The sequence below is a fragment of the Pseudomonas sp. F220 genome, from assembly GCF_057813935.1.
This window is the reverse complement of sequence record NZ_JBVASJ010000027.1, coordinates 1-82,276: the sequence shown is the minus strand read 5'-3', so window position 1 is coordinate 82,276 and position 82,276 is coordinate 1. Positions and strand designations below refer to the sequence as shown.

Sequence of the window (82,276 nt, the reverse complement as noted above, 5' to 3'; positions counted from 1 at the left end):
CTCGATTGCTCGCGATGGACTCAAGAGCGCCGCGTTTAGCCAGTAAACACGCGTTATCGTTAACGACCATCGCGAGCAATCGAGCGTCGACCGGCTGCTCCTACAGTGGACCACATCCGCTTAACTGAACGGCATTAGGCCTGGACCCAACGCTCGGGCATCCATTCACGCTGCCCACTACGCCACTCTCCGTGTCCGTGCAGCCACTCACCGCTATGCAGTGAAGTACCCTTTGTCTCTTTGGGTTTGTAATCCTGGCATCGGCGACCATAGTTAAAAGTCAGATATCCCTTGCCGCTATCGCGGCCTGACATCCCTAGCCGCACCTGCTCTCCATCCCCCGCGGTGTTCTGCCATACCCGAGTGCAGAGCCAGCCCCTGATCAAGGATAAGGCCGTGACCGGTTTCACCCACTCGGAGGAAGTCGCCGCAGGGCTGACCGAGGTGTGATGCAGTCATAACAACAGGAGGCACGTCATGGTCAAAGTAGCGTTGTTCGTTCGTCTGGAAGCAAAACCCGGGAAAGAGAAAGAGGTAGAGAGCTTTCTCTTGGGTGGCCTTCCAATAGTGGAGGAAGAGCCCGCCACTACGGCGTGGTTCGCAATCCGCTTGGGGCCGTCCACCTTTGGCATCTTTGACGCCTTTGCGGACGAAGCAGGCCGACAGGCTCATTTGTCGGGCAAGGTCGCGGCAGCGCTTATGGCAAAGGCTGCCGAGCTATTTGCCAAACCACCGTCAATCGAGAAGGTTGACGTCCTTGCGGCCAAGCTACCCGGTTAAGCAAGCTCAACAAGGCGCTCCAACCAACGTCCCTGTCGCCGCTTTGCGGCGTCAGGGACACAGCTGAGGCTGGACGTTTGCTGTTGGCAACCGGGATAAAGCTGCGGAGAGTGCCGCTTTGGCGATCCTGCTGAAGGAAGTCCAAGCCTGCGAAGAACTCCGCTTGCATTGTAGATCTCTGAAAAGCGAGTCATTGGCCTTGTTCAACGTATACGTCCGACAAAGTCATCTAGCTGGCTCAGCTAAGCCCAGACATGGTGTCCACCTGAATTTAGTAATGACCCTATCCATATGGAACACACTGTCGGGAGCCTTATTCCAGTGTTTTCCCCGCCTGCGCGATGGTTTTCCAGGTCTTGCCTTCGTCTTGTGACAGATAGACGTCACGCTTGATAGTTGCCATCGCCCACTCCTGAGCATTGATCGGATTCTGCGCCAGGTAAGCGACGGCATCCTGATTGAGTGGTGGCAAATTGAGAGGACTGATCTCGTGGGTTTTCAGGTCAAGGGTCGAGAGCAGCGGTACCTTGTCATAGCTGCCGAACCATAAATTCTTTCCATCGATGCTGAAGCTGGCGCTCAGCACTTGGACGTTCTGGAGAACTGGCTGGAAGTGCTCGCCGGCATCGTTTGATAAAAACAGGCCGTTGCTGGTAGCTATTGCGACTGTGTTGCTATCGACCGGATGCACCGCCAATGCACTCGGCTCTGAACCCACCCCTTGCGCCAGAGCATGCTGCCAAGTGGCTCCGTCGTTCAGGCTGTAGTACAAGCCAGGAGCAGTCATTTTCGAGTTCGGGTGCGTGTTGTAAACGTAGAGAGCACCGTTGTCGAAGCCGCTGGCTAGCAGATGAAAGTCCGACTCTCCTTGAAACCCAAGTTGCTGCCAGGTGCTTCCGCCATCACTGCTCTTGATTACACCGAGAGGATTGACCAGGCCACTGCCACTGGCCGGATGACCACTGCTATAGATCGCCTGGCGACTGGCAGAAAAGCCCATGTAGTCGTGTTCAGGCCCAGGAGCCTTGCTCCAATGACCATCACGGTAATTGGCCAGCCCATCATGGCTGGGAACTTGGATGGGAAATTCGACATCAGCCCAACCCGAATGGCGGCAGCCGTTTCACCTTGCAGCTTCCCGATGTTGTGTAGCTTTCCAGCGACCGCAAAATTGACACACCGCACGCATACAGGTTGATCCGTCAGAAATCGACCTGCACTCCCTACCATAAGCAAGAGCACCGAATGAAAGGCATCCTCGAACACCTACGTCGCTGGGCTAAAAATCTCAAGCGTCAAACCATGGTTCTCTGGTTTTGTTATCAGCATCCACAAACCCCATGGCTGCCCAAGTGGATTTCAGTTTTTGTGGTGGCTTACGCACTGAGTCCAATCGATCTCATTCCAGACTTCATTCCCATAGTAGGTTATCTGGACGACGTAATCATTCTGCCTCTTGGCATCCTGCTCGCTATCCGATTGATGCCACCGCTTGTACTTGAGGAATGTCAGCTAAAGGCTAGCGAGTGGGAAGAAAGCCATGTGAAGCGCCCAGTGAGTAAAGTGGCGGCGGTGCTCATTGTCCTGATTTGGTTGGCAGCCCTGGCGGGCGTTTGGTTTGCCTACAAACACTACTAGCTAGCAGAGTTTTCATTGCTTTACGGGTGTTTTTGGTAGAGCGAGACAGGCGCATCCTTCACTTTTTTCTGGGAGGACTGCGCCTGTTGAGAGTTCTTTTCTACTCTGCATATTTTCCCGACTCAAACGGAAAAATGATCTGTACCCGCAGCCCCACGCCATTTGGGGCTGCATCAAGTACGACCTGGGCTCCGTGCTGCTCTGCAATCGTTTTAACAATTGAAAGCCCCAGTCCGCTGCCAGAGTCGGTTTGATTATTGCCTCGATAGAATCGCTCTAGCACCCGTTCACGATCCGCTGCACTTATTCCTGGGCCGTTGTCGCAGACCTCAAGCACGACACCTTGGTCGGTATCGCGTACTGCCACATCAATCTTTGCATGAGCACCCGCGTAACGAATGGCGTTGTCGACCAGGTTATTGAGCAGGATACGTAGCGTTTCGGAACTCCCCAAAATGCTAGCTGCAGCATGCTCAGTCAGCCCGAGATCAATCCCTGAGGCTTCAGCCCTACGAACCTGATCAGTGATTACCGACTTGCAGAGAGCGGATAATTCGACGCTCTGCATGACTGGCGATTGCGCATCAGGCTCCAAACGAGCCAAGGTCAATAACTGTTGTGTCAGATGAGTAAGACGTATGACGCCCGCCTGCACCTCTGACAGCGATAGCTGGCGGTCTTCATCCAGAGTGGCTCGCTGAGCCAACTCCACCTGGATGCTGAGCGCTGCTACTGGGGTGCGTAACTCGTGCGCCGCATCAGCGATGAAGTGCTTTTGCATCGTGAAGGCATTTGCCAGCCGCTCTAGTAGATCGTTGAGCGCGTCGACCAGAGGTTTGACTTCGCCAGGCAGCTCTTTCGAAGCGATAGGCTGCAGACTATTAACGTTGCGTTCCGACAGTTCTGTCGCCACTGTTCGCAGTGGTTTTAGCCCGTAACTGATACCAAACCATAAGAACAGGGCCAGCAGGGGAATCAGTGACATCACTGGCCACAGCAGGTGCACGGCTAAACCCGCGAGTTCTTCCCAGCGTTTATTTTGCGCTTGAGCCACCCGGATAAACTTGTCGCCGCGCTTGCTCACAAACGTGTGCCAGATTTGATCTGCGACCTGAACATCGCTCAGTCCAGTTTGCTGCGGTGGAGGAAGCGTGAGCGCTGAGTCGGTCGTAAAGCTCAAGACGCCTGCGCTCCAAACCTGAAGCAGCACTTCGTCAGCATTATCATCACTGAGTGGACTGGGTTTCTTGCCGGTATCCGTCAGTACAACACGCTCACCAGGATCCACATTGATGTGTTCTGCGAGGTAACGCATTTGGTCGTTGAGCAGATCATCCAGCTCAAGGACAGCCCCCCAATAGGTGCCGACGCTTGCCAGCAGTCCAGCCAGAAAGGTGGCTGGCAGCAGCCATAACAGCAGACGCCGACGGAGCGAACTCATGCGTCCTCTCCAATGTGATAACCAACCCCTCGAACGGTTCGGATCACCTGCGCCCCAAGCTTTTTACGAAGATTATGAATGTGAACTTCCACCGCATTGCTGCCCACTTCATCTCCCCAACCGTACAGGCGATCCTCCAACTGCTCGCGAGAGATCACCGCATCCGGTTCCTTCATCAGCTCGTGCAACAACGCATATTCTTTGGCCGACAGGTTGACAGGCTCGTTGCGCAACCACAGCAGGTGTCGTACCGGATCAAGGCGCAATGGGCCACCCCGAAGCTCGGTCTGCACACGCCCTGATTGCCGGCGACTGACTGCGCGAATACGTGCAACCAACTCCTCGATGGCAAACGGTTTAACCAGGTAATCATCAGCGCCGCGATCAAGACCCGCTACCCGATCTGGTAGCGAGTCGCGGGCGGTGATTATGATCACCGGCAAGCTCTCGTCGTGCTGACGCAGAACCTTGAGTACCTCCATGCCATCCTGACGCGGAAGTCCCAGGTCGAGTAGCAGCAACGCATACGGGGTGGTTTCCAGAGCGAGCACGGCGGCCTTGCCGTCCGTGACCCAATCCACCGTGTACCCTTCCTGGCGCAAGCCTTTTTGCAAGCCGCTGCCGATCATCGGGTCATCTTCTGCAAGTAGTATTCGCATCGCCTGATCCCTCTCCTCGCATCAGCAGTTCGTGCTGCAGTGTGCCGAAGTCTTGACTCTGCGCCTATCCCATCAACGCCATAGAGCACTTGAACCACATGCAGGTCTCGCCACCATCACTGCTGATACAACCCAATCGCCGTGCTAACACACATTAAGGGCTTTTCAATCACGCAGCATAAGAATAATGTAGAGAAACAAACTTTTTTTGAATGTATCTCTACATGAAAAATTGGCTCACTTTAATCCTTGGCCTTCCCACCGCAAATGCCACCGAGCGCATGCGAGCCTGGCGTGCCCTAAAAGCCTCCGGAGCGGCGGTGTTACGCGATGGCGCCTATCTGTTGCCGGACACAAGCACCTGTCGTGAAGCGCTGGCCTCTGTCGAGCGCGATATTCTGGCCATCAATGGCACCGCTTACGTCTTGCCTGTCGTCGACCCCAATGGCGAACGCTTTATTGAGCTGTTTGACCGCAGCGATGACTACAGCAAGCTAGGCGCTGAGATCGAAGCCTGCCGGGCACAGCTCAATATCGAGAATGCACTGGCGACCACCAAGCAGATTCGCAAGCTGCGCAAAGCCTACGAACAGCTGACCAGCATCGATTACTTTCCAGGCAAGCCGAAGCAGCAGATCGACTCGGTTCTGCAGGAACTGGAGACAGCAGTCAGTAGAGCGTTGTCTGCGGACGAACCACATAGCCGCGACCAGTCAATAGTGCCGCTGAGTCTCGGTGACTTTCAGGGTCGTGTATGGGCAACACGCAAGCGGCCTTGGGTTGACCGACTGGCCTGCGCCTGGCTGATTCGACGCTTCATTGATCCACACGCTCAGATCCTCTGGCTGAACACTCCACAGGACTGCCCAGCCGATGCCCTTGGTTTTGATTTCGATGAGGCGACCTTCAGTCATGTCGGCAACCGTGTGACCTTCGAAACCCTGCAAGCCAGTTTTGAAATCCAGGAGCCCGGTCTGGGCCGCATTGCTGCCTTGGTGCACTACCTCGATGTCGGGGGCATCCAGCCAATGGAGGCTGCCGGTATCGAACGGGTGCTGGCCGGACTACGCGAAACCATTGCTCATGACGACCACTTGCTGGCTGCTGCAAGCGCCATCTTCGACGGCCTGCTTGCAGCGTTTGTGAAAGAGGAACAACCCAATGAGTAAGGTTTCTCCATCACTCGTTGAAGAGGATCTGCCAAGACCTGAGGCGATCAGTTTGCGTGAAGCGTTCTGGTTCTGGCTGAAGCTCGGTTTTATCAGCTTCGGCGGGCCTGCGGGGCAGATCTCGATCATGCACCAGGAACTGGTTGAGCGGCGGCGCTGGATTTCCGAACGGCGCTTTCTGCACGCCCTCAACTACTGCATGTTGCTCCCTGGGCCTGAGGCTCAGCAGTTAGCAACCTATATCGGCTGGCTGATGCATCGCACCTGGGGTGGCGTCATCGCTGGGGGGCTGTTTGTGCTGCCCTCGCTGTTCATCCTGATCGCCTTGTCCTGGATGTACATCGCCTTCGGCGAAGTGCCGGTGGTGGCTGGGCTTTTCTATGGCATCAAACCTGCCGTGACCGCCATCGTCGTACAGGCGGCTCATCGAATCGGTTCACGAGCGCTGAAGAACAATTGGCTGTGGGCCATAGCAGCGGCGTCGTTCGCGGCGATATTTGCATTTGATGTGCCCTTTCCGCTGATCGTACTGAGTGCTGGATTGATCGGCTATGTCGGCGGACGCCTGGCGCCCGAGAAGTTCAGAGTCGGGGGCCACAGTGCCGCCCAAAAGTCCTACGGCCCGGCCTTGATCGATGACGACACTCCGTCCCCTGACCATGCCCGATTTAGCTGGTTAAAACTGGCGCTACTGGTACTCGTCGGTGCGGCGTTGTGGGCGTTGCCAATGGGGGTCTTGACCACACTCTTTGGCTGGGAAGGTACCTTGACCCAAATGGGATGGTTCTTTACCAAGGCGGCGCTGCTGACATTTGGCGGTGCCTATGCGGTGCTTCCATATGTCTATCAGGGCGCGGTCGGTCACTATGGTTGGCTGACCCCAACGCAAATGATCGATGGCCTGGCACTCGGGGAAACCACGCCGGGGCCGCTGATCATGGTGGTGGCTTTTGTTGGCTTTGTCGGCGCCTATGTCTCTCAGGTGTTCGGTGCCGATCAGGTGTTTCTGGCGGGTGCCCTCGCTGCCACGCTGGTGACCTGGTTCACCTTCCTGCCTTCGTTTCTGTTCATCCTCGCCGGCGGCCCGCTGGTGGAGGCGACTCACAACGAACTCAAGTTCACCGCACCCCTCACCGGGATTACTGCCGCGGTGGTTGGGGTGATCCTCAATTTGGCGGTGTTCTTCGGCTATCACGTGCTGTGGCCCAAAGGGTTAAGCGGCAACCTCGATTGGCCCTCCGCGCTGATCGCGGCGGCTGCAGCGGTTGCCTTGTTTCGCTTCAAGCGTGGCGTGATTCAAGTATTGATGGCCTGCGCGCTCATTGGTTTGGCAGTGCATCTGCTGCGCTAGAGCGCGCGCGGCGATCAATAGTTCTCTGGCAGGCAATGGGCCTGCCGGATCATCCAGCCTACCGAGCTAGGCAGGAGGTGTTCCATGAGGTGGATTACCCGTGAACGACCCAAGATCGACCGGATTGCCTGTCCCTGGCTGATCAACCGTTTTATCGACCCCGAGGCCGAGTTCTTGTACGTGCCCAGCAGAGAGGTTTTACGGCTTGCCACAGAGAAAGATGCAACGCCTTACGATATTCCGGGCGTTGAGCTTTCCCACGTAGGTGAGCTGTGCAGCTTTGATGCGTTCCTGACGAAGTATCAGCTCAGTGATCCTGCCTTGCAGCAGTTGGCCAAAATCGTCCGCGGGGCCGATACCTCCCGCCTCGATCTGACACCGCAGTCGGCTGGGCTGTACGCGATTTCACTGGGGCTATCGCAGCGCTTTGCCGATGACCATGAAATGCTTTCTCACGGCTTGATCATGTATGACGCACTCTACGCCTGGTGCAAGGAATGTCAGGGCGAGTCGCATAACTGGCCTCCGCAGATGTGACGCACTCCGTTCAGACAGAAGCCCTGATCTAGACTGAGCTTCTGTCTGAATGGCTGTGGTAATCGCCCGTTTTATAATTGTGATGACAACCCTTTGAATCAGTACCGCAACTAAAATTTGCCCAAGCCGTGCTCTCACTTGACCACCGAAGATCCAGGAGAGGGAGATGAATGATCGACACAAGCGTTACCGCAACCTTGCTTTACCAAGCGTCGCGGTGATTCTGTTGACGGTGCCATTCGTAGCTCTCAGCGGCACCGCCATCGGCAGTCTACCTCTGACGACCGTGGCCGATGTGCCACTGAGCGGGCATCCGACACGCTGGGACTACGCGAGCCTCGACCCGAGTGCCCATCACTTGTTTATCGCGCACCTGGGCGACAGTGTCGTGACGGTGTTTGATACGCAGCAGCAGAAGGTGATCGCAGATATTACGGGCGTTAGCCATGTCCATGGGGTACTTGTCATCCCGGAATTGGGCCGTGTCTATGCAACGGCCACCGGGACAGGCGAGGTGGTGGCGATTGATGCGAAGACCCTCAAGATCACGGCACGAGTACAAGCCGGCGATTACCCCGACGGAATGGCCTATGCCCCGGACACGCACAAGCTCTATGTTTCCAACGAGCATGCCGGCACCGACACGGTTATCGATGTCCGATCGAATACACAGATCGCCACCATCCCGTTGGGTGGAGAGGTCGGCAACACTCAGTACGACCCAGTATCGAAGCACATCTTCGCCAATGTACAAACGCGCGGGCAGTTGGTGGAGATCGATCCAGTGACGGATAAGGTGATAGCACGGATAGATTTGCCGGGAGCCGAAGGAAATCATGGCCTGTACATCGACGCAGCATCCCGTCTCGCCTTCATTGCCTGCGAGGGCAATGACAAGCTGCTTGTGCTAAGTCTGGAAAGCCGGCGCGTTCTTTCGTCTTTCGACGTGGCGAAGGATCCCGATGTCCTGGCGTTCGACGCGCAACTAGGCTGGCTTTATGTCGCGGGTGAATCCGGCGAAATCTCTCTGTTCACGGTTCAAGAGCAAACAGTGAACAAACTGGGCACCGCATGGCTGGGGCCGAATGCACATGTGGTGGCGACAGACCCGGCGTCGCATCGCGCCTACTTCCCGCTCAAGGCTTTGGCGGGAAAACCCATGATTCGGATTACCCAGGCCAAACCATAGGTGGCGTCCAGGAACACGTTTGAAATCGAATGCAATTGAGTGATCCAGTGGGATGCACTCCCGCTGTCGTGGCACCTGCTTCATCACGGTTGTGCGCCCTATCGGGAAGATACGCACCTTGATCGCTTCATCACCAGTACTCCATAGGCAGCCTGCGAGTTATGACGTCCCTGGTCTCATCGGTCATCGAGTTCCTCACGGCGCATCCGCACGTCGCCTATCTGGCGGTGTTTCTCCTGGCACTTTCCGAGTCAATCCCGATCATCGGTGCCGTCGTTCCAGGCACCGCCGTGATCCTCGCGCTCAGTGCCTTGGTGCCGAGTGGCGTGTTGTTGCTCTGGCCGTTGCTGGTCGCCGCCACGTCAGGCGCCATCGCGGGTGACGGTCTTTCGTTCTGGCTCGGGCATCGATACCACCGCGAGATTCTTGGTTTCTGGCCATTAAACCGGCACCCTGAACTGATTCAACACAGCGAGGCCTTTTTCGAGCGTCACGGCGCCAAGAGTGTGTTCCTCGCGCGCTTCGTACCGGGCGTCCGCGCCTTCATCCCGCTTCTCGCCGGCATGATGGGAATGGCGGTCAGTCGGTTCTATGCCGTCAATATCGCGTCGGCGCTCGCCTGGGCCCCGTCGCATATCCTGTCCGGCGTGCTCGTAGGCGCAACGTTCAGCATTCTCGGAGCGGCCGCCAAGCCGCTCGCGATCCTGCTGGTCGTTCTACTCGCGGCGGGCTGGGCGGTCCTGCATATCGTGCGCTGGACCTTGCGTCACGGCATTCCCTACCTCATCGTCACAGTGGAGCGGCTGCGTAGCTGGGCCGGCACCCACGACACCTGGCTGAGCCGCAGCCTCATCCGTTTGCTCGATCCTTCACGGTCCGAAGCGCGGGCTGTCGCACTGCTGGCGGTCCTTCTCGTCGGTGCAGCCTGGCTTTTCTTCGGCGTCCTTGAAGACATCATCAGCGGTGACCCGTTGCTGCTCGCAGACCGCGCGATATACCGCGCCCTCCAGGATCTTCGTACAGCACCAGGCGATGCGGTGATGATCGCCATCACAGAACTCGGCGACACCACGGTCGTGGTGGCGGTCACGATTGTGGTCTTCCTGTGGCTCATGTGGAAGCGTGCCTGGCGTACAGCCGCCTATTGGCTGGTGGCGATCGCCGGCGCTTCGGCGCTCAACACGGTCATCAAAGTAGCGTTGCACCGAGCTCGACCCGGTGAGCTTCTCTACTCCGGGTGGAGCGCGTTTTCCTTCCCCAGCGGCCATAGCACGGTCAATGTCGTGCTCTACGGTTTCCTCGCGTTCCTCATCGTGCGTGATATCCGCCCTGCATGGCGCCTTACGGTCGCTCTTGGCGCAGCAATCCTGATATTTCTGATTGCATTCTCGCGCCTCTACCTCGGTGCGCATTGGCTTTCCGATGTGCTCGGGGGGCTGGCATTCGGGTCCGCATGGCTGGCGTTGCTTGGACTGTCCTACCTACGGCGCCAAGCCGAGCGCATTGAGCCAGGGGGGCTGCTCGCCCTTGGATGTGCGGCCCTTATCCTCGCCGGCGGCTTCAATATCTATCATAGCCATGCGACGGACAGCGGTCGTTATGCCGTCAATGTTGGGACACCGACCATGGCCGTCGCTGATTGGTGGGCGTCGGATTGGCAGCAACTGCCGGCGCGGCGTATAGATCTGACCGGCGAGACGAATGAGCCGCTGACGTTCCAGTGGGCCGGTGGCTTGCCGGATTTGCTAGAGCTCCTGCAGCGCAACGGGTGGCGCGCCTCAGCGGCCTGGACACCGTTGAATGCCCTGAACTGGCTTACCGCCCAGGCCGACCCTGCCGGTCTTCCGGTCATGCCTCTTTTCGCCAGTGGTCGCCTTCCCAGTCTGACCCTCGTTCGACCGAGTAGTGATGGCGCACCCGTCGGTTCGCGCCTCGTGCTTCGATTGTGGGTTGTCGATTTCGATCTCACAAACGGGCGAACTGTACCGCTGTGGATTGGCTCGGTTGTCGAGGAACGTTTCTATCATCCCCTCTCCCTCGTCACCTTGACGTCAACACAGCCCGATGTGAACGCACCGCGCAGCACGCTAGCGGCCGCTCTTGGCGGTGGGCGGCTCCTCTCCCGGGCCGAAGGCGCGGCAGATGCGGATTGGGATGGACAGGTCCTGTTAGCTCGCCACGGTGAGACACAGAAAACGACGTCCGACTGATCGCTGCGAAGGCTTGGCTATCAGGTACACCGCCGAGATGGGCGCCGCATTTTTAATGCGTCTATGTCGGTGTACAGGGAGGACTTCTTCGGCAGTGTGTCGACATCAACCCGATTGCCGCCGACTTACGGCTAATGCAAAAAAACACCTCGATGACGCTATTTGATCGTGTATGTGCCGCTTTGGTCCTTGCCCTGTTGGCTTATCTCTACGATTCTGTATAGATCGTCAGGCCGGTTCGCGGCCGCCCCAAGTACAGCACTGGAGAGGCCCGCATGAAGACCGTTGCCCAATTACTGAAGTTAAAGGTCAAGCATAACCAGCAAGTCCACACCATCGCCCCGGACCAGATGGTGCTGGAAGCGCTCATGCTAATGGCCGAGAAAAATGTCGGCGCTCTACCAGTGTTAGAGCATGGCCTGGTGGTCGGCGTTATCAGTGAGCGCGACTATGCGCGCAAGCTGGTCCTGCATGGGCTGTCCTCGGTCCGCACGCCCGTCAGCGCCATCATGAGCTCGCCAGTGGTGACGGTGGACTCCCATCAAACTGTCGAGACCTGCATGAGCATCATGACCGACAGTCATTTGCGCCATTTGCCGGTTGTAGAGAACGGACAACTGCTGGGCTTACTGTCCATTGGCGACTTGGTCAAAGAAGCCATCGCCGAGCAGGCCGACCTGATCCAGCAACTGGAGCAGTACATCCGCGGAGAGTAGGTTGAGCCTCCTATGGAACATCCCCATCGTCGCCAAACGATGGGGGAATTTACACGGGTACACAGCGAACCAGCTGCGGCAGCGCTTCGATTGGAGCTCCCCATTGAGATGATGACGGAGATCATGGCCGCGCAATCTTCAATCCAGTAACGTGTTGCATTTGAGTCTGTACCGGCCCGATTTTGCCGGTAGGTCATCATTCAGACTCATCGTTAATGCATGGATGGAGCGTACACCCTTGAAAAACTGGCACTGTATTGTTGGCATCCTTCTGGTCACCGCGATCACCCTTCTGATAGAGATCCCCTCCGAAACCTGGCTGACCTCGGCAACTCTGAGCCTGGTCTTGGGCGCCACTGCCCTTGCCTACATGGCGGTTTCCTGCCTGCTGGCCAGCCGTTGGCGTGTCGTCGAGTATCTGTTCGGGGGCTTGGACCAGGTCTATGAGGCCCATAAGTGGCTGGGCATCTGGGCGCTGATTTTCGCCACCTACCACTTCGTGTTCAAGGCAAACCTGGATGCCTGGAACAGCGTGCCGATCCTCGAGTTTTCCAAGTACTGGACTCGCCTGGTGCGCCAATTGAGTTACGTCGCTCTGGGCATGATTGTCCTGCTCGCCCTGAACCGGAATATCCCTTATGGCCTATGGCGCTGGTGGCACAAACTATCCGGTCCGTTGTTCCTGATCGTCATCCTGCATTGGCTGAGCTTCAAATCACCCATCACGCTGGGCAACCCTGTTGGCATCTGGCTCGCGTTGCTGTGTGGCGTGGGCGTACTCGCAGCGCTATACAAATTGCTGCTCTACCCCTTCATCGCTACAGCCGGTGAATACAAGGTAGCGGCGGTTTCCATGGGTAAAGGGTCCTTGCGCCTGGAGCTTGTGCCGGTGCATCGCGGTTTTGCGTTCAAGGCCGGGCAGTTCGCTTTCCTGGCCATGAAGGAGAAAGGCTTGCGCGAACCTCACCCGTTCACTATTGCCAGTGCACACTCCGAAAGCGGACGCATCCAGTTCGTTATCCGCGCTTTGGGGGATTACACGCAAAAACTGCGCGAGCAAGTCAAAGTTGGCATGCTGGCGGATATCTATGCACCTTATGGACGCTTTAAACGCCAACCCGATGCCGAGCGGGAAATCTGGATTGGCGGAGGTGTCGGCATTTCGCCCTTCATTTCCTGGCTACAGGACAAAGCCGCCAGCCGCTTCGACAATGCCACGCTGGTCTATTGCTTCAATCCGTCGCGGGCGTTCCCAAGCGTCGAACTTTTGCAGGGCATGGCCGAAGAACGCGGAGTCCGGTTCGTCGGTAATGACGGGGGTGTCGATCAGTTAGCCGAGACCTTACGCCAGGCAGCCGCACAAACCGATCCGAAGCGGATCCAGATCAGCTTTTGTGGTCCCAAGGGGCTGATGTCGCGGGTCCGCGAACTGATGCGCGAAAGCGGGATTCCCGACGACAACCTTCACTATGAATTTTTTGAGTTCCGTTGAGCCTTGCTTGTCCGGCAAAATCAGCATCAGATGATTGATCACCTCGGCCAACGGCTCGTTCATAGGGGCCTGTTTGTCATCAGCGTTGGCTCAACGACAGTGAGTAGACCTCTAAGATGAAGTTCCAGCGCAGACATGCGGAGCCCCATAGAAATGACCGGATCGGTTGGCTTCGGGCCTCGGTACTGGGAGCCAACGATGGCATTGTATCGACCGCCAGTCTTTTGATTGGGGTTGCCGCAGCCCATGCCACACACAGCACGTTACTCGTCACCGGTATCGCCGGGCTGGTGGCGGGTGCGATGTCGATGGCGGCGGGAGAATACGTCTCTGTGCATTCCCAGGCGGATACCGAGCGGGCTGATCTCGCCCGTGAACAAACAGAGCTTGAGACGGCGCCGCTTGCCGAGCATAGAGAGTTGGCGGCCATCTACATCGATCGCGGTGTTGAACCTGAGCTCGCCAGAAAAGTTGCAACGCAATTAATGGCGCACGATGCACTGGGTTCCCATGCTCGCGACGAGCTGGGCATTTCTGATGCACTCAGCGCAAAACCGCTGCAGGCAGCATTGTCCTCGGCGGCCAGTTTTATTGTCGGCGCGGCATTGCCGTTGGGTGTGACATTCCTCGCTCCGGCTCAAAGCGTTATTCCATGGATATCGGGAATGTCACTGGTATTCCTCGGAGCATTAGGCGCTGTTGCGGCCAAGGCTGGCGGCGCGAACATTCTGATCGGGGCATGGCGGGTGACGCTGTGGGGCGCACTCGCCATGGCGATTACTGCGCTGGTGGGCACCTCATTCGGTGCCGTAGTCTGACCCATTTCCACCCCTTGGCGCGCATCCCGGCAAAACGCACCACCCTAAAACACCGACCATCCGATTACAGATTGAGGTAAGCCTGCAGCCCCTTCGCTTTGGCTCGGAAGCGGACTATCTTTGCTTCACTTATTACAGTTCATATACGGTATTGGAAACGGTACTCAACATGATCGACAGCCAGACCAGCACCCCTCTCGACACCCTCTACCACTTGATGGCCGAACACTCTTTTCTGGTCCTGACCGGTGCGGGCATCAGCACACCTTCCGGGATTCCGGACTACCGGGATAACGACGGCGTGCGTCGCGGCCGGGCGCCGATGATGTATCAGGAGTTCCTCAGTGCACCGGCGTCGCGCCGACGCTATTGGGCGCGGGCGATGCTGGGCTGGCCGCGGATTCGCCAGGCTCGCCCGAATGCCGCTCATGAGGCGCTGGCCACGCTGCAAGCCAGGCAGCGTATCGCCGGGCTGATCACGCAAAATGTCGACACCTTGCATGATCAAGCGGGCAGTCAGGACGTCATCGAGTTGCACGGCAGTCTGCATAGAGTCGTTTGCCTGGATTGCGAACAACGTACTGATCGGCATGCGATCCAGATCATCATGGAAGCGCAAAACCCTTATCTGGCGGGCGTCGATGCCGTTCAGGCACCTGACGGCGATACCCTGCTCGACCCTGCTTTCGAAGCTCGTTTCCAGGTGCCCCGCTGCCCTCACTGCGACGGCGAACGGTTAAAACCGGACGTGGTATTTTTTGGCGAGAACGTCGCCCAGGCGACTGCCGCCAACGCTATAAGTTGTGTCGAGCAAGCCGCCGGTTTGCTGGTGGTGGGTTCATCGTTGATGGCCTATTCGGCGTTCCGCTTGTGCCGCGCGGTGGCTGAGCAAAACAAACCGCTGATCGCCATCAATCTGGGTAAAACCCGCGCCGACGATCTGCTGGATCTGAAAATCGAGGCATCTTGCGAAACGTTGTTGCCGCTGATCGCGGAACGTCTGACTTAATACAGATCAATCCAGCCCTGAAAGCCGCTCCCCCAGCCTTTCGCCCTGCAAGATATCAAACAGCGCCTGAGCTGCCGCCGACAACTCATGACCCGGTTTGGTCAGCACACCGATCGCTCTCATCACCGGATCGCGCAAAGTGATGCAGCGCGCCCCCAGCTCTTGCATCTGCCCGGCACATAACGCCGGCACCGCACTCACCCCCAGCCCGCTGGCAACCATCCGCCCTACCGTCGCAAGCTGGTGACTCTCCAGTTCCACCGGGAGTGTCATGTTGCGGGCCTGCAAGTGCTCCTCAAGCATGACGCGCACAGTCGAAGGCCTTTGCAGGGTAATGAACGGTAGTTTCAGCAGGGATTCCCAGTCGGTTTCCCCGCAGTCGGCCAGCGGCGAATCACTGGGGACCACGGCCACGAAGCGGTCGACATACAGCGGTGTGAACTCAAGGGACGAACTCTGCTGCGGCTCAAAGGAGACCCCCAATTCCACTTGACGATCACGGACCATTTCCAGGACCTGCTCGTTGATCACGTCGTTCACCGTGACGTTGACGTTGGGGTAGCGCGCGCGGAAGGTTTTCAGGATCGATGGCAACAGATTGCCGGCGAATGAAGGCATCGCCGCGAGGGTCACTCGGCCCCGTTGCAAGGTGAAGCGTTGACGCAGTTCGTCCTCGGCATTGTCCCAATCGGCAATCAGACGCCGAGCCAGTGGCAGCAGCGCATCACCTTCCGGGGTCAGTGCGACATTGCGCGTGGTGCGGCTGAACAACCGGCCGCCCAGGCCATCTTCCAGCGCCTTGATCGTCAGGCTGAGAGCCGACTGGGACAAGTGCAGGCGCTCGCAGGCCACGGCAAAGCTGAGGCTTTGCGCCACGGCAAGAAATGCACGGATCTGTTTGACGGTCATCTGCGATGCCTCCGGGAGTCGATTGTTTTATTTTATCTATTAATCAACCTTAAAAATCAACTTAACAAATAAATTCTCCGGAGCAACACTCTGGCGCATACGGCTAGCCAGCCGCCCACAAAGAATAAAAGAGGATGGTGCATATGGCAGGTTTCGATAAGCGCGTGGCTTCCTACGAGGAAGCGTTGGCAGGCCTGGAAGACGGCATGACCGTCATCTCCGGCGGCTTCGGTCTGTGTGGTATTCCGGAAAACCTGATCGAGGAGATCAAGCGCAAGGGCACTCGCGATCTCACCGTGGTTTCGAACAACTGCGGCGTCGACGGTTTCGGCCTCGGTGTGCTGCTGGAAGACCGGCAGATCCGCAAAGTGATCGCCTCTTATGTCGGCGAAAACGCTCTGTTCGAGAAGCAACTGCTCAGCGGTGAAATCGAAGTCGAACTGACTCCGCAAGGCACCCTGGCGGAAAAAATGCGCGCTGGCGGCGCCGGCATCCCTGCATTCTTCACCGCCACCGGCTACGGCACACCGGTTGCCGACGGTAAGGAAACCCGCGAATTCAAGGGCCGTCCGTACCTGATGGAAGAGTCCATCACCGGCGATTTCGCCATCGTCAAAGGCTGGAAGGCTGACCACTTCGGCAACGTGGTCTATCGCCACACCGCACAGAATTTCAATCCACTGGCCGCCACCGCCGGCAAGATCACCGTGGTCGAAGTCGAAGAAATCGTTGAACCGGGCGAGCTGGACCCAACGCAGATCCACACCCCAGGCATCTACGTGGACCGGGTCATTTGCGGCACCTTCGAGAAGCGCATCGAACAGCGCACCGTGCGCTCCTGATCCCCTTCCCTTCCAGCCCGAAGCTCTTGATAACAGAGCATGGAGAACAACAATGGCTCTTACCCGCGAACAAATGGCTCAGCGCGTCGCCCGCGAAATGCAAGACGGCTTCTACGTGAACCTCGGCATCGGCATTCCGACCCTGGTCGCCAACTACATCCCGGAAGGCATGGAAGTCATGCTGCAATCGGAAAACGGCTTGCTCGGCATGGGCGCCTTCCCTCGCGAAGATGAAGTCGACGCCGACATGATCAACGCCGGCAAGCAGACCGTCACTGCCCGCGTCGGGGCGTCGATTTTCTCGTCCGCCGAGTCCTTCGCGATGATTCGCGGCGGCCATATCGACCTCACCGTGCTCGGTGCTTTTGAAGTCGACGTACAAGGCAACATCGCCTCCTGGATGATCCCCGGCAAAATGGTCAAGGGCATGGGCGGCGCGATGGACCTGGTGGCGGGTGCCGAGAACATCATCGTCACCATGACCCACGCCTCGAAAGACGGCGAGTCGAAACTGCTGGCGCACTGCAGCCTGCCGCTGACCGGCGCCGGTTGCATCAAGCGTGTACTGACTGACCTGGCCTATCTGGAAATCCGTGACGGCGCGTTCATCCTCAAGGAGCGTGCGCCCGGCGTCAGCGTCGAGGAAATCGTCAGCAAGACCGCCGGCAAGCTAATCGTGCCTGAGCACGTTCCGGAAATGCAGTTCGCCTGAGCGCTGATTAAATGAGGAGTGATTCAATGCAAGAAGTCGTCATTGTCGCCGCTACCCGCACGGCCATCGGCAGTTTTCAGGGTTCGTTGGCCAGCATCCCGGCGCCGGAACTCGGCGCTGCAGTGATCCGCCGTCTGCTGGAGCAGACGGGCCTTGCCGGCAGCGAAGTGGATGAAGTGATCCTCGGCCAGGTGCTCACCGCAGGTTCAGGCCAGAACCCGGCGCGCCAAGCGTCGATCCTCGCCGGCCTGCCCCACGCAGTACCGGCGCTGACCCTGAACAAAGTCTGCGGCTCGGGGCTCAAGGCTTTGCACCTGGGTGCCCAGGCGATCCGTTGCGGCGATGCGCAAGTCGTCATCGCCGGCGGCATGGAAAATATGAGCCTGGCACCCTACGTGTTGCCGGCCGCTCGCACCGGCCTGCGCATGGGCCACGCCAAGATGATCGATAGCATGATCAGCGATGGCCTGTGGGATGCGTTCAACGATTACCACATGGGCATCACCGCCGAGAACCTGGTGGAGAAATACCACCTGACCCGTGAGGAACAGGACGCGTTCGCCGCCGCTTCGCAGCAGAAAGCCACGGCGGCCATCGAGGCCGGTCGCTTCGCCGACGAGATCACACCGATTCTGATCCCGCAACGCAAAGGCGATCCGCTGTCCTTCGCGGTCGACGAACAACCCCGCGCCGAGACCACCGCAGCCGCCCTGGCCAAACTCAAACCGGCCTTCAAAAAAGATGGCAGCGTCACCGCCGGCAACTCTTCCAGCCTCAATGACGGCGCCGCTGCCGTCCTGCTGATGAGCGCCGACAAGGCCAAAGAATTGGGCTTGCCCGTACTGGCACGAATCGCCAGTTACGCCAATGCTGGCGTCGACCCGGCGATCATGGGCATCGCCCCGGTATCGGCCACCCGCCGCTGCCTGGAAAAGGCCGGCTGGAGCCTCGGCGAGCTGGACCTGATCGAAGCCAACGAAGCCTTCGCCGCGCAGTCACTGGCGGTCGGCAAAGAGCTGGAGTGGGACGCGAGCAAGGTCAACGTCAATGGCGGCGCGATTGCGTTGGGTCACCCGATTGGTGCCTCGGGATGCCGGGTGCTGGTGTCCTTGCTGCACGAAATGATCAAACGTGATGCCAAAAAAGGCCTCGCTACATTGTGCATCGGTGGTGGTCTGGGTATAGCACTGGCAATCGAGCGGGCCTGAGTCCGCAAGCGTTCAACAGGTAAAGTCAGGATCCACGACATCCGGCGTTGCCTGGCAACAAACCCGGGGGGGCTTCGGTCGCTCCGGGCCTTAACTCCCTTCGAGCTTATTGGCTCAACGCCAGCCCTTCATCACCTTGGTCCGCAGGGTTCTGTTCATCCATATTCCGGTCATCTTCACGTTCAAACTCAGCTTGCAGCATCGCAACGAACGCGTCGCGGGCAGGATGGTGCGTGGAATGCTCGTGCCAATAGAACAGGTTATCGATAGCCGTGTGCTCCGGAAATTCATAGCCAGTCCAGCCAGCGCTCCGCCCATACTGCTCAAAGATCCCTTTAGGTACCAAAGAGACTCCAGCACCTGCACTGACGCATCCAGCGATAGTCCCATAACTTGCAATGCTGACGATTGGCAGCGTTTGACCCTGACCAAGCAACCAATGTTCCAGCGCCGCTCTGTAGGGGCATCCCGGTGGCCACATGAAGATTGCCTTGCCCTGCAAATCCGTCGCATCGCGTAAGGGTCCAAGGGACGGCGAGGCGATCAGCACGAGATCTTCCCGGTACATGAAGGTTCGCTTGAGCAACGGGCGTTCGACATCGACCGCGACGATCACGCCATCCAGCTTGTGGCTCAAGGTGTCGTCCAACAACTGTGACCAGGTACCTGTGCTCAGTTCAAGTGAAACAGACGGAAAACGCGCATGAAATATTGCCAACAGCCGAGGCAATCGTCCTGTCGCAGAGGACTCGATCGCCCCGACTCTCAGCGGGCCAGATGGCTCTGCCGAAGGGTCGACAGCACGCTTGGCCTCGTCGGTCAGCGCCAGGATTTTAGCGGCATAGGTAAGAAATAGCTCCCCAGCCGGGCTAATCCGCAGTCCCCTACCGTGTCGATAGAACAGCGCAACGCCCAGCTCAGCCTCCAGAGATTTGATTCGTGCCGTGATATTCGACGGCACGCAATGCAACACCTCAGCCGCCCGCGCGATGCTCCCGGTGTCGGATACCGTCTTGAACATACGAATCTGTGCCAGCTCCATAGGTCACCTAAAGTGAATGGTTGGCTCAGTATAAGTTGGTTGTGGTGAATGGACAGGCTTCTGATACTCGTCAGACGAAGTCAAAAAATGCTTTCAGAAGTAGCAGATTTTTTGGCTTTTTCGGTTAATCGCTGAGTAGCTGGAGCATCAAGATGTCAGGTTGGCCTTCTGTGAAAATCATCCTTGCGGCGATGTTCGTCATCGTCTGTTGGGCCTATTCACCCATCGGAATTCGTATTGGATTACAGGCCTACGAACCCGGCCACCTAGCCTTGCTACGGTTTCTGATCGCCTCGGTTTTTATGGCCATTGTCGCCCTTTCCAGAGGAATTTCGTTACCCGGGCTGAAGGACCTTCCCCTGCTGGCGATACTCGGTTTTTTTGCCGTCACGCTGCATCACATTGCCCTGAACTTCGGCCAACGTGGGGTAAGCGCCGGGGCAGCCAGTGTTCTCGCGCAGTCCACACCACTATTCAGTACCCTATTGGCTCACTTCATTTTCAAGGATCGTGTCAGCTCGTGGCGTTGGGGCTGCGTGTTCCTCGGCATGCTTGGAGCGGCTGTTGTCGTGGCAGGTGACCGTGGCTTGGGCCGCGTCGACGCCCATGGTTTGTTGATCCTGCTCGCGGCGTTGTCCTGGAGCCTCTACTTCGCACTGCAGAAGCGGCATTCCCACCGCTATGACGGTTTGACCCTGGTCTGCTACACCGTCTGGTCGGGAACCGCGCTGCTGCTCATTTATTTACCCGGTCTGGCCAGCGAGATTGCCCGGGCACCGACGGACGTCGATATTGCGGTGGTCATTCTGGGTATTTTTCCGAGTGCGCTGGCCTATCTCGCATGGGCCTATGTGCTGGCGCACACCGACGTCGGTCGCGCATCAATGACGCTTTACCTCGTCCCCCCGACTGCGATGCTGATGGCATCCTTGGCACTGGGAGAGCGACCTTCTTTGATGGTGATAGTGGGCGCAATGATCGTTCTGGTCAGCGTCCTTGCCTTGAATTTGGAACGCGGAAAGATCGCCGTTCCTGCTGGAAAAACCTAGTCTGCCTTACGCTCAAACGGCACCGCAAACACCCCGTTGCACCGTCGCCCTTTCAGGCATAGGGCGAATTTCCCCAGGCAAGAACACAATCCTTCACCGCACAACCGCCGGTCTTACACAGCCTGACCTTTGACTACATGGGCTTCGCGATTTTATGCCCGCTCACCCTGTCAGCCACCCGAAGCGCGAGCCATGCAGCGCTGATGGCGTTCGTCGACTCGTTTGGCGAACCAGGCCGTGGTGAGTTTGCGGGTGATTTTCGGGCTTTGCAGAACGATACCCGGCAGCACCGCTCGCGGCAGTGGTTTGCCTTCGGCCTTTTCGGCCAGGGCGAAGACTCGTTTGTAGAGCGTGCTGTCTTCGAATTCGAGGCTATTGCCCTGCTCCAGCTGGCTTCTGATCGTCGGGTTACGCATGTCCAATTGCTTGCCCAGCGCACGCACCGCCAACTCCGTCGTCCCGGGCATGATGGAACCGAAGCGAATCAAATCGCCATCGAGTGCCAGAGGTATACCCGAGACGCGACTGACGGCGCTCTGGAAAGCGGCATTGCGGCTGGCGTACCAACCGGCATTGAAATCGGCGAAGCGGTACAGCGGTTTTGAGTAACTCACCGGATAACCCAGCAAATGCGCAATACCGAAGTACATGCCGCCGCGACGGCTGAACACTTCGTGGCGAATAGAGCCCTCCACGGGATAGGGGTAGGCTCGCGTCTGGGTTTCGGCAAAGGCGATACTGACTTGCATCGGCCCAGCGGTGTGCACCGGATTGAAGTTCCCGAAGAGGTTGCGGCCCATCGGTACCATGCCGATGAAGTCGTCGAAAATGGCGCTGAGATCCTTTTCGGTATGCGCGGCACTCAGCCGATCACTGTAGCTTTTGCCGTTTGGCGAGCGAACCTGCAAAGCGGCGCTCACCATTAGACTGGGGACATGCACCGCTGCCGCACGGCGGTCGATCTCCTCTCGCGCGATTTTTCCCAGCCCCGGCACCGGCGGGTCGACCTGAAAAGTAGACTCCTGCTCGGTTACTGCCAGTACCGAACACAGGTTTTCCGTGGTCGGCGCAATGCCTTGCGCAGCGAACGCCGCATAGATGTCAGTCGCCCAACCCTCACGATCAACCGTCTTCGACGGCAATAGTCGAACAATTTTCGCCTTCACCTCGGCCGGTCGCGCCGGCGACTCCTGAGTGCGCTGGCTGCCGCAGCCGGCCAGCACCAGGAGCATGGCGATACCTATGATGAATCGATTTGATCGCATGTTTCCCCGAATGGCGTTGGGCTAATGGGGCGACTATGAACAAAGCCGCCGCGGATATCGACCCTTGGGTCGAACGGCTGTTCAATGCGGGAGGGCTATTCCATAGCCTTGGTAGTGGAAATGGGCGCGCATGTGTTCTTCACTGGATATTCGGCGCTGACGAGATCGCCAAGATCGCAGCCTGCGGCAGCTCCTACGCCAAATCCGTACACCCGTGGATTAGTGGATTATCAGGTGTACGCAAAACCTGTAGGAGCTGCCGCAGGCTGCGATCTTTTTTGGGCCCCCTAGGCTTGTCAGCTGCTCAATACGCAACATAGGTGCACAATCAACGGCATGGAATTGATCTCTACCTGAGGGCAACGACATGAAGCACTGCGACGTTCTGATCATTGGCGCCGGCCCGACAGGGCTGGTTCTGGCGCTCTGGCTCAGCAAGCTGGGGATCAAGGTGCGGATCCTCGACAAGACCGCCATACCGGGCACAACATCACGAGCCCTGGCGGTCCAGGCGCGAACCCTCGAGCTCTACCGTCAGCTCGACCTCGCAGACGCCATTGTGCAACGCGGTCACACGGTGCCTGCGGCCAACCTCTGGGTCAAAGGCGAACCGGTTGCGCGTTTGCCGTTCGAGACTATTGGCAAGGATCTGACGCCTTATTCTTTCCTCGAAATGTACCCTCAGGACGAACACGAACAACTGCTGATCGAACGTCTGGAAATGTTCGGCGTTTCGGTAGAGCGCGAAACCGAACTGAAGAGCCTCGAGGAGGCCGACGGATACGTCACCGCGCACTTGATCAACGCTCAGGGGCAGGAAGAGACCTGCGAAGCCCGTTACCTGGCGGGTTGCGACGGCGCCCGTTCGACGGTGCGCAAAACCCTTAATACGGGTTTTCCCGGTGGCACCTATCAGCAGGTTTTCTACGTCGCCGATGTGGACGCAGCAGGTCCGCCGATCAACGGTGAACTGCACGTGGACCTCGACGAAGCAGACTTCCTCGCAATCTTCCCCCTGGCAGATGCAGGTCATGGACGTGCCCGGTTGATCGGGACGGTACGAGACGAGCGCGCCGAACACGCCGAGACGCTCAAGTTCGAGGACGTCAGCAGCCGGGCCATCGAGCATCTCAAGGTTCAAGTACTCAAGGTGAACTGGTTTTCCACCTATCGTGTGCATCACCGGGTGGCGGACCACTTCCGCAGCGGACGAACGTTCCTGCTGGGCGACGCCGCGCATGTCCACAGCCCCGCCGGCGGTCAGGGGATGAACACCGGGATTGGCGATGCGATCAATCTCGCCTGGAAACTCGCTGCCGTGCTGAAGGGCAGCGCTTCGGACACGCTGCTGGACAGTTATGAAACCGAGCGCATTGAATTTGCCCGACGACTGGTGGCAACCACCGATCGGGTGTTCAGCTTCGTCACCGCCGATGGGCCCATTGCCAACATTGTGCGGACACGCCTGGCACCGTTTCTGCTAGCCAAGGCCACCTCACTGGCAGCGGTACGCGAGTTTATGTTCCGCACGATTTCGCAGATCACCCTGAACTATCGAGCAATGCCCCTGAGTGCAGGCAGCGCAGGCGATGTTCATGGGGGTGATCGGTTGCCCTGGGTGCACGATGGCGATACTGACAATTTCGACACGCTGTCGAGCCTGTCCTGGCAGGTTCATGTGTATGGGCTTGTCAGCGACCCATTGGTTGCATGGTGCGCTGAGCACGGCATAGCGTTGCACATTTTTCCCTGGGGACCTGCTTCTGAGGCGGCCGGTCTTGCGCGCAATGCTTTCTATCTGCTGCGGCCCGACACCTACGTGGCGCTCGCTGAACTGTCCAGCGATCCAAAGGTGCTTGAACGTTATTTCAACGAGCGAGGGATCCAGCCAGGGCCTTAGTCAACAGACCTTGGCTGCAGCCATTTGCTGAACAGTCGGGTCACTCGTGGCATGAACACATAAACGACCAACAGCACGATGCTCAGGGTGATCAGCACGTTGCTCTGCACGTAGCCGCCCAGCCATGGTTGCCAGACAAACAGCGGCCTCCACAACATCGGCACCAAAAAACTCAAGGGAAGGATCACTAGAAAAGTCACACAGGCCTGCTTCCAGCGAGGCGGCGGGGTCTGCCCGTCAGCATCGACCGGGGTAAACCAGAACTCACGATCAGCGTTGACCTCGGTCTGGTCACCATCGGCCAGCAATGGCTGCGCTTGTGCTACCAATCGGTGGCGATCTTCGGAGTCTAGCCAGTGCTGCAATTGCGCAGTCGTGGCGAAGCGCAATACGCAGGTGAAGAGCGCCAGCCCACGACTTTGCCCGCGCATCACATCAATCCCCAGATGCCCCGGATAATCACGGGCAATGGCGATGGTGTGGCGCAACCAGGCTTCATACTCCTCATCCCGGCCCTGTTTGACTCTGTGTCGCACCAGCAGCGTTACAACCCCATCCGATACCTCGATATTCATGCCTGGCTCCTCCTGATCGCGATCGTGGATCAGCTTAGTCCAAGCCAGGCCTCAGACGTCGAGGGCGTTGGCGGCCGGTCTCAAATCCCGCTCAGTGCCAGATCCATCGCAAAGTAGGTGAAGATCAGGTCCGCACCCGCGCGCTTGATCGCACCCAGGCTTTCTCGAACGATGCGTTCTTCATCTATCGCGCCAGCAGCGGCGGCGAACTTGATCATCGCGTATTCGCCACTCACCTGATAAGCCGCCAACGGCAACCGCGAGGCCTCGCGAATATCGCGGATGATGTCCAGGTAAGCGCCCGCTGGCTTGACCATCAAGGAATCGGCACCTTCCTGCTCATCCAGTAGCGACTCGCGCACGGCTTCGCGGCGATTCATCGGGTTCATCTGGTAGCTTTTGCGGTCGCCCTTAAGTGCGCTGCCGCCGGCTTCGCGGAACGGACCATACAGCGCCGACGCGAATTTGGTCGAGTAGGCCATGATTGCGGTGTTGCTGAAGCCTGCCTCATCGAGGGCGCGGCGGATGGCCTGGACTTGCCCGTCCATGGCCGCAGACGGCGCAATGACATCCGCCCCGGCGCGGGCCGCGGCGACTGCCTGCTTGCCCAGATTGATCAGCGTCTTGTCGTTGTCGACCTCACCACCGTGCATCACGCCGCAATGGCCGTGGTCGGTGTATTCGCAAAAGCAGGTGTCCGACATAACGATCATGTCCGGTACCGCATCCTTGCAGATGCTCGCCATGCGCGAGACCAGACCGCGTTCATTCCAGGTATCGCTGCCCGCCCCATCCAGGTGATGAGAAACACCGAAAGTCATCACCGACTTGATGCCGGCCCGCGCATAACGCTCGATTTCGCCCGCCAGTTTCGACTCCGGAATGCGCATGACGCCAGGCATGCTTTTGATCGGGACAAAATCGTCGATTTCTTCCTCGACGAAAATCGGCAACACCAGATCGTTCAGCGTGAACTCGGTTTCCTGGAACAGGCTGCGCAGGCTTGCGGAACGTCGCAGACGACGTGGACGTGCTTCTGGGAACTGGCTGGACATTGGTTTTCCTGAAGGTAGGCCAAGGGTGTAAATGAGACGAAGTCTTTGGGGACGAGAGCTTATGCCCGCATCCCGGAACGACACAAACGTCACTTCAGAAAGAGTTTATTGCAGATTTCGTAACAATGGTAAGTTACGCCGTAGGGATGGTCCCGCCATCGATCACGTATTCAGTGCCGGTAATCGACCCTGCGCGCGAGGAAACCAGAAAGGCAATCAGGTCGGCGACTTCAGACGGTTTTGCCGGGCGACCCAATGGAATGCCGCCCAAAGAATTCATGATGATCTGCCGACCACCCTCTTCGTCCGTACTGCGTTGTCGGACCACGTCCTGGACCAGCCTCACTGCGGCATCGGTTTCCACCCAGCCCGGTGCGACCCGTACCACCCGCACGCCTTTAGGGCTGACTTCTTTGGACAGGCTTTTGCTGTAAGTCGAAAGCGCTGCCTTGGCCGCCGCATAGGCAGTCGTTGACTCCGGCAGCGGCAGTTGGCGCTGAATCGAGGTGACATGAACAATCACCCCAGAGCCTTGGTCAAGCATCCCGGGAAGCAGTGCGCGATCCAGCCGAACCGCCGCCAACAAATTCTGATCCAGTGCGTGCTGCCATTGCTGATCATCCAGCACCGCGAAACCACCGGCAGGCGCAGAGGAACCGCCCACCACGTGAACAATAATATCGAGCGCGCCAAAACGCTCGCTGACAGCTTTTGCGACCCTGGCGCAGCCTTCCGCCGTGGACACATCGGCGACGACGAATGTGTCATCCGCAAGATTCTCAGGCTGGGACCGTGCGGTGGTCAGTACTGTTGCGCCGCATTCACGCAGACGCTTGACCACCGCCTCGCCGATACCTTTGGTGCCGCCGGTGACCAGTGCGCGCAGGCCTTGCAACTCCAGTTCGGCGTTCATGAGCCGATCCCCAGCGAAACAATCCGTCCCTGTTGCAGGACAAAGCGGTAAGTGACTTCAACCGGACTGCCTGGGAAGTTTCCGGTGAGCCGGGCGCGCACCAGCGTAGAGCCCTCCTCTTGCGAGACGCTCAGTGGTTCGACGCTATAGTGGTACTTGGCCTGTGCCGCTTGTTTCCAGGCTTTAATGGCTTCCAGTCCCTGGTACACCTGCCCTTCATCACGGACCTTGGCGTCGCTGGCAAAGCAGCGTTCTATTACAACGGAATCGGTGGTTTTCTCACCCGAAAAATACTCGGCAAGGGGTTCAGGCAGCGCAATGCTCATCGATCTTTCCTCGATTGTTCAGTGAGGGTTGCATGGCCTGAATGTGCGCTATAGGTTTATCCCTGACAAGAACGCACGAAAAGGTAAGTCAAGCACCCATGAGTAAGGTCTATACCCCGGCTACCGCGGCAAGCGCTGTAGAAACCGCGCTCAAGCAACTGGAAGGACGCTGGAAACTGGTGATCCTTTTCCACCTGTTCGGTGGCCAGGTGCAGCGTTTTTCCGAGCTCGAGCGCTTGATCCCCGATATCTCGCAAAAAATGCTCGCTCAGCAACTGCGCCAGCTGGAAGCGGACGGCATTGTGCAGCGCACGGTGTATCCGCAAGTGCCGCCGAAAGTCGAATATCGGATAACCGAATGGGGTCAGAGCTTGTGTCCGGTGCTGGATGCGCTGTTGAAGTGGGCAGCGCTTGGGCCGTGCCAGAGATGAGACTGTGAAACCGCCGAGCAGCTGAATGTTCGGCGGCGCCTTGAGGTGTTACTAAAGCGCAGACTTAGGGATTTCCAGACCCCGCATAACCGCTGGCCGCGTCACAAATCGCTCCAGCACCCGCAACACGTTGGGATAGTCCTTGATCCCCACCAGATCGCCGGCCTCATAAAATCCGATCAGATTGCGCACCCATGGGAATGTCGCGATATCGGCGATGGTGTAGCGTTCACCCATAATCCAGTTGCGGCCGGTCAGTCGCGCTTCAAGCACACTCAGTAAACGCTTGGTCTCTGCGACAAAACGATCGCGGGGGCGTTTGTCTTCGAAATCCTTGCCCGCAAATTTATTGAAAAAGCCGACCTGGCCGAACATCGGGCCAATACCCGCCATCTGAAACATTAGCCACTGGATCGTTTCGTAGCGCGCTGCCGACTCCTGAGCCAGGAGTTGCCCGCTTTTGTCAGCCAGATAGATCAGAATCGCCCCGGACTCGAACAGTGCCAACGGTTGGTCACCCGGACCGTGAGGGTCGATGATCGCCGGGATTTTGTTGTTGGGGTTGAGCGACAGGAACTCGGGAGACAGCTGGTCATGGGTGTCGAAACCCACACGGTGTGGCTCGTAAGGCAGACCGATCTCTTCGAGCATGATCGACACCTTGACGCCGTTAGGGGTCGGCAAGGAATAGAGCTGAATCCACTCGGGGTACTGGGCAGGCCATTTTTGGGTGATGGGAAAAGCAGAAAGATCGGTCATGGTGAGCTTCCAGTGACGGTGCTGTTTGAGGATTAGCCGCTCGGGCCTGGTGTTTAGGCGGGCTGATTATAGATGCCTCCTTGTTCGGGTCTTCTTAAATCCGAAACATCTTGTCGCTAACCGCTCCCCTCAGCCACCCTCCGGCACGGATAAAGTGCCGTGAATTGGCGGGAGCGCACCAAAGGGCTTAAAGGGACCCTGAGAAGGACCCTCTCGGTAGACAAGCCAACTGCTACTATCTCAACGACATGGACAACCACACAAAGCTGGATGCTCGCGATGGACAGGTTTGTCAGTCTTAATCGAATGTGCTGAAGAACAACTATAAAATGAAGAACCCTCTGAATGTCGTTAAACGCTTGAAACATCCCTCCTATGTTTTAGTGCCTGCGCTGCTAGTCGCCGGCGGTTTGTTCCTGGCGCTGGAAACCAGGGTAGGCCGTGCGCAACCGGCTGACGGCACCCAGACCCTGGTGTTTCTGCGCCACGCCGAAAAACCCGCTGAGGGCCTCGGCCAGTTGAATTGCCAAGGCCTGAACCGCGCCATCGATCTGGCGACGCTGCTGCCGGAGAAGTTCGGCAAGGCCAATTACGTGTTCGCCGCCAACCCGACACGCAATGTTGAGGAAGGCAAAGATAAAAATTCTTACAGCTATCTCCGACCGTTGATGACCATCAGCCCCAGCGCGATAAAACTCGGGTTGCCGGTGAACATCAACTTCTCGGCCAACGATGTCAGCGACCTGGCTGACGAACTGCTGAACGACAAGTACCACAACTCGATTATCTACACCGCCTGGTCCCACGGTTACCTGCCCAAACTGATGAACAAAGTGGCTGAAGAGGCCGTCGGCGACAAGCACACCATCACCGAAGACTGGGCGTCCAACGATTTTGACTCGCTGTATGTGCTGACGTTGACCTGGCATAACGGCAAGGCGACCTTGCTCAGCCACAGCTACAAGCAGGGACTGGACAACGGGTCGCAGGATTGTCCGACATAACCGGGCAACTACAGCCCACGCGCAGTGGGCTCAGCAGGGTTAACGGCAGTGAGTTATGATGCGCCGTTATTCCCTACTGCCCGGAACCCTTCCATGCCCATCTCCTCCACAGTCCCCGCCCGGGGCTGGTCGCTCTGGTGGAAACCCATGCTGTTCGTGCTGGTGGCCTGCATTGGCCTCTATTACGTCAAATGGTCCCCCTACTACCTCAAAGCCTTCGTAGCCGCCGACAATCACAGCATCGGCGCATCGATCCTCAACGATGAACAGACTGCGCCACTGGCCGCCGCTTTGGCCTACGCCAAGGTGTATTTCCTGGCGATCTGGAAGGCTGCAGTCCTGGCGGTGATCCTCGGCTCACTGTTGCAAGTGCTGATCCCACGGGACTGGCTGCTGCGGCTGTTCGGCCGCGCCGGTTTTGCCTCTACCTTGCGGGGTGGTTTGTTCGCCTTGCCGGGAATGATGTGCTCGTGCTGCGCCGCACCCGTGGCTGCGGGCATGCGCCGTCAGCAAGTGTCGGTGGGCGCGGCGCTGGCGTTCTGGATCGCCAACCCGGTGCTGAACCCGGCGACGCTGGTGTTCATGGGCTTCGTGCTGGGCTGGGGTTTTACCGCGCTGCGGCTGGTGGCGGGCATCGTACTGGTCCTGGGCGTTTCGCTGGTGGCCCAGCGCATCTCTCGCCCCGAACACGTGCCTGAAGCAGCGCTGGACGCGGTGGCTGAAGCCAGCACAACGGACTCGCAACCGTTCCTGAAGCGCTGGATGCGGACCTTGTGGCAACTGTTCTGGAGCACCATCCCGATCTACATCGTGGCCGTTCTGGTGCTGGGCGCCGCCCGAGTCTGGCTGTTCCCCCACGTCGATGGCGCGATGGCTAACAGTCTGCTCTGGCTGGTGCCGCTGGCCATCGTCGGCACGCTGTTCGTGATCCCCACTGCGGCAGAAATCCCGATTGTGCAGACCATGATGGCCCTGGGCATGGGCACCGCCCCCGCGGTCGCGCTGCTGATGACCTTGCCGAGTATCAGCCTGCCGTCCCTGCTGATGCTGCGCAAAGACTTCGATACCCGGGTGCTGGTGACCGTGGCGGTGCTGACCATGCTGTTCGGTGTGATCTGCGGCCTGGTGGGAGCAGCGCTGCTTTAAACCAAAGCAATACTGGGTTGAGCTTGATGATGGCGGTGCGCTCCGGGGCCAATCGCGAGCAAGCTCGCTCCTACACTGGACCGCGTTCGGGCATCAAGTTTTTAGCCGACGCTGATCTAATGTAGGAGCGAGCTTGCTCGCGATGGGGTCGGAAGACCCCAACACCTGGCAAAATTCAATCGACGGATTTACCGCCAGCGCAGATCATCTGCCGCGCTCACGCAGATACTCGAGCACGGCGGCCTGCTCTCCGGCGAACTCGATGCGCTCGCCTTTGCTCTCACGCTGGAAGGCGTACATCGGGTCGTAGTACTCACTCAGCAAGCCTTCGATCCAGTCGCGGTGCAAATCTACCGCCCCGCTACGTGCCTGCTCCGCCAGCGCCGTTTCCATGAGTGCCAGCATCCGCTGGTGACGCTCGCCCCCCAGACGTTTGTGAACGTTGTTCAAACTCGACAGCATTCGCTCGGAAAAAAGGGCGAAGCCCTGCTCGCCGTGCACCGCAATAAACTCCGCACACAGATCGACCACATAATCACGCAGGATGCGCTCGACCCGCCCTTGCAGGCTGTCTTCGAGCCAGACCAGGGGGAACTGCTGCATCCCCTGATAAAGTGGTAGCGGCAAGGCACAACTGCCGACCATGCGACTCTCATCCTCCAGCACGAATCGCTCGATGCCCTTGGCGCGTTTCTTCAGCACATCCACGGCCAGGCGGTTTTCAAAGTCGATGTTGGAGGGTTGGCCGGTCGCGCGTTTGCCGAAACTGGAACCGCGGTGATTGGCGTGGCCTTCCAGGTCCAGCGCGTTATTCAACTGAGTGAGCACATCGGTTTTGCCCGTGCCAGTCATGCCGCCAAGCACAATGAAATCGCACTGCGCGATCGCTTGATCGACCGTTTCCAGCAGGAAGGTCCGCATCGCCTTGTAGCCACCACCAACGCGCGGGTAGTCGATACCGGCCTCGTCCTTGAGCCATTGCTGGACGATCTGCGAGCGCAAACCACCGCGAAAACAATATAAATACCCGTTGGGATTGGCCCGGGCAAAATCAGCCCAGGCCTGGATACGCTCGGCTTTGATATCGCCGGATACCAACTGATGGCCGAGGACGATGGCGGCCTGCTGACCTTGCTGCTTGTAGCAAGTACCGACCTGTTGCCGCTCGTCGTCGGTCATCAGGGGCAGATTGATCACCCCGGGAAAGGAACCCTTGGTGAACTCGACCGGTGCACGGGTATCCATCATCGGCCGGTCGTTGAGGAAGATATCGCGATAGTCGGTGATGTCGATGGGCATCAAAACACCTCAACCGCGTTGGTCTGTCGCTCAACCAGTTCACCGATTGGCGCGAGTACCAGGCCCAGTTCGGCGGCAACCGCCAGGAACTGCTCGTTGCCCTCAGGGGTCACGGCGACCAGCAAACCACCGCTGGTCTGCGGGTCGCAGAGTACCCGCTTGTGCAGCTCTTGAACGCGACCGATCTTGTCGGCATAGCTGTCGAAGTTGCGCAGGGTTCCGCCCGGCACGCAGCCTAGATCGAGGTAGTACTCGACCCCAGGCAGGCGCGGCACACGCTCATATTCGATGCGCGCGGTTACGCCACTGCCATCGGCCATTTCCACCAAGTGCCCAAGCAAACCAAAACCGGTGACATCGGTCATCGCCGTCACGCCCGCCAACTTGCCAAAGCGGCTGCCGGGCTTGTTCAGCGTGCACATCCAGTCGCGGGCCAGACCAACATCGGCGTCACGCAGTTTGCCCTTCTTCTCCGCCGTGGTCAGGATGCCGATGCCCAAGGGCTTGGTCAGATACAGCAGGCAACCTGCAGTGGCGGTGTCGTTGCGCTTCATATGGCGCTTTTCCACCAGCCCGGTAACGGCGAGGCCGAAGATTGGCTCTGGCGCATCGATCGAATGCCCTCCGGCCAATGGAATCCCTGCCTCGTCGCATATCGAACGCCCGCCACGAATCACTTCCCGGGCGATCTCCGGCGCCAGCACGTTGACCGGCCAGCCAAGGATCGCAATCGCCATCAAGGGATCACCGCCCATGGCGTAAATATCGCTGATGGCGTTGGTGGCGGCAATGCGCCCGAAATCAAACGGATCGTCGACGATCGGCATGAAGAAGTCGGTGGTCGACACCACACCGCGCTCTTCGTCGATGGCATACACCGCCGCATCATCACGGGAGGCGTTGCCCACCCAGAGTTTCGGGTCGAGGTTCTGTGCACCGCTGCCAGCCAGAATCACCTCCAGCACCTGGGGCGATATCTTGCAGCCGCAACCTGCGCCGTGGCTGTACTGGGTCAGGCGAATCGGCTCGCTCATGGGGGGTACCTCGTTAAGTCAAGGAGGACAATTCTACAGCAATGCCGTCCTGCAGGAGCTACCGAAGGTTCGGGCCGCGTTCGGATGATCTTTGAGCGGTTCGCCCAGTGACCAGGATCAAACTCAAAAGATCTTCAGCGCTGAACACCACAACACGGACGTTGGGTGTCGCCGTAGGCATGGCGCCAGCCGATGGCCCCGCGCGGGGTGAATTGCCCGCCGTTGGCCAGGGTGATGATTTTGCCGGCGCGCAGCCCCAGGGTAGAGAAGGTGATGTCCTGACTGGCATCGGCCGTCAGCCGTCAGCCGCCCTGCTCCGCCTTTTTCATGAGCGGTTTCGCTGTCGTAGTTGACGTAGGACAGACCGGCGAATGGTTCCAGAGCAATACCGGCCGCTTCGACGGTGTAACCCACTTCACCGAAGACCTGGGCGCTGCGGGCGTCGTAGTGAGCCTTCAACCGGTCGTTGTAGGTGCCGACGGTAGCCAGGCACATAACCTCGCACCGTTTTCACCATAGTGTTGGCCACACGAAAATCACGCCTTCAAACTGAACAACGCCACCTGCGGCGTTTCGCTCACCCAGTAACCGCTCACCGACCAGCCAGCACGCGCCGCCAGTTTGGTGAAAGATTCGACGGTGAATTTGTGCGAGTTCTCGGTATGCAGACGTTCGCCGTCGCTGAAGTGGAAGGTGTGCCCGGCGACCTTGACCACTTGTTCGCGGCGGCTCACCAGATGCATCTCCATGCGCTCATCGGTGTCGTTCCACAACGCCAGATGGTCGAAGGCCTCGACGTTGAAGTCACCATCCAATTCACGGTTGATGCGGATCAGCAGGTTCTTGTTGAACCGCGCGGTCACCCCTTCGGCGTCGTCGTAAGCAGCGACCAGGATGTCAGCGTCCTTGACCAGATCCACGCCAACAATAAAGTGTGCCTCATCACCCAATAACGCGTGGGCCGAACGCAGGAACTTCACGGCTTGATCATGGGTGAAATTGCCGATGGTCGAACCGGGGAAGAACCCTACGCAGGTGTGCCCGGCAGCTTCGGCCGGCAATTGCAGCACGCGGCTGAAATCATCGATCAGCGGCGCGACCTTCAATTGCTTGTACTGCTTTTTCAGCAGCGCGGCTGCCTTCTTCAGCGCATTGGCGCTGATGTCGATGGGCACGTACAGCGCAATCTGTGGCGCGGCGTCGAGCAGCAGGCGGGTTTTCTCGCTGGCCCCGCTGCCGAACTCCACCAGAGCCGCGCCCTCTGGAATCGCATCGGCAATCTGTTGCGCAACCCGGGTCAGCAGACCGGTTTCGGCACGCGTCGGATAGTACTCGACCGTCTCGCAAATGTCCTCGAACAGCTCGGAGCCCGTGGCATCGTAGAAGTATTTGGGCGACAGGTTTTTCACCGGGGCCGACAAGCCGCCGATGACATCACGACCAAATTCACTGTCGTGGTTGTTCACCGCACCCGGCTGACGCGCATCCCGGGCCAGACGCAAACCGGAGAACATCCAGCGCTTGTCCGGGCCGAAAAAGTTGCGATAGGTCGAGCGGGTATGGCCTGGGGAGGTGATGCTGGCACCGCCACGCAAAACCATCACGTTGATCATGAACTTGCCGTTGTATTCGCCCACCGCGCTGTCCGCCGGGCGGAATCCCGGGTAGGCGTTGTACGCACTTTGTGTCCACTGCCAGGCCACGTTATCGACTTGTTCCAGCAGACCGGCTTCAGCGGCGGCTTCCCACTCGGCTTCGGTCGGCAGGCGTGCATCGGCCCATTGGGCAAACGCAGCGGCTTCGTAATAGCTGATGCTGATCACCGGAGCCGTCGGGTCGATGGCTTCCAGACCGCGCAAAGTCATTTGCCGCCAGCCCTGGTCGTCGTGCTGCCAATAGAGCGGGGCGTTCCAGCCGTTTTGCTGCACTACCGCCCAGCCGTCTGACAGCCATAGGCTGGCTTTGCTGTAGCCGCCGTCCGCCATGAAGGCCAGCCATTCACCGTTGGTCACCAGGCGGTCGCTGATCTCGAAAGATTGCAGGTAAGTGGTGTGTCTTGGGCCTTCGTTGTCGAAGGCGAAACCCTTGCCCTTGTGACCAATTTCGGTCAGCCCGCCCTTGAGCGGCTTGAACTGGCCGCGACGTCCGGAGAGGTCCATGGGCCAGCGCAGGTCATAGGCGGGCTTGAGCGAGGAGGTACTGAACAAATGCAGGATGTCCATCAGCAACAGTTCTTGATGCTGCTCCTCATGGGCCAGACCCAGCTCGATCAATTCGGCGGTGCCGTCGGGCAACGCCGACTCCAGCAAGGTACGCATGTGTTCATCGACATGCTTGCGGTAGTCCAGCACCTTGTCCACGGTCGGACGTGTCATCAACCCGCGTTGTGGCCGGGGATGACGGGGGCCGATGGCTTCGTAATAGGAGTTGAACAGGTAACCGAACGCCGGATCGAACGGGTGGTAGTCGACGACGTTTTCGGCCAGCAGAAACGTCTCGAAAAACCAGGTGGTGTGCGCCATGTGCCACTTGGCGGGGCTGGCATCAGGCATTGACTGGACGACCATGTCCTCAGGGCTGAGCGGTGCAATCAGGCTCTCTGTCCGGCTGCGAATAGTTTGGTAGCGCTTGAGAAGTGCGCTACTGGCAGGGAGGTCGCGTAGCTCGCTTAAGGTGCTGGTCATCAGGTTTTCTCTCCGGTGAATCGTCGTTCCGCTGGTCTGTCGATCCTCTGGTATTTCCAGAGGAGGCAGGGCTTCGTACGTTCTTTCCATGACCGAACCAGGGCGAAGTGCTTGTGCACCTCGTCCCGACCCGAAAAGCTATGATGCGTGACTGCTCGCAAACGCTGTATTCAGCCCTGTGCTCCTTGATTTCCGCCACTGTCGGGTACGTGTCTTCGTAGGTCCAGACCACGTTTTCGGCGGTCTTTGCGTCGGTGCTCAGGCTGAAATAATTGGCGTCACCCTTGTAGGGGCAATGAATTTGATGTTCGGTGCGCGCGTAATGTTCAACCCGAATGTCGGATCTCGGGATATAAAAAACCGCTGGATACTTGGCCTCTTCGAGTTTCACTGCTTTGTCGGTCTGCGCGACGAAGCGTCGGTATGCGAACCGTATACCCGCTGCATCCACGAACCGCGCCGACCAATTCCGACCATTCATGTCCGTGCACTACGGACCGGCCGTACCCGGGTTACAGCGAGGTCGACAACCTGCTCAAGTATGCGGATCAAGGCGGCTTTGTACCGGCGCCGGAAAACCTGTTCCGCACCGGCAACCCACTGGTGCAGGCGATCATCAAGAACTGGTCAGCGTGGGAGAACGGTGTTCCCGAGGCCTGAACACGGTCCTGTAGCAGCTGGCGGAGCCTGCGTTCGGCTGCGAAGCAGTCGTAAAAAGCCATAACTCGGTTTTGCAGGTGAATCGCGAGGCCGGATCTACGACTGCTGCGCAGCCGAACGCAGGCTCCGCCAGCTGCTACGGAAAACAGTGCCCATCACGGCAACAAAATCACCTTCTCGCCGCTGCCTTGATTCACCTCGTTATAACGCTCCAACCCTTCGGCCAGCGGTGATTCGAGCAGCCCTTCAGGCAACGGCAGCAGCCCTTCATCGAAGAACCGGCCGAACTGCTCGAGCATTGCCGCACAGGCCTCAACGCCGTACAACAACGAGTTGATCCCGACCACAGAACCACCCCGACGATACAACGCCAGGGCCGGCAACTGCACATGGCCGTCCACCGGCGCGGCAATGATTGCGATGCGCCCAAAGTTTGCCAGCGCCGGTACCGCCGACGGTAGCCAGAAACCCGTCGTGTCGAAAATCACATCGGCGCCACCGGCATAGACAGCGTTGACCTGGGCCGCAAGGTCCTCCGGCTTGTCCAGGTGGATCGCGTTGAAGCCTTGGGCCTGCAACGCCTTGACCTGTTCGGGACGACGGGCCGCCGCCAACACCTGTGCGCCACGAATCTTTGCCAGCGCCAATGCCGCGCTGCCGACGGCACCACTGCCAATCACCAGCAAACGAGTCTCGGCGGTGACCAGACTGCGCTCCAGCGCATCCCACGCCGTGGTGTAAGGCACTCCAAGGCTGGCGGCCTGGGCAAAGCTCAAATGGGTGGGTTTGCGCGCCACGCCCTTGGCTGAAAGGGTCACGTATTGCGCATGGGAGCCGTCGGCGAAAAAGCCCAGCTCTTTGCCCGTACCCCAGACTTCCTGACCGAGCAGCGCCTGCGGGCCTTCCACAACAACGCCTGCAAAGTCACGACCGGGAATCCTCGGCAGGGTGGTGTAAGGAAAGCGCCCCAGTACGTTCTTCACATCGCTGGGGTTGAGGCCTGCGGCTTTGATCTGCACCAGCACCTCACCGGTGCCCGGGACCGGTTTGGGCACATCGACGTATTGCAGCGCCGCGAGGTCGCCGGTTTTGCAGAATTGCAGTGCTTTCATGAGTGCCTCCATCAAAAAAATCCAGGGATCGAGCCGCGCGTTTCAGGACAACCAGCCAGCGACCACTTGCCGACCAATGGGCCACAACTGCTCGCCCGCCAACATGCCCAGCAGCCCCACCAGCGCGATGGCCGGTGGCGCGGGCGAGCGGAAGTCCAGCGCGCCGTAGAGCAGGCCAACACCCAGACCAACGGCCAGTGAAATAATGTAGTTCATGCTCAACTCCGTGCACGTGGTGTCGCAGCCATCAGGGCCGAGCGACGACGTTAAGATAGGCACAGAGTGTAAGAGCCGGTCGCCGAAGGGATCGGCCAAGTACTTCTGGTTGTCGGCCAAAAAGCGATGGCCCGACGGTTCAGAGCGAGAGGTCGCCCAACGGATAGTGCGACGGCGCCATGCCCAGTTCGCGACGGAACATGTCGCTGAAACTGCTCGGTGAATAGCCCAGAGAACCCGCAATCACGCTCACGGGCACCCCCTGAATCAACTCGGCCACCGCCGTTGCCAGTTGCACCTGCCGCCGCCACTCGGCGAAGCCCATACCCAGCCCGTCCTTGAACAGCCGCGCGAGGGTGCGCACGCTGGCGCCAGCGTTTTGCGCGTGTTGTTCGAAAGGAATATCCAGCGAAGGCGCCGACATGACCGCCTGACACACATTCATCAGACGCCGGTCGGAGTCGTCGGGCATGGGGATCTTCAGCACTGAACGCTTGGCGCGCTTGAGTTCCAGCAATGCCAGGCTGACCAACGCTTCGTAGTAATCCTGTTGCTGATCGTCACCCTGCTCCACCAGCCTGAGGATCAGCTCACGCAACAATCCGCCCACCTCGATCACCTGGACGCTGCTGTCCAGCGTCGCTGCCAATGCCGGGCGCAAGTAGATATTGCGCATCTGCAGATCCGAGACCACGCGGATCCCGTGCACCACCCCAGGCGGCAACCAGACCGCTCGTTGCGGCGGCACCACCAGCGCTTCGTTTGGCGTTTCAACCCACATCACGCCGCTCATCGCATACAGCAACTGGCCCCAGACATGCTCGTGCGGTTCGATATACAAACCACGCGCATAGGTGCGCGACAAAGGCTGCACGGGCACATCGGTGTCACTGAGATCAGGGGGAACAGCAAGGGCCATGGCGAAAAATCGGGATCGTTTGAAGGATGCCCCATCGTAGCGAGGCATCGGGATTGTTGCCACTGAGGCGCGCATCGAAAACATCACATGGCGGCCGACAGATAAACGTTTCCCGTGAGCGAATCGCAGCAGGGTTCGCCACACTCCACGGCGAGTCAATCAGCCGCCAGCAAATGGAAGTGGAGCCGCGCCAGACTCCACTTCAGTCTGCACTGTCAGCCATGGGCGCCCTTGGCACACTTGCAGCCGGTTGAAGCGCAAGCCTCTCCATTTGCGTGATGATCGGCACACGCCTGGCAGCAATAGTGCTTGCCGTGGCGGACGATGGAATGCTCGCCGACTTTGCAGGTACAGCTTTTGCAGGCGCAGGTGTCATCTTTCATGAGTTTGACTCCATTGTTGTGGTCGTCGAAGCGTGGCCTCAAAAGCCACACGTTAAGCCGTGACCGCCCGCGCCGAAGCCGGGTTCCGGAAGTCTTACAGGCGGTTTTCATTCATGGATAAGCGTAGTCGACTGTGACGCAGTGACTGATAAGCACTGTCGAGCCAGCAGCTGCACAATCAACCCGCTATTGGCCGCACTGATCACCGTAAACACCCCCCCGGCCAACAGACGAGTGGGCAGTCGATTGACGAACGGCGTAGCAGCTGCCGAAGGCTGCTGCTACGGGGAATGTATTGAACCTGAAGTTCCTTAATTGACCGGCATTGCGGCCAGCCCTTCTCCACAAGTGATCGATTCCACGCACAGCATGCGCGGCACTCAGAACAACATACTGGAGTGATTCGCTACGCCCATGGGATGATCGCCTCCACAGCGCGATTACCCTGGAGAGTTGGAATGTCATTGTTCGGTAAGAAAGCCATCGTTTTATTACTGGCAGCCGCGGCCAGTTTCGGCGCCATGAGCGTTTACGCGGCCACCCAGCCAGCAGCAAAAACCTCGACCGCGCAAAACGTCTCAACCCTGGACGGTAAATTCACCTTCAACCTACCCGCAGGTTTTGAAGCCAACCCATTGCCCCCTGGTGAATCAGCCAACGGCACCGCCGGTGCGATAGGCACCATGTACACCAACCAAGCCAGCAAAACCGTGGTGCTGGTCGCTGAAAATGTCCGCACCGATGGCGTGCAGACCAAAGACAACGACAGCGAATTTCTCGACGGTGCGGTTGAAAGCTTCCTCCAGAAACAAAGTGCGGCATTGCCTGACTTCAAGAAACAAGACGAAAAGAAACTGACCATCAAAGGCCTTGGCCTGCGCCAGATCGACAGTGCAGCAACCATGGGCGGCGGCAAAACCCTCGGCACTACTTTACTGGCGGGCTCCGGCAGTCGCAGCCTGGTGATCCAGATCATCTCGCGCGCCGATGACCCGACCGGACACACGGCGCTGGTCAAGCAGATTACCAGCGAAAAATAAGCAGAATGGGAGTGGCAAACGCCGCTCCACTCTCACGGATTGAGCTTGAGCAACCAGCTGTTCAAATCCTGCATTTCGGTTGCGCTGATGGTGTGGCCAATACCCGGATAGGCATGAAAATTCGGGTTCAACGCCAGGCTTTGCAGCAAGCTATTGGCATCGCTGCCATCGGTATACGGAAGCCGCTGATCGGCGGTGCCGTGGCCGATAAAAATCGCCAACTGCTCAAGGTTTTTGTCGGGTTTAAGCTGAGACTTCAACACCGGTAACACTTTGCCGCTCAGCGCCGCGATCCCCCCTACGATCTCTGGATGACGAAGGCCAACCTCGTAAGACATGATCGCCCCCTGGCTGAATCCCACCAGAAAGACCTTGTCGCTTTGGGTGTGATATTTCGCGGTGGCCTGGGCGATGAAGTCGACGATCAGCTTGGCACTGCTGTTCAGGTCAGCGGTTTCGCCATCGTATGCACCCTCGCCTTTTTTGTGAAACCACTGATAGCTTTCCCCATCCAGCGCTTGCGGCGCCCGCACAGAGACATAGGTGTACTGCTCGGGAAGTTCATCTTTGATCCCGAACAAATCCTCCTCATTGCTGCCGTAGCCATGCAGAAAAATCACCAGCGGTTGATTGCGTGAATCGGGGGTGGCTTGCTCCAGATACTCCAGCGGCAAATCGGTATGCAACAGGCTTTGCGCCTGCGCGGCGGTGGATGCCAACAGCAGCGCCATGGCCAGAAACTTGAACATATATCTTCCTATTACTGCGCAGCGGATTCGCGCCAGAGCCTATCATCGTGAAGGTGGATCACGAAGGGGCTTCAAGTCTCGGGCCCCATCGCGGGCAACACAAATCTCCACCCGCCCTGATCAGCGTTGCCCTATGCCCTCAATCATTGGTCAACTTCCCTGTCCGAATCGCCTCCCGCCCCGCCACTTTCGCCAACCAGATCCCCGGTTGGGTATAGCGTCCGCGATCAATGGCAAACAACACGCCACTGGTCCCGGCGCAGACGATACTGACTCGGTCATTCAGCGGGTCGACCACCTCAAACAGTGCATCGCCCTTCTCGACCCATTCACCGGCGCCGCGCAGGAAGCTGACCACGCCGTGATGTGGCGGGAACAGATACTCGGTGCCTTCGAACGGCATGCCTTCGCAGCATTGGCTCGGGGCTGCGGGCCATTGGCCTGCGATGAAACCTTGTTCGGCGAGGAAGCCGAGGATGGCTTCGCAATTGGCCTGGGCCTGATCAATGCGGGTGTCGCCCATGCTGCCCAGTTCCAGGGTAGTGGCGAGGTTGGCCGGTGGGATCGCGGCGTGGGGGAATGCCTTCGCCAGTCGCAGCCAGGGCGTTGAGCAGGATTCGTCGAAGGAGCTACCGCCGGAGTCTTCGGCCAACAGCGCGACACCAGCCTGCAAACGTGCGGCCAGGGACTGCCATTGCGGCCAGTGCTGCGGCAGTGCGTAGAGGTGAATCGCCGCGTCGAAGTCGCAATGCAGGTCGAGGGTGATGTCGGCGTCGCAGGCGTGGCGCAGCAGTAACCGTTGCAGGGCTTCGAGTTGTGAGGTCGGTGCGGGCAAGTCGTCGAGCACCTGGCCCATGGTTTGGCGGATCAGCGCAATATTAGCTTGGGCGTCATTACCGAGCTGATCACCGATCAAGTCACCGACCGGACCGCTCAGTTGGTAGAAGGCGCGGTTGAAGTTTTTGCCGCTGCCCAGTTCGAAACGGCCCATATGGCTGCTCTGCAGGTGCTGGTCCAGACCGATGGGGTTGGCCACCGGCACCAGTTCAATGATGCCCTTGAGCTGGCCTTGGGTGTCGAGTTCGGTGAGGCGTTTTTTCAGCTCCCACGCCGTGCGCATGCCCGGTAGCTCGTCCGCGTGCAGGCTGGCCTGGATGTAGACCTTGCGGGTGCCGGCGCCGAAACGGAAGACGCTGAGGCTGCGCTCGGTGCCGAGGTGGCTCCAGGGGAGTGAGTGGTCGATGCGTTGCATGGGAGACTCCTGGATGGGGGGAGAGATGTGGCGCAGGATAATTCATACAGGCATAAAAAAGGGTGGCAGCCGCGTTAACGGTTACCACCCTTTTGATCGGGGAGATTACTCGCCGAACACGTCGAACTTGAAGTACTTGTCTTGCACTTGCTTGTACTTGCCGTTGGCGCGGACTTCAGTGATGGCGGTGTTGAATTTGTCCGCCAGCTCTTTGTCACCTTTGCGCACAGCAATGCCGGCGCCGCCGCCGAAGTATTTCGGATCGTTGTACTCAGGGCCCACGAAAGCGAAGCCTTTACCGGCGTCGGTTTTCAGGAAACCGTCATCAAGGTTGACCGAATCGGCCAGCAGCGCGTCGAGGCGACCGGAAACCATGTCCAGGTTGGCTTCTTGCTGGGAGCCGTAACGGACCAGGAGGATGCCCGCAGGCTGCAGCACTTCAGTGGCGAAGCGGTCGTGGGTACTGGCGCGCAGCACACCGACTTTCTTGCCTTTGAGTTCGGTCAGCGGGTCTTTGATGTCGGTACCGGCCTTCATCACGAAGCGCGCTGGGGTGTGGTAGTACTTCTCGCTGAAGTCGACGTTCTTCTTGCGGTCGTCGGTGATGGTCATGGACGACAGGATCGCGTCGATTTTCTTGACCTTCAGTGCCGGGATCAGGCCGTCGAACTCTTGCTCGACCCAGGTACACTTCACTTTCATCTGCTCACACAGCGCATCACCGATGTCCACGTCGAAACCGGTGAGTTTACCGTCGGGGGTTTTCATCGAGAATGGCGGGTAGCCGGCTTCGATACCGATGCGGATCGGCTTGGCATCGTCGGCCACGGCGGACAGGGACAACACGGACAGTGCCAGAGCACCGAGCATTGCTAGCTTTTTCATCTGTAGTTCCTTGGTGCGCAGGTTCTTATTGGGACATTTCGATTGGAAGGAATCGAAGTGACCGGCAGTCTAGAGAGGCGCACAGGGAGCAAATTGTGCAGATGCGACAATTAGTTATAAAAAAATAATGATCGTGTCACCGACTGAAACAGAGGAATTGCCGTGTCGAACAATCCGACCTCATTGAGCCTGATCCAGCACCATCCCGCCGAGGGCCCTGGCGCCATTGCCCAGTGGGCCAAGGCTCGCGGGCTGACGCTGAATATCTATCGCGCCGACCTCGGCGAGCTGCCGCCCGTCAGCGCCGCGCCGGTGATCATTTTGGGTGGGCCATACGAGTCCAACGCCGGGCCGGACTGGCTGGCTGACGAACGCAATTGGTTGGCCGCAAGCCTTGCCCTGGACGCACCGGTGTTCGCGATTTGCCTTGGCGCGCAACTGCTGGCGCGGAGCCTTGGCGGGGATGTGCGGCGAATGGCCGACACCGAGACTGGCTGGACCAAGGTGACCTTTGCCGATGGCAGGGTGTTGCAGGTGCTGGAATGGCATGAGGATGCAATCGAGCTGCCTCCAGGCGCTCGCTTGCTGGCCAGCAGCGCCCGGTGCGAGCAGCAAATGTACTCAGTCGGCCCGACACGAGTGGGTTTGCAGTTTCATCCGGAGTGGAACGCTGAGTCGGTGGCTGCACTCAATGCCCACTTCGCCGAGGAATCGCCGCTGCCCCGCGATCAGGATGACAGCGCCGCCTACGGACAAGTCTTTGACTGGCTGCAGGGGACGCTGGATGGGTGGTGGGCGGCTCAGCGGTCTGCCAGTTAAGTAGCTCCGCGATCTTTTTGGGCTATCAACATTCACACCCAATCACCGCACTGACCGGCCGCTCGACTGCGCCGGCCAGCTGGAAGCCTTCATCCAGCCAGCCCATGACACCGCCGATCATTTCCTTCACCGGGTAGTTCAGCGCCGCCAGTTTTACGGCGGCCTTGTTGGCGCCGTTGCAGTGCGGGCCGGCACAATAGACCACAAACAGCGTGGTTTTCAGGTACCCGGCCAACACCTCAGCCGTGATCAAGCGTCCCGGAACATTGAGGGCGCCAGGGACATGGCCGCGGGCGAACGCTAACGGACCGCGTACGTCCAACAGGACAAAATCGACGTCGCCCGCTTGTTGACTTCCATAAATGTCAGAACAGTCGGTTTCAAAGGTCAGGCGATTGCTGAAGTGCATCAGGGCAAGGGCTGACGGTGCGGCGGGGATGTCGCTAACCAGGCTGGTCATGGTGTTCTCCAGGGGGAGTGAGTGGGCGTGAGAAGACTGTATCTGCCGCACGGTTGTGGCTACAGTGGCGCACAAGACACTCACTGGTAACTTTCCGCCAAATGCACACTGAACCCGGATTAGTCGCGATTCTGGCCTATGACGGCCTCTGTACCTTCGAGTTCGGCATCGCGGTCGAGATCTTCGGCTTGCCTCGGCCCGAATTCGATTTCCCCTGGTATGAACACCGAATCGTCGGTGTGGATGAAGGACCGATGCGCGCCATGGGCGGTATTCAGGTAGTGGCCGACGGCAGCATGGAAATTCTGGAAACCGCCCGGACCATCATTATTCCCGGTTGGCGCAGCCGCACCGAGCCGGTGCCTGAGGCGCTGCTCGCGACCCTGCGAAAAGCCCATGCACGTGGCGCACGGTTGGTGTCGATCTGTTCCGGGGTCTTCGTGTTGGCAGCGACTGGCCTGCTGGACGGTGTGGGTGCAACCACCCACTGGCGCTACGCCGATGAACTGGCCGAGCGCTTCCCGAATATCCTGGTCGACCCCGATGTGCTGTACGTGGACTCGGGGCAGCTGATTACTTCGGCCGGCAGCGCAGCCGGGATCGATGCCTGCCTGCACCTGGTGGCGCGGGACTTCGGCACCCATATTGCCAATACCGTGGCACGGCGCCTGGTGATGTCGCCGCAGCGCACCGGCGGCCAGGCGCAGTTCATTCCGGCACCGGTCAGCCGCACGCCACGCAGTGACCTGTCACGGGTCATGCAATGGGCCCGCGAGCATCTGCATGAACCGCTCGGCGTCCGCGAGCTGGCCAGCCAGGCGGCAATGAGCGAGCGAACCTTTTTGCGGCGTTTCAGCGAAGCCACAGGTGCTTCACCCAAGTCATGGTTGCAACACCAGCGTCTGGCCCGCGCCCGCGACCTGCTGGAAAGCAGCAGCCACAACACCGACAACATCGCCCAGTTGTGTGGCTATCGCTCGGTTGAAAGCTTTCGTGTGGCGTTTCGCACCGTGGTCGGCCTCCCGCCCTCGGTGTATCGCGAGCGGTTTGGGCGGGGGGGGGGCGACAGCGTCGCTCTGCTGATCGGTGAGCCGCAGGGAGTTTGAGCAGTGGTTGAGTCAACGCGCCGGAGCCGATCATCGCTGAAGTTACCGAAAGCCTTCCGGGGCCTACACTGAATACAGGGTGACGGCCTCGCTGAAGCCGTGCCAGGAGGTGTGTTATGCGCGACATCACCTGGCCGTCCATGGAACTGCATTACGTACTCAAGCAGAACGACCAGACGCTTAGCCAGGCCGATGTCCACCTAAGCGACAAGTTCTATCTGCAGCGTCCCGGCCGGGCCGTCAGCAGTGACCGGCTCTACGCCGAAAAGGCCATGATCGCAGACTGGTTTCGCACTCAATTCAAGCGGCCAGCGTCTTAGCGATCGACATTGATAATCCATACCCTGCTCGCCCGATCCTTGACCTGTATCGGCAGAGGGCGCACAAGGCAAACCTGGGAGTTCTGTCATGTCCATTCCTCTGCTCGCGACCCTTGCTGTACTGGCAACCCTGGCCGGTTGTGCCCCCCAACAAGAACAGATTTACCGGGACCAACCGCTGGTCGCGCGGGTCAAGGAAGGCATGATCAAACAGCAGGTCCTCGACATCGGCGGCCAACCTGCGGCGGTGAGCAAGCGCACGGTAAACCCCGGGACATGCCTCGACTACCAACTCATTCAGAGCGGTCAGCAACAGGCCTACCATGTCAGCCTCGATGCAACCGACAAGGTAGACCACAAGGGTTTTCTCAGCTGCGCCGGTCGGGAAAGCCTGGAACAGGCCGCCAAAGAACGCGCCGAGCACAGTGGCGGGGGCTATTAAGCCGGTAAAACCGTGGCGCGCGGAGACTTCAATCAGTCGGTCACTGGTTTATCCCTGCGCTATCGGGTCTGGGTGATTAATCGCGTAATGATCTGCTTCAGCTCAGGATGTTGCGGAACACGGATGCCGAACTCGCCTTGTAGCAGCTCGATCATCTCATCAGCCTCAGTGAGCTGCCGTCGTTCACTCTCATGTCCCATACGATGGAGGGCATAGCTGCCGTTGTTAAGCGTTCGGCGCAGCCCGTCCCCCGTCCTCGCCACCCTCAACTGCCCAAGAAACGGCGAGTCCTTATGCGTCGAGACGTACCAGTTGCCCACCTCGTAATCGATAGCTGACTGCCGCTGCAGATCAAATACATAGAGGGCGCGCCAATCGCCGGAGACCTTCACACGAAGGGTATAACTGCCTTCCTGATGCGTTATGCGGTACGGCTCATGGGGCGTTGCCTGCTCTTCTTCGGTGTCCAGCCGAAGTGGCGAGGTGGGCACCATGCCGCCAAAACCGACGTCGGAGATATAGCGGGTTCCGTCCAGCGTCAGCAAACTCAGGCGATGAGTGCGGGCGGTCAAAGCGTCCTCAGGACCGCCCATCACCACACGTCCGGTAATGCCTCTCGCCTCGAATCCAAGCTGTTGAAGCAACGCCAGGAACAGGTTGTTGAGCTCGTAGCAATATCCTCCGCGCCCCTCCTGCAGGACTTTGCGTTCCACCGACGCAAGATCGATTGGAACCGGAACTTGTAACATCGTAGAAAGTGTTTCAAAGGGGAAAACGCTGGTGTGGCGTAGCTGAAGCTCGCGCAATGTTTCCAGCGTCGGTGGCGGCGGCGCGGCGTAGCCCAGGCGTTGCAGATACACATCAACGTTGGTCAGTTGTGGTTGGCTCATGACTTAGTCCTTATGCATGGGGTCTCAAGGACGGCTCTAATCATCTGGTCGAGTTTTGATGGATGGAGAACGCCTCGTTGCTGGGCGCCAGGTATAAGTCATAAGTGCGCAGGGCCGACAATTGATTTATCCAATCACATCGAAAGCAAAACCAATCGTTCAGTCGTATTCGGCTTCCTGGTGCTCTCCCAGCAGACGCCGTTGTCGCGGTGTGGCGGCGGCCAGCACGGCTGGGTTGAAGCACCAATGCAGGTACGGCGCGAACTTCTGCGCCACCATTCGTCTGCCGTAATGCACCTGCAACAGGTAACGCGTGCGGTCGAGCGTCCGGTTGCTGCTGCCGGCGTGCCACAGTTCGCTGCGAAACATCAGGACATCGCCGGCCCGGCACAGTACCGGCTGAGCCGAGCGGCCCTGCCACTGGCTTTCGCCGACGATGGGCGGTCGCCCGGCTCGGTGGCTGCGGGGGATCACTTGGGTGGGGCAGAGATCGGCGTCGATATCGTCGAGATAAAGGTGCGCAGTGCAGATTTGCATCGGCAACGTGAAGGCCGGATCGGACAGCAAGCTTTGTGGCAGTTCCATCACCAGATAGTCCAGATGCAACGCAGAGCCGACGAAACCGGGATGGCAGCGCCAGGCAGTCTGGCCGATCACATGGCAATCGGCGCCAAGGGCCACTTCGGCCAGCTCGATAATGGCGGGCAAGTCGAGGAACGGTAGCCACAACGGGTCCCGATTGAACACACACTTGTAGTGCTCGAGCAGGCCGCTGTAGTCCCAGTGCTGTGGCTCAAGGCGATCAATGGCATCGCGCAGGGTTTCAATCTGGGCGCCATTGAGCACCCCAGGCAGCAGGACGAAACCTTCTCTATGCAGGGCCAGCAGACGGTTGGAGGTCAGAAATGGTGAAAAATCGGTGGTGGCCATGGCATGCACTCCGGCAAGCGCGGATGACTCCAAGCATATTGCACGGCGCGCAGTGTTTGGTCACGCAACGGAAGAGGATGCCTTTAGTCTCTTCAAGTCAACCGGATGGGTTCCCTGCAATATACTTAAAAGGTCATTACCCTCGATGCGACGCGCAATCGTGTTCGATGTACCCCGTGCAGCGTGTCGAGTGGTCGTTCACGCAGGTCCATCGCCTGCCTTCGTATGAGGAGAACATCATGACCCGCAAATACATCGATTGCCGCGAATTTCCGAGCGAAAGCAAATGTTCGGTCGCGCTGTCGGCAGACTCCGAAAAAGAATTGCTCGAAGTGGCCACACAGCATGCCGTCATGGCTCACAAACATACCGATTCGCCGGAACTACGCGCACAACTGAAAACCCTATTTCACGACGGCACGCCGCCCCTCGAAGCACCGCGCCCCGCCTCTGCAAAGAAATAAATAAACAACATGCGAGATCAGGATGACGAGGCCCACGCTCAGATTAACGATCGTCACACTCGCCGGGACCCTGGCCTATCTGGGACTGGCCATTCTCGGCGAGGGAGGATTTGCCGCGTTCTTTGCACACGGGGCCTTGACCGCTCTTACCCTGGTACTCTTCGCGCTCTATGTTGCGGGGCTCTTCTCTGAAGGAAATCTCAGCTCCGGAGAGTACGAAGATCGCTCCAACCGCTGGGTCATTTTCGCCATTTCGCTGATCGGATTGCTCAGCGCCTATCTACCGGCCTATACCGATCGTAAGGATCTATGGACGTTGGGTACAGAGGCGATGCGCTGGTTTGGGGTCGTGCTCTTCGCCGTCGGTGGAGTGCTACGACTCTGGCCGGTGTTCGTGCTGGGTCGACGCTTCAGTGGGCTGGTCGCCATCCAGCCGGGGCATCAGTTGGTCACTGGCGGCGTGTATAGCGTCATTCGTCATCCCAGCTACCTCGGTTTGCTCATAAACGCGCGGGGATGGGCGCTGGCTTTTCGCTCCGTCATCGGCGTGCTGCTCACCGCGCTGTTGCTCCTGCCGCTCATCGCACGCATACGCGCCGAAGAAGCCATGTTGAGCAGGCACTTCGGCGACGAATACGCGGCCTACCGTGCCCGCACCTCGCGGCTGATTCCCGGAATCTATTAAGGCGATCTTCCGCCCTCTACCTGATAACCGCCGCGCCCCCCCTGGACGCTACCCCTTCACGAGTCCTTGGCTACTCGGCTTTCTTGCGGTAAGCCATCGAGTCATCGATACGTTTGAGTATGTAGTCGCCCGCGGCTACCGGCGGATACAGGCTCTGCGCCGGGTCGATACCCAGATCGCAGGGATCGACTCTGGCGCTGTAGGTCGGGTCGTAGAACGTCGCGATGGAGTAGCGCTCATGGCCTGAAGAGTTGATCACCCGGTGCAGGGTCGAACGAAAACGATCGTTGGACCAATGCGCCAACAGGTCTCCGACGTTCACCACCAGGCTGCCCGGAATCGGCGTGGCCTCGATCCAGCGATTGGAGCCCAGCTCACGCACCTGCAAACCACCGCTGTTGTCTTGATAGAGCAAGGTGATGCAGCCGTAATCGGTGTGAGGGGCCACACCGAACTGGTCCGCCTCGGCTTGCGGTGGTTGTGGCGGGTAATAGACCATCTGCGTGCGTTGCAGGGGCTTGGTGTATTTATCCGTGAAGAAGCCTTCTTCGATACCCAACCCCACCGCCACCGCCCTCAACAGATCCGCACCGGCCTTGCCGATTTCCGAGTAGTACTCAGTCAATGCGTCACGCAGCGGCGGCATGAAGGCCGGCCACTGATTCGGTCCACGCAACGCCTCACCGGCGAGGACACAAGGATCATCCTCCGTCAGCTCCAGGCCAATACTGAAGAACTCCTTGTGATCGGGCTTGGTGGCTTCATACATGGTCGCCCCACCCAGCGCATGCCAGCCGCGATGCCGCTTGTTCACCGCCACCTGGCGCTTGACCTCAGTCGGATAGGCAAAGAACTGCCCGGCTGCCGACATGGCTCTGTCGATCACCGTTTGCGGCACGCCGTGATTGATGATGTAGAAGAAGCCGGTTTCGCTACAGGCTTTTCGAATGGCGTCACCGGCTCGACGAATACTCGCCTGATCACCTTCGCGGACACCGGACATATCGATCAAGGGCAGATTGGTGCTAGAGGTCATGCTCACTCCTGAGTACATCGTGCATACAGCAGCGGGATGAAGGTTTCGCCAGCGAATGACGAACCGGTATATACAGGATAAAGCATTTACTGTGCCGCCCAACCAGGCACTCACCGGTCAGCCTCGGGCTAAAGCGAATATCACTTTTCAACAGCTGCACAAGACCGCAAACAACCTGTTACCTATCGGTTTCCCTTCGCCCCAGCAGGGGGCAGAGAGACCCCATTTGGTGCAACCTTTGGTTACAGCGCTGGACAAAGAGAAGACCTTGATTCTCTTTCCGTCTTGGATAAACAAGGTCTGAGACGCTGGTCAGCGACCGAAACCGGAATTCTGGCCTGCATTTTGCCTTACCTGTATATACAGGAGCATATAGCTACCCTATTTCCCACCACCCTGACCTCAGGACACTCTCAATGCACGCATCGCTGCAGCTCAAACCCGGCCAACTCTCCCTCGATCAATTGCGCGCCATTTACCAGTTGCAAAGCCCTTTCGAACTGGACCCGGCCGCACGCGACGTCGTCGATGCCAGTACTCGTACGGTAGACGACATTATCGCCAACCAGCGCACGGTGTACGGCATCAACACGGGTTTCGGCCTGCTGGCACGAACCTCCATCCCCACCGAGTCACTGGCCAAGCTGCAACGCAACCTGCTGCTGTCGCACTGCACTGGCACCGGCCCGTTACTGGATGACGCCAGTGTCGGCCTGATCATGGCGCTCAAAGTCGGCTCCCTTGCCCGTGGCTTTTCCGGGATCCGCTGGGAGGTCATTCAGGCCCTGAGCAAACTCTATACCGCCAAGGTTTATCCGTGCATACCGTCGCAAGGGTCCGTCGGCGCTTCGGGCGATCTGGCACCGTTGGCGCATATGTCCGCAGTGCTGATCGGCGTCGGCCGGGTGCGTCATGAAGGTCGTGAAATGGATGCCGTCGAAGGCCTGGCGATTGCCGGCCTGGAACCGATGGTGCTGGGCCCGAAGGAAGGCCTGGCGCTAATCAATGGCACCCAAGTGTCGACGGCGCTGGCCTTGCGTGGTCTGTTCGCCTGCGAAAAACTGTTCAGCGCTGCGGTAGTCGCCGGCAGCCTGAGCGTTGAAGCGTTGAAAGGCTCGGACGTGCCGTTTGACCCACGGATCCAGGCGGTTCGCGGACAACCGGGGCAAATCGACGTGGCATTGTTCTACCGCGAACTGCTGGCCACGAGCGAGATTCGCGAATCCCATCGCGACTGCGACCGGGTGCAGGACCCGTATTCGCTGCGCTGCCAGCCTCAGGTCATGGGTGCTTGCCTTGACCACATGCGTTTCGCTGCCGGGGTGTTTCTGCGTGAAGCCAACGCCGTCTCGGATAACCCGCTGGTGTTCTGTGCCGACGGGGACGTGCTCTCCGGCGGCAACTTCCACGCCGAACCGGTCGCCATGGCTGCCGATGTACTGGCCCTGGCCATTTCAGAAATCGGTGCGCTGTCAGAGCGCAGAATCGCCCAACTGGTTGATCCGGCACTCTCGGGTCTGCCAGCCTTTCTGGTGCGTGAAGGCGGTCTGAATTCCGGTTTCATGATCGCTCAGGTCACCGCTGCCGCCCTCGCTTCGGAGAACAAGACCCTCGCACATCCAGCGTCGGTGGATAGCCTGCCAACCTCGGCCAACCAGGAAGACCACGTCTCGATGGCGACCTTTGCGGCACGTCGTTTGCTGGACATGGCAGGTAACAGCAGCGCAGTGGTCGCCATCGAACTGCTGGGTGCCGCTCAAGGGGTGGACTTGCATGCGCCTTTGCAGACCTCGGAAAAGCTCGGCGAAGTGCTGACGATGATTCGCCGCGAAGTCGCGCACTACGATGAAGACCGCTATTTCGCACCCGACATCGCCGCTGCACGGGCCTGGGTCGAAAGCGCAGCGTTCACTCGCTGGTTGCCTGCTGAACGTCTGTACGCCTGATTTGTACAACCCGGCTCTGTAAACCCTGCTCTGTAAACCTGAGCAGAACCCGTTCGCTGCGGCGTTGCTGCGGCGAACACTTATTTTTTCGTAGCCGATGGGAAATGCCATGCGTCGCTATTATTCAGGCCCCGACTTTCGTCGAGCACAGAGCATTGCCGAATTGGCGGCGATGGCCCGTCAACGCTTGCCACATTTCGCCTGGGAATACCTGGAGGGCGGTGCCGAAGAGGAGCTGACCTTGCGCCGCAACCGTCAGGGCTTCGCTGATATCGCGCTGCTGCCACAGACCCTGGTGCCCTGCTGCGTGACGCAACCCCAGCGCTCGCTGTTTGGCCGAGAGCTGCCGCTGCCCATCGCCATCGGCCCCACCGGCTACAACGCCATGCTCTATCGCGATGCCGATATTCACCTGGCCCGCGCCGCGACGGAGCGCGGCCTGCCCTTCACACTGAGCACCGTTTCCACCAGCTCACTGGAGCAAGTGGTGGCGGCGGTGCCTGAAGTGAATCTCTGGTTCCAGCTGTATTGCCTGCGTGATCCCAAGGTCCAGGAAGACCTGCTGCAACGCGCTGCCGCCGTGGGCTGCAAAACCTTGTTGTTGACCAGCGACGCGGTGCTGCTGGGCAATCGGGAGTGGGATAAACGCAACTTTGTCCGCCCCCGGCAACTGAGCCTGCGCAACAAGTTCGACGTGCTCAATCATCCACGCTGGATGGCCCAGACGCTGTGGCCCCATGGCCTGCCAAACCTGGGCAACATCGAACGCTATCTGCCAGCCGAGCAACGCACGATCGAAGGCGCCGCCCATTTCATCGGCTCGCAAATGGACACCGGGCTCGATTGGGATTCCCTCGCCCGTCTGCGCGACCGCTGGCCACAACGGTTGTTGCTCAAAGGGGTGTTGCACCCGGCAGATGCCGAGAAAGCCGTTGCACTGGGCCTCGATGGGCTGGTGGTGAGCAACCATGGTGGTCGGCAACTGGACGGCGTTCCCGCCAGCATCGACTGCCTGCCAGCGATTGCCGCCGTGGCCAAAGGCAAACTCACACTGCTGCTCGACAGTGGCATACGCCGTGGAACTGACATTCTCAAAGCCTGCGCCCTCGGTGCCGATGCAGTTTTACTCGGGCGCGCTACTTTGTATGGAGTCGCTGTCGGTGGACAAGCAGGCGCCGGCCATGCCCTCGACCTGCTCGCACAAGAGTTGCGCCTGGCCCTGTCATTACTCGGTACGCCGGACCTGAACCAGCTCGACCGTCGCCAGTTGTGCGCGACGCCATCCACTTCCTTCACCGTGAGTTGAACCGATGAACGATCTGCAACAGACCCTCGAACAGTTGCGCCAGGCGCTGGGTGATGCCGCGGTAGTGACCGGCGCCGATATCAGTCAACGGCACTACAGCGACTGGACTGGCCATGCACCGGCCTGCCCTGCCGCGCTGTTGCTCCCGCGTACCACGGAGCAGGTCGCGAGCGCCTTGCGCATCTGCAACAACGCAGAGCAATCGGTGGTCCCCCAAGGCGGGATGACCGGGCTGGCGGGCGGCGCAGTGCCTCGTGAGACGGACATTGCCCTGTCCCTTGAGCGCCTGCGCGGCATCGAAGAAATCGACCCGGCGGCGGCGACCATCAGCGTCTGGGCCGGCACCACCCTGGAGAAAATCCAGCAAGCGGCGATCGAGGCCGGTTTTCTGTTCCCGCTGGATCTCGGCGCCCGTGGCTCGTGCCAGATTGGCGGCAACATCGCCACCAACGCCGGCGGCAATGCGGTGATCCGCTACGGCATGACCCGTGATCTGGTACTCGGGCTGGAGGTGGTCCTGGCCGATGGCCGGGTACTCAACCTGCTCAACAAAATGATCAAGAACAACTGCGGTTATGACCTGAAACAGTGCTTTATCGGCAGCGAAGGCACGCTTGGGGTGATCACCCGCGCGGTATTGAAACTGGCCCCGACACCGGGCGAAACCACCACCCTGCTCTGCGCCCTGCCCGATTACCCCAGTGCGGTCAGCTTGCTGCGCCGGGTGCAGCATAGTGTCGGTACTCCGCAAGCCTATGAACTGATGTGGCAAGACTTCTTTCGCCTCGGGGTTTCCTGGCTGGAAAACCCGGCCGCGCCGATGTCGCTGGATCATCCGCTGTATGTGCTGCTCGAGTCCGCCAGCCCTCGGGAGCTACTTGAACAGACGCTGGAAGAAGCCTTTGCCGCCGGTGAAGTGGTTGACGCCGTATTGGCCAGCTCCCAGGCCCAGGCCCGGGCCCTCTGGAAGATCCGCGAAGCGACCGGCGAATTTCCCCTGCGCATGACTCCGTTGAACTTCGACGTCAGCCTGCCCATCGGCCTGATCGGCGACTTCGCCGAACGCTGTCGCCAGCGTCTGGAGCAACGCTGGCCGGGTAACCACAGTGTGTACTTCGGCCACATCGGTGACAGCAACCTGCACCTGACCGTCGACTGCGCCTCTTTGCCCCAGCCCGCCCCCATCCTTGAGGTCGAGGAGCTGGTCTATAGCGCTGTCGGCGAACTGGGCGGCTCGGTCTCGGCCGAACATGGCATCGGCCTGCTCAAGCGCGAGTTTCTCCATCACTCGGTCAGCCTCGAAGCTCGCCAGGCGATGCAGCAACTCAAGGATTGCTTCGACCCCAAGGGCATTCTCAACCCGGGGAAAATCCTCGGTTGAGTTCACATTCAAGCTGTATATACCGCTATGGCACGTTAACTGCTGTAGCGGTCATGAATCACCCGCAACACATAACTAGAACCCACACACACCATAAGCCTCGCTGCACCTGATGAAGGAGTTACACCATGCAACTCGATTCTCTGTTCAGTAAAAAATTCAACGGTCTGTGCATTGCCTTGACCCTGGCTGGCGCCTGCATGGCGGCCCAGGCCGATCAGCTCGCCGATGTAAAAAAGGCCGGTGAACTGGTGGTCGGTACCGAGCTGCAATTTGCACCTTTCGACTTTACCGAGAGCGGCAAACAGAAAGGCCTGAACGCCGAGCTGTTCGAGCAACTGGGCAAAGAGTTGGGGGTCAAGGTCAGGTTCATGGACCTGCCATGGCCAAGTGTATTGCCAGGGCTTGAAGCCAAGAAATTCGACATGGTCGCGGGGCCCATCATCATCACCAAGGCGCGTAAGGAGCGTTACCACTTCGTCATGCCGGTAGCCGAGGCAACGGTAGCGTTGCTGGTCAGCGCCAAGGACAGCCCCATCAGTAAACCTGAAGACATCGCCGGCAAAGCCGTAGGCGCAGGTAAAGGCTCGGCGCAGCTCGAAGAACTGAAAACCTTCGCCGCCACCCTGCCGAAAAAAGTCGATGTGCGTGAGTACATCGACAACAACCAGGCCTACGCGGAGCTTGGGACCAAACGCATCGTTGCGGTCGCCAACTCTCTGCCGAACATTTCCTACGTCGCCGCCCAGCATCCGGACAAGTACAAAGTGGTGATGCCTCCATTCGGCAAGAAATCCTACTTCGCCTACCTGGGGCGCAAGGATGACGACGCCAACAGCCTGATCGCCGCCCTCGATACCGCCATGCTGAAAATGCACGATGACGGTCGTCTCGCCGCCCTGCAAAAGAAATGGCTGGGTACCGAAATGGATGTACCAAAAGCTGACTTCGACCCTACCTGGTAAACCGGGTTTGCGGGTTCGATGAACGGATCGCCGGCTCAGCCGAGCCGGCGATTTATCCATGCTGGAGGCACGACGATGTTCGATTGGCCTTTACTGCTGCAAAACCTGCCACTGCTGCTGGACAGCCTGCTGGTGACCCTCGAGATATCCGTCGCGGCACTGGCCTTTGGCTTTGTCATCGGCGTTATCGTCGGCAGCTTGCGTCTTTCGCCCCTGCCGGTGCTCAGACGTCTGGGTGGCGCTTATATATTCGTGTTCCGCGGCATTCCGCTGCTGGTGCAATTGCTGTTCATTTATTACTTCCTGCCGCGTATCGGCCTGCCCAACGTTTCACCCATGGTGGCGGCGGTGATCGGTCTGTCTCTGGCGGCGGGTGCGTATATCGCTGAAATCATGCGCGGTGGCTTTCTCGCCATCCCCGGCGGTCAGCTGGAAGCCGCCGGCCTGCTGGGTCTGAGTTCAGGGCAAATGCTGGTGCGCATTCGCGTCCCTCAAGCCGTGCGCCTGACCCTACCGGCACTGGTCAATGAAATGATCCTGCTGATCAAGGCTTCGTCACTGGTGTCGGTGGTGGGTCTGGCCGACCTGACCCGCACGGCGCAGAACATTGCGGCCAGTGACTACATGTTCGTTCAGGACTACCTGATGCTGGCCGGCTTCTATTGCCTGATCAACATCCCGCTGGCGTTTTTTGGTGGCCAGCTGGAACGTCATCTGAAGGAGCGCACCGCATGATCTTTGACCCCACGATCATCACCAACCACCTCGCAGATATCGGCCAGGGCTTCATGGTCACCCTCGGTACCTGGTCTTCAGGTGTGGCGCTGGGTCTGCTGCTGGGCCTGTTGATTGCCGTTGCCCAACTGTTCGGCAACAGCCTGGTTCGCGTGCCGTTACGGGCGTTCATCGAGATGATTCGAAGTACGCCGTTTCTGGTCCAGTTGTTCCTGGTGTATTACGGCGGCCCGTCTTTCGGGCTGAGCCTGGACCCCATTCCGGCGGGCATTCTCGGTTTGGGCATTTATGGCAGCGTCTATTTCGCGGAAATTTTCCGTACCGGTTTTGAGTCCGTCGCCCGTGGACAACTGGAAGCCGCCGACTGCCTGGGCATCAGCCGCCTGCAATGCATCATGCGCATCCAGATTCCGCAAATGCTGGTGATCATCCTGCCGGCGCTGGTCAATCTGGTGACCATCCTGTGCAAGGAGACCGCCGTGCTGTCGATCATCACCATCCCCGAACTGACCATGGTCCTCACCGGCATCGGCTCGGAAACCTTCGCCTTTGTCGAAACCCTGCTGGTGCTGTGCATCGGCTACCTGCTGCTGGTGGAAGCCTGTTCACGGTCGGGCATGCTGCTGGAAGTACGTGTCGGGCGTTTCATGCAGAAGCAACCGCGATGAACGACCTCCTTTCTGCCGCGGTGGACCTTCGCGCGAAACCCGTCCCTTCGACGCCAACAGCCCCACCACACTCATCCGCATTGAAACAAACAGGTGAAGCGATGAAGACTCCCAAGGCACTCTCCGACAATAGCGAGCCGATGCTCAAGCTGCACAACGTCGGCAAGAGCTTCGGCACTCTGCGCGTACTCAAGGGTATCGACTTGCAGGTCCGGCATTCTGAAGTGGTGTGCCTGATCGGCCCCTCAGGCTCAGGCAAAAGCACCCTGCTGCGCAGCATGGCGTTCCTCGAAGAGTACGACGAGGGCGAGATTTATATCGAAGGCCAATTGCTTGGCTGGGTGCCGGAAAACGGCAAAGGCCGCAAGCGCGCGGCGCAGTCGCAAATCAATCTGGTGCGGCGCAATGTCGGCATGGTCTTCCAGCAGTTCAATCTGTGGCCGCACATGACCGCCCTTGGCAATGTCAGTGAAGCCTTGTTGCGCGTACGCAAGCTGTCTGCCGATGACGCTCGGCAACGGGCCATGGCGATGCTCGATAAAGTCGGGTTGGCCCACAAGGCTGCGGCCTATCCGGCGCAGCTTTCCGGTGGTCAGCAACAGCGCGTGGCGATTGCCCGGGCGCTGGCGATGGAACCGCACATCATGCTGTTCGATGAACCCACTTCTGCCCTCGACCCGGAACTGGTCGGCGAAGTGCTGCAGGTCATGAAAACCCTGGCCAAGGAAGGCATGACCATGGTGGTGGTCACCCATGAGATGGGCTTCGCCGCCCAGGTTGCCGACTCAGTGGTGTTCCTCGATCAGGGCCAGGTGGTCGCTCACGGCACGCCCCGCGAAATCTTTCACAACGCCGAACAGCCGCGTCTGCAGCAATTCCTGCAGAACTACCTGGACCGCAACGCCTTCTGGCAAGACACCAAAGAGATCAGCCCTGTATGAATTCCAACGATCTGAACCTGTTAGCCCGCCCCGAAGTCCGCGACCTTGCCAGCTACAACGCCGGCCTCAGCACTGAAGCGGTGCGCAAACGCTTTGGGCTGACTCGCGTGGCCAAGCTCGGTAGCAATGAAAACCCTCTTGGCCCGGCGCCAGCCGTCGCAGCAGCAATGACCCAGGCCTGCTCGAGCATCGCCCTGTACCCAGACGCCAATTGTCTGGAGCTGCGCGCCGCGCTGTCTGAAAAGCTCGGGATACCCGGTAATCAGTTGGTGTTCGGTAATGGCTCTGAAGACTTGCTGAGCGTTATCAGTCGGGTCTTTCTCGACCATGACGATGAAGTCGTCACGGTGGTGCCCTCCTTCGGTCTGCACTTCATTTACCCGATCGCGGCCGGTGCGCGTGTTCTGGGTATCCCGATGACGGCCGACGGGGCCTTCGACGTGCCGGCGATGATCGATGCGCTAACTCCGTGCACTCGTCTGCTGATGTTCTCCTGCCCTTCCAATCCGGTTGGCTGCACCCTGGACGCCGACGAACTGCAACGACTGCTCGCCGCACTCCCACCACAGTGCTTGCTGGTGTTCGATGAAGCCTATTACGAATACGCCCGATTCGAGGCCGACTACCCGGATTGCCTGGGCTTGATTCAGGCCAGCGGCAAACCGTTCATTCTGTTGCGCACCTTCTCCAAAGCCTATTCCCTGGCAGGTTTGCGAGTCGGCTACGGCATCGTCAGCGATCCGTTGCTGGCCGATCTGATCGACCGTCTGCGCACGCCCTTCAACGTTAACCGCGTAGCGCAAGCCGCTGCGGTTGCGGCACTGGCCGACGATGAACATCTGCAAACTACCCTCGCGCATGTCGCCCGCGAGCGTCGGCGGCTGGTGGCGGCCTTACAGGAGCTGGGCCTATCAACCGCGCCGTCCATGGCCAACTTCCTATACTTCACCACCGCCTGGCCTGCCGAAGTCATCAACCAGGCGCTGCTACGTGAGGGGGTGATCATCAAGCCCTGGCGCGAAGCCGGATATGCTCAGCACTTGCGGGTATCCATAGGAAGCTGTGAGGATAACGACCTTTTCCTGACAGCCCTGGCAAGAGTACTTGCCGTACAAGAGACGCGGACCGACTGATGATTAAAAATGCACCGCAAGCCCTCTATCGGCGCGCGAAGGACTTTGTGCAAGGCAAGCTTCGCGCAGGTGTCTGGAAACCCGGCGACCTGATCCCTTCGGAAAACCGTTTGGTGCAGGAGCTGGGCATGTCGCGCATGACCGTCAACCGGGCATTGCGTGAACTGACCGAAGAGGGTCATCTGGTGCGAATCTCGGGCGTCGGCACCTTCGTGGCTGAAAGCAAACCGCAATCGAACCTGCTGCGAATCACCAACATCGCCGACGAGATCATCGCCCGGGGTCACAGCTACACGTGCCACGTCCTGCACCTGGGACGCGAGGCGGCCTCGATGCCGGTGGCCGCCGCCCTGGCGCTGACCACCGGCTCCTCGGTTTTTCATCTGATCTGTGTGCATTGCGAAGAAGGTGTACCGGTGCAGCTCGAGGATCGTTACGTCAATCCCGAGTTGGTACCGGAATTTCTTCAGCAAGACTTTGGTGAGCACCTGCAACCGGCGAGGTACCTGTTGCAGGTCATCAAGCCCGATGAAATGGAGCATATCGTCGAAGCCAGCCACCCCAGCAGTGATGAAAGCAAGCACATGCAAATCGATGCCAACGAACCTTGTCTGGTCCTCATGCGTCGAACCTGGAGTCAGAGCAAGATCGTCACCTATGTACGCCTGATCCATCCCTCCTCACGCTATCGCCTGGGCAGTCGCATGCCGGTGAATGGCGCGCACAGAGACAGTTGAGTCCTGACGGCACTCGTGTCGCCGGGATAGCCACGTTCGAACACCTCAGATCGCCCTCTCCAATTCAGGTATGGCTTCGAACAAGTCCGCGACCAGGCCGTAATCGGCCACCTGGAAGATCGGCGCTTCTTCGTCCTTGTTGATCGCAACGATCACTTTGGAGTCTTTCATACCGGCCAAATGCTGGATCGCGCCGGAGATACCGACGGCGATGTACAGCTGTGGCGCAACGATCTTGCCGGTCTGACCGACCTGCATGTCGTTGGGTACGAAACCTGCGTCGACTGCGGCACGGGAAGCGCCGACGCCGGCACCGAGCTTGTCGGCTAGCGAATACAGGTGTTTGAAGTTGTCGCCGTTCTGCATGCCGCGACCGCCGGAAACGACGATCCTGGCAGCGGTCAGTTCCGGACGATCGGACTTGGCCAGTGCTTCACCGACGAAGCTGGAGGTGCCAGCGTCGTGAGCCGCCGCAACGGCCTCAATAGCCGCCGAACCACCAACAGCAGCCACCGGGTCGAAACCGGTAGCGCGTACGGTGATGACTTTTACCGAAGCGTTGGACTGCACGGTAGCGATAGCGTTACCGGCATAGATCGGACGTTTGAAGGTGTCAGCGCTTTCAACCGAGATGATCTCGGAAATCTGGTCAACGTCCAACTGCGCAGCAACGCGCGGCAGGATGTTTTTGCCATTGGAGGTGGCAGCCGCCAGGATATGGCTGTAACCCTTGCCCAGCTCAGCAACCAGTGGCGCAACGTTTTCTGGCAGTTGGTGCGCGTAGGCAGCGTTGTCGGCGACCAGCACTTTGGCCACGCCAGCGATTTTTGCAGCCGCTTCAGCTACCGCGCCCACATTGGCGCCCGCTACCAGAACGTGAATGTCACCACCGATTTTCGCGGCAGCAGCAACGGTGTTCAGCGTGGCCGGGGCCAGCACGTTGTTGTCCTGCTGGTCAGTTGAAAAGTCAGCAATCACCAGGATATTCATTCAAATCACCTTCGCTTCGTTTTTCAGTTTCTCGACCAGTTCAGCCACCGACTTGACCTTGATACCCGCGCTGCGTGCAGCCGGCGCTTCGACTTTCAGGGTCTTGGTGGTGGAGGCGGTGCAAATGCCCAAAGCTTCCGGAGTCAGCACTTCGAGAGGCTTCTTCTTGGCTTTCATGATGTTTGGCAGGGACGCATAGCGCGGCTCGTTCAAACGCAGGTCGGTGGTGACGATGGCCGGCAGTTTCAGGGAAACTGTCTGTGCGCCGCCGTCGACTTCGCGAGTCACGGCAACCGTGTCACCGGACACCTCGACTTTCGAAGCGAACGTGCCCTGACCGTAGCCGCAAAGGGCAGCGAGCATCTGGCCGGTCTGGTTGTTGTCGCTGTCGATGGCCTGTTTGCCAAGGATCACCAGCTGTGGCTGTTCCTTGTCGACGACAGCCTTGAGCAGCTTGGCCACGGCCAGCGAGTTCAATTCATCAGCGGATTCGATGAGGATGGCCCGATCGGCACCCAGCGCCAGAGCGGTACGCAGCTGCTCTTGAGCAGTGATTGGGCCAATGGAGACGACGACGATTTCAGTCGCAACACGCCCTTCTTTTATAGAGAGTTCTTTCAGGCGTACGGCTTCTTCCACTGCGATTTCGCAGAACGGGTTCATCGACATCTTGACGTTAGCCAGGTCGACGCCGGAATTGTCCGCCTTGACGCGGACTTTGACGTTGTAATCGACCACCCTTTTTACCGCTACCAACACCTTCATTTTCGCTCCCCCTGTGAGTACAGGTCTGATCGCGAGAAATCTCTCGCAATGCCCATGCGGACCAGGCCGCATGGGCGTATGAAAACGCCTCAGCCAGTGGCCTTAAGCAGCGTCCAACCCCGCAGTGCCGTTTTCTTGCGGAAGAATCAGGCGCGCCGGTACACGATGCAGTGACTTACGAGCCACCATGTAATAGATCAGGCCAGGCAGTGTCAGCCCGATGATCCAAGAGATATCCGTCCCGCCCAACGGCTCGACCAAGGGTCCGGTGTAGAAGCTGGTGGCAATGAACGGCATCTGAATCGCAACACCAAAGGCGTAGACCGCAATGCCCGGCACATTCCAGCGTCCGTATCGGCCATTTGGATCAGAGAGCGCAGGTATGTCATAGCGCTCCTTGGTCACCAGGTAAAAGTCGACCAGGTTGATTGCGCTCCAGGGCGTAAAAAAGGCCAGCAAGAACAGGATGAATGACGAGAAGTCATGCAGGAACGAGTGTTGGCCAAGCAGTGCGAGCAAGGTCGCCAAACCGACCATGATCAGGATGTAGACCAGACGCAGCGTCCTGGAAATTTCCTGGCGACCGCGAAAGCCGCTGATGATGGTGGCCAGCGACATGAAGCTGCCATAGGCATTTAGGGTGGTGATGGTGACCTTGCCAAACACCACGCTGAAATACAGCAGCGCCGCCAGCGCGCCAGTCGACCCCAGACCGACGATGTACGCCACCTCGTGACCGGCGAACTGGTCGCCCGCCAAGGCGGCGACAAACACCCCGAATACCATGGATATTTGCGAACCGATGACCGAGCCAAGTCCCACCGCGAGGAAGGTTTTCAACGGTGAGGTACGACCTGGCAGATAACGCGAGTAATCCGCCACATAAGGGCCAAACGCGATCTGCCAGGAGGCCGAGAGCGAAATCGCCAACAGGAAGCTGCTGAGGGAAAAGTGCCGATTGTCGAGCAGCACGCTCAGGTCGTGCTGCGACAGCAGCGTATAGAACAGGTAGAAAAAAGCGACGATTCCAATGATGCTCGACAACCGACCGATCAAGTGGATCATCCGGTAGCCGAGAATCGTCAGCAACACGATCATCGCGGCGAAGATCATGATGCCGGACGAGTCAGTCACATGGAGCAGCTGACCGATTGCCTGACCTGCGAGCACTGAACCACTGGCGGAAAAACCAATGTACATCAGGCACACCAGCACGATCGGGATGACCGCGCCAAAGACCCCGAACTGCACCCGACTGGAAATCATCTGCGGCAATCCGAGGCGTGGCCCCTGAGCAGCATGCAACGCCATCACCGCACCACCGAGCAACTGCCCGATCAACAGACCGATCAGTGACCAAAACACATCGCCACCCAGGACTACCGCCAGCGCACCGGTGACAATCGCAGTCACCTGCAGGTTTGCACCGAACCACAGGGTGAACTGGCTGAACAGCCGGCCATGCCTTTCCGACTCGGGGATATAGTCGATCGAACGTCGTTCAACCAACGAGGTGCGTTGAGGGTTTTCGTTACGCGTGGACATGAGTAGTTCCTCAGGGTGTCGCCCAGGTCGACACCCTTTTTGTTGTTATAAGGGGAAAGACTTTTCTGATCCTTGAGCGTTTGATGCTGCGTCCGTATCACCTGCAAAGCTGGCGCCGACGAACCTCAGGCCCGTTGGCGACAGCCCTGAAACTTACTTGTGAGCATCGAGCAGGCTTCTGGAAATGATGATTTTCTGAACCTCCGAGGTTCCTTCGAAAATCCGCAAAATCCGCGCGTCACGCACATAACGCTCCAGCGGCAGGTCACGGATGTAGCCGTAACCGCCGTGCAACTGCAGCGCTGCATCGGTGATGAATCCGGCACACTCGGCGGCGACCAGCTTCGCGGTCGCTGAATCCAGGCTGAAACGCTCCCCGCTGTCACGCCGGGCAGCGGCTTTCCAGGTGAGCATGCGTGCGCATTCCAGCTGCGCGTACATGTCGGCCAAACGCCATTGGGTGCCCTGGTACGCGGCCAGCGGTTTTGTACCGATCTGCCGCTCACGCACCCAGTTCAGGCTGCACTGCATCGCGGCATTGGCGATGCCCAGCGACATGGCCGCCACCTCCACCCGACCGCGATCGAGTACCGCCATGGCGGTGTTGAATCCCTGCCCTTCAATGCCGAGCAAGGCCGACTCCGGCAGCCAGCAATCCAGTGCCAGCTCATAAATGGTACTGCCGCGCAGCCCCATGGTTTTTTCCGGGCTGGAGAAGCTGATCCCGGCAGTCCCCTGAGGAATCATGAAGGCACTGATGCCCTTGTGTCCGGCTTCGGCGTCGGTTTTTGCATAGAGCACAATAAAGCCAGCTTCACGGGCATTGGTGATGTAGTGCTTGCTGCCGCGCAGGCGCCAGCCACCCTCCTCGCGCTGTGCCCGGCAACGCATATCGGCCGGATTCGAGCCCGCGGCGGGTTCGGTCAAGGCGAAGGCACCGAGCAATTCACCGGTGGCTGCACGCGGCAGCCACTCTTGTTTCTGGGCTTCGGTGCCACCGATGAGTATCGAGTCAGTTGCCAGAAAGTGTGCGGTCAACGCAGAGGCCGTCGAGGCACACGCGCCAGCAACCGCTTCAACCACCCGACTCATTGCCAGGCTGCCAATCCCGAGTCCACCGTACTGCTCTGGGAGGTTGATCCCCATGCAGCCGAGTTCGGCCAGGGCTTTCAGGCTGTCGACGCAGAACGTTTCCGTCTCATCGTAATGCTGAGCCCGCGGTTGAATGACTTCCCGAGCGACTTGTTCAGCGGTTTCAATCACCGCCAGCTCAACCGGATCCAGTTCAAAGTTCATGTGGGTTCTCCTGTCTATTCAGTCCGAATGCCTGATTGTCTGCACCCAGCCGAGGCGCAAGCGTGGTGGCGTGGGGTTTGTGACCGTTGAAAAACACCGGCTGCGGAACCAGCGGTAAGGCAGAGCCTTCGGGGAAAATCTGCAATTGCCGGACGCGCGCCTGCTCGCTGCCTGCCGCTTCGGCGAGATTCCACACCGGCGACGCCGGAACACCGGCATCGAGCAAGGCATCACAAAGCTCCTCGACCTTGCCGTTGCACGTCCAACCTTCGATTTCTTCGCGCAAGGCCGGCTCGTTGCGGGTGCGTTGATCGTCGTCGACAAAACGCGGATCACTGGCCAATTCGGCTTTGCCCATGCACTCACACAGACGTTGGAACAAACGATTACTAGCCACCGCGATAACCACCAGACCGTCCGCCGCACGGTAGGTATCGAACGGCGTCGAGACCGGATGGCGGTTACCCACCAGGCCAGGTGCCACGCCGTTGGCATAGAGGTTGGATAAGCCGGTCATCTGTAGACTGAACAACACATCGAACATGGCGACGTCGATGTATTGCGCACCCGGCGCATGCCGTTCACGAGCGAACAGTGCCGAGCTGATGGCCCACGCGGCATACACACCGGCACACAGATCACCCATCGCCTCGCCGCTGCGGGTCGGCCCGGTCTCGGCAAACCCGGTCACGCTCATGAGGCCAGACATGGCCTGGGCGACAATGTCGTAGGCCGGCCGCCGCGACAGCGGCCCATCCTGACCAAAGCCGGAAATGCTGGCGTAGATCAAGCGCGGGTTGTGTTGTTTCAGGGTGTCGAAATCGATACCCAGTCGCTGGGTGACACCTGGGCGGAAGTTCTCCACCACGACATCCGCGTCAGCGACCAGTTTATAAAACTGCGCCCGGTCGGACTCCGACTTGAAGTCGATTTCGACGCTGCGTTTGCCGCGATTAATCAGACCGAAATAGACGCTTTCGCCGTCACGAAAAGGCCCCAGATGACGGCTGTCGTCACCGTGCATGGGCACTTCGAACTTGATGACGTCAGCTCCCAGATCCGCGAGCATCGCGGTGCAATGCGGGCCGGCGAGGACCCGGCTGATATCCAGGACGCGCACGCCCTGGAGTTGTTGAGTGAAGGGACTGTCTTTCATCGTCAATGCTCCGCAGGGAGTGGTCACTCAGGCCTTGGTGACCATCGGCAGGTTCAGGCCCTGCTCGTTGGCGCAGTCGATAGCGATCTGGTAACCCGCATCGGCGTGACGCATAACGCCAGTCGCCGGGTCGTTGTGCAGTACGCGAGCGATCCGCTCAGCGGCTTCGTCCGTACCGTCGCAGACAATCACCATGCCCGAGTGCTGGGAGAAGCCCATGCCGACGCCGCCGCCGTGGTGCAGGGACACCCAGGTCGCGCCGCTCGCGGTGTTGAGCAGGGCGTTGAGCAGTGGCCAGTCGGACACGGCATCAGAACCGTCCTGCATGGATTCGGTTTCGCGGTTCGGGCTGGCCACGGAACCGGAGTCCAGGTGGTCACGACCGATCACGATTGGCGCGGACAATTCACCGCTGCGCACCATTTCGTTGAACGCCAGACCGAGCTTGGCGCGCAGGCCCAGGCCAACCCAGCAGATACGTGCCGGCAGACCCTGGAAGCTGATGCGCTCGCGCGCCATGTCCAGCCAGTTGTGCAGGTGGGCGTCGTCCGGGATCAGCTCTTTGACCTTGGCGTCGGTTTTGTAGATGTCTTGCGGATCACCCGACAGCGCCGCCCAACGGAACGGGCCGATGCCACGGCAGAACAGCGGACGGATATACGCCGGTACGAAGCCTGGGAAGTCGAACGCGTTTTCTACGCCTTCTTCTTGGGCCATCTGACGGATGTTGTTGCCGTAGTCGAAGGTCGGAATGCCCATCTTCTGGAAGTCGAGCATGGCTTTAACGTGCACGGCCATCGATTGCTTGGCGGCTTTCACCACAGCGGCTGGCTCGGTCTTGGCGCGAGCGCGGTATTCGTCCCAGGTCCAGCCGGCGGGCAGGTAGCCGTTGAGCGGGTCGTGGGCGCTGGTCTGGTCGGTGACCATGTCCGGACGCACGCCGCGCTTGACCAGCTCGGGAAGGATTTCAGCGGCGTTGCCGAGCAGGGCGATGGAGATCGCTTTGCCTTCCTTGGTGTATTTGGCGATGCGGGCCAGAGCGTCGTCGAGGTCGGTGGCTTGCTCATCGACATAGCGGCTGTTCAAACGGAAATCGATGCTGACCTGCTGGCATTCGATGTTCAGCGAGCACGCACCGGCCAGGGTCGCGGCCAATGGCTGAGCGCCGCCCATGCCGCCTAAACCTGCGGTCAGGACCCAGCGCCCGGTGAGGTTGTCGTTGTAGTGCTGGCGACCGGCTTCGACGAAGGTTTCGTAGGTGCCCTGGACGATGCCCTGGCTGCCGATGTAGATCCAGCTGCCGGCGGTCATCTGGCCGTACATGGCCAGGCCCTTGGCGTCCAGTTCGTTGAAGTGTTCCCAGCTCGCCCAGTGGGGCACCAGGTTGGAGTTGGCGATCAGTACGCGCGGGGCGTTGGTGTGGGTCTTGAACACGCCGACCGGCTTACCGGATTGCACCAGCAGGGTCTCGTCGTCATTCAGGTGGGTCAGGCTTTCGACGATCTTGTCGTAGCATTCCCAGTTACGGGCCGCACGACCGATGCCACCGTAAACCACCAGTTCTTTAGGGTTCTCGGCAACTTCCGGGTCGAGGTTGTTCATCAGCATCCGCAGCGGGGCTTCGGTCAGCCAGCTTTTGGCGGTCAGCGTGTTACCGCGGGCGGCGCGGATTTCGACGTCACGGTGTTTTGTAAAAGAAGCAGGCGCAGGTTTGTCAGTCACGGTGGATTCCTTCATCGAGCATATCAACGTTATGGGGCTGGCGAGGCATGTTGCTTCTTATACCAGCCTGTACATACAAGTGAATGCAAGTGAGAGGCCATAATTTTTTAAAGGCGAACGAATCCCCTCCAAATTTTTGTTAAAAATTCAGATATTTCAATTAGTTAAAAATTTTAAGAGAAAATTCTAGAGAAATGACTTAACGCAAAAACAGAAAAAAATCTGCCGCAATATCGTGCAAACCAATGACCTTAAGTAACACGATTGCGCCAAAAGTAACGCAGGTAACACTCCGGAGCGAGGTCGTGTCGCTCCGGTAGCAGTCACCCGTAAGGAAGGATCAGTTACCGAACTTTCCTTCGAGTCGATAGCGTGAACCGGGATAAACCAGTCGTGCACTGCCGACCTGACCTTTCGCCGACCAGGTGCGCCGACGGATCAGCAGACACGGTTCGTTGCGCTTGATTTGCAGCAATCGGCACTCCACTGATTTGGCATGGATCGCTTCGACCACATGCTCCCCTTCCGTCAACGGCGCCAGCTGGATGAGATAGGCATAAGGCGTGACCTTGGTGAAGTCCTGCTTCAGGTACTCAGGGGCAACCTGCGCGTTGACGAAACGCTCCTCGATTTGTACCGGCACCTCATTCTCGTAATGCACCACCAGCGAATGGAACAGCCGCGGCACACCGTCCAGCGCAAATGGCAGCGCCAGACTGGCCTTGGCAGATACTTCTTCAAGGGTGATGACTTCACAGCGATGGGTGTGCCCGCGCGCAGAGATTTCTTCGGCGATATTGTGAATTTCAAACAGCGCGGCATGACCTTTGGGTTCGGCGACAAACGTGCCAACGCCTTGCATGCGAACCAGCAGCCCTTCTATGGTCAGCTCCCGCAAGGCCCGGTTGATCGTCATGCGGCTGACCCCCAACAGGCTCAGCAGCTCGCTTTCCGATGGCAACTTCGAGTTTGGCAGCCATGCTCCCGAGCGGATCTTTTGCACGATGACTTGCTTGACCCTGGCATACAGCGGAGAGGGACTCTCGATCGTCAAGGACTCAAGGGGTGGGTTGCCATCGACAGTCGTGGACACAATGACTCCTGCTAATAAAGGGCTCCAGCGAGCGGAACGCCTAGTTTATACGAACACCTCGCATGAGACGTGCTGGTTGAGAATATCGAGCAGGCGGCGCATAAAAAATGCCCCTATCTTGCGATACGGGCATTTTCTGAAACCGCCAGGCCGCTCCAAAGGCAGGCACTACGCCCAATGCCAGTCAGTTAAGGAATTTCAGGCTCAACATTGCCCCCGTAGCAGCTGCCGAAGGCTGCGTCCGGCTGCGCAGCAGTCGCAAATCCTGCTTCCACGGTTTGTCTGGAGTAGCGCAGCGGCTGATTTTACGACTGCTGCGCAGCCGGACGCAGCCTTCGCCAGCTGCTACAGTTCGCGTAACGTCTTACTTAACTGACTGGTGTTGGGCACAACGCCTGTCGTCAACGACCCAAACCCACCCCGTCAATTCTCTAGAGCACGCACGCGTTCCATACGGCTTTGCTCCTGAGCCTGATCAGTGGACTGAATAGCGAAGTCGAAGTCGATTTCGGCAAAGCGGCCTTCAACGCCGTAGGCATGCGCTGCGGCCTGGTCTTCGCTGAAACGGATTTCAGCGACCAGTTCGTCGCGCGTGGCATAGGCAAAATCGTCGTACAGATATTGCTCGCCCGACAGGTTGATCTGGGTCGTCAGGTGACGATGACCCGGGGCCGAGATGAAGAAGTGGATATGTGCCGGACGCTGACCGTGACGCCCCAGTTGGTCGAGCAGCTTTTGCGTCGGACCATCGGGTGGGCAACCGTAGCCGGACGGCACGATGCTGCGAAAACGGTAGTTGCCCTGAGCATCGGTCTCGATACGACGGCGCAGATTGAACGCCGATTGCGTACCGTCGAAGTATGAATAAGTGCCACTGGTATTGGCGTGCCACACATCGACGATGGCGTTGGCCACCGGCTTACCCTGCAGGTCCTTGACCTGGCCCTTCATGAACAACACGGTGCCGCCGTCAGTGCCATCGTCCAGACGGGCTTGGTTTTTGCTCAGCGGTGCACCCGCAACATACAGCGGGCCTTCGATGGTGCGCGGCGTGCCACCGGACTTGCCCGTTTCTTCGTCTTCGGCATCCATCAACAGGTCAAGGTAATGTTCCAGCCCAAGACCGGCCACCAGCAGACCGGCTTCCTGACGGGCACCGAGTACATTGAGGTAGTTGACCGCTTTCCAGAACTCTTCAGGCGTGACGCTCAGCTCCTCGATGATATTGACCGTGTCTTGCAGAATGCGCTGCACCAGCGCCTTCACCCGCGGGTTGCCGGCACTCTTGAGTTGGCCGCTGGCCTCCTTGAGAAAATACTGAACACTTTCGGTCTGGCTGATTTTGACGGTCATGATTGAATCCTCACCTTGTTTTTATCGGTAGGTCGATACAAAGAGGGGCCGGTCAGGCGCCCGTAAAAAGCGGCCACTCAAAACGGTACGGTCAATTTCAGCCAGTACGCATCGCCTTCAGGACGATTTCGCACCGCGGTTTCCTGCTCCCATTTCGCGGTCAGGAACCAGCCTTTGTTGCTGGTGTATTTCACCGATGGACCCATGGCAAACGCACGTCCTTTGTTATCTTCGATGCGTTCGCCGTTCTGCCGGTCATCGGTGGTCTGGCGATAGGCGTAGCCCCCGACCCCCACGACCCAACCATTGCCCAGGCCCCAACCGAGCGCATAGTCCATATGCAGCTCCTGGCCTGAAAGGTAATCGGTGGCGTGGTTTTTCAGGTTGAAGTCGTACATGACTTTCGCATCGATATTCAGACCCGCAGGATCGATGTACGACACCGCGAAGACCGGTTCGATGCCCCAGTAATTGCGACCGATATTGGCCAGGTCGTGGCGGTCGTAGTCACCGGTAGGTGCAAGAACATCGAGGGCGACGATGGTGTGCAGTTTGTCACTCAGGTGATAGCCCAGCGCGGGCCCGAAAATGACGTCGCCCAACCCTTGCTTGCGTTGTGACTGGTCGTTGACGTCGACCTTGAGGTCAACCAGCGGCACGATGGCATGGAACGCCAGGCTCGCGCCCAACACCTGCTGATCGGTCACCCAGATCAACCGCGGCGCGATCGAGTTGGCTTGTACCCGAAAATCCACCGGCAGCTTTTTTCCGTCATTTCCGCGCAGCGAATCGGCCTCATAGTGGCCGACATAAAACTGCGCATAAAACCCTGGCGGCGGCATTGCCCCGGACAGATAGTTTTCCGCGCCCATGGGGTACGTGGAACCTCCCCCTTCGGTCGCCTGTGCATTACCTGCAAGTCCCGCCAGCAGGCTCAGACCTGCGCAGCGTAGAAGCTTGAGGGCATTGATCTCTGAGTCTCGCTTCATCATTGATGACCTTTCTTGTTTTTATGATCGGACAAGGCGTTGCCGCCCGTGCGGTAAAACAGGCAACGCCAACGCAGTCACTTCAGATACGTTTGAAGAGTGCTGAGCGCGTACTCGGCGAAGCGCCATCGGCCGCGCTGTAAAACCGTTCCATGAAAATGTCGCGCTCGAACAAGCGCCCCTGCATCAAACAGCTGATCGCCGCATCAATCATCGGTGGCGGGCCGCACAGGTAGGCTTTGTTTGAACTGAAGCGGCCTTCGAAATGCGACTTTGCCGCTTCATGCACATAACCGTTGAAACCACTCCACTCGGGATCATCCTCGGCCTGACTGAGGGCCGGGACATAGATGAAGTTCGGGTGGCGCTGCGCCAGTGCCTCGAACAGCTCCCGGTTATAGAGCTCGGCCCGATTGCGCGCGCCCTGAAACAGCACGATGCGTCGCGTGTCATTGGCTTCGAGCAAGTCGAGAATCATTGACTGCGGACTGGACAGGCCCGAGCCACCTGCAATGAAAATCAAGTCGCCAGCCTGGGACGTGCGAACAAAGAACTGCCCATACGGCCCCGACACATCGACGGCATCACCGACTTTCAGTTCGCGATGGATGTTTTCGGTGGCTTTGCCGCCGTCCACCAGACGCACATGTAACTCGACTTCATCGGCACGACTCGGCGGATTGGCCAGGGAGAACGCCCGCGTCCCTTCGACGCCTGGCAATTGCAGGTTGATGTACTGCCCGGACTGGAACGCCATCGGCCGATCCAGCTTCAGGTGTACACCCTTGATCGTCGGCGACAGATCGACCAGTGCCGTCACCACCGCACGGTAATCTTCGACAGGGTGACCGGCGAAATCCGGATCGACGTCAATGTCAGCCTCGATAACCATGTCGCTTTGCGGAATGGCGCAACAAGCGAGGATCTTGCCCTCGTCACGCTCCATGTCCATCAAGGCGAATGACGAAGCGGCGCCAAGATCCGCATCGCCTTCCAGGACCTGGACCTTGCAGGTGGCGCAAGTGCCGTGGCCACAGGCGAAGGGCAGCCAGACACCCTGGCGCAACGCGGCTTGAAGGATGGTCTGGCCCTCCTCCACGTCTATCTGCTCGCCCGTGGGTTCGATGGTGACTTGATAGCTCATGATCGTCTCCTCAGTTGAACGTGCCGGCGATCCCGTTCAAGCCGGGTGTCGCCAGATGCAACAGGCTCTTATGGCCAATACCGTTATCGATCAGGCTGACCGCCCCGTTCGGGGTAAAGGGTTGATCATTCAGGCGCCATTGGGCTTTGCTGAAGTCCACCGAGGGCGCATCCGGATGCTGGGAAATAGACGGTTTGACCACCTGTTCGATGAAGTCCGCAAAGCTCATCTCAGGCAGTAGCGGAAAGGTAAATGGCGCGCAAAACATCAGGTGTTTTTCCCAGCACAGGTACACCAGTTGCAGGCCGTGGAAATTTTCCTGGCAATCCAGGGCGTGGGCCTCATACGGGCCGATGGCAGTCACGGGCATGATCTTGTCCTTTCTTGTTATGACGCAGTGTTCTGGTGGGGCAAGCGCACGCCTGGGCGTACGCCTGGTTCTCAGGTTCAGATCAACCGGCCTTAAGCAGGTCCGGGTCAACGGGCGTTGCCGGCGCGCTGTGCTTGTCGTTCGGATGCCAGTCCTGCCAGCGACGATGTTCTGCCGAGCCCAGGTACTCGAAGTTGTCTTCACCGGGATTGATGTTGTAGTAGTCGCGGACCACCGATTCGACGTCTGCACCACCGCAGTTACCCTGCAGAATCTGATGCACCGGCAGCCACGCCTGGATGTACTTCTCAGGCTCGTACTTGAAAATGTCGCAGCAGCCATCAGAGCAGAAGTGGTAACGATCGCCTTCGTGTTCGACGCTGCGATGACTGAGGGTGGTCGGGGCATCCGGTTCGCTGAAGCCCAACGGGATCTGGCAGATCTGGCACAGCATCGGCAGGGTCGGGTTGTAGAAGCGCTCACCCTTCTCTTGCAAGGCACGCCAGTGTTCGAAGCGCGGGCGATAGATCGTGTCGAAGGTGTCCGGGTACTTTTCCGACAGCCAGTTCAGCTCTTCGTCGGTAGGCATCCAGGTATGGAAGTTGGTCGCCTGGCTGTACTGGTAGAAAATCGACCAGGCCTGGTGGGTGATGTGTTCCTTGCCGATGTTGGCCTCTTCGACGTATTTCGGCGGACGAATGCCGTAGCGCTCCAAATCCTTGAACAGTGCACCGCCCGCCTCTTCGAAATACACGCCCCAGGCTTCGGACCAGGACATGACTTTGTTCGGCAGCATGTAGTCCATCATCATCCCGACCAGGGTCAGCAGGCGGTAACCGCGCCAGAACCACTTGTCGATCCAGCGCTGGATGATCGGCACGTTGTCTTCGTGTTGCTCAAGGAGAAACTTGATCACCTCCAGGCCCAGGGTCATGTGCCGTGCTTCGTCCGATTGCGCGGAGAAGCCAAAGGTCACGGTGGCCATGTCGCCGTTGAACGCAGCACCGGACATGAACGGTACGAACAACAGGTTGGTCAGCACGTATTCGAAAGAGAACGAAATCGCCGTCAGGAATTCGAACGGACCGGCAGTGCGCGCATCTTCGAAGAACGATTTGGGCACCGAGAGGAACCACACCCGGTCATGCATGTGAGCGAAATCATGCAGGCCGTTGAAGTGTTTGTTGTAGTGACTCATGGCGTGAATCTGAGTCTGCACGTGACGCAGCTCATCGATGGCCTGCATCTGGCAGGCCACCCGCGCGCCAGCACCGCTGAACTGCCGACCGACCCGGGCGAAACCCTGGTACGCCTGGTATTCCAGCGGCGTGACGCCGGACAGGAACAACTTTAGTGCGTTGACATAACGCGCGTCCGATAACGTGGTGTGGCCGTTGTTCTGCGAGAACGCGTCGAAGATCGCGTAGAGCTTCTTCTCTTTTTCGGCCTGGTACTTCCAATAGGTATCCATGGTCAGGCGGAAGGGATCTTCCCACTTGTCCCAATCAGTAATCTTGATCCCCTCGAAACGCTCGTGAGGATAAATGTCTTCGTGGGTCTGGTAGCTTGGCTCCCAGTCCAGATCACGGGTCATGCAACGGTATTTTTCTTTGGCATTCAGGCGTTTTTTCGCGGCCATGATGACTCTCCCGGCTCTTGTATTTGTTGGAAAGGAAAAGCTGATCAGTTGTTCCAGTGCAGGGAAAAGCTGTCGTCCTCTTCCTCGACGTTGCCACCCAGGGTGATGACGTACATCAGCATTTCCTGAATGTCCCAGGGGCTGCCGGTGAGGCCCTCTACCGTCTCGCGGCGGATATCCAGGCGTCCTTCGGCTTCGATCCGGATCATCGATGGCTGGTGCTGGACCTCAGCGCCCGGGTTGTCCTGAACGATGGCGTCGACGATGGAACGCGAGTAATCGTTGTCCTGCAGGTTGATATAAACGCGCGATTTCATGCGGCTACTCCTGTCAGGCCAATCTTCTTCAACCGGGTGGCGAATTCGCTGCAGACATCATCCATCGCCGCATTGCCCGGCCCCATGGCCGCAAGCGGACGCAAGGCGTCCACAGCGCGCAGGCTCCAGTAGTCGATCCAGCCCTCAACCCGCGTCTTGTTTTCCGGGCTTTCGTTGATCACGGTCTTGACCAGCGCATCGACCCAGCGTTGGCTTTCCACGAACCACAAGCGCATGAACTCGGTGAGCATGCCCACCTGCCCCGCACCATTGGCACTGAGGTGGTCATCGAATTTCTGGAACAGCAGCGGATACACCAGGCCATCGCTGATCAGGTTCTGGGCCAGGGTGAGTTCGAACCAGTCGCGCACGACCAGGGTGTCTTCCACGTAACGACGCAAACCTTGCCAGGCCGGATCGTTCAACCACTGCTGCTTGGCCTTGGCCAGGAGCAGTACGTCGCCGTCGTCGAGCATCAGGCCGATTCGCGAGAGGTATTGGGCAATACCCAAACGGTCCATGGCGTGGAACATGTGCATCTGGGTCAGGCTGGTGCCGAAGCCATCGGCGGCAATGTTGCTGTTGTTCATGTTCGCGCCCAGTTCCGCATGGCGCAGCGGCAGTAACAGCGAGCTGATTTGTTCGAGGCTTTGAACCTCGAGGCCGGCGAGCATGTTGCGCTTCTCGCAGAAGGCGTAATCGTGCTCGGCGTTTTCCTGCATTTTTGCCCGGGCCTGGACATAGGCACCGTAGTAGTACTGACGAGGGTCGGTGACCGACCCCCAGTCAGCCATGACCACGCTGGTGCGGGTCTGGTCGTTGAGCAATTTGTCCGGCTGCCACAGCGGGCGGTAATGGAAATTGGTCGCTGACTCGAGGTCGAAACTGGCCTCTTGATAGCGAGTGGCGACTTTGTCACCGAAGCGCCGACGGGTATGACTGAAGGTATTGCGGATCGTCTCTACCGTCGTCGTCTTGATTTCTACACTCATGGCTTTGGGTCCTGTCATTGTTGTTGTGGTCAGCCGATACAGAGATGCTTAGTCGCTCAAATCCTCGCCACAGGAATCCTCGGCAGACTCGCCGTAACGCCACTTCTGCATGTCCGCATCGATGGCCTCGGACATCTGCGCATCCATGTGCTGCACCCTGTTGGTCACGCAGAACTGCTGGAAGGCCGGACGTGGCATTACCAATTCGACGTACAGGTCCGGAGTACCGATGGCGAAGTCGAATTCGACGAAGGTGTCCTCCGGCGAGCTGCGTACCCGGACGTAGCGTGGCAAACGATCAAATGGGGTGGATAGGTGTTTCATGTTCAGCTCCTCACTCGGGCTGAACAGTGCAGAGCAATGCCTGTGCCAGGCTTTTAAAGTGGATTTTTAAAGTTTTTAACTGGCTGATTTAAAACAACTAAATAGAATTAAGGTGAGATAAACAGGGTGTTGGCGGGAGGTAAATTCAGACCCGAGACAGGAACACATTTGATCATTTGATCAATTGAAAAAAGGCTTTTGAGCAAATGGATCAAAGGAGCCCGCAATTGACTTTCTCGACAAATTCAGGCCGTTTATTAAATAGATTTTTGTGGCAGGACTTGAGCCGAACTCAATCCTGAAAACCCTACATCTCCTGTAGGAGCGAGCTTGCTCGCGATAGCGGATTGTCAGGCGGCATCAATGTTGAATGCCAGGCCCATCGCGAGCAAGCTCGCTCCTACAGGATTTGCAGCGCTGCGGACTGTGCGGATCCATAAAAAGCATCTCACTGGTTGCTTTGATGAGATCGTCATCCGCCTGAAAAGCGATCAAGGTCTGCAACACAAAACGTCCCTAATACAAAAAAAACAGGGGTTAGCGTGCATGAGCATGAAATACCGAGCGTCGGAGCATTCTCCGTCACTCAAGGATCTGTCCGACCGCATTCGCTTTCTGGGCAGCGAAGGCAAGATCTGGCTCGACGAACAGCGCATGTTGTTGATGCAGGTTTCAGCCATGGCGTCCTGCCGTCGCGAGCTGATCGAAATGATCGGCGAAGAACGGGCCAAAGGTTTCTTCCTGCGCCTGGGTTATCAGTCAGGGCTCAAGGACGCCGAACTTGCGCGCAAACTGCGGCCCAATGGCAGTGATATCGAGATGTTTCTCACTGGCCCTCAACTGCATTCGCTTAAGGGGATGGTCAACGTTCGGCCCCTGAAGATGGACATCGATCTCGAAACCGGACACTTCTACGCCGACCTCGAATGGCTGGACTCTTTTGAAGTCGAAAACCACCAAAGCGAGCACCTGGAGTCAAAGCAACCGGTGTGCTGGATGCTGCTGGGCTATGCGATCAGTTACACCTCGTTTTTCGTCGGCCGGCAGATCATCTACAAGGAAGTGAGTTGCCGGGGCTGTGGCGACACCCAGTGTCGGATCATCGGTAAGCCGGCCGAGGAATGGGACGATGCAGAAGCGTTCATGCGCTACTTCCAGAGCGACCCGATCATCGAGGAACTGCGCACGTTGCAGATCCAGGTCGAGAGTCTGAGCGAACGCCTGGACCTGCGCACCGGACAGTTCTACGGCATCGGCCAGTCCGCGGTGTATCGCAAGACCTGTGCGCTGATCGACAAGGCCGCGCCCGGCAAGACCTCAGTGTTGTTGACCGGCGAGACCGGCGTCGGCAAGGAAATCATTGCCCGCAGCGTGCACCTGCGCAGCGAACGAGCTGACGGTCCGTTCATTGCGCTCAACTGCGCGGCCATCCCGCCGGACTTGATCGAATCCGAGCTGTTCGGCGTCGAAAAAGGTGCCTACACCGGCGCCAACCAATCGCGGATGGGCCGCTTTGAACGGGCCAATGGCGGCACGCTGTTTCTCGACGAAATCGTCGAACTGACGCCCCGCGCCCAAGCCAGTCTGTTACGTGTATTGCAGGAGGGTGAACTGGAGCGCGTGGGTGACAGCCAGAGCCGGCGCGTCGATGTACGCGTCATCGCCGCGACCCATGAAGACCTTGCCCAAGCGGTCAAGTCCGGGAGGTTTCGAGCCGATCTTTATTACCGGCTCAATGTCTATCCGGTAAAAATCCCGGCCTTGCGTGAGCGCCGGGAGGACATTGCGCTGCTCATCGAGCACTTCCTCGACAAACTCCGCGCCACTTACCCGAAGAAAATCCTCGGGCTCTCCGATCGTGCGCTCGAAGCCTGCATGCGCTATGACTGGCCGGGGAATATCCGCGAGCTGGAAAACCTCATCGAGCGCGGCGTGATCATCACCGACAACAACCAGAGCATTTCTGTCGAAGCGCTGTTTCCACACCTCTCGGACGAAGCGCAAAGCATCGGTCTGACCAGCGAGGGCAATTTGGTCAGCCAGGAAATAGACGTCGGCGGTGACTGGGTTGAGCTACTGATCGATCAGGGCCTGAGCCTGGACGACGTAGAGCAGGCGCTGATGCAGGGCGCCCTGAAGCGTACCCGGCAAAACGTTTCGGAGGCGGCGCGATTACTCGGCATGACCCGCCCTGCCCTGGCGTATCGACTGAAAAAAAACCCTGATGAAAGCGAACTGGAACCCGGCTGATTGGCAACATGACTCGTTTGAAATCATACGGGGTCAAATGCTCTCATCTGAACAGCAGTTGCATCACTTGCACACCAGGGTGTTGACCGAACCTCCGCACTGGTGGTTGTGAGTCACTGCCACATGAATGATCCAAGCACCTAGTGATTTTTCAGCCTTCCTAGCCTTCCCGGTGGAAGGCTGTTTTTTTAACTCGAACTTCGTCCTACCTTCCCCACTGCGCCGTTCTCCCGCCAATTTCTCTCGTTCAAGCCATTTTCGGAATCGCCCTACAGTCAGCTGCGAGGTAGATGGTTAGCCTTCTGGTAATCACGCTCGTCGGCTAGCCATGTGCCGAATTAGAGCCGTCCAGGCGTTTTTTTTTCGCCGCACCTTTGCTTAAGGACAAGCTTATGTTCGCGTCGGCCAACACTGCGCACTTCACGTTATTGATCCCTTCTGTTCGCCACGATTTCAAGGTGCTGGCCTTTGACGGTCTTGAGGCTATCAGTGCTTTGTATGCGATCCACATTGAACTGGTGAGCGAGTCCCTTGATTTCGATCTGGAGAGTCTGCTCAGCCAGCCTGCCTTTCTCCAGTTCGGTCTGAACGGCGAAGGTATTCATGGGCGCATCGAAGACGTCAGCATGGGGGAAGCCGGCAAACGCTTGACCCGTTATCAACTGACGTTGGTGCCGGTGCTGCATTACTTGCAGTTCAGCCACAACCAGCGGATTTTCCAGCGCCTGACAGTGCCGCAAATCATTGCCCAGGTCCTCAAAGGCCACGGCATCCAGGCCGATGCGTTTGCCTTCAATGTCAGTACCAGCCCCGAGCGTGAATACTGTACTCAATATGGGGAAAACGATTGGGCGTTCGTTCAGAGGCTGTGCGCCGAAGAGGGTATCGCGTTTCACCATCAACACTCAGCAGAGGGCCACCTGCTGGTGTTTACCGATGACCAGACGTATTTCCCCAGGCTCGGCGACACGCCGTATCAGCAAGACAGCGGTCTGGTGGCGGAGCACCCGGTGGTCAAGCAGTTCGCCCAGCGTTTCAGCACCCGCACCAGCAAGGCGACGCACCGGGATTACGACTTAAAACGCCCGCATGTGTTGCTGGAAAGCAAATTCACCGCCGAGTTCAGTCCCGCTCTGGAGGACTACCACTACCCGCTGCCGATCGAGAATGAAAAGCGCGGCAAACAGCTCGCCCGACAGGCCCTGGAGCGGCACCGTACCGACTACCAGGTGGCCGAGGGTAAAAGCGATCAGCCGACCTTGCGCAGTGGCCACTTCTTCAACCTGACCGAGCACCCGCGTCAGCAGTGCAACGATTTATGGCTGTTGCTCAGTGTTCATCACTCTGGGAAACAACCTCAGTCACTCGAAGAAGCGATCACCCGCGACAGCAAACCCGCAGACGGCTTCACCCAAGGCTACCGCAATACCTTCAGCGCGATCCCGTGGGACGTGTTCTATCGTCCGCCACTGGTCACGCGAAAATCGGTGTTGGTCAGCCAGACCGCCCGTGTCACCGGACCTGTCGGCGAAGAGATTTTTTGCGATGAATATGGTCGCGTCAAAGTCGAGTTTCATTGGGACCGAGCCGAACGCAACAGCGACAAGAGCAGTTGCTCGCTGCGCGTCTCTTCCAGCTGGGCGGGAGAGAATTTCGGTACGGTGACCATTCCGCGCATCGGCATGGAGGTCGTCGTCACCTACCTGGAAGGCGATCCCGACAAGCCGCTGATCACGGGGTGCGTAGCCAACAAAATCACCCCCGTGCCGTATCCCTTGCCCGCGAACAAAACCAAGACCGTGCTGCGTAGCCACAGCTCGCCGGCCAGCGGCGGCTACAACGAACTGTCGCTTGAAGACCGCGCCGGACAGGAAAAAATCTACCTGCGGGCCCAGCGCGACATCGAGCAACTGATCCTCAATGACAGCGACACCCAGATCGGTAACGACCGCCGCGAACAGATCACTCGGGACAGCCATAGCCTGATCGGCAATGACCGCTTTGAACAGTTTGCAGGCAACAGCTCCAGCCTGATCAACGGCGACGAGTTGCACACCACCCAAGGCGTGCGCAACACCGTGATCGGCGGCAACGAGCTGATCTCCATCACCGGCAACAGCAGCACCACGACGGATGGCACGCTGGTGATTCAGGCCGGTCCACAGGCCCACGTCAGCGCCGCCCATGTGGTGATCGATGCCAGCATGAGCTTGACGCTCAAGGCCGGCGGCCACCACCTCGTCATCACCCCAGGGGGGATTTTCAGTAGCGTGCCCATCGTCGAGGGCGGCGCGCCCATGGCGGGCATCCCGCCGCTACAGGCGCTGGCCCTATTGGCACAGCCCATGATCGCCCCGACACAAAACGCACTGATGGCGGCAACTAAAGCTAAAGACGCCGACTTCTGCCCGATTTGCGAGGCATGTGAAAACGGCCTTTGCCTGCCGAATGGAGTGACATCATGATGGCGGCCTCTCCTCGGCAATGGATGGCCGACCAGCTAAAACTCGGCCACTCTTTGTGCTTGATTCTGGACTCGGAAGGCGAACTTGCTGCCCGCCAAGCCTTGCTGAAAAACCACGATCTTGAGCAGTATCGCAAGGTGTACAGCGAGACTCAGGTCGCCGGTCTGACTGATGCTGGGCCGTTCATGTTCATCGTCGACAACCCCGATGACGAACGCCTCAACGAGCTGCTCAAGGTGCCAGAGCGCAATTGGGGCTGGCTCGCGAGCATATGCAAAGGCGACCTGTCCGTCTTAACCGACCATTGGCGTGAACGGCTGATTATCGGTACACGGCCCAATCAGGCGCTGTACCGTTTTCACGACAATCGTGTCCTCACCCGTGCCCTGGGGCATATCCCTAAAGAGACCCGTCCTGAGTACCTGGGACCAGCGATCAGTGTGTGTTATTGGCAGGGCGCACGCTGGGAAGTCACCGACAATCCTGCTCCCGGCGAGTACCCGGTTCCTGCTGACCCATCGTGGCTGAACGTCCCGGCACCGCAGGGTCAAGCGCTGGATATTCTGCAATCCAATCTCTACCGGTATCTGTGGGCAGAACACAGCGATGAGCTGGTTCGACTCAGCCAGCGCCAAGATCCCAATACCTGGCTAGCAGAGCAACTCTCGCAGGCCCAGCAATGGGGATGGTCTGCCCCTGAGCAAGTGCATTTTTTGATCATAAACAAACTCAATGAAACTGAGCCGCCCATCATAAAAAACTGGTTGCCTCATGCCGGTGAAACCCCGCAGGTTCACTACGAGCGCCTTTTTAATGAAGCGAAATTCTGGTCAGGAGAACACTCTGCATGATGCACGTACGACGCTTTACTCCCCATTTCTTGCGGGCCTTATTTGTGAGCGCAATGGCCTTGGTAGCTTCGGGCTGCTCAATGGCGCAGACCGAGAGTTTTACCTTCCAAGCCGAATTGCCGGAAAACTTTACCATTAGTGCGACTACGTATTACGACTCAGCCTCAGGCGAGGCGTGTTCTGGACATAAAGTTTTCCAAAGCGAACAACCCAAGGGAGCGCACCTGGTTGAGCTCAAGCTGCCGCTAACGGACACGGCGAAGAGTTGTTCAATGGTCTTGAAAAGGGTTGTGCTGAATATCGAAGGGCAGTGGGGCAAGCGTGAGCTGGACATGAGTCTGCAGACTGCCGGTTTATCAATCCGTGATGAGCCATCAGAAACGGCTCTCCCTTTTCCCATGTCGGGACCGCTGGTCTTTCAGGGCCAGTGCCAGTGGTTGTTTCGCACGATGGGGCCGTATCGTTATATTAGAAAAATCCTGAAGTGCAGAGCACTCGACGCGAATGGCGTCGTGCAAAAAAGCCTGGCGGGCGGAACTTTGCAGCGCGATCAGTTAGCGGGCAAGACCGTGAAGTTGGTGCTTACGGTGGCGGATAAGGAAGAACCGTACTTTGGGCGTTCATGGCTAGAAACACCGGAAGGCTGGAAGCCCTGTATCGAAACGAAAGAGACGTTTCGTTGCCAGACCCCACCTATATTTATTAATTTCAAAATGCCCGATGGACGTGACTGCACCGTCTACCCCAACTGCACAGAATAAGGACATCAAACGATGAGTTCGTATAAACCCATGGAAGATTGGGAGACGCCGGCTTTTAGCGGCAGCTTGTGGCTCCGCACACTATTTATGAGTGCTGTGGCTTTGGTTATGGCGGGCTGCTCAATGGCGCAGACCGAGAGTTTTACCTTTCAAGCCGAATTGCCGGAAAACTTTACCATTAGTGCGACTACGTATTACGACTCAGCATCAGGCGAGGCCTGCTCTGGACATAAAGTTTTCCAAAGCGAACAACCCAAGAGCGCGCGTCTGGTTGAGCTCACGCTGCCGCTGACGGACACAGCGCGTGGTTGTTCAATGGTCTTGAAAAGGGTTGTGCTGAATATCGAAGGGCAGTGGGGGAAACGTGATCTGGACATGGATATGGACTCCGCCGGTTTATCAATCCGTGATGAGCCATCAGAAACGGCTCTCCCTTTTCCCATGTCGGGACCGCTGGTCTTTCAGAGCCAGTGCCAGTGGTTGTTTCGCACGATGGGGCCGTATCGTTACATCGTCAAAATCCTACAGTGCCGGGCACTCGACGCGAATGGCGTCGTGCAAAAAAGCCTGGCAGGCGGAACTTTGCAGCGCGATCAGTTAGCGGGCAAGACAGTAAAGTTGGTGCTTACGGTGGCGAAAGAAGAGCTCCCAGCGGTTGGTGACAATTGGGTTAAATTTCCGGCTGGTTGGAAGCGCTGTATGGGTAAGGGACTTGATGACCTAGTGTCCTGAGCGGTTAATTCAATAACTTATTCTTTATCGCCCCCAGCTTTGCTTTGTTTACGGAGCTGATGATTGATTCAGCCGTCTTATTCCACCTGAAGGGCTTGGCTGAAAGGTCATTGTGGGCCTCAATAAATTGACGAATAGCCGCTTTCAGTTCGGCCACGCTGGTGAAGACGCCACGATACA

At 58.6% G+C, this 82,276-nt stretch carries 80 protein-coding genes and 4 pseudogenes; 41 read left to right on the top strand and 43 right to left on the bottom strand.

Going from position 1 to position 82,276, the window contains the following annotated elements; all coding sequences use genetic code 11:
- The first annotated feature begins 477 nt into the window (after positions 1-477).
- Positions 478-780, top strand: a complete 303-nt coding sequence (locus tag ACZYSM_RS20850; RefSeq protein ID WP_489074106.1) for a putative quinol monooxygenase — start codon at positions 478-480, stop codon at positions 778-780.
- 313 nt (positions 781-1,093) lie between these two features.
- On the opposite strand, the gene ACZYSM_RS20845 is transcribed toward ACZYSM_RS20850, so the two are convergent.
- A complete protein-coding gene (locus ACZYSM_RS20845; protein ID WP_489074110.1) occupies positions 1,094-1,861 on the bottom strand; it encodes a F510_1955 family glycosylhydrolase in 768 nt (255 codons plus the stop codon).
- 164 nt (positions 1,862-2,025) lie between these two features.
- Here ACZYSM_RS20845 and ACZYSM_RS20840 point away from each other — a divergent pair, with 164 nt between their 5' ends.
- Positions 2,026-2,418: a YkvA family protein gene (locus tag ACZYSM_RS20840; RefSeq protein WP_489074104.1), complete on the top strand. Its 393-nt coding sequence runs from the start codon at positions 2,026-2,028 to the stop codon at positions 2,416-2,418.
- A gap of 100 nt (positions 2,419-2,518) precedes the next feature.
- Here the strand turns inward: ACZYSM_RS20840 and ACZYSM_RS20835 are convergent, their stop codons facing one another.
- Both ACZYSM_RS20835 and ACZYSM_RS20830 read right to left on the bottom strand, forming a co-directional pair.
- Positions 2,519-3,859, bottom strand: a complete 1,341-nt coding sequence (locus ACZYSM_RS20835) for an ATP-binding protein (protein ID WP_489074102.1) — start codon at positions 3,857-3,859, stop codon at positions 2,519-2,521.
- Positions 3,856-4,518: a response regulator gene (locus ACZYSM_RS20830; protein ID WP_489074100.1), complete on the bottom strand. Its 663-nt coding sequence runs from the start codon at positions 4,516-4,518 to the stop codon at positions 3,856-3,858. The genes ACZYSM_RS20835 and ACZYSM_RS20830 overlap by 4 nt, the downstream gene beginning before the upstream one ends.
- Positions 4,519-4,742: 224 nt before the next feature.
- Here ACZYSM_RS20830 and ACZYSM_RS20825 point away from each other — a divergent pair, with 224 nt between their 5' ends.
- The 9 genes from ACZYSM_RS20825 (at position 4,743) to ACZYSM_RS20785 (ending at position 15,009) form a co-directional block, all read left to right on the top strand.
- The gene (locus ACZYSM_RS20825; RefSeq protein ID WP_489074098.1) at positions 4,743-5,687 is read left to right on the top strand and encodes a chromate resistance protein ChrB domain-containing protein; all 945 of its coding nucleotides are present in this window, start codon (positions 4,743-4,745) and stop codon (positions 5,685-5,687) included.
- Complete coding sequence (gene chrA / locus ACZYSM_RS20820; protein WP_489074096.1) at positions 5,680-7,038, top strand: chromate efflux transporter; 1,359 nt, start codon at positions 5,680-5,682, stop codon at positions 7,036-7,038. Before ACZYSM_RS20825 ends, chrA begins: the two co-directional genes overlap by 8 nt.
- An 84-nt stretch (positions 7,039-7,122) precedes the next feature.
- Entirely contained in the window at positions 7,123-7,575 is a 453-nt protein-coding gene (locus tag ACZYSM_RS20815; protein WP_489074094.1) for a chromate resistance protein ChrB domain-containing protein, read from the top strand.
- Positions 7,576-7,741: 166 nt separating this feature from the next.
- Positions 7,742-8,764: a YncE family protein gene (locus ACZYSM_RS20810; RefSeq protein ID WP_489074092.1), complete on the top strand. Its 1,023-nt coding sequence runs from the start codon at positions 7,742-7,744 to the stop codon at positions 8,762-8,764.
- A gap of 161 nt (positions 8,765-8,925) precedes the next feature.
- Positions 8,926-10,974, top strand: a complete 2,049-nt coding sequence (locus tag ACZYSM_RS20805; protein ID WP_489074090.1) for a bifunctional DedA family/phosphatase PAP2 family protein — start codon at positions 8,926-8,928, stop codon at positions 10,972-10,974.
- Positions 10,975-11,249: 275 nt separating this feature from the next.
- Positions 11,250-11,690 (top strand): CBS domain-containing protein, encoded by a 441-nt coding sequence (locus ACZYSM_RS20800; protein WP_489074088.1) that lies wholly within the window; start codon positions 11,250-11,252, stop codon positions 11,688-11,690.
- A gap of 238 nt (positions 11,691-11,928) precedes the next feature.
- Positions 11,929-13,182: a ferredoxin reductase family protein gene (locus ACZYSM_RS20795; protein ID WP_489074086.1), complete on the top strand. Its 1,254-nt coding sequence runs from the start codon at positions 11,929-11,931 to the stop codon at positions 13,180-13,182.
- Positions 13,183-13,298: 116 nt separating this feature from the next.
- The gene (locus ACZYSM_RS20790; protein WP_489074084.1) at positions 13,299-14,000 is read left to right on the top strand and encodes a VIT1/CCC1 transporter family protein; all 702 of its coding nucleotides are present in this window, start codon (positions 13,299-13,301) and stop codon (positions 13,998-14,000) included.
- 169 nt (positions 14,001-14,169) lie between these two features.
- Entirely contained in the window at positions 14,170-15,009 is an 840-nt protein-coding gene (locus ACZYSM_RS20785) for an NAD-dependent protein deacetylase (RefSeq protein ID WP_489074082.1), read from the top strand.
- 6 nt (positions 15,010-15,015) lie between these two features.
- On the opposite strand, the gene ACZYSM_RS20780 is transcribed toward ACZYSM_RS20785, so the two are convergent.
- Positions 15,016-15,918 carry a LysR family transcriptional regulator gene (locus ACZYSM_RS20780; protein ID WP_489074080.1) on the bottom strand — a complete coding sequence of 301 codons (903 nt, stop codon included), beginning with the start codon at positions 15,916-15,918 and terminating at the stop codon, positions 15,016-15,018.
- Positions 15,919-16,061: 143 nt separating this feature from the next.
- Between ACZYSM_RS20780 and ACZYSM_RS20775 the strand changes: the two genes are divergently transcribed.
- The 3 genes from ACZYSM_RS20775 to ACZYSM_RS20765 are packed head-to-tail and all read left to right on the top strand — an operon-like array spanning position 16,062 to position 18,680.
- Positions 16,062-16,760 carry a CoA transferase subunit A gene (locus ACZYSM_RS20775; protein WP_489074077.1) on the top strand — a complete coding sequence of 233 codons (699 nt, stop codon included), beginning with the start codon at positions 16,062-16,064 and terminating at the stop codon, positions 16,758-16,760.
- Between the two features lie 52 nt (positions 16,761-16,812).
- Positions 16,813-17,472, top strand: a complete 660-nt coding sequence (locus ACZYSM_RS20770) for a CoA transferase subunit B (RefSeq protein ID WP_489074075.1) — start codon at positions 16,813-16,815, stop codon at positions 17,470-17,472.
- A gap of 26 nt (positions 17,473-17,498) precedes the next feature.
- A complete protein-coding gene (locus ACZYSM_RS20765; protein ID WP_489074073.1) occupies positions 17,499-18,680 on the top strand; it encodes an acetyl-CoA C-acetyltransferase in 1,182 nt (393 codons plus the stop codon).
- Between the two features lie 106 nt (positions 18,681-18,786).
- Here the strand turns inward: ACZYSM_RS20765 and ACZYSM_RS20760 are convergent, their stop codons facing one another.
- Positions 18,787-19,722, bottom strand: a complete 936-nt coding sequence (locus tag ACZYSM_RS20760; protein WP_489074071.1) for a LysR family transcriptional regulator — start codon at positions 19,720-19,722, stop codon at positions 18,787-18,789.
- 152 nt (positions 19,723-19,874) lie between these two features.
- On the opposite strand from ACZYSM_RS20760, the gene ACZYSM_RS20755 reads away from it, so the two are divergent.
- Positions 19,875-20,771: a DMT family transporter gene (locus tag ACZYSM_RS20755; protein WP_489074069.1), complete on the top strand. Its 897-nt coding sequence runs from the start codon at positions 19,875-19,877 to the stop codon at positions 20,769-20,771.
- Between the two features lie 170 nt (positions 20,772-20,941).
- Here the strand turns inward: ACZYSM_RS20755 and ACZYSM_RS20750 are convergent, their stop codons facing one another.
- Positions 20,942-22,036, bottom strand: a complete 1,095-nt coding sequence (locus tag ACZYSM_RS20750) for a DUF1615 domain-containing protein (RefSeq protein WP_489074067.1) — start codon at positions 22,034-22,036, stop codon at positions 20,942-20,944.
- Between the two features lie 367 nt (positions 22,037-22,403).
- On the opposite strand from ACZYSM_RS20750, the gene ACZYSM_RS20745 reads away from it, so the two are divergent.
- A complete protein-coding gene (locus ACZYSM_RS20745) occupies positions 22,404-23,936 on the top strand; it encodes an FAD-dependent oxidoreductase (protein ID WP_489074065.1) in 1,533 nt (510 codons plus the stop codon).
- On the opposite strand, the gene ACZYSM_RS20740 is transcribed toward ACZYSM_RS20745, so the two are convergent.
- The 4 genes from ACZYSM_RS20740 to ACZYSM_RS20725 form a co-directional block, all read right to left on the bottom strand.
- Positions 23,933-24,511 carry an antibiotic biosynthesis monooxygenase gene (locus ACZYSM_RS20740; protein ID WP_489074062.1) on the bottom strand — a complete coding sequence of 193 codons (579 nt, stop codon included), beginning with the start codon at positions 24,509-24,511 and terminating at the stop codon, positions 23,933-23,935. The two genes, ACZYSM_RS20745 and ACZYSM_RS20740, sit on opposite strands and share 4 nt — an antisense overlap.
- Before the next feature lie 80 nt (positions 24,512-24,591).
- On the bottom strand, positions 24,592-25,566 hold the full coding sequence (gene hemB / locus ACZYSM_RS20735) for a porphobilinogen synthase (protein ID WP_489074060.1): 975 nt from the start codon (positions 25,564-25,566) through the stop codon (positions 24,592-24,594).
- Positions 25,567-25,699: 133 nt separating this feature from the next.
- Entirely contained in the window at positions 25,700-26,479 is a 780-nt protein-coding gene (locus ACZYSM_RS20730; RefSeq protein WP_489074058.1) for an SDR family oxidoreductase, read from the bottom strand.
- Positions 26,476-26,805 (bottom strand): nuclear transport factor 2 family protein, encoded by a 330-nt coding sequence (locus ACZYSM_RS20725; RefSeq protein ID WP_489074056.1) that lies wholly within the window; start codon positions 26,803-26,805, stop codon positions 26,476-26,478. Before ACZYSM_RS20725 ends, ACZYSM_RS20730 begins: the two co-directional genes overlap by 4 nt.
- A 98-nt stretch (positions 26,806-26,903) precedes the next feature.
- Here ACZYSM_RS20725 and ACZYSM_RS20720 point away from each other — a divergent pair, with 98 nt between their 5' ends.
- Positions 26,904-27,236 (top strand): winged helix-turn-helix transcriptional regulator, encoded by a 333-nt coding sequence (locus tag ACZYSM_RS20720; RefSeq protein WP_489074054.1) that lies wholly within the window; start codon positions 26,904-26,906, stop codon positions 27,234-27,236.
- Between the two features lie 51 nt (positions 27,237-27,287).
- Here the strand turns inward: ACZYSM_RS20720 and ACZYSM_RS20715 are convergent, their stop codons facing one another.
- Positions 27,288-27,995: a glutathione S-transferase C-terminal domain-containing protein gene (locus ACZYSM_RS20715; RefSeq protein WP_489074052.1), complete on the bottom strand. Its 708-nt coding sequence runs from the start codon at positions 27,993-27,995 to the stop codon at positions 27,288-27,290.
- A gap of 329 nt (positions 27,996-28,324) precedes the next feature.
- Between ACZYSM_RS20715 and ACZYSM_RS20710 the strand changes: the two genes are divergently transcribed.
- Both ACZYSM_RS20710 and ACZYSM_RS20705 read left to right on the top strand, forming a co-directional pair.
- Positions 28,325-28,999 carry a histidine phosphatase family protein gene (locus ACZYSM_RS20710; protein WP_489074050.1) on the top strand — a complete coding sequence of 225 codons (675 nt, stop codon included), beginning with the start codon at positions 28,325-28,327 and terminating at the stop codon, positions 28,997-28,999.
- A gap of 93 nt (positions 29,000-29,092) precedes the next feature.
- On the top strand, positions 29,093-30,145 hold the full coding sequence (locus ACZYSM_RS20705) for a permease (protein ID WP_489074048.1): 1,053 nt from the start codon (positions 29,093-29,095) through the stop codon (positions 30,143-30,145).
- A gap of 204 nt (positions 30,146-30,349) precedes the next feature.
- Here the strand turns inward: ACZYSM_RS20705 and mnmH are convergent, their stop codons facing one another.
- The 5 genes and pseudogenes from mnmH to ACZYSM_RS20680 form a co-directional block, all read right to left on the bottom strand.
- Complete coding sequence (gene mnmH / locus ACZYSM_RS20700; RefSeq protein ID WP_489074046.1) at positions 30,350-31,444, bottom strand: tRNA 2-selenouridine(34) synthase MnmH; 1,095 nt, start codon at positions 31,442-31,444, stop codon at positions 30,350-30,352.
- On the bottom strand, positions 31,444-32,478 hold the full coding sequence (selD, locus tag ACZYSM_RS20695) for a selenide, water dikinase SelD (protein ID WP_489074044.1): 1,035 nt from the start codon (positions 32,476-32,478) through the stop codon (positions 31,444-31,446). The genes mnmH and selD overlap by 1 nt, the downstream gene beginning before the upstream one ends.
- A gap of 161 nt (positions 32,479-32,639) precedes the next feature.
- Positions 32,640-32,961 (bottom strand): annotated as a pseudogene (locus ACZYSM_RS20690) (autotransporter outer membrane beta-barrel domain-containing protein); the annotation flags it as partial.
- A 53-nt stretch (positions 32,962-33,014) separates the two neighbouring features.
- Complete coding sequence (egtB, locus tag ACZYSM_RS20685) at positions 33,015-35,162, bottom strand: ergothioneine biosynthesis protein EgtB (protein ID WP_489074042.1); 2,148 nt, start codon at positions 35,160-35,162, stop codon at positions 33,015-33,017.
- On the bottom strand, positions 35,119-35,643 hold the full coding sequence (locus ACZYSM_RS20680) for a DUF427 domain-containing protein (RefSeq protein ID WP_489074040.1): 525 nt from the start codon (positions 35,641-35,643) through the stop codon (positions 35,119-35,121). Before ACZYSM_RS20680 ends, egtB begins: the two co-directional genes overlap by 44 nt.
- Positions 35,644-35,657: 14 nt before the next feature.
- Between ACZYSM_RS20680 and ACZYSM_RS20675 the strand changes: the two are divergent.
- Positions 35,658-35,822: pseudogene (locus ACZYSM_RS20675) on the top strand (purine nucleoside permease); the annotation flags it as partial.
- Between the two features lie 155 nt (positions 35,823-35,977).
- On the opposite strand, the gene ACZYSM_RS20670 reads toward ACZYSM_RS20675, so the two are convergent.
- The 4 genes from ACZYSM_RS20670 to ACZYSM_RS20655 form a co-directional block, all read right to left on the bottom strand.
- Positions 35,978-36,934: a quinone oxidoreductase family protein gene (locus ACZYSM_RS20670; protein ID WP_489074038.1), complete on the bottom strand. Its 957-nt coding sequence runs from the start codon at positions 36,932-36,934 to the stop codon at positions 35,978-35,980.
- Between the two features lie 42 nt (positions 36,935-36,976).
- Complete coding sequence (locus ACZYSM_RS20665; RefSeq protein ID WP_489074036.1) at positions 36,977-37,150, bottom strand: DUF1427 family protein; 174 nt, start codon at positions 37,148-37,150, stop codon at positions 36,977-36,979.
- A gap of 139 nt (positions 37,151-37,289) precedes the next feature.
- Positions 37,290-38,069 carry an AraC family transcriptional regulator gene (locus tag ACZYSM_RS20660; protein WP_489074034.1) on the bottom strand — a complete coding sequence of 260 codons (780 nt, stop codon included), beginning with the start codon at positions 38,067-38,069 and terminating at the stop codon, positions 37,290-37,292.
- Positions 38,070-38,284: 215 nt separating this feature from the next.
- Positions 38,285-38,452, bottom strand: coding sequence for a metallothionein (locus tag ACZYSM_RS20655; protein ID WP_489074032.1), 168 nt, complete (start codon positions 38,450-38,452; stop codon positions 38,285-38,287).
- Between the two features lie 458 nt (positions 38,453-38,910).
- Between ACZYSM_RS20655 and ACZYSM_RS20650 the strand changes: the two genes are divergently transcribed.
- Positions 38,911-39,492: a DcrB/PsbP domain-containing protein gene (locus tag ACZYSM_RS20650; RefSeq protein WP_489074030.1), complete on the top strand. Its 582-nt coding sequence runs from the start codon at positions 38,911-38,913 to the stop codon at positions 39,490-39,492.
- A gap of 32 nt (positions 39,493-39,524) precedes the next feature.
- Here ACZYSM_RS20650 and ACZYSM_RS20645 read toward each other — a convergent pair whose 3' ends face one another.
- The 3 genes from ACZYSM_RS20645 to ACZYSM_RS20635 all read right to left on the bottom strand — a co-directional run bounded on the left by ACZYSM_RS20645 (position 39,525) and on the right by ACZYSM_RS20635 (position 42,378).
- On the bottom strand, positions 39,525-40,241 hold the full coding sequence (locus ACZYSM_RS20645) for an alpha/beta hydrolase (RefSeq protein WP_489074028.1): 717 nt from the start codon (positions 40,239-40,241) through the stop codon (positions 39,525-39,527).
- A 139-nt stretch (positions 40,242-40,380) separates the two neighbouring features.
- Positions 40,381-41,493, bottom strand: coding sequence for a succinylglutamate desuccinylase/aspartoacylase family protein (locus ACZYSM_RS20640; RefSeq protein WP_489074026.1), 1,113 nt, complete (start codon positions 41,491-41,493; stop codon positions 40,381-40,383).
- 105 nt (positions 41,494-41,598) lie between these two features.
- Positions 41,599-42,378, bottom strand: a complete 780-nt coding sequence (locus tag ACZYSM_RS20635; protein ID WP_489074024.1) for an ABC transporter substrate-binding protein — start codon at positions 42,376-42,378, stop codon at positions 41,599-41,601.
- Between the two features lie 162 nt (positions 42,379-42,540).
- Between ACZYSM_RS20635 and ACZYSM_RS20630 the strand changes: the two genes are divergently transcribed.
- Positions 42,541-43,197 (top strand): type 1 glutamine amidotransferase, encoded by a 657-nt coding sequence (locus tag ACZYSM_RS20630; RefSeq protein ID WP_489074022.1) that lies wholly within the window; start codon positions 42,541-42,543, stop codon positions 43,195-43,197.
- A gap of 25 nt (positions 43,198-43,222) precedes the next feature.
- Here ACZYSM_RS20630 and ACZYSM_RS20625 read toward each other — a convergent pair whose 3' ends face one another.
- Positions 43,223-43,657: a rhodanese-like domain-containing protein gene (locus ACZYSM_RS20625; protein ID WP_489074020.1), complete on the bottom strand. Its 435-nt coding sequence runs from the start codon at positions 43,655-43,657 to the stop codon at positions 43,223-43,225.
- A 101-nt stretch (positions 43,658-43,758) separates the two neighbouring features.
- Between ACZYSM_RS20625 and ftrA the strand changes: the two genes are divergently transcribed.
- The 3 genes and pseudogenes from ftrA (at position 43,759) to osmE (ending at position 45,525) form a co-directional block, all read left to right on the top strand.
- Positions 43,759-44,763, top strand: coding sequence for a transcriptional regulator FtrA (gene ftrA, locus ACZYSM_RS20620; RefSeq protein ID WP_489074018.1), 1,005 nt, complete (start codon positions 43,759-43,761; stop codon positions 44,761-44,763).
- Between the two features lie 116 nt (positions 44,764-44,879).
- Positions 44,880-45,083, top strand: a pseudogene (locus ACZYSM_RS20615) (DUF3016 domain-containing protein); the annotation flags it as partial.
- Between the two features lie 88 nt (positions 45,084-45,171).
- Positions 45,172-45,525: an osmotically-inducible lipoprotein OsmE gene (osmE, locus tag ACZYSM_RS20610; protein WP_489074016.1), complete on the top strand. Its 354-nt coding sequence runs from the start codon at positions 45,172-45,174 to the stop codon at positions 45,523-45,525.
- A 59-nt stretch (positions 45,526-45,584) separates the two neighbouring features.
- Here osmE and ACZYSM_RS20605 read toward each other — a convergent pair whose 3' ends face one another.
- Together ACZYSM_RS20605 and ACZYSM_RS20600 are read right to left on the bottom strand one after the other, a co-directional pair.
- Positions 45,585-46,415 carry an arylamine N-acetyltransferase family protein gene (locus ACZYSM_RS20605; protein ID WP_489074014.1) on the bottom strand — a complete coding sequence of 277 codons (831 nt, stop codon included), beginning with the start codon at positions 46,413-46,415 and terminating at the stop codon, positions 45,585-45,587.
- A gap of 159 nt (positions 46,416-46,574) precedes the next feature.
- Entirely contained in the window at positions 46,575-47,345 is a 771-nt protein-coding gene (locus ACZYSM_RS20600) for a phytanoyl-CoA dioxygenase family protein (RefSeq protein WP_489074012.1), read from the bottom strand.
- 239 nt (positions 47,346-47,584) lie between these two features.
- On the opposite strand from ACZYSM_RS20600, the gene ACZYSM_RS20595 reads away from it, so the two are divergent.
- Both ACZYSM_RS20595 and ACZYSM_RS20590 read left to right on the top strand, forming a co-directional pair.
- Positions 47,585-47,809, top strand: coding sequence for a DUF1059 domain-containing protein (locus ACZYSM_RS20595; protein ID WP_489074010.1), 225 nt, complete (start codon positions 47,585-47,587; stop codon positions 47,807-47,809).
- Positions 47,810-47,831: 22 nt separating this feature from the next.
- Positions 47,832-48,494, top strand: coding sequence for a methyltransferase family protein (locus ACZYSM_RS20590; protein ID WP_489074008.1), 663 nt, complete (start codon positions 47,832-47,834; stop codon positions 48,492-48,494).
- 70 nt (positions 48,495-48,564) lie between these two features.
- Here ACZYSM_RS20590 and ACZYSM_RS20585 read toward each other — a convergent pair whose 3' ends face one another.
- Positions 48,565-49,530, bottom strand: a complete 966-nt coding sequence (locus tag ACZYSM_RS20585) for an isopenicillin N synthase family dioxygenase (RefSeq protein WP_489074006.1) — start codon at positions 49,528-49,530, stop codon at positions 48,565-48,567.
- A 416-nt stretch (positions 49,531-49,946) separates the two neighbouring features.
- Between ACZYSM_RS20585 and hutH the strand changes: the two genes are divergently transcribed.
- The 9 genes from hutH to hutC (ACZYSM_RS20540) all read left to right on the top strand — a co-directional run bounded on the left by hutH (position 49,947) and on the right by hutC (ACZYSM_RS20540) (position 59,342).
- Positions 49,947-51,476: a histidine ammonia-lyase gene (gene hutH, locus ACZYSM_RS20580; RefSeq protein WP_489074004.1), complete on the top strand. Its 1,530-nt coding sequence runs from the start codon at positions 49,947-49,949 to the stop codon at positions 51,474-51,476.
- 109 nt (positions 51,477-51,585) lie between these two features.
- Entirely contained in the window at positions 51,586-52,782 is a 1,197-nt protein-coding gene (locus ACZYSM_RS20575; protein ID WP_489074002.1) for an alpha-hydroxy acid oxidase, read from the top strand.
- A 4-nt stretch (positions 52,783-52,786) separates the two neighbouring features.
- Positions 52,787-54,163, top strand: coding sequence for an FAD-binding oxidoreductase (locus ACZYSM_RS20570; protein ID WP_489074000.1), 1,377 nt, complete (start codon positions 52,787-52,789; stop codon positions 54,161-54,163).
- 128 nt (positions 54,164-54,291) lie between these two features.
- Complete coding sequence (locus ACZYSM_RS20565; RefSeq protein WP_489073998.1) at positions 54,292-55,128, top strand: transporter substrate-binding domain-containing protein; 837 nt, start codon at positions 54,292-54,294, stop codon at positions 55,126-55,128.
- Positions 55,129-55,203: 75 nt separating this feature from the next.
- Positions 55,204-55,863 carry an amino acid ABC transporter permease gene (locus ACZYSM_RS20560; protein WP_489073996.1) on the top strand — a complete coding sequence of 220 codons (660 nt, stop codon included), beginning with the start codon at positions 55,204-55,206 and terminating at the stop codon, positions 55,861-55,863.
- A complete protein-coding gene (locus ACZYSM_RS20555; RefSeq protein ID WP_489073994.1) occupies positions 55,860-56,531 on the top strand; it encodes an amino acid ABC transporter permease in 672 nt (223 codons plus the stop codon). The genes ACZYSM_RS20560 and ACZYSM_RS20555 overlap by 4 nt, the downstream gene beginning before the upstream one ends.
- 140 nt (positions 56,532-56,671) lie before the next feature.
- Entirely contained in the window at positions 56,672-57,472 is an 801-nt protein-coding gene (locus ACZYSM_RS20550) for an amino acid ABC transporter ATP-binding protein (RefSeq protein ID WP_489074108.1), read from the top strand.
- Entirely contained in the window at positions 57,469-58,605 is a 1,137-nt protein-coding gene (hisC, locus tag ACZYSM_RS20545; protein ID WP_489073992.1) for a histidinol-phosphate transaminase, read from the top strand. Before ACZYSM_RS20550 ends, hisC begins: the two co-directional genes overlap by 4 nt.
- Positions 58,605-59,342, top strand: a complete 738-nt coding sequence (hutC, locus tag ACZYSM_RS20540; protein ID WP_489073990.1) for a histidine utilization transcriptional repressor HutC — start codon at positions 58,605-58,607, stop codon at positions 59,340-59,342. The genes hisC and hutC (ACZYSM_RS20540) overlap by 1 nt, the downstream gene beginning before the upstream one ends.
- Positions 59,343-59,387: 45 nt before the next feature.
- Here hutC (ACZYSM_RS20540) and ACZYSM_RS20535 read toward each other — a convergent pair whose 3' ends face one another.
- From ACZYSM_RS20535 to ACZYSM_RS20465, 15 genes are all read right to left on the bottom strand, one after another.
- Positions 59,388-60,332, bottom strand: coding sequence for an electron transfer flavoprotein subunit alpha/FixB family protein (locus ACZYSM_RS20535; RefSeq protein WP_489073988.1), 945 nt, complete (start codon positions 60,330-60,332; stop codon positions 59,388-59,390).
- The gene (locus ACZYSM_RS20530) at positions 60,333-61,097 is read right to left on the bottom strand and encodes an electron transfer flavoprotein subunit beta/FixA family protein (protein WP_489073986.1); all 765 of its coding nucleotides are present in this window, start codon (positions 61,095-61,097) and stop codon (positions 60,333-60,335) included.
- Positions 61,098-61,199: 102 nt separating this feature from the next.
- On the bottom strand, positions 61,200-62,642 hold the full coding sequence (locus ACZYSM_RS20525) for a purine-cytosine permease family protein (protein ID WP_489073984.1): 1,443 nt from the start codon (positions 62,640-62,642) through the stop codon (positions 61,200-61,202).
- A 153-nt stretch (positions 62,643-62,795) separates the two neighbouring features.
- The gene (locus ACZYSM_RS20520; protein WP_489073982.1) at positions 62,796-63,938 is read right to left on the bottom strand and encodes an acyl-CoA dehydrogenase family protein; all 1,143 of its coding nucleotides are present in this window, start codon (positions 63,936-63,938) and stop codon (positions 62,796-62,798) included.
- Positions 63,928-65,094 carry a CaiB/BaiF CoA transferase family protein gene (locus ACZYSM_RS20515; RefSeq protein WP_489073980.1) on the bottom strand — a complete coding sequence of 389 codons (1,167 nt, stop codon included), beginning with the start codon at positions 65,092-65,094 and terminating at the stop codon, positions 63,928-63,930. The genes ACZYSM_RS20520 and ACZYSM_RS20515 overlap by 11 nt, the downstream gene beginning before the upstream one ends.
- 27 nt (positions 65,095-65,121) lie before the next feature.
- The gene (gene hutU, locus ACZYSM_RS20510; protein ID WP_489073978.1) at positions 65,122-66,816 is read right to left on the bottom strand and encodes a urocanate hydratase; all 1,695 of its coding nucleotides are present in this window, start codon (positions 66,814-66,816) and stop codon (positions 65,122-65,124) included.
- 340 nt (positions 66,817-67,156) lie between these two features.
- Positions 67,157-67,909, bottom strand: a complete 753-nt coding sequence (gene hutC / locus ACZYSM_RS20505) for a histidine utilization transcriptional repressor HutC (RefSeq protein ID WP_489073976.1) — start codon at positions 67,907-67,909, stop codon at positions 67,157-67,159.
- A gap of 423 nt (positions 67,910-68,332) precedes the next feature.
- Entirely contained in the window at positions 68,333-69,262 is a 930-nt protein-coding gene (gene catA / locus ACZYSM_RS20500) for a catechol 1,2-dioxygenase (RefSeq protein ID WP_489073974.1), read from the bottom strand.
- A gap of 77 nt (positions 69,263-69,339) precedes the next feature.
- Positions 69,340-70,251, bottom strand: a complete 912-nt coding sequence (locus ACZYSM_RS20495; protein ID WP_489073972.1) for a SphA family protein — start codon at positions 70,249-70,251, stop codon at positions 69,340-69,342.
- Between the two features lie 82 nt (positions 70,252-70,333).
- Entirely contained in the window at positions 70,334-71,395 is a 1,062-nt protein-coding gene (locus ACZYSM_RS20490) for an NADH:ubiquinone reductase (Na(+)-transporting) subunit F (RefSeq protein WP_489073970.1), read from the bottom strand.
- 10 nt (positions 71,396-71,405) lie between these two features.
- Positions 71,406-71,765, bottom strand: coding sequence for a phenol hydroxylase subunit P4 (locus ACZYSM_RS20485; RefSeq protein ID WP_489073968.1), 360 nt, complete (start codon positions 71,763-71,765; stop codon positions 71,406-71,408).
- A gap of 82 nt (positions 71,766-71,847) precedes the next feature.
- The gene (locus ACZYSM_RS20480) at positions 71,848-73,404 is read right to left on the bottom strand and encodes an aromatic/alkene/methane monooxygenase hydroxylase/oxygenase subunit alpha (protein ID WP_489073966.1); all 1,557 of its coding nucleotides are present in this window, start codon (positions 73,402-73,404) and stop codon (positions 71,848-71,850) included.
- A gap of 44 nt (positions 73,405-73,448) precedes the next feature.
- The gene (locus ACZYSM_RS20475; RefSeq protein WP_489073964.1) at positions 73,449-73,721 is read right to left on the bottom strand and encodes an MmoB/DmpM family protein; all 273 of its coding nucleotides are present in this window, start codon (positions 73,719-73,721) and stop codon (positions 73,449-73,451) included.
- Positions 73,718-74,713 (bottom strand): aromatic/alkene monooxygenase hydroxylase subunit beta, encoded by a 996-nt coding sequence (locus ACZYSM_RS20470; RefSeq protein ID WP_489073962.1) that lies wholly within the window; start codon positions 74,711-74,713, stop codon positions 73,718-73,720. Before ACZYSM_RS20470 ends, ACZYSM_RS20475 begins: the two co-directional genes overlap by 4 nt.
- Positions 74,714-74,761: 48 nt before the next feature.
- A complete protein-coding gene (locus ACZYSM_RS20465; protein ID WP_489073960.1) occupies positions 74,762-75,037 on the bottom strand; it encodes a phenol hydroxylase subunit in 276 nt (91 codons plus the stop codon).
- Between the two features lie 546 nt (positions 75,038-75,583).
- On the opposite strand from ACZYSM_RS20465, the gene ACZYSM_RS20460 reads away from it, so the two are divergent.
- From ACZYSM_RS20460 to ACZYSM_RS20440, 5 genes are all read left to right on the top strand, one after another.
- Positions 75,584-77,287 carry a sigma 54-interacting transcriptional regulator gene (locus tag ACZYSM_RS20460; protein ID WP_489073958.1) on the top strand — a complete coding sequence of 568 codons (1,704 nt, stop codon included), beginning with the start codon at positions 75,584-75,586 and terminating at the stop codon, positions 77,285-77,287.
- Positions 77,288-77,679: 392 nt separating this feature from the next.
- Positions 77,680-79,752: a type VI secretion system Vgr family protein gene (locus ACZYSM_RS20455; RefSeq protein ID WP_489073956.1), complete on the top strand. Its 2,073-nt coding sequence runs from the start codon at positions 77,680-77,682 to the stop codon at positions 79,750-79,752.
- Positions 79,749-80,603: a DUF4123 domain-containing protein gene (locus ACZYSM_RS20450; protein ID WP_489073954.1), complete on the top strand. Its 855-nt coding sequence runs from the start codon at positions 79,749-79,751 to the stop codon at positions 80,601-80,603. Before ACZYSM_RS20455 ends, ACZYSM_RS20450 begins: the two co-directional genes overlap by 4 nt.
- The gene (locus ACZYSM_RS20445) at positions 80,600-81,364 is read left to right on the top strand and encodes a hypothetical protein (RefSeq protein WP_489073952.1); all 765 of its coding nucleotides are present in this window, start codon (positions 80,600-80,602) and stop codon (positions 81,362-81,364) included. Before ACZYSM_RS20450 ends, ACZYSM_RS20445 begins: the two co-directional genes overlap by 4 nt.
- A gap of 12 nt (positions 81,365-81,376) precedes the next feature.
- On the top strand, positions 81,377-82,096 hold the full coding sequence (locus tag ACZYSM_RS20440; RefSeq protein WP_489073950.1) for a hypothetical protein: 720 nt from the start codon (positions 81,377-81,379) through the stop codon (positions 82,094-82,096).
- A 4-nt stretch (positions 82,097-82,100) separates the two neighbouring features.
- On the opposite strand, the pseudogene ACZYSM_RS20435 reads toward ACZYSM_RS20440, so the two are convergent.
- Positions 82,101-82,276, bottom strand: a pseudogene (locus ACZYSM_RS20435) (IS630 family transposase); the annotation flags it as partial.

What these genes read in the sequence shown, in the direction of transcription:
- ACZYSM_RS20785 (WP_489074082.1), top strand. Translation starts at nt 14,170, where the DNA reads ATGATCGACAGCCAGACCAGCACCCCTCTCGACACCCTCTACCACTTG.
- ACZYSM_RS20480 (WP_489073966.1), bottom strand. Translation starts at nt 73,404, where the DNA reads ATGGCCGCGAAAAAACGCCTGAATGCCAAAGAAAAATACCGTTGCATG.
- ACZYSM_RS20805 (WP_489074090.1), top strand. Translation starts at nt 8,926, where the DNA reads ATGACGTCCCTGGTCTCATCGGTCATCGAGTTCCTCACGGCGCATCCG.
- ACZYSM_RS20665 (WP_489074036.1), bottom strand. Translation starts at nt 37,150, where the DNA reads ATGAACTACATTATTTCACTGGCCGTTGGTCTGGGTGTTGGCCTGCTC.
- ACZYSM_RS20565 (WP_489073998.1), top strand. Translation starts at nt 54,292, where the DNA reads ATGCAACTCGATTCTCTGTTCAGTAAAAAATTCAACGGTCTGTGCATT.
- catA (WP_489073974.1), bottom strand. Translation starts at nt 69,262, where the DNA reads ATGACCGTCAAAATCAGCCAGACCGAAAGTGTTCAGTATTTTCTCAAG.
- ACZYSM_RS20760 (WP_489074071.1), bottom strand. Translation starts at nt 19,722, where the DNA reads ATGGAGCTGGCACAGATTCGTATGTTCAAGACGGTATCCGACACCGGG.
- ACZYSM_RS20740 (WP_489074062.1), bottom strand. Translation starts at nt 24,511, where the DNA reads ATGAATATCGAGGTATCGGATGGGGTTGTAACGCTGCTGGTGCGACAC.
- ACZYSM_RS20625 (WP_489074020.1), bottom strand. Translation starts at nt 43,657, where the DNA reads ATGACCAGCCTGGTTAGCGACATCCCCGCCGCACCGTCAGCCCTTGCC.
- ACZYSM_RS20560 (WP_489073996.1), top strand. Translation starts at nt 55,204, where the DNA reads ATGTTCGATTGGCCTTTACTGCTGCAAAACCTGCCACTGCTGCTGGAC.
- ACZYSM_RS20575 (WP_489074002.1), top strand. Translation starts at nt 51,586, where the DNA reads ATGCGTCGCTATTATTCAGGCCCCGACTTTCGTCGAGCACAGAGCATT.
- ACZYSM_RS20490 (WP_489073970.1), bottom strand. Translation starts at nt 71,395, where the DNA reads ATGAGCTATCAAGTCACCATCGAACCCACGGGCGAGCAGATAGACGTG.
- ACZYSM_RS20445 (WP_489073952.1), top strand. Translation starts at nt 80,600, where the DNA reads ATGATGCACGTACGACGCTTTACTCCCCATTTCTTGCGGGCCTTATTT.
- egtB (WP_489074042.1), bottom strand. Translation starts at nt 35,162, where the DNA reads ATGACCAGCACCTTAAGCGAGCTACGCGACCTCCCTGCCAGTAGCGCA.
- ACZYSM_RS20715 (WP_489074052.1), bottom strand. Translation starts at nt 27,995, where the DNA reads ATGACCGATCTTTCTGCTTTTCCCATCACCCAAAAATGGCCTGCCCAG.
- ACZYSM_RS20745 (WP_489074065.1), top strand. Translation starts at nt 22,404, where the DNA reads ATGAAGCACTGCGACGTTCTGATCATTGGCGCCGGCCCGACAGGGCTG.
- ACZYSM_RS20705 (WP_489074048.1), top strand. Translation starts at nt 29,093, where the DNA reads ATGCCCATCTCCTCCACAGTCCCCGCCCGGGGCTGGTCGCTCTGGTGG.
- ACZYSM_RS20450 (WP_489073954.1), top strand. Translation starts at nt 79,749, where the DNA reads ATGATGGCGGCCTCTCCTCGGCAATGGATGGCCGACCAGCTAAAACTC.
- ACZYSM_RS20725 (WP_489074056.1), bottom strand. Translation starts at nt 26,805, where the DNA reads ATGAGCATTGCGCTGCCTGAACCCCTTGCCGAGTATTTTTCGGGTGAG.
- ACZYSM_RS20590 (WP_489074008.1), top strand. Translation starts at nt 47,832, where the DNA reads ATGACGAGGCCCACGCTCAGATTAACGATCGTCACACTCGCCGGGACC.
- hisC (WP_489073992.1), top strand. Translation starts at nt 57,469, where the DNA reads ATGAATTCCAACGATCTGAACCTGTTAGCCCGCCCCGAAGTCCGCGAC.
- ACZYSM_RS20595 (WP_489074010.1), top strand. Translation starts at nt 47,585, where the DNA reads ATGACCCGCAAATACATCGATTGCCGCGAATTTCCGAGCGAAAGCAAA.
- ACZYSM_RS20770 (WP_489074075.1), top strand. Translation starts at nt 16,813, where the DNA reads ATGGCTCTTACCCGCGAACAAATGGCTCAGCGCGTCGCCCGCGAAATG.
- ACZYSM_RS20660 (WP_489074034.1), bottom strand. Translation starts at nt 38,069, where the DNA reads ATGGCCCTTGCTGTTCCCCCTGATCTCAGTGACACCGATGTGCCCGTG.
- ACZYSM_RS20465 (WP_489073960.1), bottom strand. Translation starts at nt 75,037, where the DNA reads ATGAAACACCTATCCACCCCATTTGATCGTTTGCCACGCTACGTCCGG.
- ACZYSM_RS20810 (WP_489074092.1), top strand. Translation starts at nt 7,742, where the DNA reads ATGAATGATCGACACAAGCGTTACCGCAACCTTGCTTTACCAAGCGTC.
- ACZYSM_RS20775 (WP_489074077.1), top strand. Translation starts at nt 16,062, where the DNA reads ATGGCAGGTTTCGATAAGCGCGTGGCTTCCTACGAGGAAGCGTTGGCA.
- ACZYSM_RS20780 (WP_489074080.1), bottom strand. Translation starts at nt 15,918, where the DNA reads ATGACCGTCAAACAGATCCGTGCATTTCTTGCCGTGGCGCAAAGCCTC.
- ACZYSM_RS20655 (WP_489074032.1), bottom strand. Translation starts at nt 38,452, where the DNA reads ATGAAAGATGACACCTGCGCCTGCAAAAGCTGTACCTGCAAAGTCGGC.
- ACZYSM_RS20605 (WP_489074014.1), bottom strand. Translation starts at nt 46,415, where the DNA reads ATGAGCCAACCACAACTGACCAACGTTGATGTGTATCTGCAACGCCTG.
- mnmH (WP_489074046.1), bottom strand. Translation starts at nt 31,444, where the DNA reads ATGCCCATCGACATCACCGACTATCGCGATATCTTCCTCAACGACCGG.
- ACZYSM_RS20635 (WP_489074024.1), bottom strand. Translation starts at nt 42,378, where the DNA reads ATGAAAAAGCTAGCAATGCTCGGTGCTCTGGCACTGTCCGTGTTGTCC.
- ACZYSM_RS20550 (WP_489074108.1), top strand. Translation starts at nt 56,672, where the DNA reads ATGCTCAAGCTGCACAACGTCGGCAAGAGCTTCGGCACTCTGCGCGTA.
- ACZYSM_RS20570 (WP_489074000.1), top strand. Translation starts at nt 52,787, where the DNA reads ATGAACGATCTGCAACAGACCCTCGAACAGTTGCGCCAGGCGCTGGGT.
- ACZYSM_RS20730 (WP_489074058.1), bottom strand. Translation starts at nt 26,479, where the DNA reads ATGAACGCCGAACTGGAGTTGCAAGGCCTGCGCGCACTGGTCACCGGC.
- ACZYSM_RS20455 (WP_489073956.1), top strand. Translation starts at nt 77,680, where the DNA reads ATGTTCGCGTCGGCCAACACTGCGCACTTCACGTTATTGATCCCTTCT.
- ACZYSM_RS20830 (WP_489074100.1), bottom strand. Translation starts at nt 4,518, where the DNA reads ATGCGAATACTACTTGCAGAAGATGACCCGATGATCGGCAGCGGCTTG.
- ACZYSM_RS20755 (WP_489074069.1), top strand. Translation starts at nt 19,875, where the DNA reads ATGTCAGGTTGGCCTTCTGTGAAAATCATCCTTGCGGCGATGTTCGTC.
- ACZYSM_RS20670 (WP_489074038.1), bottom strand. Translation starts at nt 36,934, where the DNA reads ATGAAAGCACTGCAATTCTGCAAAACCGGCGACCTCGCGGCGCTGCAA.
- ACZYSM_RS20650 (WP_489074030.1), top strand. Translation starts at nt 38,911, where the DNA reads ATGTCATTGTTCGGTAAGAAAGCCATCGTTTTATTACTGGCAGCCGCG.
- ACZYSM_RS20530 (WP_489073986.1), bottom strand. Translation starts at nt 61,097, where the DNA reads ATGAAGGTGTTGGTAGCGGTAAAAAGGGTGGTCGATTACAACGTCAAA.
- selD (WP_489074044.1), bottom strand. Translation starts at nt 32,478, where the DNA reads ATGAGCGAGCCGATTCGCCTGACCCAGTACAGCCACGGCGCAGGTTGC.
- ACZYSM_RS20840 (WP_489074104.1), top strand. Translation starts at nt 2,026, where the DNA reads ATGAAAGGCATCCTCGAACACCTACGTCGCTGGGCTAAAAATCTCAAG.
- ACZYSM_RS20525 (WP_489073984.1), bottom strand. Translation starts at nt 62,642, where the DNA reads ATGTCCACGCGTAACGAAAACCCTCAACGCACCTCGTTGGTTGAACGA.
- ACZYSM_RS20475 (WP_489073964.1), bottom strand. Translation starts at nt 73,721, where the DNA reads ATGAAATCGCGCGTTTATATCAACCTGCAGGACAACGATTACTCGCGT.
- ACZYSM_RS20600 (WP_489074012.1), bottom strand. Translation starts at nt 47,345, where the DNA reads ATGGCCACCACCGATTTTTCACCATTTCTGACCTCCAACCGTCTGCTG.
- ACZYSM_RS20835 (WP_489074102.1), bottom strand. Translation starts at nt 3,859, where the DNA reads ATGAGTTCGCTCCGTCGGCGTCTGCTGTTATGGCTGCTGCCAGCCACC.
- ACZYSM_RS20790 (WP_489074084.1), top strand. Translation starts at nt 13,299, where the DNA reads ATGAAGTTCCAGCGCAGACATGCGGAGCCCCATAGAAATGACCGGATC.
- ACZYSM_RS20440 (WP_489073950.1), top strand. Translation starts at nt 81,377, where the DNA reads ATGAGTTCGTATAAACCCATGGAAGATTGGGAGACGCCGGCTTTTAGC.
- ACZYSM_RS20680 (WP_489074040.1), bottom strand. Translation starts at nt 35,643, where the DNA reads ATGAATGGTCGGAATTGGTCGGCGCGGTTCGTGGATGCAGCGGGTATA.
- ACZYSM_RS20750 (WP_489074067.1), bottom strand. Translation starts at nt 22,036, where the DNA reads ATGCGATCAAATCGATTCATCATAGGTATCGCCATGCTCCTGGTGCTG.
- ACZYSM_RS20585 (WP_489074006.1), bottom strand. Translation starts at nt 49,530, where the DNA reads ATGACCTCTAGCACCAATCTGCCCTTGATCGATATGTCCGGTGTCCGC.
- hutC (WP_489073990.1), top strand. Translation starts at nt 58,605, where the DNA reads ATGATTAAAAATGCACCGCAAGCCCTCTATCGGCGCGCGAAGGACTTT.
- ACZYSM_RS20535 (WP_489073988.1), bottom strand. Translation starts at nt 60,332, where the DNA reads ATGAATATCCTGGTGATTGCTGACTTTTCAACTGACCAGCAGGACAAC.
- ACZYSM_RS20720 (WP_489074054.1), top strand. Translation starts at nt 26,904, where the DNA reads ATGAGTAAGGTCTATACCCCGGCTACCGCGGCAAGCGCTGTAGAAACC.
- ACZYSM_RS20800 (WP_489074088.1), top strand. Translation starts at nt 11,250, where the DNA reads ATGAAGACCGTTGCCCAATTACTGAAGTTAAAGGTCAAGCATAACCAG.
- ftrA (WP_489074018.1), top strand. Translation starts at nt 43,759, where the DNA reads ATGCACACTGAACCCGGATTAGTCGCGATTCTGGCCTATGACGGCCTC.
- ACZYSM_RS20460 (WP_489073958.1), top strand. Translation starts at nt 75,584, where the DNA reads ATGAGCATGAAATACCGAGCGTCGGAGCATTCTCCGTCACTCAAGGAT.
- hutH (WP_489074004.1), top strand. Translation starts at nt 49,947, where the DNA reads ATGCACGCATCGCTGCAGCTCAAACCCGGCCAACTCTCCCTCGATCAA.
- chrA (WP_489074096.1), top strand. Translation starts at nt 5,680, where the DNA reads ATGAGTAAGGTTTCTCCATCACTCGTTGAAGAGGATCTGCCAAGACCT.
- ACZYSM_RS20825 (WP_489074098.1), top strand. Translation starts at nt 4,743, where the DNA reads ATGAAAAATTGGCTCACTTTAATCCTTGGCCTTCCCACCGCAAATGCC.
- ACZYSM_RS20470 (WP_489073962.1), bottom strand. Translation starts at nt 74,713, where the DNA reads ATGAGTGTAGAAATCAAGACGACGACGGTAGAGACGATCCGCAATACC.
- ACZYSM_RS20495 (WP_489073972.1), bottom strand. Translation starts at nt 70,251, where the DNA reads ATGAAGCGAGACTCAGAGATCAATGCCCTCAAGCTTCTACGCTGCGCA.
- ACZYSM_RS20555 (WP_489073994.1), top strand. Translation starts at nt 55,860, where the DNA reads ATGATCTTTGACCCCACGATCATCACCAACCACCTCGCAGATATCGGC.
- ACZYSM_RS20815 (WP_489074094.1), top strand. Translation starts at nt 7,123, where the DNA reads ATGAGGTGGATTACCCGTGAACGACCCAAGATCGACCGGATTGCCTGT.
- ACZYSM_RS20850 (WP_489074106.1), top strand. Translation starts at nt 478, where the DNA reads ATGGTCAAAGTAGCGTTGTTCGTTCGTCTGGAAGCAAAACCCGGGAAA.
- ACZYSM_RS20645 (WP_489074028.1), bottom strand. Translation starts at nt 40,241, where the DNA reads ATGTTCAAGTTTCTGGCCATGGCGCTGCTGTTGGCATCCACCGCCGCG.
- ACZYSM_RS20515 (WP_489073980.1), bottom strand. Translation starts at nt 65,094, where the DNA reads ATGAAAGACAGTCCCTTCACTCAACAACTCCAGGGCGTGCGCGTCCTG.
- osmE (WP_489074016.1), top strand. Translation starts at nt 45,172, where the DNA reads ATGTCCATTCCTCTGCTCGCGACCCTTGCTGTACTGGCAACCCTGGCC.
- ACZYSM_RS20710 (WP_489074050.1), top strand. Translation starts at nt 28,325, where the DNA reads ATGAAGAACCCTCTGAATGTCGTTAAACGCTTGAAACATCCCTCCTAT.
- ACZYSM_RS20520 (WP_489073982.1), bottom strand. Translation starts at nt 63,938, where the DNA reads ATGAACTTTGAACTGGATCCGGTTGAGCTGGCGGTGATTGAAACCGCT.
- ACZYSM_RS20765 (WP_489074073.1), top strand. Translation starts at nt 17,499, where the DNA reads ATGCAAGAAGTCGTCATTGTCGCCGCTACCCGCACGGCCATCGGCAGT.
- hemB (WP_489074060.1), bottom strand. Translation starts at nt 25,566, where the DNA reads ATGTCCAGCCAGTTCCCAGAAGCACGTCCACGTCGTCTGCGACGTTCC.
- ACZYSM_RS20485 (WP_489073968.1), bottom strand. Translation starts at nt 71,765, where the DNA reads ATGCCCGTGACTGCCATCGGCCCGTATGAGGCCCACGCCCTGGATTGC.
- ACZYSM_RS20640 (WP_489074026.1), bottom strand. Translation starts at nt 41,493, where the DNA reads ATGCAACGCATCGACCACTCACTCCCCTGGAGCCACCTCGGCACCGAG.